Origin of the sequence: Mesorhizobium sp. M0189 (genome assembly GCF_040322135.1) — a bacterium.
Lineage (GTDB): Bacteria > Pseudomonadota > Alphaproteobacteria > Rhizobiales > Rhizobiaceae > Mesorhizobium.
Genome location: NZ_JAMYSW010000014.1, coordinates 1 through 103,712, shown reverse-complemented (window position 1 = coordinate 103,712; position 103,712 = coordinate 1). Strand labels below are relative to the sequence as shown.

Sequence of the window (103,712 nt, the reverse complement as noted above, 5' to 3'; positions counted from 1 at the left end):
TGCGAGCGAGGGCACTCGCGTACTTCTTGAATATCTCGGCGGAAAGGCGAGGGGAGGAGGTCTCAGCCTTTCCGCCGTCATCGCCGGCGCTCTTACCGTCGGAGCCCTGCGAGGAATTGGTGGAGCGGCTGTCATCCACGGTCGACGACTGTCCGCCCCGGCCGGCATCATTAGAGGCCGGCTTTGCTGAGGCCGCTTTCGCGGACGACGTGGTTTTAACCGTCGTTTCGCGCTGTACCTCAGTTTTCAGAATCTCTCCGGTTTTCTGATCGATCGTCTCCATGGCGACCTGACCTGAGTTGGTGATCTGCTTCACGTTGTCCGGGCTGAAGCCTTCGCTGGTCTTGGCACTGCCGAAGCGATCAGCGAGTGAAGGCGTCACGTCTCGAGCGAGTTGCGCCTGACGCTCCATGCCGATGGCCAGTATCTCGTCATCGCCGAGAACGCCAAGGATGGCCGAGGACTTATGGAGACGTGCCCATTCCCTGGCGCCGCGGTAGGCAAGCATCTTGTCGTAGGTTGATGGTCGCCACGGAGAGCCATCGCCCGTTGTCTTCCAATCCTTGACGGTGCCCTCGATGACCAGCGGCTTATCCGAGCCAGGTTTGAAACCGGTGATGATGATCTTTCTATTTTCGCCATCGCCAGACCATTCGTACTGGAGATCAATGCCGTAGCGAGACTCCAGAACGGAAGAGATTACCTTGCCTTCGAAGCCGAGGCGCCCATGCACAATCGCTGCACAGGCCAGGAGCGCCCATGGCGAAATGTTCCAGCGATCGGCCTGCTCTACGACGGCGAACACGTTCGCGACAACGGTTTCGTAAGGCAAGTCCTTCTTGTTGTTTTTCGGCCCCGTCGTCTTCAGCGATTCGGGAACTATCGTCGATCGCGCCATGCGCTCAGCAAGCGTCCAAAGATAGTCCAGACGCGCAGGATCGATCGCGGCCGATGGTCGGAACGTCTCCACGGGTTCATTGACGACGGCGAGATCATTCATGCGGCCAGTTCCTGTTCGATGAGCGCAAGGCGCCGCTCAGCCTGTGTTCTTGACCATTGCGTGCGCCGCACGAAACCACCGTCACCGGAAAGGTTCTTGGGGCCGGGCCAATAGCCAGTGTCGAGCGCCTTCTTGAAGATTCGCAGTGCCGCATGATTCTCGGCGGTGCCCGCGTCGATCTCCTTCGGGTCAACGGTGTCGATGCGCACGCAGTGTGGCCGCTTCTGCTCGACGTAGACGAGGTAGAAGTTTTCCATCTGTCGACGGAGAACGACGTTCATGGCTTCGTTCACCAGGGCGGCCTGTTGGTGATAGCCGCGTTCGCCTAGCGCTCTGGAAATTCCATCATCAGTGATGTCGGACACGCACTTAAGATCGGCGGCGTCAGCGTCATTCGGGACCGCATCGGGCCGACTTTTCAGCCAAATTCCTGTCTCTGGATCCTGCCAGAACAGCGAAAGCTCGACCATGCCGTTGAGGATGCCGCCCTGAACCGGAGGCTCCGCGGCCAGCGTTTTCGACATGCCTTTGATGTATTCGAGTTGCTCCGGCTTCAGGACCGTAAGCCCCTCAAGCGAACGCTCGGCAAGCCACTGTTTGCAGGTATTGTTGTTTCCGTTCCATGCGCGGCCGTCCGGCGCCTCGGTTGGTCGGACAATGAAGAATTTGGAGAAGTCGGATTCTCCTAAGAGCGCATGATGTGCAGCACGCCCAAGGATGGTGGCCTCGGTGTCTTGGAATTCCTGTCGATCGGGATTGAGCGGCGACTTGTCCCAATAATGGGCAAGGCTTTCATTGAAGATCGTGCGCAGCCCGCTTGAGCTTATTGACGGTCCCTCCGTGGGTTGGCCGTGGTAAATTTCCATCGGGACTCCAGTGTAAGCCCCGGGCTCAGTTATCAGCGTCCCGGGTACGTATTCGCGGATAAGGCCGTTCATTCGTCAGCACCCTTCTCGACAATGCGAATGAAGCCAAGCCCTGACGTCCGCCAGAAACGCTTGTATCGAAGGGAAAACCAGGCGCGGCCGATTTGAGCTTCCCATGCGGTCGCTCCCTTGAGGTAGACAAACGTCATTCTGCCGCCTCCAATGCCTGTTCCTGGCGGATTGAGCCGTCTTCGATAACAATCGCCGTCGGTCGCGTGCTATCCACAGTCTCGACGAAAACCTGGAGGTCGTGCTCTATCGCGAACTGCTCAAGCAGCGCCCACGACTTCTTGTCGAGAAGACTGCCGTCCTTGATGATGGCGACCTTGAGTTTCGGACTCATCGCAGCGGCGATCGCAACGGAAACCCTGATCTTTTCGGCTTGCGATGCCTGGTCCAGCGGTTGACCGTTGAACAGCACCATGTCCTCGCCGAATTCCAGCCCATCCACAGGCATCTTGGCCTTTCGAACGGCTTCCGCCTTTTCCTTCTTGCGGGCGTCCATAGCGGCCGTAAGGGCGACGCTTTCGGCTTCGGTAGCGTCGACTTTTTTGGTCAGGTCGGCGCGCTCGATCTTTCTGGTGACATGTGCGTTGATCGTCCGCGCAGCGTTGATCTTGGCAGTGATGTCGGATTGATCAATGGGCGCCGGCAGTTCGCCAGCCTTTGCTAGGCGCGCCTTCTGCTCTGATATCCAGCCTTCATCGGCCAGTATGCTCTCGTCGATGACGGCGATCTTCTGCTTCAGTTCTTCGATCTGAGTGCGCGCGCGGCCAACGTCTTCACCGCGTCGCTCGATATCTCTCTGGAGAGCCTGCCGGTTGGCCCTTCGCTTCTCAATGTCGGAGTTGTGATCGCCGGCGCGCTGCAGTTCCTCGATGAGGGCGGACTCATCGATCGGTTCATCAGGCGTGTCTGCCGGCACAAGGATGCCGCCGATGCGAGCTCGTAGATCCTTTGCCGACCGGTTGACGTCAGTTCTGGTTTCGAAATCCTCACGGTTCTTCTTGTCGATCGCATTGAAGTCAAAATCAGGAACGAATCTCTTCAGGATCTCGGCCTGTTCCTTCCCGTCCATGCGGGTGAACGCAAGCGGGTCGAACGTGAAGGCGCTTAGCCAACTCGTCATCATGTTCTGCGGAGACGGGAACCTGGCGCCGTCGGCGCTCTCTACAGTCAAGGACTCAGCAGGCTTGCCGTTCTTGTCGGTCCAGAATTTGCGGATGACACGGATGGTAGACGCGCCGACGCCATCGACGTGAATTTCGATGGTTGCCTCTTCCGCGCCGTCTCGGATTGGCTTCCATGCGATTTCTTTCTTCCCGCCCATGGTAGCGAGTGCGCTGAGCGTGCTTGTCTTACCGGCACCGTTCGCACCGGTGATTTCGTTTAGACCGCCCTTTGGGTCGAACTCGACATTCTCGACTCGCATGTAGTTGTTGATGCGCAGGTAGGAGATAGGCATAGGTTCAATCACTCCGGGGATGAGTTTGGCTCGACGCTGAGCAACGGCGGTGAAAATGGGTGCTCTGACTTGCAGATGTCATAGTTTTTCAGGACGACGCCGTTCTCTGCGCGTCCACGCCAGTGCGGCGAAACGAACGCCAGAAGAGGCGACTGCCTGCCCTTCTGCAGGAGGCGAAAGTGTCCGATAACGTGATGTAGAGGTCTGTCGGTTGGTGATCCGCCCTCATATCCTTCGACGCCTTCGGATGCTCCCTTTGGCCGGTGAAGAGTGTAATCGACTGTCTCGATAAGAGCCGGAAGGCTATCCTTCTTGCGCTCGGCGCGGTCGGCCGCGGAGGGCACTGTCGCCGACACTAGGCAGAGCCCTGGGATCGTAATTATTGCATTGACCGCCGCCAATACGCAGAGGCAGTTCTCGGCCATATATTTTCTGTCCTCGGCAGGAAGATCGGAGAGACAGGAATTGAACTCCCACTCGACCTTTTTCAGCCCCTCGCCGTTCAACTTGTATTCAAATGCCCAGATCGGAGTTCCGTCGTCCGGACTGCCGCCGGCCACCGCTATAACTGGCGGCGATACCGTGGCAAAAACGAAGGCGCAGAAGCCAAAATATTCGAAGGAGTACAGGTCCGCGATTGGCCTGAAGAGTTGGTGGGCCGCGCCCAATTGTTCTACAGTGATGGTGTCTGCCAAAGCCACGACGTCATCACCGACCCTGAAATGAACCATCCTTGGGCATGCATCAATATCAATCGGCGAACCTTTAAATTCCTCGCGAAGTTCTTTCGTGTGCCGTGAGTCTGGCCGATCGCGAAGGCAAAGAAGCTTGGCGAAGCGCATGGACGCATCCAGCCGTTCGTTCGGCGTCTCCCTCAGCAGATCAACGAAACTGTTAGCCATCTCGCGTCAGTTCCCTGTCCGGATGTCGGAATGACACATGACGATATCGCGGCCGCCGTCGGCCCGACTTGCGCCGGGCTGATCCTGGTTTGCTGGCGTTAGATGATTGGAGATGTCGAGATACCTGGCTCGCGCTGTGAGAATGAACTTGCGGTCGGTGTCGAACTTCTCGATTTCCTCGATCGCGGCGAGAACGCGCCGCTGCGCTTCGGTGGCCGGCGCCAAGGGCACCGTGCCGGATAGGACGCTCTTCGTCTGCCAGGGCGAATAGGGCTCGGTCATACCGGCCAGCCCATGATCTTGCCGTAGGCATGCACACCAAGGCTGAGCGCCAAGAAGGCGGGCACGATCTTATAGAAGATGACAGTTGTGCGGGTATAGGCGCTGACCATCGCGGCAATCATCGCCAATTCGACTGCCGCGGCGGCTTGGATGAGTACCTCGATCATGCCGCCTGCTCCACATATTCGATGCTGCCGGGATGGCAGGGGACCGCTTGGTCGGCGCCGTCGAAAAGCACATAGACGTGCGTTGCATCACTTCCGGGCTGGGCGACCACGACGCCATGCTTCTGTGTTTCGTCATGCATGACGCGCCGGCCGATCTGCTTGGGATAGGGTTGATTCAGTTCACGCATTTGCGACGCATCCTGTTTTGGTACTGCATGAGCACCTTGCGGGCCGCGGCATCCTTCAGTCTGGACGCAAGGCCCATGGCGATGCGAATATGGAAAAGGGCAGCGTAGCGATTGCCGTCAAAGTGATAACTGACGGCCTCCGCGGCGTGCGCCATCATGTCTTCTCGGGCGAGGCACTTGATCATGCTGTCACCGCGTTACCGGCGGCGACCGCTTCATTCACCTGGTCGCAGAAAGCGCCACAGGTGCAGAGCTCGCCGCATATCTCGTATTGTGCCACGCTCTTGCGGCGGTCCATCTCTTCGACATATTTTGCGGAGGAGATGACCTTGGCGTCGACCCACGCACGCAGCTGGCCGGCGGGATATTGGGCGAGGGGATTGTGGCTCACAGCTTCTCAGCTCCCGCAATCGCCGCTTTGATTCTATCGATCTCGATCTGCCAGTCGGCCTGCTCGCGCTTCATGTCGGCATAGTTGTCGATGAAACTGCTGTTGGCGTGACCCTGCTGGGCATCCGCCAACTGCCTGGTGAGATCAGCGAGCAATGGGGCCGGCGCGGAGTTCAAGCTCGGACCTCCTCGGCGGCAGCCAAGGCGGCCTGCCGGCGCGCATGATAGTCCTGGCTGTCCTTGCGTCTCTTGGCCTCACGGGCCCTAGTGTAAGCTTCGGCGTCAGGTGTGACGACACCGGCAGCATTCCCGTCCAGGTCAACACGGGTGGCACCGGTGACCATGGCCTTGGCGTATTTCGGTCCGGTGCAGTAATCGCCGATCGCGCGTTTCAGGATCTCACGCGGGATATCCTTCACCAGACGAAGGACGTCGACCGCGATGCCAACCTTCAGGGGTTTCTTGGTAGGCTCACCTTTGCGCATGAAGGCATCGGGAAATCGCTTCGCCAGATGTTCCCGAGCGGGAAGAATGTGTTCGCGCAGGGTGTAGCGTGGCTTCGGCATGGTAATTCCCCTTGTGCAAGGCGCCGGCGGGCGCAGTTCATCCTCGGCGAGGCCCGTGACCGTCGCCGCGCTTCTTCTTGTCGTATCGGGTATTCCAGCGATCAGATGCCTCATCGGAGTCATCTCCGATCGGTCCATCGGCGCCACAGTCGTTACAGTGACCGTGGAAGCCTCGGTGTCTGCCAACTCCGAAATTCTCGAGGGAAATATCGAGAGATTGACAGAACGGGCAGGAGTCTAACTCTTTCGCCAAATGACCCTCCTATTTGAGGTGGGCTGGCATTCGCGCCAGCCCGCAAAAATCAACGGTCGTGGGTGGTTGTCATTCGTCGAAAGGCGAGATTCAGATCTTCTTCACGAGGGCGCCTCCTGGGTCCAATCGAGGGCTTTCCATCAAGGAACGATGGTTGACAATATGCATATCCCATAATTTCCGTCAACAGGAAAAATGGAAAACACAGATTTTTCGATTGACGATATGCAGAACGCCGGCCATGTTCGGCCTACAAGATTCTAAAAAATGCAAAACATCGGCCGCTCCGCCCAGGCGAGAAGGCCAAAAGAAAAGCCCCAATGGGAGATCCCATGGGGCCAAAGACTGGATGATTAGGTTTCGCGGCCAAAATCCAGTGATTCGGTTTTAGCCGAACTCACTCGGCCATTCAAGCACGAAACGTGAACATGCCAGTTCCACTGCGGAGATTGTAGCCCGGTTCGGCTGCAGTGGGATGACGGAGCAAGGACGGGATGCAATCTAGCTCCAAGGGGTCTCTGGCGGCGAAAGCTGGTGGCTTGCCCTGATTGCCCGAGTACGGCTCGGAAAAAGAAGCCAAATGGCGAGACGCCTTACTGTCGTCGCCTGTGAAACAAGCGGTGGTCGGCTCGTTTGGGCAGAACTTCCCCTTTCACGCCAGGCGCACCGGCTGAGAAATCAGTCTGGGGGCTCTTGGTTGTGAACCTGCACGATGATCTCTCGAAAGGGCAGGATGGAAATGGAAGACAGTTACACAGAGGAAGAGTTTGAAAAGGCTATAAAGGCTTTTTACTACGTGGTGTGTATGGGAAGCGTTATTTCCTTCAGAAAACAAAGACTCTCAAAAATGCGTTGCGACGGCATTTGAAACGCCGGCCAGGTCAAGGAGGTCTTCTATGCACCGTGGGAGTGGCGGACGCTCCGCATGGAGGTCATCAAGGACTACGGGAAGCAGTGCCAATGTTGCGGATCGCGGCCGGGAGAGACGACCGTCGCCGGCAAGCCGGTTCGTATCGTGGTCGATCACATCAAGCCAATCTCGAGATATTGGCACTTGCGCCTCACCAAGAGCAATCTTCAAATTCTCTGCGCCGAATGCAATATGGGCAAGGGCACATGGGATGAAACAGATCACCGGCCGATCGCCGCCAATGACGAGGCTGACGTCGACCCGATGAACTTCGCTAACGTGATCTGAGCCGACAATCTGCCTAAAAAAAGATCAGTGTGCTCCACGTTTATCCACAGAATTCAACTTGGCGATGAAGCCAGCGAACTCATTCGGCGACATCCGAACGCAAAAGGGCGCATGCTCGGTGAACTGATAGATGACCAAACGGTCGCCGGTCGCCTTGTCGACAAGAACTTCGGTTGACGATAGCCTGAGAGCCGTGGCGCACAGCTCAAGCATCTTTTCAATACCCTTGTCCACCCTCAACCTCTGTCGGTAAATCATCAGTTGTGACGCGTATCTAACCTCATGATACAACGTGCCGATTAGTGAAAATGGAACCGAGACTACCGACGGGGCTCTATTTTCATGTTTTACTTTAAACTCACACACCTCTCCATCCGGGGCGACGTATGCTTGGCATGATTTATATATTACTGTCTTACTATCTCCAGTTACAGAATCCGACCACGAGTCGGTCCTAAGTGCCACGCCCATTTTCCGCCCTTTTTGACCATCGATGATTTTCCCGATCACTTTCTGCTTCTCTGAACTGCTCTGTCAACAATACCGTCAAGATAATCGAAGACCTCGATAAGTTCGTCCTGCTCGAGCAATTTAAGCTTTTCTTTAGTATGTTCGGGAATTGAAAGGTCAGGGCCACCGCCGGGGCCGCGTCCGACGTTGGTCCAAAGCCAAGACTCATCTACCCTGAAAGCCTTAGCGTACTCACTTAGCCAGTTTTGATAGCTGGTTCTTCCGGTCTCGTGTTGATGGTAGGTTGGCACTTTCCAGCCGAAAAATTCGGCAGCTGCCTTTGCGGTTTTGAAGCCGCGCGCGACCCGCGCTTGCGTTAAACGCTGAGCTCGATCGGGTCTATCGTCAAAAGTTTTCATAAAATCCATCTTACACACCTGCGATATGCGTTTCACCCTTGACAGAAAATATGTGATATGCATATTACAGGGAATGAGCGATACAAACCCGATCGACATGAAAGCGCTTCGCAAGCGCCTGAAATGGAACCAGGCGCGGCTGGCACGCTTTCTCGGCGTCCATCAATCCACTGTTTCCAACATGGAGCGGATTGGTAACAGCCCCAAGGGCGCTGTCCTGATCTCACTCCAGGTTCTCTCCGATGCGGCTGACGCCGGCACCGCTGATGCGCTCTGCCCTGAGCTGCCGGACGAGGTTGTCGCGTGAAGGCCCAGGACGCATTTTGCCGCCCCGCTTGCGCGGCGACGGCCGTGGCTGTCGATTTTCTGTGCTCGGATTCATTCAAGACGCCTAGCGTGCACCGTCGCGTTGATCTGGTTTACGGCGCGGCGTGCGTTGGCACGCGCATTCGTGACGTTGTTGTTGGCCGGGTGGCTGTCCTTTCCGCGATTGCCGGTGGCCTTCTTCAACCAATCTGGGCGGCTATCCGCCCATGAGTTTGTCTGCTCTCGGCCATGTTCGTGCTTGGCGGCCTGATATGGTCCGAGGTTCTGAAGCATTTCTTTTCCTTTCAACCGGCTTGGAGGCCGATTTCTCTTCATTCGATGCGGCTCAACATATCGAAGGAGAGTGTTCATGTCCGACGCAAGGCGTGTCAAATCCGACACCAGTGATGGCGAGGTCCGCATGAGGGCCTTGGCTGACACTGCAGGGATGGAACCACCGGAACAGGCAAAGTTCTGGCTCGAGGAAATTGCAAAGAAAGTCCATCGCGGTCCGCGTTTGGACACCTGGACTTCCGCGCGCAATCGCGCGGCTGAGTACGCTGGTATCGAGGTGTCGATGGCCAAGCGGATATGGCAGCGCTGGGAGGACATGAAAGACGTGTCCGGTTCGGCACTGGTCAAGCTGATGATCGCATACGAGAGAATTTGCGAAACCAACGAACGGGCGGCTGACAGCTATCGTGCTGAACGGCTGGGAACGGGGACGAAGGATGCGACGCCTTACCAAGAGTCTCGCTCGGCGGGGCTGGGAATGGATGCTGCTCGTCATTGATCGGGCAAGAAAGAGGAAGAAGTGACATCGACAAGACCAGAGCGCCGACGCGCTCTCCGGAACGAGCGCAACAACACTCTCTTTGAAGGAAGTTCGGCGGCTGCTTTGCAACGACACGCTGAAAAGAGAGGAAAGAAGGTGCGGAGGAAGATATCGTCCCGACAGGCACCACGGATCGTTATGCCGGATGAGGTCAAGCTCACAAGAGGTCAGCGAAAGCGGCTGATCAGAGAATCCACCAACCAGGTCATCAACGAGCAGCAGAAAGCGGAAGCTGTTCGTCGCGCCGAGCGCGCTCGGTAGAAGAGATCCTGCGCCCTCGGAACAACGTGCCTATCCACCGTCAAAAAACCTGACAAGGAGAAGATATGTTCGGAAATCTATTCAAGGGTAAAGCCAAGGAAGCCATGAACCAGTTTTCTGGGAACAAGGACTTCCTCGAGGGCATGTGCGCCGCATGCGCGCTTACTGCCGCATCTGAAGGCGGCATCGACGACGGCGAGTACGAGAAGACGTTGACGGTTATCCGTTCGAACACGGCGATCGCCAAGGGCTTCAACTCGACCGAGATCGAATCGGTCTTCGGCCGAATGCAGACGAAGACGACGACGCGGTCTGGCAAGGCCGAACTGAAGAACGAGATCCGCGAAGTGATCGCCCGCGACAAGTCCGGCGCACTCGGCCAGGCAATTGTGCTCGCCGCGCTCGATGTCGCCGACGAAGGCGGAATTTCGCCGGCCGAGGTGGCGGTCATGCGCGACATCGCGTCGATCTGCGGCGTCAACTACGACAAGCTCGCCGCCTGATCTGATCCGGCAGAGCTCACTCACTGAAAAGGAGAATTGAGTTGATCAAGAGGCTTTTGATCATCGCGGCGTTCGCCTCGATGCTACCTGCCGCGGCGATGGCGGACATCCGCCTTTGCACTGGTTCCGCCTCCGGTGTCTACTTCGCCGCCGGCCAGGAAATCGTCAAGATGGCCGGCAAGAACATGCCTGTCACCGTGGTGGAGACCGAAGGTACGATCGATAACCTGCAGCGGGTTCTGGATCTGCCGGCGGATTCACCGGACGCCTGTGATGCCATGATCGGCCAGCCCGACGGGCCCGTCTACATCGGCCGTCAATCGCCTGCCAAGATCAAGAAGCTTCGCCAGGTCGGCGGTCTACACCGAGAATATCTCCAGGTGCTTTGCTCGAAGGCTTCCGGCGTGGATGATCTCGGCGCCCAGCCCGATGCGACCGACATCAACTACGAGGACGCATTCACCCGCGGCGTTGTCGGTGGCGACTACACGATCAACCTTCACTGCTACCGCTGTCCACAGTTGCCGCAGGAAGTGAAGGTGGTGGTCGAGATCAACACCGGCGAGCCTGGGAAGGCATCCCTGAAGCCGCTGGTCAACACCACCGTCAAGCTTGTGACCAACGGCCAAGAGCGAACAGCGATCCGGTTCAAGCTGACCGACAAGGGCGAGATCGTCACCGGGTCGATGAATTCCGTCTTCAAGCCCCTCCGGAGCGCAGAGAAATGAATTATTCCATCACCGTCTGGCTGGCGATTACCGCCATTCTCGGCATCACCGCCTCACTCGCGATCTGGGCTCGAGGCTTCTCGCGAGCTCGTGGCCTGACCGTCCTCGCTTTCCTGTTCGCAAGCCCCGTGGCCGGTGTTTCGCTTGGCTTCAGCCTCGGATGGCCGGTGCCCTTGGTTGACGGCCTGACGCTATCGGCCGGAGATCACCAAATCCTTGCGGCGAAGATGCTGATCGATGAGGGCATCTACATCTTCGTCGACCGCGGCGATCAGCAGCCTCGATATTACAAGCTGCCATGGAACCCGAAGACTGCCGACAAGTTGCAGCAGGCGCTTGATGAAAAGGGTGAAGGCGGGCAGGCCGGCATCAGCGTGAAGCCATTCAAGTGGCCATGGGAGTCTGACGACGAAGGTTCCGGCGAAGGCGGACAGCCAGGCAAAGGAAAGCCAGCCAAGGGCGGAATTGCCGGAATGTTCGAGTTCTCGTGGAATACGCACGAGTCGCAGTTCTGGGCCTTGCCGCAGCCGAAGGTGATGCCTGACAAGACCACCCCGCCGCCGGCGCCGACCTACGAGCAGCAGATCTGATGTGCCAGGTTCTAATGATCCTCGCTCTGATGGACAGCGCTTTTTCGCTTGAGACGCGGTGTGTCGAGAGCGTCGAGAAATGCAATGAGGTGATCAAAATCGAGACCACCGAGTTCTTCCCCGAGGCGGGTTACATCGGCCAGTGCGTCGAAGTGGCTGAACTCGCCAAGCAGGGCAAGTGAGGACCATCTTGTCTGCCGCAATTCTCCAACAGGGTTTACCCGGTCCGCGTTCCAGAGCGGTTGCCGACGGCCGACCGAGCACACCAAGTTCCGAAGTTTCTGGTGCAAAAATGGGGCGCGTTCCAACCCCAGACCGGGCCGGCGCTGCGCCGGGACATGAAGGCAGATATTCGGGACAAGCCGTCAAAATTTCATTCCTCGGATCAGGATCCGGGGCGAGAGGTACAGTGGCGCCGCTGAGGCCAGTCGTAGATTCCGGCGTCCTGGTTGGCAGACGAAACTCGGGAGTACCCAAGGCGGACTTGCTGCAGCAGGCGAGGCTTGAGGAAACCGAGGCCGAGAGTCTGTTCACACCGGCACCTTGCGTGGGTTTCTCGAAAGTGTCGCCGCCATGAACGTCAACCGCTTTGCAGCGATGGGCGGTCACCAGAGTTCCCGCAGTGGGACCGACACCTGGATCACACCGCCTGCGATCATCGAAGCCCTTGGTGGCGTCGACAGCTTTGATCTCGACCCGTGCGCCGCGGAGGACCAGCCATGGCCGACAGCGTGCAACCATTTCACGGTGGCCGACAATGGATTGCTCCAACGGTGGTTTGGCAGGATCTGGTTGAATCCACCCTATTCCATCAAATTGGCGACGCGGTTTCTTGGGCGCATGGCCGAACACAACTGCGGCATAGCGCTGACGTTCGCGCGTACCGAAACCGACCCGTTCCACCGGTTCGTCTGGGGCGCAGCGTCCGGTCTGCTTTTCATGCGAGGTCGGCTGAACTTTCACTCGGCGGACGGCAGCCGAGCTGAAGCCAATGGCGGCGCGCCATCGGTGCTGATCGCCTACGGCTCAGAAGATCGCGACATCCTTGCGGCCGCGCCGATCGATGGCGCCTTCGTTCCGCTCAGATTGCCAAAGTCTTGGTTGGTCGAGGTGGTGACGGGAACCTGGTCGGAAGCACTCGACACGTTCTTTCACGGCAGATCCGAAGCGGTGACGCTGGCCGAGCTCTACCGAGCCTTCTCCGATCATCCGAAGACCCGAGCAAATCAGCATTGGAGAGACAAGCTTAGGCAGGTGCTCCAGCGCGGCCAATTCGAACGTGTCGACAAGGGTCTTTGGCGGAGGACCGCGGCATGAGTGAGATCGACTTCGCCCAGATGACCAAGGAGTTCGCGGCCATCCGGCCATCCGGGGGGTTCAAGGTCGCGCTCCTGGATATTCCTTGGGACTTCGAGCACTTCTCCGAAAAGGGCCAAGGCAAGGGCCCGCAGCGCCACTACGACACGATGTCGATCGAGGACATCTGTCAGATCCCCTTGACCGCGCTGCTAGCTGACGACGCCGCGGTCTTCTTGTGGATGACGTGGCCGCTCGCAATGAGATGGCATGAGGTCGTCCCGGCGTTGGGTCTCAGCTATGCCGGGCTCGCTTGGGAATGGCTCAAGTTCAATCCGAAATCCGGCAAGTACGCCTTTGGTGGTGGATATGGGACTCGAAAAAATCTCGAACCATGCATTTTGTGCACCCGTGGCAACCCGCAACTGAGGCAACCGATCGAAAGCGACATGCTCGGCGAAGCGGTGATCCCCGCCGGCGTCCGCAGTGTGCGTGATTTCATTGAGGCGATGCCGCTGGACGCTATCCGTGCGCCGAGGCGCCTCCACAGTCAAAAGCCTGACGAGCAATACGAGCGCATTGAGACGCTGTTCGACGGGCCCTACGTCGAGCTCTTCTCACGCGCTGATCGTCCGAGATGGACTGCCTGGGGAAATCAAACCGGGCTCCTGAACACCGAACTGGTGTCAACCGCCGCATAGTGCGGCCAATCTGAAGGAAGAAGCATGACCACCAAGACAGAAATCGCTGCTCGAGTCGCGGCAGATGCCGGCATGACAAAAGCAGATGCTGCTGTGGCAGTGAATGCCATGGTCGACGCGATCGCCGACACTCTGGTGACTGGCGAGAAGGTGCAGATCGCCGGGCTGGGCGTCTTCACCGTGAAAGCGACCGCCGCACGCCAAGGAAGAAACCCGCATACCGGCGCTTCGATTCCGATCGCCGCAGGTCGGAAGATCACGTTCAAGCCGGCTGCTGACCTGAAGGGGAGGCTCTGAGTTTAAGCGACATGCAGGTCACATCCAAAGCGGACGCCCGGTCAGCCGGACTAAAGCGCTATTTCACTGGCAAGCCTTGCAAACACGGTCATTCGGCCGAGCGTTGGGTGTCAACCGGGATCTGCTGCGACTGCGACCGTATGTTTGCTGCCAAATATAAGGAGAAGTCGGCGGCGCGCCGAAAGGCCTATGCCGCCGAATACCATGTCAACAATCGAGAAAAAATACTCGGTCGGAGTAGGCAGTGGCGTGATGACAACCCAGAGCGCGTGAAGGAACTCAATCAAAAACAGTATTGGAAGAACGCGGAAGCGAACCGTGCCGCAGCAAGCGCTTGGAGAAGGGCCAATCCAGAGAGGAAAGCGGAAGCCAATCGCAAATGGGCGCAGGAAAACCCCGAAAAGAATCGCGACAGCCAACGCAAGCACTATGCCAGGAACATTGAAAAGCAACGCGAGCGATCGCGGTTGAACCACGCAGCAAGGCGCCAAGAGGAAAAAGAATACAGCAGACTCTATTCGAAGAAGTTCCCCGAGAGGAAGCGTGCGAGCGAAGGAAAGCGTAGAGCGCAAAAGCGCGGATGTGGAGGCGGGTCGTACACACCACAAGACATCCGGGAGATTATCAACCTTCAAGACAACCGCTGCGCTTACTGTCGCGTTAAATTGCGGGGTTTCAACTTTCACATCGATCATATCAAGCCGCTCGCGCGAGGAGGCTCGAATGATCGCAGAAACCTGCAGGTGACCTGCGCACGGTGCAACATCTCGAAGGGGGCAAAAGATCCATTGGAATACGCGAAGTTCATCGGAAAATTGATCTAAGGAGAAAGTCTATGAGTCGTCCAAAAGGTAGTGTGAATAAAAAACCCAAACTCTCTGTTGTCGGCGGCGGCGCCAGTCCAGGCCCCGGCCACAACAAATCGGCCGAGCAACTGAACGACGACCAGCTTCAGGCCCTCACGCGGCAGCATGCCGCAAAGCGCGCAAAGCTGCTTGACACCGAGAAGAAGGCTAAAGCCGATCGAATGAACTTCGACAAGGTGATCAAGTCTGATCTGGGTTCGACCGGTCTTGCGAACATAAAACTGCTCGAGGATCTCGAGACCCCGGAAGGCGAAGCCAGGATCAAGGCCGACATGGAACGGCAGGCGATGGTTGCGCGCTGGGCCGGCCTTGCGATCGGGACACAGGGCGCACTCTTCGACACCGACCGCCGGCCAATCGAGGATCGGGCGTTCGATGACGGCAAGCGCGACGGCATGTCCGGCAAAACGTTGGCGCCGCCGCATGCTCCAGACACTGTGGCCTACGGCCGCTATGTCGAAGGGTGGCACGCTGGCCAGGCACTGAATGCGGCCGGCATCAAGCAGAAGCCGCCGGCGGCAGAACTCCTTCGTAAAGAGGGTGTCGAGGCCACTGGAAAGCCAGACGAGTTCGATGGGGCGGCGGACGGCACGGGATCGGTCGCCGGTGAACAGCCGGACGCAGATGACAAGCCTTGGCCGGACGATGCCTCAATCGCCGCTGGCAAGTCTGCAGGGCCCTCCGCGACGCTGTGAAGCAACACCTGCGACGGGGCAGTCTTTGGGCTGATCCTGTCGCCCGATTTAAAGATGAACAATGATTGAGATCGTATGAATATCGGCGGACTCGACATCGCAACGGTTACCGGCGCCGCCGTCATGCAAGATGGCGTGATCACTACAGAGACTTTGGCGTTCAAGGGACCGAAAAAGAAGTTTCTCGACGACGAGAAGGCGCCAGCGTTGGACGCCAACGAGATGGGGAAAGTGTTCGACTGGTTCGAGCGGTCAATTCGTATCTGGCTGGTGACCAACAAGCTGGAGCATGTCGCGATAGAAGAGCCACTTAGGACCGACTTTGCCAGGAAGAAGGCGGTGGTCGACACGTCCTCCACATGGGCAGGGAAGGCCGTTCGCTACGAAGAGAAAGGCGGGATCAACCTCAAGACGATCTTCAAATTGCACGGGCTCGAGGCGATAGCATGTCGCGTGTGCGCGCAGTTGAACATTCCGGTGATGTTCGTCAACCAGGCAACGTGGAGGGCAAAGTTCCTTGGGAACGGCCGGCCCAAGGATGCCAAGGGAGAAGCGGTGAAAATGTGCCGCCGCCTTGGCATAGAGATCACGACCGTAGATAGCGCCGAATCGGCCGGCATCGTCTGGTTCCTGGATCAGCATCTGAACCCATACAGCCACCGGCGCGCGAACGACTTGTTTGCCGAAAAGCCTCTGACGAAGGCTCAGCTGCAGATCAAAGAAGCTGAAAAGCTTTTCAAGACATCCGCCTGAGTTTGGCGAAAAAAGAGCGTGCAAGCATATGTGGAATAGAATGAGCCGGGCGGAGCGGATTGCCGCGATCCTGGATGGATTGAGCAGGTCCTTGAGCACTACCGACATTGCGATCGAAATCGGCGGTTGCTCTAGGAACTCGATTATCGGATTGGCCCATCGTGCCAAGCTACAGCTTGGGCCGAAGCAGCGCAGGAGCAAGAAGACTACAGCAGCTTCGCCCGTGGCAACCAAGAAGGCAGCGCCGGTCAAGCTTGAGAAGGCCCCAAAGAAGACGCGTGAGCTCGTCATAGGCGCCATGAAGAAGGTTGTTGCCGTCCCGGCGGTGGTTACCGAGCCTGTCTATGAATTTCCTGACGCCCATTACAGGGTGCTGCTCGATGACGTGAAGAGCGGTCATTGCCGATACCCGACATGGGGAGACGCCCACAGGCCGGGCACTGAGACATATTTCTTCTGCGGCAAGCCGGTGAGATCAGACTCTCCCTATTGCTGGCACTGCCACATCAAGACGCACGACACGGCTGTAGGACCGAAGCGTCAGCCGGCGCGGAAGCCAAGTGCTCGGCTGACAAGGCGCGGTGAGGTTGCTTGAAGGCTTCCGACATTCGGCCGGAGGACGCGCGGCATTTTCTCCGCAGGATTCTCAGCCGGAACAGGGAGCGAGATGACGGTCGATCGTTCAAAGTCACCGTCCATATGACGAGAGAAGAGGCGGCCAACATCTGGGCAGCTCAGCGATGGTTGGACGTCTACCGGCAATGGGGTGTCGGGATCGAGGAGACGGACTTCACCATCGACCACACGAGGAAGTTCCTCGGTGAACTGATTGAAGCCCTTAAGGGCCAGAAAGGCGAGAATGAAATGAAGATCACGATAAAGAGGAGAGGGCTGACTATCCTGGCCGCCGCCGAACTGCACCTGGATCGGTACTGCATCATGCGCGGCTTTCCGGACAAGCCGAAGAACTTTGGAGGGAAAAAGCGTTGAGCCGCAAGATGCTGGTGGCCGACCTCCTGTGCGGGGCCGGCGGATCTTCGACCGGCGCCCAGCGCGCGCTCGACGAACTCGGCCTTGAGATGGAGCTCGTGTGCGTCAACCATTGGGACGTCGCGATCGACACGCACCAGCGCAACCATCGCGAGGCTCGGCACTACGTTCAAGACATCGCGACGGTCCGGCCGCACCTTCTTGTGCCAGAAGGCTATCTGGACCTTCTGATGGCTTCGCCGACGTGCACGCACCATTCGGTAGCGCGGGGCGGAAAGCCGACGTCGGACCAGCAGCGTTCAGATCCATGGCACATCATCACCTGGCTGACCGAGCTCCGGGTGAAGCGCATCATCATCGAAAACGTCTGGGAATTCATCGGCTGGGGGCCGGTCGACCTTCGCACCGGCAAGCCGATCAAGTCGCGCAAGGGTGAATACTTCCACGCGTGGATAGAGACAATCCGTCGACTCGGGTTCGATCCCGAATGGAGGAAGTTGAACGCGGCCGACTACGGCGATGCCACGACAAGGCAGCGTTTCATTCTCATGGCTCGATCTGATCGCCGCCGCGTGTCATGGCCGATGCCGACCCACAAGAAGCGCGACGACGTCAATGTTGATCTGTTCAGCGGTGCCAAGCCGTGGCGACCGGCGCGCGAGATCATCGACTGGAAGATCAAAGGTCGGTCGATCTTCAATCGAAAGAAGGCGCTGGCGCCAAAGACGCTCGCGCGCATCCATGCAGGGGCAGTGAAGTTCGATTGGCCAGAGCCGTTCCTCGTCATCCTGCGCAACCACATGGCCGGCCAGAGCATCAACGGACCGCTGCCGACGATAGCAGCGAACGGGACGCACATTGGCTTGGCCGAGCCGGTCATCGTGAACATGAAGAAGGCGGCCGCGCCAGGCGACCCGGGCCAGCCATTGCCGACGCTGACATCCGCATCCAGCCACATGGCCATTGCCGAGCCTGTCATCATCAACGGCCGCAAAGGCAACAAGGCACAAGGTGTTTCCGAAGCGCCCATCCCGACCCTGGACACCAAGGGCGGTGTCTGGCTCGCCGAACCGTTCGTACTCTCTCAAGCATCAGGAGGGGCGCCGCGTGCTGCCGGCCAGCCACTGCCGACGATCGTCACCGGTGGGCAGCGTGGGAGTGGCACAGCACTGATCTCTCCCTACTATGGCTCCGGATCGGGCGAGACCTGCAACAGTGTTGACGAAACGCTGCCGACCATTACGGCCAAGGGCCGTTTCGGAATGGTCGTGCCGGTCACCAACTCGAATGGTGGAGCGATCGCCCGCAACGTCGATCGCGATCCGCTGCCAACCATGACGACGGCGAAGGGCGGAGAGTTCGCTTTCATCGCCGCCCAGTTCGGAGAGCGTGACGGACAGGCTCCGCGCGTCCACGACATAGAGGACCCGACGCCGACGCTCTGCGCGACCGGTCGGGTCAACCTGGTCGAGGCGACACCGCAATATGACATCCTGTTCCGAATGCTCGAACCGCACGAACTTGCGGCCGCCATGGGCTTTACCACCGCGGACGCAACCTACGAGTTCGCCGGCACCAAAACCGAGAAGATCAAGCAGATCGGCAACGCGGTCTCTGTTGCGAAGATGAAGGCCTGTGTGGGCGCCATCATGGCCGACGCGGCTCCTAAGCGCCGGGCTCCTGTTGAGTTTCGGGAGGCGGCTGAGTGACCGTACAACAGATCATGGCCCTGCTGGCCAAGCTACGTCTGCCGCTGTCGGATGAAAAGCGGCTGCAGGCGGCGATCGCGGACGAGTTCACTCTCGCGGATATCCACCATGAGCGCGAGGTCAGGTTGAGCCCTGCAGACGTCATCGACTTTATGTCAGGCCAGGTCGGCATCGAAGTGAAGATCAAGGGCAGCAAGCGCGCGATCTACCACCAGGTGGAACGCTACGCACAGCACGATGCGCTCAAGGAACTGATCCTTGTCAGCAATGTCGCAATGGGCTTCCCGCCGGAGATCAACGGCAAGCCGGTCTATTTCCACAATCTTGCAAAGGCGTGGCTGTGACACACGAAACGATCAGACTGAGGGTTATTTCGCTTGGCGCCGGTGTGCAATCGACAACCATGGCACTCATGGCCGCGCACGGGGAGATTGGTCCCATGCCGGATTGCGGCATCTTTGCCGATACCGGTTGGGAACCGGCCCACGTCTACGAACACCTCGATCGACTGGAAAAGCTTCTGCCATTCCCGGTCTATAGGGTTTCAGCCGGCAACCTCCGCGACGAGATCGCATCAGTCAGGCCCACAGGCAAGTTTCTCAAAATCGACATCCCGGCGTTCGTCTCGAACAACGGAAAACCCGGTGGTCTCGTAAACCGCTCGTGCACGCGTGATTTCAAGATCGACCCCATTCGGCGGAAGGTGCGGGAACTACTCGGCATAGCCGGGAAGCGTTCGCCGAAGGAGGCTGTGGTCGAGCAGTGGATTGGAATCAGTATTGACGAAGTGATCCGAATGAAGCCGGGTCGCGAGGCATGGCAGGTTAGTCGCTGGCCTTTAATCGAAAAGCGAATGGCACGTTCAGACTGTCTGAGGTGGATGGACAGAAACGGTTACCCTGAGCCGAAGAAGTCCTCATGCATCGGTTGCCCCTTCCACTCAGACGCAGAGTGGCGCGCTCTCTCCAAAGAAGAGTTCGCTGACGCTGTCGAGGTTGATCGACGGCTTAGAGATACCACCAGGGGCATTGCCCGAACTAAAGGCGAACTGTTCCTGCATCGGACGTGCAAGCCTCTCGACGAGGTCGATTTCTCGACAGCTGAAGACAGAGGGCAACTGAACCTTTTCCTGAACGAGTGCGAAGGAATGTGTGGCGTCTAAGACGCCAACCAAACAAGGAGAACTGACATGACTTTCTGGCTTACCATGCTCGGCTTGGCTGGCGTCTCGATCGTTCAAAACGCCGCCTTTACGGCAGTCTCACGATCAAGGAACAGCGGTGACGTTCGCCACCACTTCAAATGGGCGATCGCCTCGAACGGCGTTTGGTTCATCGCGCAGTTGTTCATCTGGTCGACCGTCTGGCGCGCGGTCGAAACAGGAAACTGGTGGCAGATCGCGGTCGGCGGGGTCGTCTATGTCGCATCTACCACGTTTGGCTCCGTCTGGATGATGGCTCGGATGCTGAAGACTGAGACCGGCAAGCAGAAGGTCGGCGCCCGGTGAAGACGTTTCTCATCTGTCCTGTACGCGGCGTGGATCCGGCAACCTCGGCTGGCGTCGTTGCCAAACTTGAGGCCGAAGGATGGTCAATTCATTGGCCGCCGCGCGACACGGATCAGGTCGACTCGACGGGCCTGCGGATCTGCCGTGACAACGCGGCCGCAATCAGGTCGGCGGATGCCGTGCATGTCATCTGGGACGGCGCGAGCCAAGGCTGTCTGTTCGATCTCGGCGTGGCCTTTGCTCACGGCAAGCGGATCATTCCGGTCTCGCTGCCGTCAGCGACGGAAGGCAAGTCGTTTCAGAACATGGTCCGCGCGTGGGCGGAGTGCGCAGACTGATGCACGTTCGCCTGACCCAATTGGATGGCAAGTTGCCGAACCTTGCGCTGATGAAGCTTGCCGCTTGGCATCGATCGCGCGGGGATGACATTCATTTCTTCACCGGTGACCGCGGCGCCGAGCGGGGGCTCGATGAACCAACCTACTCGCATGTGTACGGCTCGGCCATCTTTGGCTTTAGCGCGCCGCTTGTGGAAAAGTTCCGAACGCAGTTTCCGGGCGCGATCGTCGGGGGTACGTGGTCCATAAAGGAAGGGGAAGACGGTCTCGTCGTCGACGATGGGATCACAGTCGAGGATGTAATAGGCAGCGACTACGAACATTATGACTATTCTGTCGCGCCAGCCGACTTTGCGGCAAGCCTTGGGTTCACACAGCGTGGCTGTCGCCTGAAGTGCAAGTTTTGCGTGGTTCCCGGCAAGGAAGGGAAGCCGCGATCAACGGGCACCATTGATCGTATCTGGCGCGGTCCCGGTTACCCCAAACATATTCACCTTTTGGACAATGATTTCTTCGGCCAGCCGCGTCCTGACTGGGAAGCTCGGATTGCGGAGTTGAGGGATGGCAGTTTCAAGGTCTGCTTCAACCAAGGCCTGAATGTCCGCGCCTTAACGCGACAGGCCGCCGCAGCGCTGGCGAGTGTGCAATATCGAGACGGCAAGTTTCGGGAGAGGCGCCTCTACACCGCTTGGGACAATATCGGCGACGAATGGGTGTTCTTTCGCGGCGTCGATATCCTCGAGGCGGCCGGCGTTCCCGCGAAGCATTTGATGGCCTACATGCTCGTCGGTTTCGATCCGGCCGAGACATGGGAGCGGTTGCTCTATCGGTTCAACGCAATGGTTGCTCGGGGCATCCAGCCCTATCCGATGATCTACGGCGACAAGCGCCGCACTCTGCCGCTCGGTGGGACCAATCAGCGCCTTGAAGGCAAGCGTCTTGGCGAATTCCAGCGGTGGGTGGTGACTGGGCTCTATCGCGCCGTGGAATTCGCCGACTATGACCGGACACTGAACAGAAGCAATCGCGGCGAGCCTGATCTGTTCGGAGGCGTGGCTTGACACCGGAATTTCTCACTCGCGAGCAGGAGTACGCGCTGGCCATCCGCTGGCGTGACCACAAGGCTGTGCCAGCGATGCAGAAGATCGTCGGCGCGTACCGGCCTTTAGTTATTCGCCTGGCGCTGAGATTCAGGCGCTTCCAATTGCCCATGGATGACATGGTCCAAGAAGGAATGCTCGGGTTGGTCACGGCCTTAAAACGCTTCGATCCTGATCTAGGCAATCGGTTCTCCACCTTTGCCCGCTGGTATGTGATTGCCGCACTCCAGGACTATGTCCTGACCAACTTCAGTTCCGTGAAGGGGCAAAGAACCAAGGAGGCTAAGGCCAGACTCTTCAGGGGTGGGCGGCTGCCTGATCTATCGCTGGACGCGCCAATCTCTTCGGATGGCGGTGTCGAGACCTGGGCCGATCGCCTGGTTGACGAAGCGGCGTCGCCGGAGGAAGTCGCAGAAAGAGTGATCGACGGCGAGCGGCAGCACAAGATCATCAAACGGGCAATGAGAAAGCTGTCGCCGCGATCCAGAAAAGTCATCGAGGCGCGGTTGATGCTCGATGAGCCACGGACTCTTGACGATCTCGGCCAAGAGTACGGCGTTTCAAAAGAGCGCATTCGGCAGATCGAGGCGAGGGCGCTCGAGGATCTGCGGACGGCGCTGCTCGGGAAGCGCCGGCGCAAGTTGGTGGCCGCATGACGGCCCCGACCTACGGCAAGCTGGCCCTGCAGGGGAATCGCTGGGTCCTAAGCGACATTCCACCTCACGTCGCCATCCGCATGAAGGACATCTTCAGGCGCATTCCCAAGACGCAGACCAAGGTGTTCGACCTGCCGTTCACGGACGAGATGTCGGCCGACCTGTCCTGGTTCTTAAAGCGCTACCCGCTTGCTATGTCAGACGTCGACAGGGCCGTACTTGAGGGCAAGCGAGCACGCTTCGATCAGGACCGGGCGAATGTCGAGGCCATCCTTGCACCGACGTGGAAGCCGCAAGAGGTGCTGCATGGCTTCCGGCCAGGCTACGCGCCTTATGAAATGCAGCAGCAGGCGGTCGAACTCCTTCACCTGACAAGGCGGCTTCTCCTTGGTGATGATGTCGGCTTCGGCAAGACGATTGTCGCCATGGCGGCGCTCGCCGGCTCACAATATCTGCCGGCGGCGATCGTGGTGCAGGCTCATCTGCCGCAGCAGTGGGTCGACGAGTTCATCAAGCCGTTCACCTATATGACCGCGCATGTCATCGAGGGGACGAGACCTTATCGGCTGCCGCCGGCCAATCTGTACATCTTCCGCTACACCAACATCCACGGATGGGCAGACGTCGCCGCGACCGGGATGTTCAAGGCAGTCGTCTTCGATGAGATTCAGGATCTCCGCGCAGGCTTCGAGATGGAAGGCAGGCCAGGGGAGGGTACGCGCAAGGGCGCCGCTGCCAAGGTCTTCGCCGACAACGCCGAATTGAGACTAGGCCTCTCGGCGACGCCGGTCTTCAACTACGGCTCGGAAATCTGGAACATCATGCAATTCATCGACCCCGATGTGCTCGGTGTTTGGTGGGAGTTCGTTCGGGAGTGGTGCACGAGCAAGAACGGAAAGTGGCTGGTCACCGATCCCGACGCCCTCGGAACCTATCTCCGCGAAGCCAAGGTGTTCCTGCGCCGCATCCGGCAGGGAAGACCGATCAACCGCATCCCCATTGAGGTTGACTTCGATGAGGACATAGCGGCCGATGCTGAGAACCTGGCGCGCTCACTGGCGATGAAGGTGATCGGCGGGAAGTTCCACGAAGCCGGCCAAGCGGCGCGCGAGCTCGACGCTTTCGCTCGGCTGCAAACCGGGCTGGCCAAAGCCAAGAGCGTGGCGACCTATGTCCGCATGCTGATAGAGGAGGGGCGGGAACAAATCATCCTCGGAGGCTGGCACCGCGAGGTCTACAAGATTTGGCTGGAAGAACTCGCCGACTTCAAACCCATCCTCTACACTGGAACTGAATCACCTCAGCAGAAGAATCGGGCAAAAAAGGCCTTCATCAATCGAGAGGTGAACCCACTCATCATCTCACTCAGATCAGGCGCCGGCCTTGACGGTCTCCAAAAGGTTTGCAGCACCGTGGTTGTTGGTGAATTCGACTGGTCACCCCAGGTCGTGGAGCAGCTGCTCGGTCGCGTTGATCGGCCAGGGCAGACTAAGGACGAAGTCACCGCGATATTCCCCTATGTGAACTTCGGCTCCGACCCGACCATCATGGCGGTCAATGCCATAAAGAAGGATCAGGCGCGCGGCATCAATGATCCGGGCATGGCGTTGCCTAAGGTCTACACCGACGAATCCCGCATCAAACTGCTCGCTCAGCAATTTTTGCAGAAGAGGCAGGCATGACGTTCAAGCGCAAGCGCATCGCTAAGAAGGGGCCCGCCGACATCATGTCCGATCGGCGCCTCCCTCACTGGGTGCGCGAGATCCTTACGGAGGTCGCGGGCGCGCATAAGGTGACCCCGAACACGATACTGATGGACTTCCGGCACGACAAGGCCTGCTTGGCCCGTCGTGAGGCTATCTATAGGATTAAGGTGCAGAAGCCAGCTCTATCGTCGCCACAGATCGGTAGGTGGTTCGACAAGAACGCCGCGACAATCCTCTATTCGCTTGCTCGACACGCGGAACAGACCGGCGCCGCCAAGCTGTCTGAATACAGTTTAAAAAAATGGAAACCGACCGGTAGATCAGTCGGCCGCCCGAGGGGGACACAATGAATTCCGAAGTAAGGACGATCGATCCCACCCCATTTGCTGCCGCGTTCGGGCGCCCATTGACGTCGTCACTCGGTATTAAACCGGGGCTCTGCTGGTTGCCCGTTACCTCCCTTCGGATCGACCCGGCATATCAAAGAGAGATATTCGAGGGCGGCGCGAAGAACGTCCTCAAAATAGCTAAATCGTTCGACTGGGCTTTGTTTGGAGTCATTGTTTGCGCAAAGCTCGACGAAGGTCTGTTCGCCATCGTCGATGGACAGCACCGAGTAATTGCGGCCGCTCTGCGGGCGATCGACGAAGTCCCGTGCATCATCATTGAAGCCGATCATAAGAAACAGGCAGAAGCCTTTGCCGCAATCAATGGTGCAGTAACGGCTATCCATCCGCTGTCGATATTCGCGGCCGAACTCGCTGGCAACAAGCCAGACGCGATTGCCTTGCGAGATGCCTGCGCAAAGGCCCATGTCAATATTCTCAGATACCCGGTCCCGTCCAAAAACATGAAATTGGGTGATACCATTGCCATTCGCTCGCTCCAGGAGTCCATGCGGATCTATGGCGCGGATCATCTAACTCTTGCCCTGCGTGCGATAACCAGAGCAAGGCCCGACGGACACGCTGGTCATGTGAAGGCGCCGATCATCAAGGCCCTTTGCCATGTCCTCGACGCCGAGAAGTCGTGGTGTAAGCCGGAGTACCGGCTGATCTCAGTGATGGGGCAATTCGAATACGGACCGGAGTTGGACCAGGCAAGCGTTCTGGCCCGGAAGAACAAAAGGCAGACGCACACCGAACTGGCCGTTCGGTTGTTCGACTACCTAGATGACGAGATTGGCGCATGACGTCGCGCCCCGCCGCGTTCGATCGGGAAGTCATGGCCTCTTATGCTGCGTTGCGCCAGCGCGCAATGAACCTGGCTCGCAATCCGACGAGGGCCGAAGATCTGGTCCAAGAAACTGTCGCTAGGGCAATGGAGAAGTGGGAGCAGTTCACACCCGGCACGAATCTCAAGGCATGGCTTTTCACCATCCTCTTCAACGAGCATATCAGTCAGGCGAGGAAATCAGGGAGATTGGTCGAAGACCCCGAGGACATGCTGGCCAAGAACCTGTCGGTTCAGGCCAGCCAGCCTTTCGCGGTGGATCTGAAGATCACCCAGCGTCGGATGCGGCTCCTTCCGACAGAGCAGCGGCGGGCGATCGAGTTGGTGGCCATTCTTGGCAATGACTACGAGCGGGCTGCCGACCTGATCGGCGTCGCCATTGGTACTATCAAGAGCCGGGTGTCGCGAGCCAGAGACTTCCTGGAGACGGGTATCCTGCCGCCAGAAGTGCCTGATCTACCGCCGCCGCCAACTTTCGATGAGACCACGCTGTGCGACCGGGTATCCGTGCTGTTCAGGGCGGGTAGGTGGATATCTCAGATTGCCGGCGAGGTGGGCGCCGAACCGCGGAAGATCATGCGCATTGTCGTTGACCAAAGGTTGCGCCGGCATGCACAAGGGTGAGAAAAATGGCGTATAGCGGCAAATCATTCGATCAGATGTTGGCCGAGGTCCAGCCGATAAAGAGGCGTGGCAGGGTCCGTGACCTGACCAGCATTAAGTTCGGCAGGCTTTCAGTCGTCTGTCTTTTGGGTACTCGTTTCGGCGAGGCCGCGTGGCATACTAAGTGCGACTGCGATAAGAATGTTATTGTCTCCTCCCAAAATCTAACTAGCGGTCGAACGTGTAGCTGCGGCTGCTTCTCCGTCGAAAGAAGACCTTTCGTCAACCTGAAACACGGAGATATGCGCTCATCGAAGCGGACGGTCGAATACAACTGTTATCAGCACATCAAAAACCGATGCTATTGCAAAACCAATCATGCCTATGACCGATATGGCGGCCGCGGCATCACCGTTTGCGATCGCTGGCTAAGCGGCGATGGCGCGCGCACTGGCTTCGACTGCTTTCTCGAGGATATGGGGAGACGCCCACGGCATTGCGATTCGATTGATCGATATCCAGACAACGACGGCAACTACGAGCCGGGCAATTGCCGCTGGGCCGATTCGGTTCAGCAGGGTTTGAACACTCGCCTGAACAACATCGTCTCTTGGAACCGACGAGAGGGGTTGCTCACGGTTTTCGCTCGCGAGGTCGGCCTTGACGAAGAGATGGTGAGACGTCGCGTCAAGAATCGCGGCTGGTCCGTCGAAAGAGCGCTATCCACGCCATCTCTTGCGAGAGACAAAGGATGACTTATCGCGACGACTCTTCCGAAATCGCCAACAGGCTCAATGACGGCATCGAGTCTGTTTGCTCAAAGTTCTGGCCCGGATGGATCAGCGTCAAAGAGAAGGGCAAAGACATCGGCCTGATGACGCCACGGATTAAGGTGGCGACGAGCAAGACCGCCAAGACAAAGAAACTGACAAGCTCCTTCAAGGTCGAACTGAGCGGCTCACACAAGGGCAGGTGGTTTCGCTTCTCTCAAAGCGTTGGCGGTTATGGGCTTGCCCTCCTGTACTACGGCCGCACAGATCGAATCCCGAACAGCAAAGAGGACTTTCGCGAGGCGTTCCAATTCGCCAGGGAGCATCTCGGCATGGCCGAAGAGCGCACCGAATCGCCTGAAGATAAGGCGGCCAAGGAAGAGCGCCGAAGGAAAGAACAGGCAGAACGAGACGCGCGCACCAAGAAAGAGGCGGCCGAGGCGGAGCGGAAGAGGCAAGCCAAGGTTTTGAACGTCCAAGAAATCTGGGCGGAATCCAAGCCGCTTGCTGGATCGATGGGGGAGCAATACCTGATCGGCCGCGGCATCCCGCCGATCTCTGAGTGGCCATGGCAGCCGGATGAGGCACTTCGCTTTCATCCCTCGTTGGATTTCGAGCCAGACCGGGACGTGGGTAACTATCCGGCGATCGTTTGCAAGGTCGTCGACGCGTTCAACTCTCATATCGCACTCTGGATCGTCTATCTGAAGCGCGACAGGGCGGAGAAGGCCGATCTGTCACCAAGTCCAAAGATCGGCCGCGGGCCCGCCACGGGTGGCGCCATCAGGCTAGGTGGCGATGCGGCGCACATAGACGGCGCCGAGGGGATGGAGACAGCCCTGGGTGCGTGGTTCCTTGATGGCTGCCGGCGGCCGGTGTGGTCGTTCATGTCAACCAGCGGCATGAAGAACTTCGAGCCGCCGATGTTCGTTGAGCGATTGAACATCTTTAAGGACGGCGACAAGGCCGTGCTCGGCCCGCAGGGGCGCATCCTGCCTCCGCCTGGCCAGCACGCGGCCGAGGAATTGCAGAAGCGTATGAAGGCCGTCGGCATCAAGTGCGCATTGAACGATGTGTGCAGGGACGGTGACGCGCTGGACTTGTGGAACGCCAGACAGCGGTTTGAAAAAAGCACTCGGAAGGAACAAAAGAATGGCGAAGCCACAAACCCAGCACCTTGAAAATCTGGTCGCCGAGCGCATGGTGCTTGGCAAGGTGCTCCAGTCAGAAAGCAGCTTCTGGGCGGTCTCTGATGCGCTTCAGTCTTTTCATTTCGCTTTAGATGTGCACCAGCGGATTTACCAAGCGATCCGCGACGTCCTCACCGAAGGCAAGAGGATGTCCTTGGCGATCCTCGAGAGCCGGCTTGGTCCTGAATACGACGATGACGGCAAATCCACATCGTCTCTGTTGACCGCGCTGTTGCGCGACGCGGAGAACAACGAGTCGGCACTCGATGAGGTCGAGACAATTGTTGACCTCTGGCGGCACCGCAAGCTCATCGAGACGCTTGAGCATGGTCTGAAGGAGGCGAAGAGGCCGAACGTGATGCCCGCTGACCTTCTGTCCGACATGGAAGTGAAGATCAAGGACATCAGCGTCAACAGCCAGGCGGAGCCGCTCAAGTGGCTAGGAGATATTGCTGTCAAGGTGCTGACGAGATCGTCGAAAACAAAGGATACCGGCATCATCCCGGGCTTCGACACCGGGCTGCCAACGCTCGATCAACTGATCGGCCGCGTGCACGCCGGCGATCTTGGCTTCATCGGAGCGCGCGCGGGTGACGCGAAAACCGTCCTTGCCTTCCAGATGGCCATGCGCGCGCAGCTTTACACCCCGGGGATCTTCTTCGAGCTCGAGATGAAGGACGAGGATTTGACGGCACGCGCCATGGCGGGTGAGACCAACGTATCGGTGGCTGAGATCGAAGCGGGCTCATACGATGCCTTCGCCCTGGAAGATCTGAAGACTGCCAGAGACAAACTGAAGGGCACAAGGATCGTCATAGACGATCGGCCAAAGCTTGCCATCGAGCAAATGCGGGATAGATGCGTGGCAATGAAGAGACGGCACGGGCTCGGCTTCGCAGTCGTCGACCACATCCGCCTGGTTCGAACGTTCAACAAGTCGACGAACAAGTTCGATCGGATCGAGCATGTCACCGGAGAATTGAAGGCGCTCGCAAAGGATTTGGGAATCGCCTTCATTGTGCTATCTCAGGTGACGAGATCCTCGCAACGACGAGACGATCCGTTCCCGACCCTGACCGATTTGGATGGTGGTGGCTCGATTGAGCAAGATGCCGACTGGTGTGTTTCCCTCTTCCGAAGAGACCGATGGCTGAAAAACCAGCGGCCGCAGGATATGGACAACAAGGAAGGCAGGGAGTGGGCTGAGCAAATGCATCGCTGGAAGAACCGCATTGAAATCCGCTGCCTTAAGCGAAGGCGCGGTGAGGACGGTGAGACAGCCGAGTTCGAATTCGACGGCCGCCGCGGGCTTTTGCGAGAAGTGGAGCGCTGAATGACACCTGAGAGAAAAGCGGCGAAGAGGGAACTTGGAATCGTGACGTTCACGATCTCCGTCCTTTGGCTGAGTGGTCGCTCGATAGGTGCGATCGCCATGTTGAGCGGCCGGTCGAACGGAAGCATCCGGGGAATCGTGCATCGATACCTCTCGACGCCTCGAGACAAAATGTCCATCGAGGAGCGGCAAGCGGAACTGGATCGGCTCAAGCGTGACCGGCGGGACGAAGGCAGATTGGCGGACAGATATTTCGTGGCTCTGCAGTTGGCTGACACCCAAGCGCCGCTCAAACCAGGCCCATCGATCATCGGGCCGCTCAGTGCCTATCAGAAAGCCAAGCCAGCGGCGCCGGCGCCGCTTCCTGAACCGGACGCTCGCACGCGCGAGGGTAGGAAGGAAATCCAGCGCAGAAAGCAGGAATCCAGGCACCAGGAGAAGGTTGCGGCCGAAAGGCAGGCGGAGCGCGAGCTCGGCGGCGCTGTGCACCGTGGACTTCTTGGATCTGCCCTCGAATATCTCCATGACGTCGGCACGCTTGCCGATCCGGCTGACAAACGCGTCGATGCGCCGCGACTGGGTGGGATCTCCAGCAAGGAACGCCGGAAGGAAGCCGGCCGCATCCTCCGCACCTACATGGACGGCTGCAGGATTGGCGGTATGAGCAGCGTCGACTTCGATCGGGTCGGCACCGGGTCGAACAGCCGCCTGGCCATCTCCGCATATCGCTTGCAGGCAATCCATGCCGTCGGCGCGATCAGGCAGATGATGCCGGAGCGTGATTTCTCAATGCTGGAGGCCATCGTTGACCGAGACGAATGCATCTGGGAGACCGTCCCGAGCAGTCAAGCCAAGACGTTCCTGTACGAGGCGATCCGCCGGGCCCTCGATGTGGTGGCTGTCTTCGAGGAGCTGATGGGGCGATCTGCCTTCGCGGCCAGGTGGGGCTACGAATTGCCGGTCGTCAAGGGGATGGACCGGGACGAGGCGCGGCGGGTATCCAACTCTGCTGAACAGATATTGAGGCAAGCCTGATGCGTGAGCGCTTACCGGCCCGTCGGGCATCCGAAGTATTGGAGTTCAACCACATAGAGGCGAACGGGAACAAATCGCCCTTCACCTCAACCATCGGTTTCTACAACGATGGCAGGATCGGTGAAATGTTCATCTATGCGCAGAAAGCCGACTCGGCGATCGGCTTGATCTGCCATGATGCGGCGGTGCTGATTTCGATCGCCCTTCAGTGCGGCGCCACCGTCGAGGAGTTGCGGGCTTCCGTAGCACGCACCAGCAACGACAATGGCAGGCCCCAGAGCATCATAGGCACCGCTCTTGATCTGCTGGCTGACCGCGAGGCGGAAGATGGCAAAAGCTAAAATCCCATCCGCCTCGGTGATCGAGGCTCAGATCGATGAAGACGGATGCATTCACCTTGTCTTGCTTGATGCAAAGGGAAGGGCTTTCGCCGGCGCCGTTTTGAGCCTCGACGGCGCGATCAGCGTTGTCGAGGATCTAAGCGATCTGATTGACGACTTTCTTGAGGGCCAACCGGAAAATCCGGACACCATTGGCCCTTGCGTCGGGACAGCGTGATTTACCCCGTCTCCTGCCGGCGCGGCTGCCTCTCTGTGGTCACCTTCTCAGTGATTGCCTCCGCGATGTCGATGTTAGCCGAATCCGCCTTAAAAAGGCCAAGCAGGATCCTGGCAGGGTGCGGGACATCCTCGCCGGGAACGCTATCGATCCAGTTGATCGCCCGTGCCTGCGACGTTCCGTAGAGGTACGCGAAAAACGACGGGGTGATGCCGACCTCCTGCAGGTCGCTCGCGAATTCCGGGCCGGACATCTTCTGATAGCGCTCCGGCTTGCCCGATCGCAATTCTGACCGCGGCTTGTTCATCACCTCCGCCATGCGCCGCCATGCTGAGAGCTCGCCAGCGGCCTCGGTCGGGAAGATGGTCGGGTTGCCGTCCTGATCGCGCAGCACAGCGGGGTTAAGGCCTGGCGCCGCCCAGAACGCCACATAGCCGCTACCGTGGGCGTTCGGCTCTGTCCATGCCCGATAGTAGATGTTCTTTGCCATCTCGTCTCCAGGAGCGCCACGATTGGCCTCGTCGCGTGAATCGGTGAAATAGTCCATATCGGAATGCTCCTTTTCTGTCACGACCGCAGGAGGCTCGCCAAGAGGCGTTCCTGCCGACGGCCACAATGCTGCGTGAACTTGGACGGCGCGCGCTGGCGGCCCTGGGACGCTGGAATGGCGGCCGGTTTCAGGCTCGACCGCGCCGCGCCCGGGTTTCGTATGCCGGCCGGCCAATTCTGCTGCCCTTCAGGCTTGCCAGATCACGCTTTGATTGCTCAGCCGATCTGGCGTCATGGATGGCCTTGGCCTCGCCAACGAAGCAGTTGAGCATGGCGCCGACGGCTTCAATCTCCATGTCGAGAGCAGTCCTCGATGTTGGTTGCGCCTTCAAGGTGTCTGGCGTGACCCACTGGTAATATTCCAGCTTGATCTCGGCGACGCTCAGGGTCGGGTCTTGCACGTAACGCGCACTGGCAAAATCCCTGAACTTTTCGAGCGCAATGCGCCGGTGCATCTCCTCAACCGCGGCCGTGCCCGGGTTAGGGTGGCCGGAAGCTCGCCAGTAGGACTCAAGCCTGCGCATGCGGCTCCATTCGACAAACGCATGGTAGCGGTCGATAAGCCAGTTCACCATCTGCGACCCCCTTTGCCGTCCTTGCGGACCCTGAGAATGATTGTGTTGACGTTTGTTCCCGACTCCGAGAACGAACCGGCAGGCAAATCTTCGAAGCGGCCGTTCATCTTCTCGATCAGGGCGCGGAAGGCGACAGATTTCTTGGTTTCCCGAAATTCGGTGCCGGCGGACATGATGGCGATCAGATCTCCATCGTCCTTCAGGAATTTGAGCGCATGCATGATGTGGTCGATATCGCGCTCTCGGTCGAATGGCGGGTTCATCACGACCTTGTCGTAGAGGCCGGTGGTGGTGGGCTGGAGTTGCAGGAAATCCTGACTGAAAACGCGGCGATAGATGCCCTCTGCCTCCAGATCGGCGGCGAGGCTTGGTTGAATCTCGACGCAATCGACGGCGTTGTCGAAGCGGTAGTTCTTGGCGTGTTCGGCGCGGCCGCCAGACCAATCGTCCAGTTCCGCGACTGTGTGCATGCAGCGACGGGCAAGATTGCCTGTGCCGGCGCTCGGCTCCAGGATGGTGAGGCGAGGCCGGTCTGCACGCTGCAACAGCGAGGTATCGCGAAAGACGTGATGGATGGCCTTGTCTGGTGTCGGATAGAACCCGTAGCGCTTTGCCGGCAGATGCTTGACGCTGTCGAATGGGTCTTCCTCGGCTTGCTGGCCGTCGCCGATAACCTCGCCGTAGTATTCGGCCAGCAACTTGTTGACCTTCTCGACCAGGTCTTTTCGCTGAAACCACAGATGGGCGTTGCCGTTCATGAAACCGCGGATCTTGAAATACTCGGTTTCGACCTCGCTCTGCCTTCGTCCGTGGCGTCCACGCCGCTCGTGTTCCAGGGCATTGAGAGCTGAGGTAAAGCTGGCCTCGGCGTGCCCGTCAAGGATGGCAAACACGCGCTCAATGTCGATCAAGGTGTCGCGGACATATCCATAGTCGAGGCTGCCCCAGCTGTTGAACGCATGGGTTAGGATGACGCGTGATCCAATCTTGAAACCGTCATGCGAAAGGAAACGACGATCCAGTTTGGAAAAGGCATTCGCAATGCCTCGCCTGAAAATGGTGTCCGCGTCGAGCATGAACTGCTCGAGCGTGGCCATGATGTTGTCGACGGTGAGCGGAGGCATGCCCTTGGCGATCTCCTCGCCGTTGATCAACTGCTGCGTATGGTAGTCGATCTTTTCCGGGATATAGGCCATTTGAGCGCGCAGTTTGTCCTTTGCCTCCTTGTCCATGAGGCGCTCCAGGTCGGTACGCTGGATGATCCATGCCCATGCGTTCAGATGCACCAAGCGGGTTGCCGTCCGCATGTAGCGGTCGCGGTCCGGAAGCTTGACGGCATTATGGAAGGCGTTGATCTCATCAGCCTTTTCATAGTTGTAGTTGTTCACGCCGGGATAGGCGCGCCTCGCCGTTTCATGGGCAGCCTTAATCGCACGATCGGCGTCTTCGATCTTGTCAAAAGCGACATCAAACATTTCGAGCGATTTGGCGGCATAGCCGACGATGTCTTCGACCGTCGCGCGGGGCATGATTGCGTTCAATTGGATCTCCTATTGTTTGCCACAGTTGGCAGGCAGGTGATTTCAGGCAGCGTTGGCCGGCGTGAGCCCAAGCCTTGCGAATGGTGCTGTCGACTGTTCCGGCAAGTCTTTGCCATCGATCATTGCCAGAACCGGGCCGAACTCATCGGCGAGCGAGACCTCGGAGGATCGGGTAGCCGCCCGGATATGCGCCGAAGTTGGTGTCGGCGCATTCCAGCGCGTCTACCAGCCATTGCCGCGCCTGGTCGGCCGTCTCAGCCTGGACCGTAATTGAAGCCATCAGCTTCATGTCGAATGTGAAATCGGTCATAGGTCAAATCTCCTTGTTGGTGGGGGCCGAGAGCCCAAGTCAATTGTCAACTGCCGCCGTGTTGTTTCCGACGTCGGATCTCGGCCGTCACCGCGTTGCGGTTGCTGTCAGCTTGGGCGACCCATGCTCGAACCTTGCCTCGCACGGTGGCGTCATGCCAAAGCTCATATTCCTCCGCCAGTTGTTCGTCGGTCATCTCCTTGAGCGGGACGTACATGGTCAGCGCCCTCCGTTGTTAATGGCGGCGAGGATACGATATTTGGCGAATGGGTGAGGGGCAAACGTCACACCCTCAAGATCAGGCCAATCGAGCCGCCACCATGAGCATCCGCACTCATCGTTGACGGTCGGGTACTCCGCCCAATCCTGTGGGATGAACTTCTTCGTCTCTTGGTCGATCCATATGCCGTTCCTGTTGCGCTCGTAGCAGGATGTTGACCCAAATTCATCTTCGAGGGCCGTGAGCACTTCATCGAACATATCGCCGAATTCTGGCGCGTCATCCGGCGCTCTATAGCCATCGCCGGCGCTCCAAGTGCTGCATCCCCGCACGATCCAATAGGCTGGACGATTGTTGATGGTGGTAACGGCGAACAGTGCCAAGCCATCGCCGAACGTCTGTTCCAATACGCTTGGCGTGAAAGTGATCGCATCAGCCTCGGTCCAGAGGCATCGAGTGATCGGCTTTTGCGCGGCTCGTAGTTGTTGGGTGATGGCGTCCATGTGTTCATCCCTTCCATGCTTGGTGGAGTAGGGCGGCATTCGCGCCGCCCGATTGAGGCGAAGCGCTTACACACGCATCGGCATAAGGACGCCAAGCCAGCCCTTGCGGTCCGGCGTGGTGAGAAGCGTCGGCGATCCGGAATCGTTCAGCATGAGCGTGATCTCCTCGCCGCCAGCGGTGGCGATGAAATCCTGCAGGTATTTGGCATTGAAACCGATCTCGAGCACATCGCTGGCATAATCGGCGGCGACATTGGCGGTCGCCGATCCCTGGTCGGGATTGTTGACCGCCAGTTGGCACTTGCCAGCGCTGAACGTGAGCTTGACGGCGCGGCCGCGCTCGGAAGAAATCAGTTCGACGGCGCGCACGCCTTCCGCCAGGTCGGCAGCCTTGAACGTCGCCGGCTTGTCGTTCTGTGTTGGGATCACGCGCTGATAGTCGGGGAAAGAGCCGTCCACCAGCTTGCTCGTGATGGTGACATCATCGAACATGAGGCGGATGGTCCCCCAATGGTCGGTCTTGCCGATCTCGATACGCACGCTTGCCGGGCACGCCTTGCCCTTCAAGAGCTTCTGCAGTAGCGCGACGGTCTTGCGGGGTATGATGACGCCCGGCATCCCTGCCATGCCCTCGCTGGCCGCCAAATCCTGCCGGCAAAGGCGATGGCCATCGGTCGCGACCATGCGCAAGGCGCCGTGGTCGCCATGATAGGCATCGATGGCGCGCGGCTCGACATGGTGAAGATAGACGCCGTTCAGATAGTAGCGGGTTTCCTCCGTCGATATAGCCATGGCCACCCCGCCGAACGATTCCACCAGGTCGGCGCCTGGCACCGTGAAGGAATGCGACGGTGTGCCGGCGTCCAGGGTCGGAAAGTCCGCTACCGGCAAATCCTGAAGGCGATAGGTGACCTTTTCGAAATCGACCGTGGCGGCATTGCTGTCGCCAATTGCCGTGGCGAAGCCGACGAAATCGCTCGAAGTCGCCTTTTTGAGCAAGTCCTTCAAAGTATGGCCCGGCAATGTCATGCCGAAATGGGAGTCGACAGCGGCCGGAATCGTCACGGTGATCTCGACATCCAAATCCGTGCCGGTGACCAGAAGATTCTCCCCATCGGCAGTGAGACAGACATTCGACAGGATTGGAATCGTGTTGCGCTTTTCGACCACGTTCGCGACGATATCGAAAGCGCGGGTGAGGGCGGCACGGTCGGCGAGTGCATTGGCCGGCAGACACTGTTCCCGGCGTTCCGCCTTGTCGGCGAGCTCTTCGGCGATGGCTCCCCGGTCCTCTTCGTCCAGTTCGGCCAACGGGTCTGCATTATCGGGATGGTTCATGACGGCATCAGCGAATTCATTGGCCGCGATCACTTCCGGCTCATGCGCCGGCTGAATCACTTCGCGAGTCGGGAAGGCAATGACAGCGCCGAGCGCAATCGGCGACGCGCTGGACTGTCCAATATGGGAATGTGCGTTCATGCGTTTCGATCTCCTTTGTTTGCCACAATCGGCAATTCAGTTCATGGCATAAATCTATGCCAGTTGCAATAGAAATATGCGTTTCACATATCTTTGAAGCCGGCGCCGTAGCACGACTTGCATTCCAGTCGGTCGAAGTCGTAGCCATGATCGGCGGCATATTGGAGCATGAAACGTTGTCCGCGAGACAGTCGGATGATGCGCAGCCATCTCGTCATTGTCGGCTTGCTGTCGAGTTCGTCGAGGCCATAGGTGCCGTGGCAGCACGCGCATTCCGCCTCGTCGTCCCCCTCCTCGTCTAAATCTTCCGACTCGACCGGGCTGAAATCGTGCCCACAGTTGGGGCACTCGTCGTCGCACTGGCAAGACCATTCGTCGGACCATTCGACGTCGCAATCCGTGCATTCGTAGTGGTTGAGGTAGCGTGCCACGTTAGCGGCCCTCCACATGCGGTGCGCGATAGGTCGCGCCATTGAGCAGTTCTAGAATGGCGTTGTAATCGTCGCCGTTTGGCGCGATCTCAAGCCGATTCAATGCGGCGTCATACTTGGCGACGTTGGCCAGGGTCGCCAATATCGCCGGCGGTTTCCCTGATGAGATCATCGCGCAGCTTACGAGCGGCCTCAAGCTGGATTGATTCAGTCGCGCGCGTGCCGCCCTTCGGCCCATAAAACGACAGGTAGACATCGGGCTGTTGGATGGTGTTCCCATTAGCGAGAACGTTGATGAAAATCGGGTCAGCCATTGGCCTGGCCCTCCGCCTTGGCTATAGCCGCATCCATGAGATTGCAGGCGTCTTGCTCGAACGGCGATGCGCCACAGTTGCCGCGAGCGCGCTTGATCGCCTTCAGTGCCGCCAGCGTGTCGGGCGCGGCGGCTTGGACGGGTGATGGGCTGCCCGCATTGGCAATTGCTGGCAGGACGAATGCACGGCGCCAGTTGCCGAACCATTCGACCAGATCGCCGCCGTTGACCTCGACATCATCTTCGGGTTGGCATCCCGGACTCCTGAGCGCTGGCGCTGCGCCGAATTGTGGCCAGTCGGTCACGGCAAGTTTCAGCACAGCCAACAGATCGGGCCGCGCCTGTTCGCGCGGGATCGCCGCACGAAGTCCGGCGAGGATATCGGCAACGCCCTTCTGTGCCGGGTCATCTTCGAAACCGCTGATGAACGATTCCGCTTGGGTGAGAGCGTCAACGGTATCGCTGGCGTGGTCGGGCGTTGCAGCGGCGAAGTTCATCAACTCAGTAAGCTGTAGCGCCAGCTTGCCGTTTGATGCACTGCAAATCCAACAGCCTTTAGAGTCTTTGATCCCGTCGGCGGAGACATGGAAGGGCGGAGTCCAGCCCCTGATCAGTTCGGGTAGCTTGGTGACCATCTTTGAATCCTTTCAGACAGGCAGCGGCACAGGGGCGGCTGCAATTGCGAGGAGGGTGATTGCCGCGACGATCGCAGCAACGGCGGCAAGATTGGCAAGGTCTTTCAGAAAGCCGCTCATGCCGGCACCGCCTGGACGATCACGCCGGGATCGAGACGGTAAAGAACAACCGTCACGTTGCCGTCGTCGTGCTGTTTGATGCTGATCAGCCCGCCCTTGCCGTTCGGCGCTGCAAACTCGGCTATCCGTTCGCGGCTCTTGTCCGCATAGCCGTCCGCCACGCATGGCGATCGCGATAGAGCGCGACTTGTGTATAGCCGTGGCGGGCATATTCCCGGTCCGGCTCGATGCGAGCAAAGAGCTTAAGCATGTTTCTCAGGTTTGCCCCATGTGAAGTATTCGGCGGGGTCCAGGCCATTTCCATTGCAGGCCCAGCAGCGCACATACGAACCGTGATGTTTGGCCCGATGTCGGAACTCAGCGTCCTGCTTTGCTTTGGCTTCTGTCTTGTGGTTGTCTCGGCCGGTGCCGTTGCAGTCTGAGCAAAGATAGGCCATGTGCGTTCCCTTTCGCGTTGTATCGGCTTCGTGAATGATCCTGATAGCGTGCCTTTGAAGGAGGCGAGGCGGGTTGTTCCGCCTCGCCATGATGGATCACGCGGCGGCGCGAATTCCCTTCAGTTCGGCCATACGTGCGCCGAGAAGCCAAAGCGCCTTGTTAAGCTTCACGTCCTGGTCAATGCCGTTGACGGCGCGCGTAGTGACTCGGCGGCGCCGGTTGTTCGCGTCACGTCCAATCCCGTGCAAACCGCCACGGATCACATTCTCCTGAACCACATTAAATTGAGTCCACAAGTCGGCGGAGCGGTCATCGTGTCGGCGCGGGATAAGCAGCTGCGCCGGCTGGATTGGCGTTTCAACGTTGCCGTCTGCATCGGCGAAGCGCAGAACGTGCGCCGCCTCCGCAAGGATGGTTTGTTCTTCCCGCTCCAGCTTGACCGTAGACCAGTCTTGCGGAGCCGCCAGCGCCTTCTGTGCCGCGTCCAGAACCGTAAAGGTGCCTTCGATCACTTTGCCGGCAACGTCGCCGGAATGCCTTACCTTGAGCGAGTCCAGCGTTGCCGTTTGCGAGACCATCGAATTGAGGCAACGAATCCGAAACAGGCCGGCCATAAGGTCATATGCGCTCGTCCCGTCATTGGCGTTCTTCAACAGGATCTCGCAGACGGTATCGCCGACAGTATGCGCCGCAAGATTGTCGAGTCGGCGAAGGCGCAAGAGGTGCTTGGTGAATTCCTTCCTGCTTTCGTCACGCGTGCCAGACTGCTTTGCGCCGACAACGTGAAAGCCTTCCTTTGCCAGCGCTCGCACTATCTCAATCGTGGGGATCGGCTGGAACCGTTCCGAGCGGCTATCGTGCGCGGCGAGGGCGAAGACAGACGGCGCACTGCGGCGCAACTCGTCTTCCGTCAAGGCGCGGCCAATGTCGAAACGTGCGGTGTTCTGATAGATGGTCATTTCGTTTAGTCTCCGTTTGGTTTGCCACAATTGGCAGTTCGGTCTAGCGACCGTCGCAGCGCCCAGTTTGCCGGGCGCTGAAAGAGGCGCTAGGCGTTGAACCAGTCATAGCGGCGCGCTTCCTTTGCCTTCCGCTCCGCCCGCCTGTCGCGGCCTTCCGAGCGCTTGGAAAAGGGCTTGCCGTGGCGCCTGGCCTTGCTGGCATCGTGTTGCGCAAAAAACTCGTCCAGATCGGCGGAGGTGATTGTCTCCAAGCTGGCGATGGTCGCGGCATCAAGCGGCTTATTCATTTCAGACTCCTATGGTTGCCACAGTCGGCAAGGGTTCAGTTTTCAGTAAGAGGGCATTCTGCCCATATTGGCGAGCTTGTCGCGGAAGTCGCGTTTCGCCAGATCGGCGCAAAGGTCGCGCAATCTGGATTTCAGCGCGCGGCGCATGGCCGCATTCTTTTCGGCTTTGATGGCAAGCTGAAGCTTGCGGACTCGAGCGGCGGCGTTCTGCATGGCGGCCACCTAGATACCGTCGCGTGCATAGCGGACAGTTCGCTTACCGAACTCGTTGATATCGATATAAAGCGGCGTCGAATGGTGGCCACCATCTAGGACGTACTGCCTTGCCCGCGCGGCGCTCACGGTCTCATATTCGAAGTGAGCGTTTTTCAGAGCTTGGGCGATTCGGAGATCAGCCGCTTTCCATTCATGAAGCGTGCAGTGGTGGCCGCGATATTCCATGACGTACATTTTCGTTCTCCAGTGTTTGCGCACGATTGCGCGAAATGATGGTCGGCAGTTCAGCGGTAGCAGCCGGGAAACGCAATAGAGCGAACGGCCAAGCGCGGTAGTTCCGCGCCTTCCATAGCATCGGCGAGCGTATCGCCCTCACCAGCTGTCCAAAGGTTTCCGGCGGTATCCGTGACCATGATCCTGCAGACAGGGTGCGCCATGTAGAGCGCGGCCTGGCCAGCACATAGCGTGGCCACAGCTGCGGCCATGAGTAGACGGGCGGCCATTAGCGCACCGCCTTCTTGGTGAGGCAGAACGAAAGACAAAGCCGGCCAAGGCGGATGAACGTCAACCCGCCTACCTTGCGGACCGATGCATTGAAGAAAGGCGCGCGCTTGCCGTGCAGTGTGGTCACATGATGGCGCGTGCCATCCGTGCGCACTGCCATCACCTCGACTTTGCGAACGTCGTCACGCTTGGCGATGATGTGCTCGAGCAGGCCGATTGGCGCAACATAGCCCATGCGGCGCAACGTTGCGGTGCGTCCGTTGCGGTGCGTCACCACGAAGTCATGTGCATAGGTGAAGGCGAAGGCGCTTGCGGTATGTGCGATGGCGTTCATGGTCAAGCCGCCTTCACGTTTGAAAAGCGTTGATCCCAGGTCACGCCACGCATGGCGACCTCTACAGACACCGCTGGCGTATGACCACCGCACGCTTGCCCGTCTTCACGCTGCCAACGGTAGCGCGTCACGGCTTGCCCGTTGCGCTTGGTACGAAAGGGGATAACGGCGGCAGGCACAAGGCCGGCCCAAACGTCGTTGAAGAGAGCGGTTGCGAGGGGCTTGGACATTTCAGACTCCTGTGTGCGCCACGATTGGCTTGAATGGCGCGTCACGCGCCTTGGTCGTCAGTGGTAGAGAACAGCCAGTTGGCTAGCCGTGTCGCCGTCAATGATCCCTGCCCATGCCAGCGGCACAAGCACAGCAGCACGGGCACAGAAGCCGCCAAGGCTGTCAGACAGACAAACCGCAAAGAGTGCGGCGGGCAGAGCGAGGGAAAGCAAGCGGTTCATTTCGGGCTCCGTGTTAGTCACAATCGACTATGCACACACCCTGCCAGCGTTCGTCCCTGCCGTCAACTACAAAAATGCATATCGCATATTTTATTTGAGCATGCCGCCCTCACGCGCGTTCCTATTACCGCCTTGCCCAATGGCCACGCTGACCAGCTGGCCGCGCCTCCTCACTGTCACCCTGTCACAGATTGACCCAGCGGCGCGCAACAAGCGCACGCCGTGCTTGCCTATGTCATCGCCTTGCCGTGGTCGTCGTCGTGCCTGGCGCGCCTCGTCGTCGTCGTCGTGCTCGTCGTCGGCAGGGTGGCCGGCCTCGTCGTCGCCGGCGCCAGGCGCTCGAGGATCAGAAGGGGTAGGGGGGTCGAGTTAACAATTCCAAACTCGAGTAGCGCGGACCGGCTGTGCAGCCAAATTCCGGAAAAGGCAGGGAAACAAGATCCTGGGTCTATTCTATCCCCAGTTGATGCATCCGTCGCAAAAGCCTATGTGAATCAGGCCAATAGGTGAAACCGTCAATATGTCTCAGTCGTCCCGGCCGCCCCGCTTCAAGCCCTTCCAGGCGCCGACGGCGATTGCGGTTCAGAAGATCAATAAGGCTGGGAATTATCGGGGCTCACCGCGGGAGCGAGGGTACGATTCGAAGTGGGACCGGCTTTCCATAGCGTACCGCAAGCGTCACACATGCTGTTTATTCTGCGAACAGCGAAATCGAGATACCCTGACAGATCTGGTCGATCATATTCTGCCAGTAGTGGACAGACCGGATCTAAAGTATGAATGGAGTAATTTAGCTGCGCTATGCCGGCACTGTCACGGCATAAAGGCGCAACTAGAAAAGGCAGCCCGCGATGCGGGAAACCTTGATCTTTTGGTAGAATGGGTTAAGAATCCTCTTTCCAGACCTTTCGGATTGCGTCCGATGGTCTGAAGGCGAGCCGCCAAGTGTTACCAGCACTGTGACGGCTCTGGCCACCAAAGTCTGTTGTGGAGACCATCGATGGTTAAGAAATCCGTAGCGCGGCGAGTGCCTGCCCGCAAGCCCTATGAATGCAGCGTAGAAGGCTGCGATAAGCCACGCAAAGCGCGCGGCTACTGCTCTGGTCACTGGGTGCGGTGGCGAAAGAACGGCACCCCTGGTGGGCCCCTCGTCTACTGGTCCCCGAGGTCGTGCGGGGTTAAGGCGTGTCACGATGTGGCTGATGCCACGTTCCGCGGCACAATCCCAATGTGCAGCAAGCATTACCAAAGAATGCTCAAGACTGGCTCGACGTCGCTAAAGGCTGAGGGGCGGCCCGAGTTCAAAGATTGCGATGCTCCTGGTTGCTTCCATCGAGCCAGAACCGCCGGAAGCAAATGGTGTGCGAAGCACTATGTGAGGATGCGGAAGCATGGAACTCTTACGCCAAAGATAAAAGAACGTGCCATGGATGGGATTGGAATTACAGAAAACGGCTATGCCTATCAACTGGTTGAGTCTCATCCTATGAAAAAGAGCGGCCGAGTTGCTGTTCACAGAAAGGTTTTATACGACGAAATAGGCCCCGGTCCCCATCGTTGCCGATGGTGCGGCCACAAAGTGACTTGGGGCGGCACTCGTATCGGCTCGCTTGTGGTCGACCATGTCGACGGCGATAAATTGAACAATGAAATTGATAACTTGGTGCCCTCATGCACCCCATGCAACACAGCCCGGGCATATTTTATGAATTGGGCGAGTCGACACGCAGACGATCCATTTCTGTTGATGCTATTCGCCGGCGCGATCGAGGGCGAAGGTGTCGTTCGGAACGTGAAAAGACATCCGCAATTTAGCTGCGATTCAGTCTGAGGCGGCGAAACTGCCCTCAAAATAAAATGTGAAATGCATATTGCATTCTATTCCGGCTTCGGCTAATTCAAATATCTATCGTTGATTAGTCTCCGAATTGATCGGACCGAACTCGCATGAAATTCGATGGCTTGGACGGCTGGCGCAAGGCTATGGATTTTTCCGTTGCCGAGGCGTGCAAAACCCTTGGGATTACTTGGGCTCAATGGGATGGGTGCCGGACGCGCGATGACGTTCCTGTGGCGATCAGCCTAGCGTGCCGCGCCCTGTATCACCGGATGGAGCCGTGGAGCTCGTCGGTAAGGGTGCCTTCGAAGCCAAAGCGGCAGAGATATGTGTCTGAGGCCAGTCTTGCGAACCTGAAGAGAGGGCGGACGTGACCGAAGAGACAGCAAGGGCGCTGATGTTCGATGCCTTGATCGTGGCGGTGTGCATCTCGACGGTGATGGCCGGCTTCGCGATCGGTATCGCCCTCATCCGGGCGGCGTGGAATGGGGAACTGAAGTGAAGAAATCGACGCTCTACTTCCGGGGCTTCCTATTCTTTATGACGATCGCTGTGATCGGCATGTTCGCTGGCGCTCCTGACGCAAGGATTGCTTCAGGACTGGTGATCGGGTGGGTTTGCTTTGCGGCCTCCGATATCCTGGAGGCTCTTGGCAAATGACCTGCATCGTCGGGCTTGTCGACAACGGGAAGGTCTATATCGGCGCCGACAGCGCGGCCACCACCGGTGACAGCATCGAGGTGCGCGCCAACCGGAAGGTGTTTCGGAACGGTCCCTATGTGATCGGCTTCACAGGATCCTACCGGGTCGGGCAGATGCTGGAATACATGGAGATGCCAAAGCCGACACGCAAAGACGTGATGGCGGACCTTGTGCTGAACGTCGTGAACAAGCTGAAGGAAATTTCTGGCAAAGACATCGATGAATTGCTGATCGGCCATGGCGGTCGGCTGTTCAAGATTAGTTCTGACTACTCTGTGGCCGAATATGCGTCCTACGCAGCCGCCGGAGAGGGCGGGCCGTATGCGATGGGGAGGCTTCATGGTGGCGCCGGTGCGCCAGGCGACCGTGTCCTGGCCGCGCTTGATGCGGCGCAGACCCACTGCAACGGCGTGCGTGCACCTTTCCACGTCGAGGTGGTGTGATGACCCGCTTCGAGGCCGGCTGTTTCATCGTTGCCGCGATCGCCATCGTGCTCGGGCTGATCAGTTCATTCTATCAGATGGGAGGCATTGGATGACACCCGACATTTCGAACCATGAGATCGAACGGTTAGCTAGGGATGCCGGCGGGATGGAGTACGGTCCTCGCACCTGGAATATGTCGTTCAAGCGCGACGCGCTCCATGCTTTCGCGAGATCGCTTATCGACCATGCTCTTTCAGCCGGCACCACGACGTCAATCAAGGCGCCTGCCGAGCGGGTGATTTCCGAAGAGCGCCTTGCCGAGCTGAACGCCACACTGGATCAGGCCTTCGATCTGATGTCGGCACCGGTCAGCGCCGATCGCGTTGTCTCTCTTCGGAGAAGCCGTTCATGACCACCTCATCACAACCCACCGAAGGAACGTTGGACGATTGCCCGTTTTGCAGCGGACATAAGCCGAAGCTTGACATCGTGCGTGATGGATATCGCGTGCACTGCACTTCTTGCGGATCGGCTGGCGCGCCGGAGTTCCATGGGCCTTCGTCGATGGCTTCTTCGCGTGAAAGGGCAATATCGGCATGGAACCGCCGCGCTCTATCCGCCCAAGAAGAGCCTGGCGAGGCGATGAGCTTCCAGAGTCGCGTTCAGCCGTGGATGATGGCCTGCTTTGGCGCCGAGATATCAGGCGACAAGGTGGAGCGCGGCGATCGGTTGCTCGAGGAAGTCCTTGAACTTCTGCAGTCGGGCGGATACGACCCGGCGCGCGTGGATGCCCTTCGTGATTATGTGTGGTCGCGACCGACCGGAGAGCCCTCTCAGGAAGTTGGCGGTGTCCAGGTGACCCTCGCTACCTACTGCCTTGCCCACGATCTCGACATGCACCAGGCCGGCGAAACGGAACTGGCCCGCATCTGGACCAAGGTCGACCAGATCAGGGCCAAGCAAGCCGCCAAGCCTGTCGGATCTGCGTTGCCGGTCGCCACTCTCACCAGCCCAGTTCGCGGTGTGGAAACTCTGGCAGTGAAGGGGCTGGAGCGGGATGGTAATCACGCCAAATCGGTTGCCGGATCGTACAGCATCGTCAAACACCTCAACCATTATGGCATGGTCGGCCCTGATGACTCGTTTGATGACTTTGGCTATCGCTTCAAAGGGTCACTCGAAAAATGCAGGGAAGCTGCCCAAGCCGATTACGAAACTCGCATCCGTTCGGCCCTCGCCCCCAGCAATCCCGAAGCGCCAGCCGTCCCAGCGAAGCGTTATTGCCAGTGCTCGAATAGCAAAACCAATCCCTGCAATGTCTGCGGCGCGCCGAAGTTCATCAATCCTGAATGGCTCAAGCGCAAGATCGAAGAGGACGGCGACGAAGGCGAAATCGGTGCTGGCTTTGAAATCTTCCCGCTCCCCGAAGCGCCAGCCTCCCGCGAAGTTGCTTGGCTGATCGAGCGCAAGGACGCATCGTTATTTCAGCAACCGCATTGGTACTATGAACAGCCGGACGGCTGGCATTCGTGGAGACCTAACGCGCACGAAGCCAAGCGCTTCGCCACCAAAGCCGAAGCCGATGCATACCCGGCTTACCAGATGATCGCCAGCGATCCAACCATCAGCACCACCGAGCATGTGTTCATCGGTTCGCTTCCCGAAGCGCCAGCCGCACCGGTGGGGGAATTCTTGGAACGCATCAACGACCTGATCACATCAACCTACGAGAAGGACGGTGACGGATACTACGATACACCGGTCACGATCCTCTTGCGAGACATCCGTTCCGCTCTCGTAGCCACCCCGCCTGCCCCGTGCTGCACCAACGCGGCGAAAGGATAATCTGATGGGCAGTTCCTTCACATGCAAGCTCAATCCTTGTTGCGGTGATCGCCGCAACTGCGAACCACCGCGCCAGTATTACGAGGATGCTAACGAAGAAGCGTCCGAGCCAGCCACCCCGCCCGGCCCAACAGGAGAGGCGGTGGATGGGGAGCTAGAGGCGATAGGGTGGCGCTATATCCCGCGCGGTAAGGCGAAGGGCTTTCTGTCCCGGAGCACGTGGCTTCGGTCAGACGGCGCACAGGTCTTTAGGACTGGGGGCCTTTGGTGCGCAAAGCTGGCGGACGGAACGCCTGTGCGCAACTGCGATGTAGCAGAACTTGCCGACATTCACCCGGCGCCTGACCGCATGGCTAGGTTCGGAACAGCCAAGCGAGCGATGAAAGAGATCGCCCACATCAGTCCCGCCCCAACATCGGCGATGGATGGGGAGGTGGTTAAGGCTCTGGTTGAGCGGCTTCGCAACGAGATCATCCGCCTCCGCGAAGAGGCGAATATGGATGATCGAGCCGCCGAAGTCAGCACAAACCCCGATGCAAAGCCCTGCTTCGTGGCGTTTGCTATCACCAAAAGAGAACGCGCCGATGACATCGAGGCTGCTGCACTCGCCCTCTCGGCCCAAGCCGTCCCAACATCGGCGGCTCTGGCAAAAGACACCTCGCGGTTTCGAAAGCTGTCAAACGTTGATGATGACACAGCTCCAACATCGGAGCTGGATGGGGAGACTGTTCTCCTAAAGCAGGTGGTAAATCCACTGTTCACCTTCTATCGCAATTGTAGATACAAGGTGGTCAATCGCACTGGATACGGGTTCCTGCTGGAAGATGAGCGGGGAAATCGTGCGACGGTGCACGAGAGCTTCATCGTTGACGAAGCCGCCCTCATTCCTGTGCAATCATGAGGTTACAGAAACAGCGTCACAACACAGCCGATCCCGCGCTCGGAGACTGCTTCCGAACCTGCATTGCAGTCATCCTTGAACTGGATCGAGACGAAGTACCTCTCTTCCTTGCCGGCGATGGGCCGGGACAGTCCACGGCAGCCGCCGAATGGCTACGAGCGCGCGGTTTCGACATTATCGAGACTTGGTTTGAAGCGGTTTCTCCCGCCGATGCTTTCGGTACCATGCACAAATGGCTGGGCGACGGGTACCCTTATCTACTCTACGGCGCGACTAGTCAGAATACATGCCATGCCGTCGTCGGGTGCGGCGCTGAAATGGTTTGGGACCCTTCGCATTATGACGCGAGGATAGTAGGCCCACTCCCCGGCTGCAATTTCTATGGCGGTGCCGCTGTATGGCGTGAAAGGACAGTTGCTGGAAGAAGCCTCGCCGCCCTCTCCAAGGCACTGGACACTAGGAGCTAGGAAATGCCCAAACGCAACCTGGGTAAGTGCACAGGTATCGAGGCCGCCCCCACGGTGGCAAAAGCCCGGTGTTATGTATCAAACGCACTTGGTGCTCTTGCTACATAAGACCGCAAAAGCCCGATCAGGAAATAGGAGATGCAGATGAGCATTCCCGCAGGCGAAGGTGCACGGAAAATTCCCCTGAAGCCAGGCTATTATTGGGCGAAGTGGCGGATAGCGACAGAGGGAACCCAAGATGGCGACGAGCTGACGCCCAGTGATAACTGGGAGATCGTCCAGGTCGTGGAGAACGATCCGGATTGGGAAATCCATCCAGCCGAGGAAAAGGCGATGTTCGTCTTCGTCTGCGGCGTTGGCGAGGCGCAATGGCGGGACGGATTCGTGTGGGGTGACTTCATCGCTCCGCTGGATAGCGGCCGGGGAACGTCGCCAGCCATCCTCTCCAACGCCCAAGCCGTCCCTGCCACCATGGGTGGGGCGGGGGAGATGGTGGCGATGCCGCGCGAGCCTACAGCGGACCATCTTCGCACGCTGTTCATGATGAATTCGTCCCTGCCGCGAACCACTGACGAAGTGAAGGCCGTGTACAGCGCGTTGCTGAACATTTCCGCCGCCCTCGCAGGAAACCCCTCTCTTCCCTCTGGTGGGGAGAAATCGTGATGAGCGCAAACCTTGCCGATCTCGATCCGATGCTAAACCCACGGCATCCACAGCCTCACCAAAAATACCAGACGCTATCCTTCCGTTGTCCGCTTTGCGGCAAGGGTGCAGTTCAGATTGATATCTGGTCAGGCCAAGCCGGAGATGTGGTGCTGACGACTGGCGCGCCGCCTCGCCGGCTGTGGCACGCAGAACAAGACGAGCACAAGGGTTGGGATTCGCTCACCATAACTCCCAGCATCGACGCCCGTGACCAGCCGCACAAGGGCTTTGACGGCAATCCGTGCCCTGGTTGGCACGGCTTCATCACCCTGGGAAAGGCTGTCCTGGCATGACCACCAGCAACGAAACACCCACCGCACCAGAATACCAGAACAGCAAGCCAGGCGAAGCGTGGAACGCGGCCTATGCTCTCCCTGTAGGGGATGCTGCCGAGGCGGTGGAGCCGGTGGCGTGGCAGACTAGACTCAAGCCGACCGGTGCCAAGCATTGGGGCGAATGGCATTTCGGCAAGATGACGGCCAGCCGTCACGGCTGGGATGTCGAAGAGCGCCCGCTCTTCGCCCACCCTCTCCCCAAGGCATCGATAGAGCCGGGAGTGGTGGAGAGCGCGCCATCGGATCTGATAGGTACAATCCGAAACCGTGTTCAAACTGGCGAATGCGACCTTCGAGACGTGGGGCAACTTCTGACGGGGAAATGGGATCAGGACGCACCCGCTCTTCTGCTCGACCACATAGCCACCCTCGGAGCGCGCGTCACGGAGATCGAAGCTGAGAACGCAGGGCTGGCGAAGGACAAGGCGCGGCTGGATTATCTGATCGCATTCGGGGCCCGCATAAGTTGGAGTAGAGACAGCGAGGTCTGTAACGTCTGGATAATGGGCGAATGCGACCAAGAGCCAGCCGAAGGCTACCCACAAAAGATCTACCATGATCCGCGTGAGGCAATAGATGCCGCCCGCGCTCTTCAGCCCAGCCAAGATCACCTCTCTGGCAGGGGAGGTGGCGATGGTTGAGACCAAAACTGAGGCAACCGCCACGCTCTACGACGAGCGCGGCATACCAATCGAGTATGGCGACGTCATCAAAGTGTACCATTTCACCGGCGCACGCCGCAAACGGCACTACATGTACAAGCAGTGTCTTGGCTTCAAGATGATCGGCAAGGGTTACGATGTTCCCTACATGAAGTTCGGGCACCTAAACCTTGCAACGGGAGCTGACGAAAGGAATGCATATTACTTAGAGTGCCCTGACGGGCGTATCATGCGTGACTACGAAATAGTGCAATCCATCAAGTGCGACCACGAAGAGCGTCCGCGATTACGCATTCCTACCGGCAACAAGGCCGAGGCCGCGAAATGACCGCCTCATCCGGCCCTGGCGGCAGTTATGAACGCCTAATCCTGGAGCCCCAAACCGGTTGGTATGTCGATTTCCGCAAGCAGCGCTGGTTTTGCGCCAGCCGAGACAAGCGGACGATGATCTGCAACAGCCAAGACGGCTACATGACCGCAGCTGACTACCGAACCTTTCGGAAGTGGAATTGGACGCTGGAACCTGGGCAAGGGGACTCCGCGGCATGATCAGAGTCGTCATCATCTGCCTGCTCCTCGCTGGCTGCGTGTCGACTCCGCCACGCGATTTGGCTCCTGATCAGATCGCAGCACTCGGGCCTCTTCTGAAGGTGAGCACCCATGATCGAGAACCCTGATGCCCCGACGCTTGAAGCTGTGAGACTCGGTCAACTCCGGAAGGAGGTTGAGGAGATCTATCGCAATGTCGAGCGCGCGGATTTCGCTGTCCGGCGCGCGGCCGCGGTATTCTTCCTCAATACCCATTCGCCGTCTTTACTGACCGGCGGGGCCGTTCAGGAAGCCCAGTATTCCTTAGAAGCGGCGATCAAGCACCTCGCTGAAGCGCAAACGGACCGGATGCAATTCTGACATGGAACTCAAGACCGGCGCCATCGTAAGGGTCGATGTTTCCAAGAAGAAAACCTGGATGGGCCATTTCCAGACCGGTTTTACCGGCATCCTAGGTCGAAACAGTTTCCAAAAATACGGAGGCAGCGATAACGAGTGGACGGTTTTTCATCCGAAACGAGGCGGCATCTCTTGGTACAACAGCGATGACCTGACAGTCATTGCTGAGGCGACACCTGAATCGGAACTGAAGGCGCGCAGATTGGAGGATCGAGGCAAATGATCAACGGCAAGAGGCTAATCGACATGGGCTACAAGCCTGGTCCGTGGTTCCCGGCGGCGATAGCGGCCGCTCAGAACGAGCACGGGCGCGGCGGCGATGAGGCGGCCATTCGCGCCGCGATCGATCGTCTTTCGCCGGCGCCCATTATTACGCGGGCACTCCGGGCGGCTGGCGAGCTACCGTTCAATCTCAACATTATCCCAGAGGACGAAGATGAGGTTGCGAACGCTGCCGCGGTCGAGGCTCACATGCGCGAGCTCATGCGGCTGCCGACCGTTGTCGCAGGTTCGGTCATGCCGGACGCCATGCCGGCCGGGTCGCAACCGGGGACAATCCCTGTCGGCGGCGTGATAGCGACCGAGAACGCCATTCATCCCGGCATGCACTCATCGGACATCTGTTGCTCGATGGCGGTGACGTTCTTTGGTGCGCACGTCAATGCCGCTTCCCTGCTGGACGCAGGCATGGAGCTTTCGCACTTCGGCGGAGGCGGGCGCCCGCGCGGAGAGCAGTTTCGTCCATCCGATGAGATCATGGCCGCTTTCGACGCAAACCCGTTTCTGAGGCCATTGAGTAGCATTGCAATCGAGCATTTTGCCACTCAGGGCGACGGCAACCACTTCTTCTATGTTGGGCGGTCCGAGCGGACGGGTGAGATTGCGCTTGTCACTCATCACGGCTCGCGCGGGCCCGGGGCAAAACTCTACAAGGCCGGCATGCAGGTAGCGGAGAGGCAGACGCGCGAAGCATCGCCGGACACTCCGCGCCACAACGCATGGATCGCAGCCGATAGTCAGGAGGGGCTGGATTATTGGGATGCCCTGCAGACCATTCGCGCATGGACTAAATCCAGCCATTTCAAGATCCACGACCTGGTGGCCGAAGCCGTCGGCGCCTGGGTGGATGAGGTTGGTCGCTTTTGGAATGAGCACAACTTCGTTTTCAAGAGGGGCGGTCTGTTTTACCATGGCAAGGGCGCGACTCCAGCGTGGTCTGATTTTGCCGAGGACGCATCAGGTCTTACCCTGATTCCGCTCAATATGGCCGAGCCGATCTTGATTGCGCGGGGGCTCGACAATCCGAAGGCTCTCGGCTTCGCGCCGCACGGCGCAGGGCGCAACTTCAGTCGCACGCAATACCTGAAGCGGCATGAAGGCAAGACGCCTGCCGAAATGATGGCCGAGCAAACGCCAGGTCTCGACATCCGGTTCTTCTCCGGCATCCCGGACGCTTCGGAACTGCCGCTAGCTTACAAGAACGCTGCAACCGTCCGTCGACAGATCGAGGAGTTCGGCCTGGCCGAAATCGTTGATGAGATCATGCCGATCGGCTCCATCATGGCCGGCGACTGGCAACAAGATGCGCCATGGAGAAAGAAGCGGTGACAAGCCGCCAAGATCGCATCGATAAAGGACTATCGACGGAACGCTCGGCCGCCGAGTTCTCGATCTCGGCTTCGCTGCAGCGCATGATCCAGTTGCCGCTCTTCACCGCGCTCGAGGAGAGTGGCGGCCGCGGGCGGCCGCGTGATTTATACGAGCGGATCGCTGACACTGCCGGCGTTGGCCTGGAAGCGCGGGCGGCCACGCGAGAGTGCGCGGACGGGCAGAGCTACAAGGTGTTTCAGCAGCAAGTTCGCTGGGCCAGGCAGACCGCCGTTGCTGAAGGGCTGATTGCCGGCGACCGCGGCGTGTGGGAGCTCACCGATGCCGCTTATGCCAAGCTCGGCAGGATCCGCCGCGGCGCCGTGGTGCTGATCTACTCGACAGACGAGGGCATCGCGTTGTGGGCGCACGCGGAGGACGCGGCAAGCCACATCGAGCAGGGAAGCGTCAAGTTGGTTCTCACTTCGCCGCCATATCCGGTGATCAAGCGCGCCTACGGCCGACTGTCGGTGCCGGAGTGGCTGCATTGGATGAAGCGCCTCGTCGCCATCTGGAAAGAACTGATCGCCGATGACGGAACGATCGCGGTGAACCTCATGGACGTGTTCGTTTCGGGCACGCCGGCGATATCGCCATATGTCGAGCGGTTCACGCTCTCGGCGATCGACGACGTAGGCCTGCACCTCGCCGGCCGCATGCCCTGGCACTCGCCGACAAAGCTCGGAAACATCGAATGGACCGCCAAGCGGAAGGTCCAGCCGAAGAACTCGCTTGAGCATGTGCTCTTGTTCTCAAAGTCGCCAAACCCGGCTTGGGACATTACCAGAATGGATCGGCCGGCGCGCGCTGCGCGCAGCGATCGCCAGCGCGAGGCAGACGCGGCGAGGCTGTCGACAGTGCGGCCATCAGGACACTCCATCAATGAGCGCGCGTTCATGAAGGCAGGTGCGCAGCCGCTACCAGGCAACCTCATAGTGGCCGGCGGCTCGGGTGGTGGGAGTTATGCCACCCGATGTCGCGCCGCGAGCCTGCAGCCGCACCCTGCGCGCTTCCCGGAGGCACTGCCGCGGCAGATCATCCTGCTCGCCACCGACGTCGGCCAGATCGTTTACGATCCCATGGCCGGCTCAAACATGACCGGCAAAGTAGCGGGCGAGCTCGGGCGCCGGTGGATCTCGTCCGAGCCGATGCTCGAATATGTGCGTGGCTCTGAGTTGAGGTTTACTTGATGGGCGAGATCGTTCTATTCCCGATCGATGAGCCACCGGCGCCGGTCCTGCGCTGGAAAGCCGTTGTTACCTATCGATCTGAAGAGGGCAAGAAGAACGTCGAGCACTTCCTCGAGGAGCTCGATGATCTGGCCGGACTGATCGAACAGGGGCCGGATTGGAACACGATCGTCGCCTGCGTGGTGACGCTCAATCGGGATAGCTCGCCGATTCCGAGGTTGACGATCGAGCAGTCGATGCTGATCTAACTATCAAAGCCAATTGTGGCGCAAACGGAGCTTGCTTGTGCAGGTAGAGGCTGCCGCTGAGAGTTCGCACCTCCCAGATAAGCCTGACCTCACGTGGATCGATGATTTCGTGGCGAGTGTCTATCGAGATGAGGTGATGGCAATATGAGCGTCGATCTGGTTTCCCGCGCACTGGCCTTCGCGACCGCGGCGCATGCTTCGGTTGATCAGCGGCGGAAATATTCAAACGAGTCGTATATCGTTCACCCTATTGCGGTTGCCGAGATCGTCAGGACGGTCCCACACACGCCGGAGATGATCGCCGCGGCCTTTCTGCACGACACGGTCGAAGACTGCGGCATAAAGATCGACGACATCGACGCGGAATTCGGAGTCCAGGTGGCAGAACTCGTCGGCTGGCTCACGGACGTGTCGGTTCCAGCCGACGGAAATCGCGCCGCCCGCAAGGCGATCGACCTGGCGCACACGGCCAAGGCGCCGCCGCCGGCCAAGACGATCAAGCTCGCCGACCTGATCGACAACACGCTGACGATCAAGGAACGGGATCCTGACTTCTGGCGCGTCTACCGGCACGAGAAACTGCGGCTGCTGGACGTGCTTCGTGAAGGCGATGCAACGCTATGGGCAAGGGCGGCCGCGCAGTGCGTCTAGAATAGAATTGGAAAGCATGTCTATTCTATCGGCAGATAGATGCTCCGCTGCGCGCACACGTCCTTGATGGCGCCGGCCTTGATCCGATCCGACCCGAACTGCATCACGCCAAAGCCGCCGCGGGCGGTAGCCGATCGCCTCAACAGCATGCCGTAGTAGGGCTGCATCCCGGTGTAGCCGCCAAAACTGTTCTTGGCGTTCACGAAGCCGCAGACTGTCACCATCTCACGGTCCCCGGTCTTGGCCGACGCCTTCATGGCGCCGAACTGGACACTACCAGGATCCTTCAGGCGGTTCGTGACACCTGTCTTCACCATCGCGATCAGTTCAGGAGTGAGGTCGACCGGCAAATAAGTGCCGGTCGCCTGCTGAGGGCTGAATGATGGCGTTGGTGCGGCCGTGGTGCATCCGGCGATACCGGCGCACAGGCAGATGGCAATGGCTCGGATCGAAGCCATCGAGATTCAAAGGCTGGCGACGGCCTTCGTCGCCTTGTCTTTGGCGTTCTTCACTTGCGTTTCAGACAGACCATACTTCTTAGCTGTCGTGGCTTCCTTCGGCAGCGCCTGAGGGGAGATCTGGCCGAGTCCCTCGCCGAGGAGAGACTCGTCGATAGACCTGATCTCGCGGAGCGCTTCCTTCACTGTGGTGATCAGAGCGATGGCGCGGAGACCGGTTGGAACGAGCTTTGCCGCCTCGGCTTGCTTGATGACCTCGTCGATCTCCGCGATTGTCATGATGGAAAAGTTGACGTTGGTGACCATGAGACTGTTCCCTGTTTTCGATGGGGAGTGTCAATGCACGGAAACATATGGAACGTCAATGACGCCAACGGTTTTCAGCGCATGCGCCTGCGCGAATTGTGATCACTGAAAGGCTTTTTAGAGGGAACAGCGAGCCACATCTTGGCAATACTGGACGGAAAAAAATCGTAACAGACGGAAAGCGCTTGGGGTTATTGGGCTTTAGCCAAATACCAGATATTGTGTTAACAAGAATCTTCCGTCTACATGTTGCGCTTGGTGGCGAGTGCGAGTCACAAGGGCTTCGAAACGTCGAATCAACACCGAGACAGAATCAGACCGATGACCCTCAAGGCCTACTTCCGATATCGCAGTCGATCATCGTCCTAACCGACGAGAACGACGTGCGTGCGGAGGGTGGCGCTGGTGTGGCCGGCAACTAGTCTCGAAAACTAGGCCAACCGAAAGGTTGAGGGTTCGATTTCCTTCACCTTCCGCCAATTTCTTAGGTGAGTTGGCTGAGTGGTAAAGCTCCAGGTTGCTATCCTGGCGAGGCTGAAAAGCTGCATAGGTTCGATCCCTGTACTCACCGCCATCGGGCGGGCTGGGCATGAGTGAGCCCAAGGAACTGTAAATTCCCCGTATCTGGCTGTGGAGGCGCGCATACCTCCCCCGCCCACCAGGACAAGAGCAGAATAAAAAAGGGGAAGCCGCTCGAACCCCGAACTTTCGAGCCCAAGCCGGGATGGTGTCCGGATATGAGCGGCCAGCCGGTGGGATGCCGGCATCATTGACAATCTACTGCAGGGTGAATCTTGAAGGTTTGCACAGGTTGCGGGCTTGAAAAGCCGCACACGGACTTCCGCAAAGACGCGCGGAAGCGATCGGGGATCGGATCGGAGTGCCGGAAATGCACCGCTGAACGATCAAATAGATGGAAGTCGGCAAACCCTGGTCGTGCGGCGGCCAATCAGGCGAAATACAGCAGGTCGAAGAAGAGTCCCGCTGCGAAGAAAACCTACAACGCTCTGTACTACCTCAAAAACAAGAAGAAAATTGATGAGCGTAAAGCTCAATGGGTATCTGAAAACCGGGATAAGGCGAGGGAACACAGTCGCTCCAATTCCCGCCGAATTAGATCGAAACCGAAGGGTCGGATCGACAACAACATCCGTCGAGCGATCAGTCGAGAGATTGTCGCCGGTTCAAAGGGTGGCAGAAGAACATTCAAGATTCTTGGTTACTCGCCGGCGCAGTTGATGGCGCATCTGGCGCGGCAATTTCAACCAGGTATGTCTTGGGAGAATTACGGCCCGGTCTGGCATGTCGATCACAAGATTCCGCTGTCGGCCCATCATTACAGCACGCCGGACGACGCCGATTTCAGTCGAGCATGGGCGCTGAAGAATTTGCAGCCAATGTTCGCTGCGGACAACATCCGAAAGAAAGACCATCTGTCGGAGCCGTTCCAGCCGACACTCTTTTGATGGAGACCGGCATGCGCGAGATGGGTCGCACCACAGCCATGGTGAAGTCTCTGCCGGCAGCCGGCGCACTGATCATCGTCCCCACAAGAGACATCGGCTTAACGGTCGAGCGCACCATTCTTGAACTGCGCGGGCCCGACGTGGATTCTCGTTGCAAGACGGCGGCGGTCTCCGAAGTCGCCGACATCGAACTCATCACGCCCGGGTTGCCGGTTTTCTTCGACCACACTTACGACGACATGACGCCGCGGGCGCTTCGTGAACAAGCGCACGCACGAGCGCAAGAGATCAACCGGCATTGTTGGCCGGTATCGGGGACTTAGCTACGGTGAACTGCATCCCGATCGCTCCTTTCGGGGGCCGACCCGTAATTTGCGTCGCCGGCGGGCCGTCACTGACACTCGGCCAGGTAAGGCATGTCGGGATCGCAAGGTCGCGGGATCTCAGCAGGGTGATTGCCGTCAACGACGCTGTCTACCCCTGCTGGTTCGCTGACGTCTTACATGCTTGCGACAAGCGATGGTGGGACCGTCATCACGGAGTGCCTCGGTTTCTAGGATTGAAAACGTCGCTTGAGCCCACCGGCTATCACGACGTGCGGATGCTGAAGAACACCGGCATCGAAGGGTACGACGAGTCGCCAGGCTGCATTCGCGGCGGGTCGAACGGCGGGTATCAGGCTGTTCACCTTGCTGCAAAGCTTGGCGCTCGGTCGATAGTCCTGGTCGGGTACGATTTCACACCGGACGGCGCGATGGACCATTGGTTCGGCCTTCACGGTGTAGGCGACGGACGACCGATGGACAAGAAATCGAACGTCCAGAACTGGCTTCGCATGTTCCGTGATCTGACCGACGAGCTTGGGCGCCGCGGAGTGAAGGTGGAGAACGCCACGATCAAGAGCTCGATCGACTGGCTCCCGAACATCAGCCTGGACGCGAAGTGGGCAAACTAAGACCCGTCGCTTCCGACACGCTCAATCCATCAGATCACTATCGGAAAGATAGCTTCCGCCGCGGACTCGAGCGGTGCGGATTTGAGGTCGGCCAACCGCCGAAACTTGATCCGGACCCATCCGATGTGCTGGTCATCTGGAATAGAGCATCGTCGAATGTGGCACTGGCTGAACGGTATGAAGAGGCCGGCGCCCGAGTCATCGTGGCCGAGAACGGATATATCGGCGCGGATCGGAACGGCTGGCAGCTGTACGCGATCGCATTAGGGCATCATCTAGGCGCGGGGGAGTGGCCGACGCGGCAGGACGACAGATGGGCGGCCCTTGGTATTGAGTTGCGCCCTTGGCGGCGCGCGGGCCGGGAGATTGTCATCCTGCCGCAGCGCGGCTTCGGTGAGCCGGGCATTGCGATGCCGAAGACTTGGGCCGAAGAAGTTGCGGAGCGGCTGAAGAAGGTCACTGACCGGCCTGTGAGAATTCGCTTCCATCCCGGGAAGGCACGCACCGACCCACTGCCCGATCTGCAGGATGCTTGGGCTGCGGTCACATGGGCCAGCGGGGCGGGGATCAAGGCTCTCGTAGCAGGCATCCCGGTCTTTCACGAAATGCCGTCATGGGTTGGCGGCACGGCCGCAAAGTTCGGCATCGAGGACATTGAAGATCCGTTCCTCGGTGATCGACTTCCGATGCTTCGTCGACTGGCCTGGTCGCAATGGACAGAGGCTGAAATCCAAGAAGGGACGCCGTTCAAGTGCCTTCTCGGGTAGCGGTCTATCACATCCCAGCGCATCGGCGATCCTTGATCGTTGCGCACGCAATGTTTGCTGGAATCGGAAAAATTGGCGACGAAGCCGTCTTGATACCGTCGAGCGAGTTTTCGGCGCCGGCCGCAGATGTCGCTGTCTTCTATGGGTTCGATCAGCCGCTGCAGAGTATCTTCCGCGCGTACCGCGCTGCGGGCCTGCCGGTGGTCCTGGTCGACATGGGCTATTTCGGCCGGCTCGAGCCGAGCAAATGGGCCGGGTTCCACAAGGTTTCCGTGAACGGACGCCATCCAACGGCCTATTTTCAAAGCAGGCGACACGACGGCGCCAGAGCATCTCGGTTTGGCATCGACCCGAAAGAGTGGCGGACGGGGAAGTCAATCCTGGTTGCGGGCACAAGCGACAAGGGCGCACTGGTCGACGGCTTTCAGCCTGAGCAATGGGAACGGTCGGCGATCGCCGAACTCCAGAAGCACACGGACCGCCCGATCGTCTATCGGGCAAAGCCAAGTTGGTTGGGCGCGGCGCCGATCGCCGGCGCCACATTTGAACACACCAGGGACGACGTCCTCCTTTCACTGCGCGACTGCCACGCGGTGGTGACCCATCATTCTAACGTCGCGGTCGACGGGCTGATCAACGGCATCCCGGCCTTCTGCGTTGAAGGCGTCGCGACGCCGCTAGCATTGTGGGACCTGGCGTTGATCGAAAGCCCCAAGACCGAGGGCGATCGTGAACGTTGGATCAACGACATCTCGTACTGTCAGTTCGATGTTGCCGAGATGGAAGCTGGCATCCCATGGCGCCATTTGAAGGATGAGGGCCTAATTCCTTGAGAGTCTGCTTCCACGCTTCCGACAAGCCGCGCGAGCGCCTCTTGGCTGATGCTTTCATCCGCGGCTGCATCGAGCATGGCGACGAAGGCTTTGTGAGGCCGCTTTCGGAGGACATCCAGGTTGCCACCGACTGCGAAGTGGCGGTCATGGTTGGCGTCAAAAGCCGAGAACTGATCAGAGCATATTGGGCTGCCGGCGTTCACACTGTGATGCTGGACAAGGGGTATGTGCGGGCGAGCGCAGGCGGCCCGGTCAAGGTCTGGGAATACTGGCGCATCGCAGTGGATGGTCATCACCCGACCCGCTATTTGATGTCGACCAATCATCCCAGTGATCGCTTCGACAAGCTTCGCTTGAATGTCCGTCCGTGGCGCGTTGCTGGCGACAGCATCGTCATCGCTGGGTCATCGGCGAAGTATCACGCCTTCTATGGCCTGACCGATCCGACATCGTTCGCACAGAAGCTGGTCAAGGAGATCAGCCGGTTCTCTGAAGGGCGCGAGATCGTCTACCGGCCGAAACCGAGTTGGAAAGAGGCGATCGCAGTCCGCGGTGCCAGATTCTCGTTCGGCGAGGGTGAAACGATCGACCAGGTGCTTGGTGGCGCCTACGCAATGGTGACGCACGGCTCAAACGCCTGCTACGAGGCTGTTCTGGCCGGCGTGCCGTGCATCGTCCTCGGAGACGCGGTGGCGAAGCCGATTTCATCAATTGAGGTCGAGGTACTCGGCAATCTCATCCTGGCCGACGATGCGACCAGGCAGCAGTGGCTTCACAATCTCGCCTACCATCAATTTACGATGAGCGAGATGGCTGAAGGCCAAGCTTGGCAGATAGTCCGGCCGCTCATTTATGGATAGGTCATGAAGCCAAGCAACGAATACTTTGCTGCCCTCGAGGACAGCAAGCGACATCACGCGGTCCATAAGACCTATTCCGGCAAGTTCCTGCGGCCGCACGCTCCGTTCATCAAGGAGATCATCGATCGACTCGGCTGCACGTCGATTCTGGACTACGGTTGTGGCAAAGGCAGCCAATACGACTGGCGGAACGCTGACGATACGGGGTCTATCCCGGTCGGCATGACGATCGAGGAATTCTGGGGCGTTCCGGTCACCAAATACGACCCGGCCTATCCGCCGTTCGCCGCCGAGCCCGTTGGCGAGTTCGACATGGTCATCTGCACGCATGTCCTGGGGTCGATTCCAGTCATTGACCTGCCATGGGTGGTCGACCGCCTCTATTTGCTGTCGAACAAGGCTCTTTACATCGCCGAGAAGATCGCGCCGGTGAAGAAGAAGGTGTTCCAGAGGCCGGATCTTCACCCGTTCGGTTGGACCGCAACTCGTTGGGCGACGGCTCTCAAGCGCGAGAAGAACATCGAGGTGATCTTGTCTGTGCGTGAGAAGAGCACTGACGGTGCGTTCATCGAGCGATACCGCCTATGAAGATCCGTGTCCTCGGGGCAGGCTGGTTCGGTTGTTCGGTCGGGCTGTCGCTGATCGCCGGCGGTCACGATGTCGAGATTCATGAGAGCAGTGGCCGCATCTTCAACGGTGCCTCCGGCAACATCCCGGCCCGTCTTCATCTTGGCGCTCCGCACTATCCGCGGTCGTCAGTGACGCAGAAGGCTTGCCAGGAACACCAAGCGGAGTTTCTCGCTCGGTACGGCCAGTTTACACGCTCCATCCCGGTGAACATCTATGCCGTCGCGCGCGATCACTCGCTGATCGATTTCGGCACCTACACGAGGATCCTCCGCGATCAGGTCGAGTTCCTTACCCTTTACGATCCGGCCGAGTTCGGCCTGACCTATGTCGAAGGCGGCGTGATGCTCGGTGAGCGCCATATCGTGGTCGACGACGCCAAAGCCTTCTTTGCCAAGGAACTCGACGGCGCGATCAAGTTCAACACGCCGATCGGTGAGGTGGATAGCAACGACTACGATCTCACGGTTGACTGCAGCTTCTGCGCCAATGACGGCGCCGGCGTCGATCGCTACGAGCCATGCCTGGTGGTCCTGTTGAAGGGGCCGACGGACAAGTCGGTCACGATCGTCGACGGGCCATTCCCCAGTCTTTACGTCTGGAATGAGGATCTCGGCCTGTCGAGCCTGTCGTCCGCGAAATGGACGCCGTTTTCGAAGACCTGCAAGACCTGGGGCGAGGCGAAGGCCTTGCTCGACGGGCTCAGCGCCGCCGACATCGAGCGGCAGGCACAGTTCATGATCAGCGACATGGCCGGCTTCTATCCGGCAGTGCGTGATCTCTACCGGGTGGAGGACTACCGCCTGAGCATCCGCGCAATGCCGCTTTCTGGGTCGGACAGTCGTTTGGTCGACGTCGTTCGCGTCGGCGAGCGTGCGCTGAGGGTTCGCGCGGGCAAGATCGACGCTGTGATCCAGGCCGAGAGGATCATCAAGGGGATGATTGATGGGTAAGATTAACGCCCGGGAAGTCAATTTCCCGGACGAGAACGGCAAATATGATGTGCTGGGCTATTCTGTTTGCTTGAAGGTCATTACGGAGTGCCAGGATCCAAGTGGACCTACTGAGCCATATGCGCGTGGGGAGGTTGTCAATTTGATCCTCTGCGAGCGCGGGTGGTGCGAGGATGCGCATGAGCCAGTGCCGGTCACAAGGCACGAGGTTGGCCTGCTGATCGAGGAGTTGAAAAAGCTCCACACAGAAATGGCATGACCATCGTCATCACGGGCTGGCGCAGCGCTATAGCCGAAGAATTCCGCCGGCTCCTCCGCTCGGCCGAGGTAACCCTCCACGGCAAGCCGATGGAGCCGAACTTCCCGGTCGACGTGCAGCGGTATCTGTTCTGTCAAGGCCTGCTGCGGCCGAAGAAAATCGAGGACCAGACCGAGGCCGAGATCAAAGAGGGGATCGAGGTCAACTACGGCTCGATCGTTCTGGCCTGCGACCTGATCTTTGCCGCAAACGAGTTCGCCAGGGTCTGCATCATTGGTTCCGAAAGCGCCTACCGTGGCTCGTTCGACGAGAATTATGCGTCCTCCAAAGCGCTCATCCACCGGTACATCGAAACCAAGCGCCTGTCGCCTCATCAACAGCTTGTCGGCATTTCCCCGGGGATCATCGGCGACTGTCGCATGACAACATCACGGACCGACGTCCACAATCTCATCCGGCGACGCGACGAGCACCCGAAGAAGAGATTCCTCGAGGCGCGCGAAGTCGCCTTGATGGCCAGATCTTTGCTCTATTTTCAGCCGTACATCTCCGGGACGATTGTCCGGATGCACGGCGGCCTCCAGTAACCAAAAGGATCGCTGATGACTGTTCGAGTCTGCTCCCTCTGCTGGGGCACGGCATGGGAGCGCTACGGCCGCACGTTCGCCCAGACTTTCGCGGACAACTGGCCGGCCGACGTCGAATTGGTCATGGTCACGGACCGCTTCATTGGTCTCCCGCGCGGCAAGCAGGCGCCACTCGAACTGATCAGTGGCTATCGCAGCTTCCTGGACCGCTGGAGCAGCGACGTGACCGCGATGGGCCATCGGGCGCCAGTTGGGACGAAGACGAACGAGAACGGCTATTCCTGGCGGCATGACGCTGTGAAATGGATGCCGCAAGCGCTGGCGCCGATCGCCGGCATCGACGGGCTCGAAGACGGGGATATCTTCGTCTGGTTCGATGCCGACACGGAGACAACGGCGCCGGTTCCGGCCGGCTGGATCGAATCGCTGCTCGGCGACGCCGACGTGGCCTGCATACGGCGCCCCGCACGCCATACTGAAATCGGCTTCTACGCAATGCGCATCGGGCCACTCACGCGCCGGGTGTTACGCCTGTTCGCCGACTTCTACCTCAATGACTCAGTTTTCAAACTCGCTCAATGGCATTCCGCCTTCGTCTGGGACCGCGCGGTTGAGGCCGAGCCGGACCTCAAGATCCGCGACGTCAACCCGGCCGGCGCCCGTGGTCATGCCTGGCCAGAAACTCGCCTTGCCGAGTGCACTTCACACCACAAGGGCAAGAGGAAAGACCAGTGAAGCCCAAGCATGCATTCTACGTCGGCTTCGACGCGCGTGAGGCGGCCGCTTTTGCGGTCACCAAGCACTCGATCCGACGCCATCTCGTTACCCCTGTACCGGTCTATGGGCTCGTTCTTTCCAGCCTGCGCGCGCGCGGCCTGTACAGCCGGCCGACAAGTGTGAGGGAAGGGCGCCTGTGGGACGACATCTCGGGCGCTCCCATGGCTACCGAGTTTGCGATTTCCAGATTCCTTTCGCCGATTCTGGCCGAAAGCGGCTGGGCGATATTTATGGACAGCGACATGCTGGTCCGATCGAACCTCGAAAGGCTTTTCAAAGCTCTTGACCCCTCGAAGGCCGTGATGGTTGTGAAACACAACTTCCAGCCCGCCGACGGCATCAAGATGGACGGACAAGTCCAGACGAAATATTCGCGGAAGAACTGGTCGAGCGTCTGCGCTTTCAACTGCGATCACCCGGCCAACAAGGCGCTGACAGTCGATCTGATCAATACCGTACCCGGGCGTGATCTTCACGCCTTCTGCTGGCTCGAAGACAAGGATATCGGCGAATTGGACGCGTCGTGGAATTGGCTCGTTGGCCATTCCAGTGAAGAGATCGAGCCAGACGTGGTGCACTTCACGGACGGGATTCCGACGATGTCCGGCTATGAGGACTGCGCTTTCGCCGATGAGTGGCGAGCGGAGCTCGAGCGCTGGGCGGCATGAGTCCGCGAGGATTCGGATCGCCGCTGAAACCGGCGACGGCCATCGACTATGAGGCGATCAAGCGACAGGCTTTCCGCGACCAGGGCATCCTGATTGTGCGAATGGACGATCCGAAACTGTCTTGGGCCGATCGAGAAATTCTCCGCGCTGTTGGTGAGCGTCTTTATGGAGCGCCTAAGCCGGCCGGGAGATAGACCATGGGCGGCATTGGCAGCGGAGGCAACGGGCGACTAACCGACGCGGAGAAGCTCGCGAAAGGAACGTTCCGTTCAGACAGGACAGACGAGATTTACGCCGCCAAGGCGGCCGAGAAGGTCATCACGGGCCCGTGGCTGACCACCATTCCCGAGCCGACCATTCCGCTGAATGAAGTCGGTCGCAAAAAGTACGACGAAATCACTGCACTCCTCTTCGCTGGCAACAAGCTGACCAAGGTCACATGCGGCGACTGTGAACGCATGGCGGTGATGCATCAACAGATGCACGAGAGGCTGACCGCGGGGAAGTCGGTCTCGATGGATCTTATCAAGCGCATGGATGCGATCAGCGTGAGGCTCAGGATTGCAGAAGATGCGCCAGCGATCGCGAACCCGAACCAAAAAAACCGGTTCGACGGTTCGGGGTTCTCAAATTCAAGGGCTTCGCCGTTCCGACTGCGTGCTGGCAAATCTGGAGCTGGAGAACTCTGATACTGGCGAGATAACGAGCGTCCCCGATTACCCGGGGATTGCCCGCCTATATGCTGAAGCGGTCGCATCTGGACGGCTTCCGACGAACCGGCTCATGGTGGCCGCAACGCAACGCTACCTCGACATGCTCGAGATGGCGGAGCAGCCCGGCAACGATTTTTACTATGAGCCCAAATTCGTCGTCGACTACTGCCTATTTGGCGAGCGCCTGCAGCACTTCGAGAGTGGCAACTGGGAAATCAACCAAGTCGATGCCGAAGGTAACGTCGACCCACATATTATCCTCGAACCGTTCGAGATATGGATCGAATCTGCGATCCATGGATTCCGCCGGCGCCTGAATGGCACAAGGCTTGTTGAGACAGCGCTGGAGTTGATCCCGCGCAAGAACGCAAAGTCTCTGCGCGCCGCGCGCGCCGCACTCTTCGATCTTTGCTGCTCTGGCGGCCTGGCGCCGGAAATCCCGATCGCCGCAGCGTCGGCCAAGCAGGCTGATGACACTCTCTTCGGGGATATCCTGAAGATGGTGAACAATGACGACGAGCTCCGGGCTCAGTTTGGCCTGAAGGTCACCAAGGAGGAGATCAGCCGCGGCGACGGCCGTATCTTTAAGCTCACATCGCTTGGCGAGAAGCAGGACGGTCTCAACCCGAGCCTGGCGCTCTTCGAAGAAGGTCACGCCGGCGCCGCGTCCGTCTACAAGGTCGTTGACTCCGCCTTCGGTGCGCGGCCGAACGCGCTTCGCCGAATGATTACCACGGCTGGTTACCGCGCAGAGGGTCCGGCACACGAACTTCTCGTCCAGGCGACGATGATTTTGGAGGGAAAGGCCGAGGACTTCACGTTCTTTGCCGCCATCTATACCCTCGATCGCGAGGACTACACCAACCCCGAAACGAATGCGATCGACTGGGACAAGCTGCTCACCGACGAGACGCTGATCGCCAAGGCAAACCCGATGTACCGGGTCAGCCTTGACCCGATCAAGATCAAGGCGGCGGTCCTGCAGGCTCACCGGTTGCGCCCCGATCTTCGCGGAGAAATTGCCCGTACGCGGTTCAACATCTGGACCGGCGCCGGGATGACGCTGATTGAGCCGTCCTCCTGGGCGGCCTGCCAACGGAAAAAACTCGACCTTTCAGATTTCCTTGGGTGGAAATGCTGGATCGGCGTCGACTTGGCGCAAGTCCTCGACATGTGCGCGATCTCGCTGCTCTTTGAGATGCCGACCGGGGAACTGGTTGTCTTTTCGCAGTTCTACTTGCCGGAAGAGTCGCCGACAGCGCAGAACCCAGACTTGGTCGACCATCTCGCCCTTTGGGAGGAGCAAGGATACCTGATCCTGACGCCCGGGCCGCTTGCAGACCACGATCGGGTGAGGGCGGACGTCGAAGTCTTCTGCGACATGTTTCAGGTCCAGGTCATCGCCTGCGACCCTGCTCAGGCCCACAACACGGTGAAGCATCTGTGGGACGGCAACAAGCCGGTGATGGTCTATCCGAACTCGGCGAAGACGATGACGCCGCCGGTGGACGACATTCTCGGCCGCATCGCCGTTCAGACGATCTGGCACGACGGCAACCCGGTGCTAGCCTGGAATGCGCAGAACGTGCACGGCGATCGCCGCGGCAACGGGCTGATCATACCTCGCAAGGACAAGGAAAACTCGCCGCGGAAGATCGACGGTTTCGTCGCTCTCTGCTTCGCGAACGGCTGCCGCCTGCAGCCTGGAGAAGCCAAGCCGGCCGGAGAAGTCATCGGGGCGTCTTCTGACCCCTATCTGACGCGCGGCATCATCGGCTTTGATCAAATGGTGGTAGGTGGCGATGTCTGACATTGAGACTGCTACCGTCGAGACCGATGAGCGCCAGCTCGACTTCTTCACGAAGTCGCACGGCGAAGAGATGACCATGGCGGAGTTCTCGTCATGGATCGGCCAAAACTACGGCGGCATGGGCGTCATGCAGGCGCTGCAGCAGGCGGCATTCATGCTCGGCTGCGATGTCATCGCCCAGGACATCGCGAAATCGACGCTACGCCTGCGCGAGCGGCTTATGAACGGGACGTCGCGGGTCGTTCACCCGGAACAGCACGAGATCGCGGCGCTCCTCGCAACGGAGCCGAATCGCCGCCACACCTGGTACGAATTCAACGAGATGATGGTGCTTTGGCGCTGCCTGACGTCGAATGCCTATGCCGGCGTGCTGCGCAACAACACTGACGACCCGCTCGAGCTCATTCCGTTCCAGACTGGCCGGGTGCGGGACAAGATCGAGGGCAGAGACGTCTTCTACGACGTGACCGCCGGCACCATGCAGGAGCAAGCGCTGCTCGGCTCGGTCTCGCGGACCTTCCACGAGCGCGACATGATCCACGTTCGCGGCCGCATGCTTGACGGCATGGAAGGTTACTCGACGCTGTCCGCCGGCAAGACCACGCTGGAGACTGGCGCCGCGATCGAGGACTACCGCGGTCACCTCTTCAGCGAAGAAGGTCAGATGCGCGGCGTGTTCACCCGCAAGGGCGTCGAGCCGCTCCCTGAGCCGCAATTCCAGCGGATTCGGCAGCAGTACAAGATATTGATGAACAAGTTCCGCCAGTTGACGGAACCGATCATCCTTGAAGGCGACGTGGAGTTCAAATCCATCTCGTCGAAGCCGGATGAGATTGAGCTCACCAAGCAGGTTTCCGCCCAGATCAACGCGACTTGCCGCCTGCTGCGCGTCCCGCCGTACAAAGTCTTCCAGATGGACGGGGTGAAGTACGACAATCTCGAAACCGGCGAGAAGATGTATGTCGGCGACACCCTGATTCCGGTCGCCAAGCCGTTCGAGCAGCGGTACGGCAAGATCCTGCTGAGCAAGAAGGACCGGCTTCGGTATTTCCTTGAATACGATCGCTCGGAGATGACGCTACGCGATCCGAAGAATGAGGCCGAACGTGTCATCAAATCCTCCGAGCGCGGCCTGATCACTGCCGACGAGGCTCGCGCGGTCCTGGGCTACAACCCACTGCCGAACAAGCAGGGCGAGACCCGTACCATCCCGGTCAACATGACAGTGGTCGACGCCGACGGCAAGGTGCTGATCGGCGGCAAGGCGGTCGAGCCTGACAAGAACAAGCCGGCCGACGATGCGTCCGCCGAAGACGACGCCAAGAGCAAGACGGCTCTGCGGCTGGTCACCAACAACTAGGAGTCTCCCATGGCCAAGTTCAGGAAGGCCTCCGCTGATGAAGCGCAGGCCAAGCGCAAGGACCATGTCCGCGACAGTGATCGCGGCCTGGTGATGGTCAAGGGCTTCAAGTCCCCGCCGTCGTGGAACAAGGACACTCGAAGCGCTCGCTTCATCATGACGAGCGAGAGCGTCGACCGCTATCGTGATATTGTGGTTCAGGCCGGTCTAGACATCGATCGCTTTCTCGAAAACCCTCAGGGCCTCCTCTTCCACAACAGTCGTTCGTGGCCGTGTGGCCTTTGGTCGGACGTGACAAAGGTTCTCAGCGGCCGGCCGAAGCGCACCGAGGGCAATCTCGATTTTCTTCCGGAAGGCACTGACGAAGATGCAGATCGCGCCGCACGCCATGTCGCGGCCGGATCGTTGCGCACCGTATCGATCGGGTTCAAGCCGAACTGGGAAGACATCGACTTCATTCTCGATGATGACGACGACTGGACCGGCGGCTTCCGATATAACTCTTCGGAATTGCTCGAGTGTTCTCTTGTACCAATTCCTGCACAACCCGATGCTTTGGTCAAGGACGCTGGCGGAGACCTGACACTCGCTCGCGAGTTGATCGAGGAGATCCTCGACACCTACGCCAAGACGCCTGAAGGCCTGCTCGTCCCGATGGACGAATACCGGGCCAAGCACTTCGACCTGGGTGCGAGCCGGTCGACCTTCATCATCGACAAATCGCTTGCCCCGGCCGCCCGCACCTTTGTGCCGGCCGCCGACATGGAGTTGAAGGCGACCACGGACGCTGAAGCAGCCGCCTTTGTGGGCGCCAAGGTGACCGTCAATCCTGCGCACGCCGAGAACAAGAACTATCCCTTTTCCGACTGCCTGGACAAGGCAACCGGCGAAGTGATCGACAGCTGGATCGTCCCAGAAGGCGAGAACAAAGGCGTCCATGCCTTGGCCGTTGAGTTCCTCACGGACGCCTGGAGCGGCATGTTCCGCGGCATCAAGGCGGACCGCTTCCTGCTTGCCGAGAAGGCGGAAACGCCGAAGCCTGCCGAAAAGTGGGCAATGCCAAGCCACCTTGCGGGAAAGTTTACGCCTGAAGAGGACGTGGAGTTCGACAGGATTGCATCATCAGACGGTCATGAGGCAGCCAGTGCTGCAGTGGCGGTCAAGAACATGCGTTTCATCCAACCTGAGCGGGTCTTGGCCGAAGTCGAGTCCATCCGGGCACAATATGGCGATGATGCATACGCAGCCGCCATGAAAGAGTGGAATGACCACGAAAAAATGGCCAATCTTCCCAAAGATGACGCGCCCGAAGTTGATCTGAAGCAGGCCGGCATTGATTCAATAGTGATCGGACTCGACACGACTGAAGCGACGGAAAAGCTCAACGCGCTGCAGCGCCTGGCCGAATCCGTTGGCGCGACCTTGAGCCGGTTCTTCGGACCCAAGGTCGAGAAAGAGAAATCGGTGGAAATCGAACCGGTCGAGACGCCGGCGCCGCCCAGCGCCGAGGACATTGCAGCCGCCCGGGAGATGGCAACAGCCAGCATCCAGCGCCTCGTCAACAAGGGTCTGATCCAGGCCTAACACAACGCATACCGAATTCCCTGCCGGGCAACCGAGGGATCAACAAGCCGCTCCGAACAGGGCGGCTTTTTTCATGAGCACAGAGGAGATTCCAATGCTCGCAATCCTGAAAGCCCGGCTGAAAGATCTGGTCGGCGAAATCAAGGCCCTGACCGACAAGACGGACATGTCCGCCGACGACTTTGGCACCCTGAAGACCAAGAACACGGAGGTCGAAACCCTCGAGGGCCAGATCGCCGAGCTCACCAAGTCGGAAGAGGCCCGCGCCCGCGCCGCACTGCCGGCAAACACGCCGGTCGACGAGACCGTTCGCGCAGCCGCCCAGGTCAAGAAGGAACTGACCACGGTCGAAAAGATCGGCGTCATGGTCTTCTCGATGGCCAAGACCTACAAGGCAACGGGCGTCCGCGGTGCCGAGGCGACCTTCAAGGCCATGGACGAAGCCGGCTATGGCATCGTGGCAAAGGATTTCGCTGGCGCTCAGGCGCGCGCCCTGAATTCGGGCTCAGCTTCCGCCGGTGGCGTGCTGCTCCCCGAGGACATGGCGAGCGAAGTCATCGACATCCTTCGCCCGGCGACGACCTTCCTCCGCGGCAATCCTCGCCGCATCTCGCTTGCCCACGGCGCCTACAAGCTGCCGGCGGCGGCTTCCGGCGCTGCGTCGAACTGGCGCGGTGAAGGCCAGGCCATCCAGACCAGCCAGCCGAGCTTCAAGGACATCAGCCTGTCCGCGAAGTTCCTCGACTCCATGGTCCCGCTGACCAACCAGTTGATCCGCTGGTCGCTCTCGGACGTCCGCTCCTGGGTCGAGCGCGATATGGCCGCGTCGATGGGTACGGCGCTCGACATGGCCGCCTACTTCGGTGACGGCGGCGTGAACATGCCGCTCGGTATCACCAAGATCACGGGCGTTACCCGTCTGGCCGCCCTGGGTGGAACCGCCCCGACCATTGCGCAGATCGAAACCGGCGCTGCCGCGATCGAGCTGTCGATGGAAGGCCGCAACCTGCTTATGGCCGGCGCGGCATGGGTTATGGCACCGCGCACCAAGACCTACCTCGCCAACCTGCGCGGCGCCGGTACCGACCAGAAGATCTTCCCTGAGATCAGCATGGCGGTTCCGACCTGGCGCGGTCGTCCGGTGTTCCTGACCACCCAGGTCTCGATCGTCGGCGGAGGCACCACGGACGAGTCGGAGATCCTGCTGGTCAACTTCGACGACATCCTGTTCGGCGAAGGCGCTGGCATCAGCTTCGCGGTGTCGACGGAAGCCACCTACGTCAAGAACGGCGTTGTGGTTTCTGCCTTCCAGAACGACCTCACCCTCATCAAGGCCTCGCTCGAGGCGGATGTGGACATGCGGTACCTGGAAGCCGTCGCTGTTCTCACTGGGGTGCGGTGGGGCGCGTAAGCGCCTCACTCGACCTCCTCAGTCAAAGGGAATAGCCAATGTTCATCGTCAAGAAGACCGGCCTAGTGCCGGTCACGGACGGGCGCAACGCCAGCGTCTATGGCGTTACGCCCGCTCAAGCCCGCGAGATGCTCAAGAAGGGTCTCGCGGAGCTCTTCCCGATTCCGGAAGGGATCGAAACGATCGAAGTCGCCGACTCGGTGGCCCCGAGAGCTCCGGCGGCCGCGGTCGAAGAACCGATCGTGGAGATTCCGGAGGACTGGGCGACACTCCACCACCTCCAGAAAGTGAAGCTGGCCAAGGCAATTGCGGGCGATGGCTTCATCGTTCCCGAGGGCCAGAAGCCGGCCGAGGTCGCCGAACAGGTGATCTCCGACGAAGTTCAGCGGCGCGCCGCTGCTGCAACCGATTTGGCTTGATCGGCAGTTACAAAAGCATAGAACAAAACGAGCCCGCCGAGCATTGCAAGTGCCACGGCGGGCTCTGACCAAACCGAACTGCCTAAGGGTTCAGTGGCTATCAAATTCAAACCATGCTCCGTCGCTGGCTGCAACAGAAATGCTCACCGCATTGCAAAGGGAGCGGGTGGTTTCTGCAACCTTCATTGGAAGCGGTTTAAGAGACACGGCGATCCGAACGGCAAGAACTGCATGCGCGGGGAGCGCATTGCGTGGTTGCTTGGCTTCATCGACTGGGAAGGTGATGGCTGTCTACAGTGGCCGTTCTACCGAGGTCCGGATGGGTACGGCCGCACGCGATACGAGGGGCAGGAGAATACGGCCCATCGCGTGATGTGCATTCTGGCGAATGGGCCGCCGCCAACGCCATGGCATGAGGCAGCTCATAACTGCGGAAAAGGTCACGAAGGTTGTGTCCATCCGAAACATTTGAGATGGGCGACGACGTCTGAGAACCAGATGGACAGGGCTGCGCATGGAACCTCGAATAGAGGCGAGCGCTGCGGAAACTCCAAACTTACCGAAGCCGACGTGAGGCTGATCCGGTCGCTGACCCATGCGACCTACGCAGAATTGGCCGTCAGGTTCGATGTGTCTCCATGGACCATCAGCAGAGCGGCAAGAAAAATCGATTGGTTCTGGCTCGAATAGCCACCGATCTCACAGCATCTTCGCAAGAAGAGCGGCCGTTTAGCCGGCCATGAAGCCATGTGCGAACGGTCGCACACAATCCAAGGAGAAATAAAATGAGCAGCAGAGACAAGTTTCTTAACGGCGGAGCCTATTGCCGCACAGTCTTCCAGGCAATCAACAAGACGGCCCTGGCCGCTGGCACCGGTGATGCCACCGAAGTCGACTGCGCCTGGGTCGACCGCATGCTCGACAATGTTGGTATGGCGCTCTCCGCCAAACTGGTGATCACGTACACCGCAGCGCTCGAAACCGGGGAAACCCTGAGCTTTGCCGGCAATTTCCAGGATGCGTCCGCGCTTGCTGGCACCGGCGCGGCGGACTATTCGACCGCTTTTGCGGCGGCCGTTGTCGCCACCGGCGACTCGGGCGGTTCGACCGAAACTGGCACCTACGAAGTCGACGTTGACCTCGCCGGCGCCCGCGAGTTCATCCGCGCGCAGATCACCCCGAACCTGTCCCGCGGCGCCACCGACACCTGCGAATGGTCGGCCAGCCTCGTGCTGTTCGGCGATCACCGTCAGCCCTCGACCCAGGCGACCTACAGCCTCGGCAACGCCAACTCGATCTAACGCCAATGAGATGGCGGGCCTCGCGCCCGCCATCCTTCCAAGGAATGACGATGATACGGGACCGCTATGTTGCTCCAGCCGTGAAGCCGGAGTCGAAGAAAGACCTTAAGCCTAAGCCGGTCACCCGGCCGAAGGGCAAAGAAGCCGATCGCACTGTTCGAGACATGGCCGCCTCCCGCGGCAATTACAAATCGCGGTGATCACAGAAGCCACGCCCATCGCTTGCGGCTGATGATGTCGCCGACATGGCCGCGACTGATGCCTACCCGGATTGCGATATCCTCATGGGTGATTTGACCGGCAAGCCTTCGAATCTCACGGACCTTTGCCTCAGTTATCCTGGCACTGCCGTTTGCTCGTCCGCGGTTCGACGTTCCGTCTTTCACACGATCCAATTGGTTCCGCTTTGGCGTTCCCCAAAATAGATGCCCTTGGTTGATGCAACCGAGATGGCCGCACCCGCATGAGTGCAAAGCGTAGGGCTTTCCTTCTGGCACCGGTCCGTGGGCGCGTTCGCACATCACCCGCGTGGCCAAAAGCAACTGGCCTTCTAGCCACACTTGACCGTAACCTTGCGGATTGGTTGTAAACGGCCAAGGCAGACAAGTTTCACTGACGTATGATACGTGCTCTTCTAGCCATTGGAGCGCGTAGCCATCTGGAGTTTTTCCTCCCAACGGATCGCCGTGGTTTCTCCAGCGAGACCAGTGATTGCCGCACCATCCGCGGGCGCCAGATGCGCTCCAATGAGCGTTCTTGTTGCAGCCATCGACGGAACATGATTTGAAAGCTTTAGCCATTTTCGATCCTTCCATGATCGTTTGTGGTCAGAGCCCGTCGCGGTGGTGAGACACCCGGCGGGTTCGCTGTTTGTACCCCAGAAATAATTTTTCTCAACGCAATTTCATAAACAGTGGGTGCATAAAAATGCTCGATCTGGAGGTTGTAACTGCACCGACAGCCCCTGCGACTGATATTGTCTCTTCGGCTGAACTTGGGCGACATATGGGGCTTTCAGCGTCTCTTGCTGCGAATGCCCAATGGGCGAACATTCTGACCGACGCCATCACCGACGCGGTCGACAAACTCGATGGCATTGGAGGAGAACTGAACCGCACTCTGATGCCTCGTACCTACCAACGGTTCATCACGAAATTCCCCGGCAAAGACGAATGTGGCAATCCGAAGCCGATCCTGCTTCCTTATCCGCCTTTGATCCGCGTCGATGCGATCACCATCGAAGACGGCTCATCGCCTGAGAACGTCATAGACCCGGCAGACTATGTCGTGAAAAGCGGCATGCTCATCCCGGAGATTCACCCTATCGCCGCATGGCCGAGCATAACTGCCGGTCCTCGCGCTGCGTCGATCACCTATACCGCCGGCTATTCCGAGTACCCGGGAAAACTTCGTCGGATGATCAAATTCCTGGCTGCGCACTATTGCGAGAACAGGGAAGCGACGGTCATGGAGATGAATAAGACCCTGATCGACCGCAAGGTGCTCTTCGCGTTGGATGATCTGCGTGCCGCGCTGCGCATTTCACCTTCATACGACGACTGGAACGAATAGATGCGCGCCGGCGCCCTCCGCCAACTTTTGACCATTCAAAGAAAGGTCCAGGTTGGCACCTCCGCGCTCAATGAGCCAAACATGGTTTGGCAAGATTGGCTCGTCGACATCTTCTGCGAGGTGACTGTTCGCCGCGGCCGCGAGCACTTCGACGTTCAGACCAAGCAGCGGTTCAGCGAGGATGTCTGGCTGTTCCGCGTGCGCTACGACGAGATCGTCGGGCTCGATCCAACCATGCAGATTCTCCACGCGGATATGAAATTCGACATCCGGTCGCCGAGGCCTGACGCTCAGTTTGGGCGCGACTGCGTGATCGAGTGCACGGTTCAGAATGCCTTGCTCGGCGCTGCGCCGCTGTCGATCTCAATCACCGAGTTGATCTCGGACGGCGTCGTCGGACAGCCTTACGGCGGTTTCACGATTACTGCGAACGGCGGGCAGGCGCCTTATTCGTTCATTGAGGAATCCGGGTCACTTCCGCCGGGCCTCTTTCTCGATTCATCAACGGGGGCAGTGGCAGGCACGCCGGCCAGCGCCGGTGAATTCTCGGTCGACATCCAAGTCAACGACGCTGCTGGCGCCCACGCGGCCTTGCCGGCGTTCCTGATCACCGTAACGACCTGAGGCTGCCATGTCGGGTTTGACGATCGTGAGTGGCCTACTGGTCGCCAATGCGCCGGTGACGGCCGTCACGACTAAGGCCCGCATCTATCCGATCTCGGCTCCGCAAACGGCGGTCGCGCCGTTCATCGTCCTCAACCAGGTCGGTGGCTCGGATGGTCTGCATCTGAACGGGCAGAACCAATATCCGCTCCATCGCATCATGGTCGAGTGCAATGCCGCCACCGGCACGGTAGCACATGATCTCGGCGAACTGGTCCTCAACGCGCTGAGGAACATCATCAAGCAGCGCGTCGGCGCTTTCAAGGACGTCGACGTGACCGAGGCCGGGCCGGAGATCACGGACTATTCCGATGACCGGACAATGAGCCGGCGCGTGCTGCAATTCTATGTGAGATTCAGGCGCGCGTAATGGCAAGGTCCGGCGTTTATGGCGACCGCTCGGTAGTAGCGGCGCTGAATGAATTGGCGAAAGGGATCTCGGGTGCCGAGATTGACCAAGGAGCGGTCAAGGCACTCAATCCCATGCTGGTCGACACGAAGGCCAGACTTCAGGCAAATCGCAACTATGCAGGCAAATATCCGGGGTTCCCGCAGCCGCAGTCACCTCGAAAAGGTGGCCACGTCGACCAAGGTATCATCATCAGGAAGCAGGGAGCCTCGAACGGCACCCGATCCTACAAGCTCGGCGCTACCAGGCGCGCGCGATACCTTCTGCATCTCCTCGAGTTCGGGACTGCCCCGCACTTTCAGCCGAACTTCAAGGGCGGCTTCATGCACCCGGGAGCAAGGCCCAAGCCGGCACTGACGCCTTCGTTTGAGGAGCATCGCGACGAAGTCCCGGCGGCGCTCGGCCGCTTCATCTGGGAGCGATTGGTGCTGAGGGCTCAGGCGCTCGGCCGGAAATCGCGCCTCTGACGCCGAAGGAGATTGGCGATGGATGACAACGACGACGAGAACACCATGGCCGGCAATGCTCCAGCGGTCGTCAGACGCCGGTACGTGCGGCGCACTCCAATCGTTCCAGTTCAGGCGGTTCCGGTGGAGGCAGTGGACGTAATCCCTGTTCAGCCGAAGAAGCCGGCGAGGGACACGTCGAACGACTTTGGAAATTGGGAGTATCGGCCCTGGAAGGGGCTTCCTCACTGGGTCCACAAACCAAGTGGCCGATCGACCTTTGACCGGTCGGAAGCCAAGAAGTTGAAGCGGCTGTAATAGCCCGTCCTGAAAATGACCGCCCGGCCACCCGGCTGGCCGCGGCTCGTTGCCCATTAAACAAGCCGTTCGGGCGCCGGCATTTAACGAGCAATGGAGAAATACAATGGCTGGAGTAGCATCCACCGGCAAAACCGGTATTGGCGCCCTTCTGCAAGTCGGCGACGGCGAGTCCCCGATGGTCTTCGCAACTGTGGCGAACGTCACGCAGCTGAGCATCGGCGGCGTCACCCTCAACATGGTCGACTCGACCCATCTGAACAGTCCCGACTTCTACATGGAACAGAAGCCTGGCCTCAAGAAGGCCGTCGACTGGACGGGAACTATTCAGTGGGATCCAACAGATCCTACGACCGGCTCCGCAACCGGCCTGACCAAGTTTCTCGAAGACCGGTCGCTCGAGACATTCCGCTTCAACGCCTTCCAGCTCGGCATTACGACCGCGCTCGAGGTTGACGCGAACGTTTCGTCACTTGGCAACATCGAAGTCTCGCCGGAAGGCCTGATGACGCGCCCGTTCACGCTTTCCCCGTCGGGCAAGGTGCGCGAAGTCACCGTGTCGTCGATCTAAACCATGGGCAAGCCGGCGAACAAGGCTCGCGGTGAAGTCGCCCTTCCCGAAGTGGGGGAGGGCGTCCTCATCCGATTCACCGTCGATGCGCTCGAGCGCCTCGAGGGTGCTTACGACAACAACGAGAAGGGCTGGCTTCTGACCGTCCTCGACGGGCTGTCAGGCAAGAAGATGTCGGTCATCAAGGCCTGCATCGAGTGCAGTGCCGTTGATCATCAAAAGGTCGACTTTTCCAAGGCCTGGAACATTGACGCCCTCTCGGACAAGATTCTCGATGGGCTATTCCTGATCCTCTACGACAAGACGTTCGCCGAACAGAAGGCGATTGAGGAGCAGAAGCAGATGGACGAGGTCAGTCGCAGGATGAAGGAGATCAGTGCGGACCCTCATCTGGCGGCGCTAGTTTCCTTGGAGCAATCCGCAAAACTGGCCACGAATCAGGGCTAAAACCTGACGAAGTCCGCCGCCTGACGCCGACTGAAATAGCCAACTACGCCAAAGACAGAGTCCCTCACGAATGGGAGATGAATGTCAGGGTTTCGTGGTTGGTGGCGATGCTGACGGCCACCGGCACAAACGCCCCGAAGCACTTTCCAAAGTCACCGGAAGACCTCCTGAAGAAGCGTGAGACGAAGGCGTTCAACCCGCAGCAGTGGGCCGCGACGTTCAGTCAGATCCTCGGGAAACCGGTCAAAATAGATCGGCCGGTTCCCGGCTGAGCGAGGTCCGCCATGGTTGCTGCATCGATCGGCAATATCCATGTCGCGCTCTACGTGGATACGAACCAGACGGCTCGTTTCACATCGGCCGCAAATATTATCGATCGCGATTCAAAAAGGATGCGGTCGGCGCTGGCCGGCACCGATCGTTCTATCACCTCGCTCCACTCCAACATGAGCAAGAACTTCCAGTTCCGGCTCGCGTCGGAGTCGTTGCGGACGCTTTCCCAGGCGACGACAGAAGCAAACCGCCTTCGTGCGGCCATGCTTGGTGTTGCGGCTATCACCGGTACTGGCATCACCGGCGCCTTCGGCGGCGCCTGGCTGTTGCAGACGGCTGACAAGGCGCGGCTGCTCAGCAATCAGCTTAAGACCGTGACCACGAGCAGCACTGATCTTGCCGTAGTCCAGGACAAACTGTTCGATATCTCCCAGCGCACGCGGTCGGGCCTCGAGGCAACAACCACCCTTTACGCTCGCACGGCGCGGGCGACGGAGAATTTCGGCCTGTCGCAGCAGAAACTGCTCGATATCACCGAAACGGTGCAAAAGGCGCTCGCGATTGGCGGAGCGTCGCCGGCCGAAGCGCAGGGCGCCGCAATTCAGTTGTCGCAGGGTATCGCGTCAAACCGGTTCTCGGGCGACGAATTCAGATCCGTTGCCGAAAATGCCCCGGTCCTGCTGCGCGCCATGGCGGAAAGCCTGACCAAGGGCAGCATAGGCGATTTGCGCAAACTGGCATTCGAAGGTCAGTTGACTGCGGAGAAGGTCACTTCCGCGATCCTGGCCGGCAAGAAGCGGATCGACGCGGAGTTCGCAAAGAGCACGCCGACGCTCGGCCAGTCGCTCATACAGGTCGAGAATTCCTTCATCCGGTACATCGGTGACACCGACACGGCCTATGGCGCGACGAAGAACCTGGCATCAGCCCTGAAGGGTCTGGCCGACAACTTCGACGACGTGATGTATTGGGTTACTCGGGTTGGCGGCGGCATCGCGACTCTTTGGGGCGCGCGTAGCGTCGGCAGTGCGGCGAGCGGATTCATTGGCCGCGTCAGCGGGAATAGCGCCGCAATTCGCGAGGACATCAAGGCCCTCAAGCTCGAGGCCGCCGACATTACCGCGCGCCGCGGCGAGATCGGCCGAGAGATGGCCGCGCTTGCGGAAAATACGCGCCAGCAGGAAGCGAAGATCGGTGGCGACCGCGCGAGCAAGATCCACGCAGCATCTGAAAAGGAATACAACGCCCAGCAGGGTGTGAGCGTCGTCGAAAAGCAGCGCGCCGAGATTGCTAATCGCATTGTCCTTGCCCGCAACGACTCCGTCGCGCGTTTGCAGCGCGAGGTCGAGATCAGCCGGCAGGCCGTCCGAGACGATGGCCTCCGTGTCGCGCAGGCGCAAGAGGCTGCCCTTGCCGAGGAGCGCAACCTTCGCGCTCGCCAGGCGCAGCGTGTGGCATCGGCTGACGAGACGGTCCGCGCGCGCAGCGACGCCGTTGGCGCGGCCGGCGGACGCGTCGCCGAAACACAGGCTGCGATCGCCAAAGAGCGCGAGCTCGCCAGCGCCAAGCTGCAGGGTGAGATTGCCTCCCGGCAGGAGTCTATCGTCACCTCGTCGATGCGGCTGCAGAGCACGCAGAAGCAGATCGCGGAACTCCGCTCCGTTCAGAACCTGGATGGCTTCGATCAGACCTTCGGCGGCCAGTACAAGAGGCTGCTCGGCGACCAGCAGAAGTTCATTGCCCAGACGGGGCAGGCTCGGGATGAGATCACTGGTCTCCAATCAAAGCTGACCGACCTCGACGCCGGCGTTGGCGTAACGCGAGGCCTGACCGCGGCGATGAACCAGCATGCCACCGCTGTGAAGAATGCTCAGCAGGCACTTGAATCTCTTGGAAAGGCCGAGACGAGCAGGAACGCTATCGCGGCGGCGCCGATCGGCGGAAAGTCCCTTGATGCGAGACTGAAGACAGAGGCGGCAGAACTTGCGCGCTATGAGAAGTCAGTCGGCAATCTGCAGTCGAAGATGCGGCTGCTGGCCGAAGCGAGCACCGGCGCGTTCGACACCAAGGCCACACAGAAGATGGTGGCCCAGCTCGGCGTGCTTGACCAAAAGCTGACGCTCGCCCGCACAAATCTGCTTTCTGCCAGCCAGGCTGTGGCGGCCGCACAAGGGAATGATGCTTCGTCGGTCGGCGCCGCGATGGCGGTGCGTGAGACCGCATTGCGGGACTATCACGCACTCGAGGCGGAGTCGGCGGTTCTTATCGCTCGCACAACGGAGAACGTCGAGAAGCAGGCGGTCGCCCATAAGAACCTCAACGTCATCCGTCGCACTGGTTCATCGATTGGCAACGGCGTCCTCAACTTCTTCGGCGGAGCGGTGGGCCTGAGCATCACAGCCCTTCTGGTTGGCGCGACCATTGGCCTGACCTCGTACTTCGCCGCATCGCAGAAGGCGGCCGAGCGAACCGACCAGTTGAAGAAAGAGATGCTCGACCTGGGCATCACCACGGCAGACGCCGCTGAAAGCATCGACGGCGCGACCAAGTCGCTCGGCGAAATGAAGCTCGACCAGTTGAAGGTGAAGCTCGCCGCGATCAATGCGGAGATGAAGGACATCTCCACGTCGCAGACCGTGTTCGGTCAGATCTTCAACCGCGATTGGAAGAATCTCGGCAACATCCTTCAGCAGGTGCAGGCTACGCAGCAATTGCGAGGCAACGACGTTGAGGGCAACGCGGCCAAGTCGATCGAGGACATCGTCACCCAGGCGATGACCGGTAAAGGTGTCGCGTCGGATCTGCTTGCTCGCCTCGACGAAATTGGCAAGCTCGATTTGTCGACGCAGATGCTGATCCTCATTCAGCGCACGCGCGAACAGATCAAATACATGGCCGACCTGGGCGTGTTGGCCAAGGACTATGCCGCGGCGGTCAAGGACGCCTCGAACGGAATGGGCAAAGGCCCCCGCGTCGGGTCGCAGACTATGGGCGAGCGCTTTGACGACGTCCAATCGCAGCGCGATGAAAACCTCCACCGTCGCATGTACCCGGACGAGCTCGCCACCACCACCCAGCAGGCGATGGATGCCGCCAACAAGAGCATGCACGATCTGATCGGCTTCTACGAAGGCACGGACAAGGGGCGCGGCTACAACGAAACGCTCGATTTCGGAAAGTGGACTGGCGACGTCAATCTGACGTCCATGACGCTGAGGGAGATTCTGCAGCTTCAACAGAAGATGCTCGCCAATCCAGCGAACCGCGCTGCCTATGGCGATGGCAAGGGATCTTCGGCGCTCGGCAGGTATCAAATCGTTTCGACGACGCTGAAGGACCAGATGGCCAAGCTGGGCCTGTCGATGGACGACTTCTTCACACCCGAGATGCAGGACAGGATTGCCGACAACCTTATCCGCCAGCGTGGACGCGACCCGGAAGGTCTACGAAACGAATGGCAGGGACTCAATAAGGCGCCGGACCATCTCATCAACCGCGCCTTCGACGCTACCACGCTGCCGCCCCTCGATCAGGGCTGGCAGCAGTGGCTCGACGGGCTGAAAGATCTCGACCTTCAGACGAAGCTCGCCAACCTCGATGAATTCAATCAGCGGATCGTGCAGCAGGCCCAGTCCATGGGCGTCGGTGCGGACGAGATCAAGAAGTACGTCGAGGCTGTGTCGTCCGGCAATCTCGATGCGATCCCGGAGAAGTTCAAGGCGATCACCGATGGGATGCAGAGCGTCGTCGATTCCGGCGTTGTTCGCCAATTGCAGGAACTGGATCTAAGCAGGACCGTCGCGTCGCTGTCGGCGGTCGAGCAGAAGACAATCGAGATGGCTCGTCAGTTCGGCGTCGCCGAGCCTGTGGTGCGGGCTTATATCGCGGCGCTCAAATCAGGTGAGACTGTGCCCCCGGTCATGGCGGCAATTCAGGACTCCGTCCAGCAACTGACCGAAGATGAAAGGATGACGAAGTTCACCGACGGCGTGGCTGAGGCGGTAGGCGGTCTAGCCACTGATCTCATCCACGGCGAGGATGGACTTCAGGGCTTCATCGAACGGCTGGCGGACCTTGCCCTTCAAATATTGGTCATCGAGCCATTGGTGCAAGCCCTAAAGGATGCGCTCAACGGGATAGGCGGTGGGGGTGGCTTCTTCGGGTCTCTGATGAGCGGACTCGGTTCGATCCTGGGCTTTGATGAGGGTGGCTACACCGGGGGCAAGCAGGGCCAGGTTAGAGGATTCGTCCACGGCGAAGAGTTTGTCGTCAGGGCCTCAGAGGTCGCGAAGCCTGGAGTGCGGCAATTCCTCGAGGGGCTGAACAACAATAAGCTCGGCATGCTTCAGCGCGGTTTCGCAAAAGGGGGGTATGTCGGTCCCCAGGCCCCACTACTCAGTCTCCCTCCTGCGTTCGCCGATCAGCAAAAAGACATGCACATCACAGTCGGTTGGTCGCGAACTGCCGATGGCAATTTGAAACCGTTCATTGAAACAGTGTCTGGTCAAACGGCCGGGCAGGTCGTGTCAGCCGGACTCTCCCAGTACGATAAGAACTTGCCGGCCCGCTTCGGCGACATCATGGAGCGGCACGCATGACAGTAATGCTCGACTTCCCGATCTCAGTGTTGCCGCCGATGGATCCGTCACTGGCGATCTCGTACAACACGAGACCGGGTCGCGAGGCGACAAACGGAATGCGCCGATCAATGGGTATGTCCGGCGCCCAGTGGAAGATGAAGTTCAGCTTCCTGGTTCACGACACTGCAACAGTGCGAGCTGCCAGAGCGTTCTTCTGGAATATGGATGCGGATTCATCGTTGGTGCGGATTCGCCTACCGGACCTCTATGGCATAGATGGTCCGTTTTCTCTGGCGACAAGGGCGGCCAGGCAGGCGTATCCGCTTGGCATCCCTTTCGCCACAGACGCACTCTATGCGACTGGTGTGGGTCACGAATATCCGACATTGGAGGCGACATTTGCCGCCAATGCTGACCTTGACGCCCGCGAGATATATGTGACGGCCGAGCAAGAGCTGCCGGCCGGCTGCGCCATCTCGATAAATGAGTTCTGCTACGGCATCGGCGGTTCGTGGACTGAGGATGATGGCAGCAACCGCATAAGACTGTCCCCGATTTTGCGGCAAGCCTGCGCGATTGGGGACGTCATCTCTCTCGCCCCGGTGTTTGTCGGGACCTGCCAGACTGACTCACCAGGCTACGAGACATTGAGGGCCGGCGTTTACGGCACTCATGAGCTCGAGTTCGTCGAAGATCTAACCCGGTTGGTAGAGAGTGTCGACTGATGTTTTCGCAGACGGTGAAGGAGTATACGCGCGGCAACCATGTGCATCTCCTGGTGTTGGGTGAATTTCAGTTCTTGTCCGGCACGGAATATTTGCACAACGAAGGCGGTATTGCGATTTCGCGCGGCTTTGACGGCGCCAAAGAAAGCATCCACTGGAAGGGCCTGCAGGGACTGGCCAAAGTGTCCAATCTGGGCGCTTCAAAGGTTGGGGCCTCGCGCCAGGTGACCTGCACGCTTAACGTCGAAAACGCCGAATTGAAGACCCTGTTCGCAGAACACCAACGCGACGTCAGAGGACGCTTCTTTCGCTTTTGGGGCCAGTTCTACGACCGCGATTTGCAGCCCATCGACCCGCGATTCCACATCTACACCGGTATCGGAGACAGGCTCGCGATGAACAAGAACGGAGCCTCTTCGCGAACTCTGACCTTGCTCCTTGAGGACTGGTTTGTGCGGCGCCGGCGTTCGGCCAATTCGATGATCACCAACACCGATCAGCAGCAGCGCGATCCGAACTCCATCGGCTTCATCTACTGTCCGCAGATGGTCGATAAGAGCCTGAACCTGTTCGACCCTGAGAGCTGAATAGGGTCAGCGATATGCCTGTCCGTTCGCGACAATGACAGCCCAGCAGTTCTTGGTGAGACTAAGGCCGCCAGTCTTGTATGTGACGCCAGCAACGCCGGTCGCGCCAGCGGTCGCAGCCTTCTGTTTCAGTTGAGTAAGCGCTGCAGCCTCCGTAGGTGCTGGGTCAAAGGCGCTGTTGCGGCATGACGTGCCTTGTAGTTCACCGACGATGGTTCTGTCACCCGGCACTGTGTCGCTGACGGTTATGGCCGAAAATTGGACGGGGTCTGCTGCGACAATTCCTGCAGCTGGAAGCGGTCCGATTACCGCGCCTACGCCTTTTCCAGGCGCCTGCGCGCAGCCGACGAGACCGAAAGATATCAAGCAGATCACAATGTTCCTGTTCATCTCTGGCGTCCCCCTAAAAGACGGAAGCTACGCCTTTGTCTCAACGAATGAAAGCCGCGCCCGATCTGCTGGACGAATACCTCTCTTGCGAGCAAACCACGGCGTTTTCCTGGAGCGAGAGTGATTGCATCCTGTTTATGGCTGGATGGGTGAAGCGGGTTAATGGCGTCGATTTCGGGGCTCCGTGGCGCGGCCTTTACCGCAGCAAGGACGAGTCCAAGGCACTGTTGGAGAGCCTTGGCGGCCTGGTGCCTTTGATCGTTGAATGTCTCGGCCCCCCACGAATGGGCAGCCGTCCGGTCCGCGGCGACGTCGGCGTCCTTCAATCAGATGACTGGACCTTCTGCATGATCTTCGATGGGGATTTTTGGGCCATGCGCGACCATCCGATTGGTGTGAGGACGCTGCGTATCGGCGTCGATTGCGTTTGGTCAGTCGGGGTCTCCCGATGAGAACGAAATATATTTCGAATAACCTCCAGTTGGAGAGCAGCACCGCACTTCATGGTCATGTCGTTGGCGATCCGGCTTCAATCATCCTGACCCTTGTGGTCAATTCGCCTCTGTTCTTCCTCGGGCCGGCTGCCGTCAGCGCGATCACGAGCGCGCTACTGGTCGGAGCAAATCTGGCCCTCTCGGTTGGCCTCACACTGGCGGTGCAAAAAGCTCCGCCGACCCCAAAGCCTTCGGAGATTCAGACCAACATCCGGCAGCCGATCTCGCCCCGTCGCGCCATCTATGGCCGGATCTTGACCGGCTCGGTGATCGTCTTTGCGTTTCGCCGCACGGTCTACAATCCGCGCAGATCGTGCAGTTTTCTGCTGCATTATATCTGCGAGGGGCCAATCCAGGGCTTTGTGTCATTCCGGGTAGACAAGAAGCCGGTGACGCTCGACGTCGATGGTTTCGTTGAACAGGAGCAGTATGACGTATCCGACCGCAAGCGGCTGCAAATACTCACCAATTTAGGCCTAGCCACGGACGAGCCGTTTCAAGCGATCCTCGATGCATTTCCGGAACTTGATGACCCGTTGAAACCGTTCCGGCATCGCGGCTGCGTTATGCTCCTGGAGATCGTCGAATCCGTGCAGTTTGATCTCATGGCGGAGACCTATCCGAATAACATGCCCAGCGTTCAGGTGGTGATCGATGCCAAGAACGATATCTACGATCCACGCACCGAAACGAGCGGATTCACCGACAATGCTGGGCTGTGCCTACTATCCGAGGTAATGGACGTCCACGGCTTCACGCCGGCAGACACTGATCTCGTCGACTTCGATGCATTTGCGGATTTTGCCGATTACTGCGACGAACCAGTCACGCTGAAGGCCGGCGGCACTGAACCGCGCTATCGTTCGGTAGGCATGGTCCTAAGAAATGCCGAAAACGAAGCGCGCGTCATGAGCATCGCTTCGGTCTGCAATGCTGAGGTGTTTATCGACACGCAAGGCCGCATTTCGGTACGCCAGAAGATGCGGTCCACTGGGGGGATCGCGCTGCGCGCTAAAAACGGCGACCATTTCAGTATCGACCTCACCGGCGGCCGGCCGCTACAGAAATCATTCAACACGATCAAAGTCAGCTATCTCGACCCTGCATTGAACTACAAGGAGAACGAAGTCTCCTGGCGTGATGCCGGCCTGATAGAAGATGATGGCAAAGAGCAGTCTGAATCACTCCCGGCGACGCTATGCCCATCGTCGACCCAGGCCCAGCGCCTCGCAAAGCTCTATCTCTACGAACAGAACCCGGAATTCACCGGGCAACTGACCTCCGGCCCACAGGCGCTCGATCTGTTTGAGGATTACGCGTTTACGCTTGATCTAACACCGGAAGAGAACTTGGATCGCATTGCCAATGCGGTCGGTGGCATCGACTTCGATTCCGATGGCATGACGGTATCGACATCCATAGCTGTCTTTGCCGAGGGCGCGACCGACTGGGATCCGGACATCGACGAGCAACAGACGATCGACGTTCCGCCGGTGCTTTTGCCCAACATCGACGACGTGCCGCTCGACGTGACAGCTGTCATCGCTATCGAAGGCGGAGCACCGGTTCTGATACTGTCCTGGGTTCCGCATCCTCCGGAAGAACTGCCTGACGACTATGTGCAACGGGTAGAGGTCTCACCTGCCGAAGCCGGCGATTGGCGAAGTGCCGAGGTCAACCAGGACAACGACACTGCCAGATATTCGGTGATCGACGGCGCCGCCTATGACTGGCGCATCCGGAACAAAGATGGCAGCGGGCAATCTTTCGACTGGCAGTATTCCACCGAGCCGGTTGGCGTCTTCCGCCGGCGGCCGAGCCTCAATTTCTCGTTCAACACAAACCTGATCAACCTGCTCGTCGCAGTATAGGACCCCCAGCCATGTACAGTTTCAATTTCAGCGCCGAGGCAACGCTGTTGATCGGCCGCGCGCTCGACCTCATGCCAATGGGCCAGGCGCTGCCGGTGGCGCGGTATATGCAGGACGAGATCGACCGCCAGAACGCGCTGCGCGCCGAGCAAACTGCGGAGGCCGAGCGGCAAAGGATCCGCGCTGCGGCCGATATCGCCGCCGCGCAACTGGCCACATCGAAGCCCAAGCGCCGCGGAGCAAAATGACATGGCCTTCAGCAACGTAAACGTATTGGACGGTTCCGGTCTTGCCATTCCGGGCGGGGTCAAGTTCGTCGATGTCAGCGGGACCGGTGTCGGCCCGCACCTGACCACGCATGCGTTGGTCGATGCCGCGGGCGTTAATGTCGCCGCGATCAGCGCCGGCGGGGCACTGAGCGTCGCTGACCCGCAATTGCACACTGATCTCCTTGCAATAGAGGGCTATGTCGACGGCATCGAAGGGCTGTTAACCACGCTCAATGGCAAGGACTTTGCCACACAGACGACGCTTGCGGCGCTACTAGCGGCGCATCCTGCCGCCCTCGGCCAAGGAACTATGGCGCAGTCATTGCGCGTCGTTCTTCCAAGCGACCAGTCAGCGCTCTCGGCACGGTCTGCCGAAGGCATTGTTACAGCCACTGTCGACGTCACTCGGCCGGCCGACACCACCACCTACGCGGTCAACGACGCGCTGTCGGACAGCACGTCTTCCCCAACGGTCGGCGGTTTCACGTTTGCCAGTTGCGTTCGCGCCGCGGGCAAGACTTGCATCCTCTCCGATCTGATCGTGACATCTAGCAATCCAGCGCCGACGGCGCTGCAGGGCGAGATCCACATTTATGACAGCGCGGTGACCGCGATCAACGACAATGCTGCGTTTGCGGTCTCCGATGCCGAGATTAAGACGCTGGTTGCCAAGGTTCCGTTCGTGATGACGGTCGGCACAAACAACAACCACGTTCATGTGCAGAACCTTGGCATCGCACTCACGGCGGTCGGCAGTCGCGATTTTCGCTTTCTGGTGAAGGTGCTGAATGCCTATGTGCCGGCCAACGGCGAGGTCATCACCTTCCGCGGCAAATTCGTGCCGGTGGACTGATGCTGGCCAGCATCCGCAACATGCTGCTCAGGCGAGCGCCGCCCGCCAACCCTGAACTCATCGTCAATGGGGACTTCGCGGTTTCCACGGGCTGGACCGCAGGAGGCGGCTGGTCGATCGGCTCCGGCGTCGCAACCGCTGTGTCATCTGGTTCCTTGACGAGGTCCATCTCCGTGGTCGCGGGTCGGTCCTATGATGTCGGCTACACTGTCGTCGCCTGGTCTGCTGGCAACATAGCGCCAAGCTTCTCTGGCGGGTCAACCGTTAGCGGCGCCACCGCAAGCGGCTTGGGCAGGAAGAGAACCATCATCGTCGCTGCGACTGGCAATGCGACGTTCGGGTTCACCGCATCAGGGTCACCAAACTTTTCGATCGACGACGTGTCGGTCAAGGAATTGCAGCCCTGATACGCGCCGAGTCCGCGTTTTCCGCGCGCAAAAACAACCATAACATCGACGGGAGATAAAACCGTATGGGCGCGATCAAAACCCTGGGGCGCTATGCCTGGCGCAAATGGAGCGTTGACGGCGTCGAGGCCACCGGCGCGAACAAGCCGGCGACTGAGGCCATCTTCCCCTTCGTCGATGCCGTGGACGGCGAGGTCGCCGGCCTGAATCAGCGCGTCACCGATGTCGACACTGCACTCGGCACTCGCCTCACCGCAGTGGAGCAGCTGGCGCTCAGTGGTGTCCGCCCCGCCAAGCAGTCGGTTCGACTGCTCGTCACGACCGCGACGGCGCCGGCATCGATGACGGCAGGCGCCACGCTGGATGGCCTTGTCCTGGTCGCGAACGATCGTGTGGCGCGCGCGACATCTGCGGGTGCCATCGCCGACGGCGTCTATGTCGTCCAGGCATCCGGTGCCGCGATACGATCGACCGACATGGACAGCGAAGCAGACGTGATCGGCGCGCGCTTCGATGTCGATGCTGGAACGCATGCATCGGAGACGTGGACCCTCAGCAATCTGGCGCCTATCTCGGTTGACCTGACGGTGCTCATCTTCGTCAAGTCTGGATCGGCGAATGCAACCACGGCTGAAGTTCTGGCTGCCCGCGACGGCAAAGCCTCGATCGGCGCGCGGATGGACGATTTCACCGCCGCCCTGCCGTTCGCCTTCACACCGTTCACCGAATACGACAGCGATCTGACCGGCTACATCGAAGCCGATGTCGACGACGACTATCGCATCCGTAGCGGCATCACCGCTGAGGGCGACCGGGTCTCTTACGGCCCGATTGTGGCGCCTCAGTCTGCTGTCGTGACCTCGGATTTGACTCTCGAGGACGGCGGCGATCCGGAACTGAGCGGCTTCATCAGTGCCGAGGTCGACGTGGGCTATCGGCTGATCGAGGGTATCGACCGGAGGTTGGCGAAGCGCTTGGCGCGGCCGGCCTTCTGGGGCGGAATGACCTTCAGCACCAATTATCGGGTCGAGGTCAGGTTCGGCAATCTGATCGCCACACATCTCACGACCGGCAACAGCTTCGCGCTAACCTCCAGTTATTCCGATCGCAAGCCGCAGATCCTTGGCGATGAAAGCGCGGTCCTGTTCGAGCGCGACATCGGTTTCGGCGAGTGGGTGCTTTACCGTGTCGCGCTGAGCGAAGGCTCGACGCCGGCGCGCATGTTCCCGAGTCTCAACATCGCCGGCTGGGGCGATTCGATGACGCAGAACCAGACCCACTTCCCTTGGGTCGACCAGCTCGCGCCGACGGGCTCACTGAACCGCTGCACGGTGAACTATGGTGTTTCCGGCGAGACCTCGCTGCAGATCAAGAACCGCATGGTTGCCGATACGCTGCATCGCGACTGGACGACGATAATCGAGGTAGGCCGCAACGACATCCTGACGACGGGCTCGGCAGCTATCCTCGCCAACATCGCCTTGATGGTGGCGCATCTCACGCCTTATTCGAGGCGCTTCCTGATCTGCAGCGTCTTCAATAATTCGAACGAGCCGAGCGGCAACGCCAACTACACGACTGTGATGAACCACAATGCTGCGGTCGCTGCGGCCTACACGAGCAACTATGTCGATGTCCGGACGTGGATGGTCAATAGCGCGCTTGCCTATCTTGGCCTCACGCCGACGGCGAATGATCTGACCGATATCGGCAATGATGTCGTGCCGCGCCAGTTGCGCAATGCCGGAGATACGCTGCACCACAATCAGCTCGGCGCCAACGCCTGGGCTCATTTCATCGAAACCGATATTCTCAACAGGGGCTGGTAACACCATGACCGCAATGACCATTCGCAGGTCGACCAACATCGACTTGCTCGCCCAGGCCACAGCGACCGGGGATGCAGCCCAGATAGCGGCCGCCAACGCCATGCCGATCCTCCAGCGTGACGAGGTGGTCGTTCCTGGCACTCTCGGCGCATGGGACTTCAAAAGCCCGTACTGCAACGATGGCTCGGCTCTCAGCACATCCACGACGTTTGCCAATCTGGTGCGCGGGGGTAGTCCGGCGACAGTTCCCAACGCCACCGGCATGACGCAGGAGCTTGATGGCAGTGATCCAATCGGCATCAACTTCAACGATGTCGCTGCCCGAATCAACTTCCCCGCCGCCTGCAAACCGGTAGCCGGCCAAGGGCGCTTCGGCCTCTTGATCCATGCAACCATCAAGGTTCGCGACACGACAAAATACAATGGCCTGGTGGGCTATACATTTGCGCTGACCACACAGAACGCGATCTCCCTCGTCATGCCGAACTCGCTCACGGTGTTGCGTGCCAATGTCGATGGCGGCGCCGCCGTCGATATCCCGTATGTCCTCGGCACGCCATTTCAGTTCGGTGCAGAGTACGTGCCGGCCGGCGCTGCTTCTGCCCGGCGCACGTTTTATGACGGTGCCTATATCGGCCAGGCGGTGTTCGACAACGGCGGGTCGCTCAACCAGCCGATCACGGCGGGGTTCACCGACTTCATGGCGGGCCAGCTCGGCTCGCATATCAATACCGGGCTCGAATGGGTCCTGCACCGGGTCATCATCGAGGATTTCGCCACGTCCGGCCGCGACATGGAGGCACTGTCCTATCTCGACTGGTCGAAGAGGCAGGGCAGGTTTGGATAACATTGAGCAAGTAACGATTTATTTGACGTTGACACACAGCCACTTCCTACATCATAGGTTGTGGCCATGTTCGCAGATGATATGTCATTCCTCGGTAAGGTGCGGCGCAAGGGTCTTGCCCGCCTCGCATTCGCTTTACGTCCGCTCATGGTCGCCTCGACCAGGCAAATCATGATGGATTATCCAAATCGAATGGCATTCGAGACCGTCGGGGGCAATCAGTTACCCGGCGACTATTACGAGTTCGGGGTGTTTAAAGGCCGGAGTTTCATCGACGCCGCCGGTTTGGCGCGCAATTATTGTGACCGAGACCTGTACCGGTCGATGCGCTTATTTGCTTTCGACTCCTTCGAGGGCCTGCCAGAATCGAAAGAGGCACATCTTCCGGCGCAATACAGCAAAGGGGCCTTTTCGGCATCGCAAGCTTTGTTCGAGAAAAACTGTCGGCAGGCTGGCTTGCCGATGGACAGGGTTATTTCCATTCCAGGCTTCTTTTCAGAGCTGTTTGCGGCCGGCAGGGACCTGTCGGTTCTGGAGGGGTCCAAAGTCGCCGTTGCCTATATCGACTGCGACATCTACGAGGGCGCGCGTGATGCCCTGAACTTCATTACCGGCAGGCTCCAAACCGGTTCAGCCCTTGTCCTCGACGACTGGAACCGGCATCACGCCAGCGACAGGTATGGCATCCGCCGTGCTGTTGCCGAATGGCTTTCAGTCAATCCGCACATCAAGCTAAATCATATTCTTACGACCAAACGAGCGCTGTTCATCGCCGACCTTGGTTAGTCCTCCGATGCGCTATTTGTTTGGCCACCAGATCAGGTAGATCCATCCTACCTTCATGACCGAAACGCGGCGATCGCGCTCACGGGTCCGTAGTTCGCGATAGGTCTTCACCTTGAGCGTTCCGCCCGGCAGCCTGATCCGCAACGCCATTGATTTTCCGCCGGATTGTGCAGCGCGACGTTAGGCGCTCACCCGGCGGGCAAGTCAACTGCCCACAGCACATCCACCTTAAATCAACTGCCCGTGAGGGCGGAATGGAACTGCCATGCGCGTCATCGACAATTGGCGTCGCGTGCTTCGCCATGCCTGGAGCGTTCATCTCAACGTCGCGGCAGTCTTCTTCCTGATCGTAACCGGCCTCGATACGGCGTGGCCGTTTCTCAATGGCTACCTGCCGATTTCCAACGCCTGGTTCGGAGTTCTCGGCGGCTTGTTGTCAGCCGGGGCGCTGCTCGCCCGATTCATCCCACAAGACAAGGTTTCAGGAGAAAAGCAATGAAGTTCGGCAAGAGCAGGCTGGTCAGCGCCGTTGGAGCGATGACAGTAGCTGGTCATCTCGCAGTGCAGACGGTGGGTGGTTACGAGGGCCTCAAGCTCTATGCCTACCGCGACATCATCGGCGTCTGGACCGCCTGCTACGGCGAGACCAAGGGGATCAAGCCAGGCATGAAGTTCTCGAAGGCCACCTGTGACAACATGCTGGTCGATAGCCTGGTCGCGCACGAGCAGGGCATGCGCAAGTGTCTCAAGGATCCGGATGGCATTCCGATCGAGATCTACATCGCCGAGCTGTCGCTGACTTACAATATCGGCGCGGGCCCAGGCTCCCGTGGTAGGGACGGCTTCTGCGGTTCATCGCTGCCGGCCAAGACCAACGCCAAGCAATGGCGTGCCATCTGCGACACGCTGCCTTCGTTCAACAAGGCCGGCGGCAAGGTCAGTAGGGGTCTGGTCAATCGTCGCGCAACCGAGCGGGCTCTCTGCCTGAAGGGTTTGCACTGATGGGCGCCCTCCTCGCACTATGGCTGCCCATCTGGCGGGTCATCGGCCCGATTCTGACCTACTGCATCGCTCTGCCGATCTGGGTTATCCTGATTGCCGGTGGATGGGTTTGGCTCGATCGCACATCGGCCGTCCGCACTGCCGTCAACAAGGCGGTGACCGAGCTCGTCGCCGGCGCCCAACTGGAAGCCATCAACGCATCGTTGATCGAAGAGCGTCGCCTCCGCGCCTGGAGCGATGGCAAGGCTGAAGAGCAGCGGAAGATCGCCGACGAAGAGCGCTCGGCTCGCATCGAACTCGAAACCCAACTGACGCTCACCGATGCCGAGAAGAAGGAAATGGCAGATGAACTCGCCAAAATCGAAAACGCTCCTCTTCCTCCTGACTGCCGCGTTGATCAGCAGTTCCTTGACGGGCTGCGCAACAAATAGGGCGCTTCTCGGCCAGGCCTATGGCGACAAGGCAAAAGCCAACGTTGCCAAAGAAGCGGTGACGGCCGCCGAGAAGATTGTGCAGGAAGCGCGGCGCATGCCGGCCTATCCGGCAGAATGCCGCAAACAGTGGCGTAGCGGGGTTGGTCTTGGAGACCGCTTCGACACAGCTGCCAAGAAGACCGACAACGCGCTCGGTGGCGCCAACAAACAGATAGCGAACTGCACCGCCTGGTATGACCGCACGCGTAAGGCCAGAGAGCCAAAATGAAATACTGGCTCGCCGCGATGCTGGTCCTGCTCGGGCTCTGCATCGTCATGATCCTTATCACATCTGCTTGAAGACGGGCGCACCGCCTGAGTTGGGGACACAACGCTATGACGAATCTTGATGACATTTCTGAAGCGATCGGCGGCCTCAGAGCAGAGGTGAAGAATCTCGGCCAGATGCTGGCAAGATCGGAAGACGCCGCGTTCGAAAACAACCGCAGAGCAGATCAGCACCGCGCAGCAATTCACCGGCGCGTCGACGTCCTTGTTGACCAGTTCGGGGCGATGAGCTCCGAAGTGAAAGTGATGAAAGACACCGTCGCAGACTCCAAGAAAGTCACCGATGAAGTGAAGATGTGGAAACAGCGAGGGATCGGCGCGCTCTTCGTTTCTGGCATCGCCGGGTCCGCAGTTGGCGGAACAGTGGCCGGCCTCGCCGTCTACTACTTCGATACGATCATGCGCCTCATTCGGGCGCAGTGAACTGACCTCTGAGGTCAACAGCAGGAGAGTTTGATGGGCACACCAGCGCTGTCCGACGTGGAGAGTGAACGTCGCAAGGCCGCCGTTGAGGCCGCTCTGCGAGAATGGTTTACTCCACGTGATATCACCGGAGGGAAGGGGTCGAGCATAACGGAATCCGCGAAGAGACTTGGAATTGGTCGCGGTGCAATGCATAGCTGGATCATCAGCCAGGACGGCCTCAAGTCCACTCACAAGAAGAATTTTTCGCCGGACTGGACAATCTATCAGCCGCCGGCGTTGATCGCGCCTGAGATTGTGGAGAAGGCCCAAGCCACCGTCGACGATCGCATCCGAGAGCGTCGACTGGAGCAGGAACTGGCTGCTTTGAAGCGCCATCAAAAAGATCTGCTCGATCAGGTCATATCTCTCCAAGATGTGCGTGGCACGATCATGAATCTTGCCGAAGCGCTTGAAGCGCCGGCGATCATCCGACCGGTTCCAGGATCAAGGAAGGGCGGCAAGAGAATAGCCATCCTGCACATTTCCGACGTTCACTGTGGGGAGAGTGTCGATCTTTACGAGATGGACGGACTGAATTCGTATTCGGGCGAGATATGCAAAGCCCGTATGAATCGGCTTTTTCAGAAGACGGCATCATTGCTCACCGAGCATTGGAGCGGTGATCCGGTCGAGGAGATCGTGGTCTGCCTCGGCGGTGACATGATCGACGGGAACTTGCGCGAGGAATCGCGACGCGGCGGCGCCATGCCCGTCGTTGAGAGCGCAAAGCTAATCTCTGAATTGACTGCTGGCGGGATCAAGTTCTTGCACGAACAAGTCGGCGTCCCGATCCGAGTGTACACCTCACCTGGCAACCATGGCAGGCTGTCGCTTAAGCCTCATGTCAACGAGGGTGCAATCGACAACTGGGATATAATGATCTCGTGGTCCATCGAGAAGATACTCGGCAACCAAGACTGGGTGAAATTCTACTACACCGGCTCTGGCGAGGCGCTTTTCAATGTCTACGGTTGGTGGTTTCTGCTCCAGCACGGCCATGAAGGGGTCGGCGGCACAGGCGGCCTCTATGGTCCGGTCTACAAACAGGTCCGAGGCATGTACCGGACACACCAAAGCTATGGCCGCCGCGGCCGCGGCTTTCACTATGTGCTCGAGGGACACAACCACACCTCGGTTAAAATCCCGTTCGGTTTCGCTAATGGTAGCGTCGTTGGCTACTCGCCATATTCCGCGAGGGCACTTAAGGCCGATCCGTCGCCGGCATCCCAAAACCTTCTGACGGTAGAGGAGCGTCTTGGCGTCATCGCTTGGAATGAGCTCTTCCTCGGCGCTCCGCAGGAGGGGACGCTATATGAGCCGCCGGTGATCGAGGAAGGCCGTTTGGGCAAACCTGTCATGCGCGTGCGGGCGACTGGTGAACGCACATGATCGGCCGCGTAGCGCTCCGCATCATGATCGCCAGGTGGAAGTTCGCAGCGCACTGGCAACTCAGTGTGTTCCGCTTCTACCTCAATGCGGTGTTTGGTCTATGAGGCGCACTTAGAGTGATCGTGAGCCTCACTCCAGCCAAGCCCACCTTTCTCGCTTATGGATTTGGCGGACTGTTGTCTCGTTGATGCCAAACCTCTCAGCAATCTCCCGATTGAACAGCCTGCCGCACAACGCACGGATTTGGCGGACTTGCACCTCTGTTAGTTTCGATTGAGGCAGGGCTGTGCCGCGGGCGATCCTACCATGGAGAAATTTATCCATGGTGTTCTCTGTCGGCGTTTTCCACGACAAATGACCTTTTGTTGCGCAGCCTAAATCTCCGTTCCCGCAACTGTGAGCGGCTTCATGGTCATCCGTTGGAGGTGGTCCGTTTACTTCTTCGCAGACAATCCGTGAGACTCGGCGACATTTGCCATCCTGCATCATTCGACCATAACCATCCAGATCCGCGAATGGCCAGAAGATGCAATCATCACCGTCATAGGTGAGGATGTTTTCACGTAAGTAACGCTCCGGCTCCCCTTTAGGAGTCCGACCGCCATAAGGACTTCCGTGTCGACGCCACCTCTCATGGTGCGCGCCGCAAAGACCTCGTGCTTTCGCGGGTTTCGAACACCCCTTCAGTACGCATGACGAGAATCTGTGAAATTTGGTGAATGTCGGGTCGCCATGCGCGAGCCATCGCTTGTAGTGCAAACGGCAGAAGCTCTTTGCGAGAAGCGGATTGCCGCAACTTGGAATCGAACATACTCTGATAACAGCCATTCTGACACCTCACCGTGTTGGGCTGGTTAGAACGCGTCGTCGGGTTGCCGCCCGTCGGCGCGTTCGTCGTTTGTACCACTAAATTGTGAGGAAAAGCAACGCATGCGAGCAACAGACATCGCGGCCAAAGCTGCCGATCTAGTCGGTGGTGATCGGGAACAGCAGCACGGCAAGAAGAGTGACAACTTCGGCCGGATAGCCACTGTATGGAACGCGTGGCTGGCCGTCAGGCGCGATCCTTCGGCGCCACTCGATGCACATGACGTCGGGATCCTTATGGTTCTCATGAAGGTGGCGAGGACACAGTCCGGCACCTTTAATTTGGATGATTATGTCGACATGGCCGGATACGCTGCATGCTCCGGCGAAGTCGCGCAGGAATCAGCCTGATGAACGTCTACTTGGCTGGACCGATGCGGTCTCATCCAGTTGATCTCAACTACCCCGCCTTCTATGCGGCAGCGGCCGATCTCCGCGCGGAAGGGCACTTCGTCTACAACCCGCCGGAGGTCATCCCGTTCGAAACTGACATCCGGCGCGCCATGACTCTCGATACCGCCTGGATCTGCACCTACGCCGATGCGATCGCCCTGTTGCCAGGTTGGGAAAGCTCAACTGGCGCCACCGCTGAGCATGCGCTCGCCAAGGCGATCGGCATCGAGGTGATCCTCCTCTGATTGAAATCGATATTCGCCGGGCGTGACCTGGCTACGGAATCCGCATCGTGCGGGTAGGCGGCGCTTCGCCGTTGTTTCTTGGAAAGGAAAATCCAATGAAGCCGACCATCGGAAGAATTGTGCACTATCGCGTATCGGGACAGGACGCCATCGCCATCAACCAACGGCGCAAGGATGCTCGGGAAAAACTTCCCTGGCACCACGCGATCCGATCCGGCGCCCAAGTGCATGTTGGAAATGATCTCAAGGAAGGCGACGTCTTCCCTCTGATCATCACCAAGGTCTGGGGCGACTCAGAGACTTCGGCCTTCAACGGCCAGTTGATGCTCGATGGAAACGATCTGTTCTGGGTCACATCGACGGCGATTGGCGAGGGAAGCCGTCAGTGCTTCTGGCCGCCGCGCGAATAGCCCAAGATGGCAGTCGCCGTCACCTGACCATTACCTCGACCGATCTCGCCCCGCTGGCATCGGCCGGCGGGGCTTTTTTGCGTTTTGTGGTGAGCCCTGATACGCTTCTCCCGTCCGTGAGGGGTTGGCAGGTAGGCAGGGCAGCGGCTGTGGATTTCGCTATCCGAATGGCCAACCACCGTACAGGCGTTGATACCCGTCCTCATGGAAAGCCCTAATCAGCCCGCTCCGGTTCGCCGGGGCGGGCTTTTTGCGTTTTGGGAACCATTTTAGCGAAAACTGATTGAATGGCGTCCCCGGGAGTATGTGCATGAGTACCGACCGGCTGAAGTTCATCAAGCCGCAAGAGCCACTTCTGGTGCTCGAGCCGCCGGTGAGCGACGATTGGCTGCACGAGATCAAGTATGACGGCTTCCGCACGCAATTGATCCTTGATTGGGCCGGCGCCCGTACACTCACCCGAACAGGCATCGACTGGTCAAAGCGATATTGGCCCGTCGTTGACGCCGCCGAGAAATTGCCGGCGAAGTCTTTCATCGTTGACGGCGAGATGATCGCGCCCGAGGCAGACGGACGGCCGAATTTTCACCAAATGCACTCGCGCATGGCCTGGAACGCCGAACTGCTGGCCTTCGTCACCTTCGACATCCTGTACAAGGATGGGCGGGATCTGCGCGCGCTGCCGGCGATCGAGCGCAAGGCGATCCTATGGGATCTTGTGAAGCCCGCCGACGGCATCATCCAGTACAGCCAACATGTCGAAGGCGGCGGCGCCGATTTCTTTGCCGCCGTCGACAAGATGGGGTTGGAAGGAATGGTGTCGAAGCGCAGGAACAGCCCCTATCGCAGCGGCGAGTCCGACTTTTGGGTGAAGACCAAATGCTGGGACGTCGATGATTTGGACCTGATCGGCGTCAGGCGAGAGCCTGGCAAGCAGACGGAGGGGTTGTTCGCCAAGGACGGAAAATATGTCGGCAAGGCCGTCATCGCCACCACCCGCGTCATCAAGGAACGCCTGTGGCGTCGCATAGAGCGCGACCGAGCCGAACAACCGGCCGGAGTGCCAACCGCGGTCGCTGACGGAGATGTCGAATGGGTGAAGCCCGGGATCACCGCCCGTGTCCGTCATCTGCGAGGTGAGGCGAGGCTGCGCCATGCGTCGGTGCAGGATTTGGTGGATCGGGACAGGTAAGCCGCTCGACCGCCTCGATGATGGCCTTGGCCAGAGCCTCGCCCTCGTGGACCGGCAAGGGGCCGTAGAGCCTCAACACGGCTTGCGGGCTAGGGATTGGATGGTCATCCAACTCTCCGTCTGAAGCAAGAGCCGTCTATGTATTGGCCAACCTGCCATCTTCCAGTTTCGTCGGAATAGCCAATCACGTCGTCATCATCATGCGATGACGCCTTGGTCTCAGGAGCGACAGGAACCCAAACAGTCTTTCCACCAATGACGCGTTTTTGCTGGCCGAATGACGGACCAATCGGCAGTTCTTTCATTTCTTCGATTGTCTTTTTCATCACTTCCCTCCGCGCGCAAGCGCAAGTGCGGCTTCGGCGTCTAACCACGCAGTGCCCTTCTCCAGGTCAGCCGCATTAGGCATCTCTCGTTTGAGTTCAGCGATCAAGCCCTCGAGCGCAGCCACGAGCGCGTCGATGATTTCCGCTTGACTTGGGCTGGTTGCTCTAGGCGGCGGCGCGTGCATGAAACGTCCGTTGGTCCAGTCGCGGTAGCCGTTAGGCATCCTCATCCTCCATCATCGCTTTCCCTCCCATCCGAGCTCAATCGCCGAACGAAGTTCCTCTCCGGTCAACGGGCCTTCGCCCGGCTCGATAAGACCGAGATCGCGCATGTCCTTGATGGATAGACCGAGACAAGTCATCGGTTGGCGGAAGGTGGCCCAACAGATATCTCTCACCTTCTTTCCGGCTTCGGTCAGTTCAGGCATCGGCCTTCCCTCCGTGCGCAAGCGCAAGTGCTCCTTGGCCTCTGCGTCCATCACTTAGCCCCATCCGCCACGAAGAATGCCGTGCCTATCAGATCCTTTTGGAAGGTCGGATACTCTGGTTGGAAGGTAGGATACCCTGGCGCCACCGCACCATCCCGAAACGACAAGGCTTCAGTTTCAAGCAACAATCGGCCGATGTGGTCTGCGGCAATACGCTTGCGGGAATCCTGGTAATTCTGATCGCCTTCAAAGCGCCTATCCATCGGCACTTCCACGCGCGCCTCTTTGATCGCTCCGCACTCGCGAAGAACCTGCAGCATATCGTCAATAGCGCCGCGCCGGTCGCGCATGAGCATTCTGTCGATTTCAGACAGGAACCTTGTTCTGTTGAACGTTTTCATCATTTCCGCTTCACCTTCACTATGTCTTCTCCGTCCGGAACCTCGATCTCAAGATCGGAGCGGCTGTCAGCCCATGAAGATGCTTGTGCCGCTTAGACCCCATCGGTCTATTGACCAAACGCCTACCGCGGCGTGAACGAAACCGGCGTCGAACAAGATCGTCTCACCCAAGCTCATCCCAAGGATGGTATCCTCAAGATGGCTCTTTGCGTCATTATCCACCGTCATTTTCGCACCCCGACCCGTTTCACAAAGGCTGACATCATCATGACGCCGTCTCGGTCGCCGCCGCGCCCGCATCCGATGACCTTTGTCGTTCGCCACTTCAAACCCCCTGTGGAAGCGACTGTTTGACAACGGCAGCGCGGCAAATTGTGAGGTAATGGTCGAGACCCCATTCGTTGATGCCGACGTTGATGGAAAACGTTGTTAGGCACATAGCCGTCAGCGTTATCAATCCGATCTAAGCTCGGCCTCATTGGATGCTTGAAATATTTCCTGACCTTTTGAGGGGCTGAATAGTCGAAGAGAAGGCCACTCACCTCGCAGCGATCATCAAGATCGACGAGCTTTCGTTCAATCCATTCAGCATCGATCGAGCATGGCCAACCGTTACAGGCAGCTCGCTTAGCGTAGATACCGCCTAAGTGCGTTGCGATGTGGCGGCGCTCAAAGGTGGCGCGATGCTTCGCCTCGTCAGCCAGTTCCTTCTTCAGGTCTGCCGTCCAATCGCGGCAAAGGATTGAAACCTCGCTATCGGATAGGTGGTCCGGGATACGCCTTCCTGGCATAGTATTTGGAGCCTTCTTAAACGCGCGCCGAGGGTGCCAATAACGCGCCGCCGAGCCATCTGCTCGGCGGCGCTCGTGATAGCCTGGACGATCACGCCTCTTTGTATGCTGTTCAGGCACGATTCAACCTCCAATGCCACGGGTTCTGGAATATCCCACTGATTTCATTGGATACGCAGAAGTCTTCCAAGCTGAATATGCGGGTTCGATTCCCGCTACCCGCTCCAGATTTCCCGCAGCCGCGGCGTCCCTCGCGCACGATCCCGAAGCAGGCACCGCCAAGTGAAGCGCTTTGCCGATAATTCAAAGTGTTGGTTGCGCGTCCAGACGGACGCGCAACGACCTCAATCCGTTGTTTTATGCATGTCGTTGTACCAAACCGCAGGGGGTGTTGGGCGACATGCCTTAACTCGCGAATTTGCTGAATATGGACGCGAGCTGGTTCTGCTGCGGCACTTGCCCGTTCGGCGTCAGCTGGTCGACAAGCCCTGGCAAGGCTGCGGACAGTTGCTTGAGCAGGTCCTGCTGGTTCAGCCCCGTCCTTTGCGCGATCTCCTGAATGATTTGTGGCCCGAGAGCGCTGCCCAGATCGCTGGGGTTGATCGGCTGGTTCTGACCGGTACCGACCCACGAATTGGCGACGTTGCCGTGGCCGGCGTCCTTCAGTTTGTCGAGCAGGCCGCCCAGACCGCCGAGCAGGCCGCCATCGGCAGATGCTGTTGTATCAGGCGGGACGGGGGCAGGGCTTTGCGTTGCCTCCGGCTGGGCGGAACTTCCACCGCTCAGCATTTTTCCCACCAAAAGTGCGCCGAGCGCGATCATCAGCGGCTTGGCGACGTTGCCGCCGGGAACGGCATTGTCAAACAGTCCCATTGTGGATCTCCATGTCAAATTGCCCGTCCGTCTCCGACAATGACGCATCCATGGCGAATTTCAAGCCGGTTTGAGCTTTCCGTAATCATGATTTTCAAGTTGGCTTGAGCTTTGCTTAATAATGTGGAAGTAATCGAGCGCGGGGAACGGAGAGGAAAAATGTCAATATTAAGCTGGATTATTCTCGGCGTCATCGCCGGCTTCATAGGCAGCAAGATCGTCAATAAAAGCGGGCAAGGCCTTGTGCTCGACATCGTGCTCGGGATTGTCGGGGCCATCGTCGGAGGGCTCATCTTCAGCGCGTTTGGCGCGTCGGGCGTTACCGGGCTCAACATCTATAGCCTGATCGTAGCCGTGGTCGGTGCCGTGGTTGTCCTCTGGGCCTATCATCAGTTCAGCGGCAAGAGGGCTCTATAGAAGCCGTCCGGCAGTTGCGTCGGCATTCGGGTGAATGCCGACCGCCTATCTGATCCTTCTGAGGATTTCGCGGATCAGCGTGTTGAGGCCGGCTTCCAGCCCTCTCACCATGATCGGCCATAGTTCCTCCAGCAATCGCTGCCATACGGCATCCCGCCCAATCCTCACCGGCAGATTTGGCATCGAGCTCATTGCCGCCGTCACGTCGCGGCGCAGCCGCTCGCCGCAGCCGCTTGCGCCGCTGATCGTCGGATCGAAAGGCAGCCGGGTGAAATCCCATTTTCCGCGTTGCTCGATGCCGAGATTGCTTTCGACCTCGGCGTGCGAGAGCACCGTTTTGGGCGTGACCTTGATGCGGTAATATTTGCAGAGTTCGGCGACAACCGCGGTCATCGCGTCCCACTGCGCCCTGGTCATCGGATAGCGGCCGGCATCGAACGGCCTTTCCTCCGCCCCGGCCATGCAACAGAGCGAAACCCCGATCGAGCCGCCGTTGCAGTTGAGCGTGTGCGCGGCATATCCCGGTTTTACCCGGCCGGAATTGAGCGCGATCGAAGGCCGGCCCCTGACCAGACGGCCATTCCCCTCGACCAGTATGTGATATGCATCCTTCTCGGTATCGCCGGCCGAATGCGAGCCCGCCGTCCAATGGCAAATGACGCGCCTCATCGCAACATTGGGCAACCACTCGGGCGGTAATGCCACAGAAATCCCCGCGACATAGGTTCGGTGACGGAGCACAGTATAGTTTCTTTGGCGACGGACGCGAAAACGAAACGATAATTTGGTTGAGCGTTTTCTAACGGTCAGCTATTCGTCGGCATCTCCAGCGACCACGTGTTCTTCATATTGCGGCAGGTCGTCGGTGATCGTGAACCACTTCGCCTTGGAGCCGACAAAGATGTGCTGCGTCGGGCGGATGGTCGGCTCGTCGACCAGGGTTCCCATGGCGACATGCACGAAGGCACCGCCGCGGACCACCGAATAGAGCAACGAGCCGCAAGTCTTGCAGTGCGCGTTATGGCCGGTTTCGTCGCCGAAGATCATGAGATTGTCCTCGCCCCTGGTCAGGCTCAGCCTGTCGCGTTCGATGCCGGCGAATGGCTTGAACGCCGAACCGGTGGTGCGCCGGCAGTTCGAGCAGTGGCAGTTCGCGGCATAGATGAACGCGTCCGCCACCGCATACTGAACGGCGCCGCACAGGCACTTTCCGGTGAGCGTGCGGTTGCTTGCATTCTGGTTGCTTTCCGGGCTTGCCATGCGCTTCTCCACTTCCGCTCTAGGCGACGACAGTCAACCGGCGCTTGCGCTCGTCGAGCGAGACGATTGTCAACCCGCTGGCCACCACCAGCAGGATACCGCAGATGGCCAGCGCATTCGGGAGTTGCCGGAATACCACCAGGCCCGAAATCACCGCCCAGACGGTGAAGCAATAGTAGAACGGCGCCACCACGCTGGTCGGCCCGACCCGATAGGCCATGAAGATGAAGAAGTGGCCGAAGATCAGGAACAGTCCGGCCCCCGCCATCAGCAGCAGGTGATGGGTTTCAGGCACGACCCACTGCTCGGAAAGCAGATGCGCGACGCCGGCGCCGGCGAGCACCACGACCACCGCGGAAATGGCAACAACCATCCCCGGCACCTCGGCGGCGACCTTGCGTCCCGCCAGATCGCGTGCCGCGGACAGAGCGGCATTGCCCAGCGCCAGCAGGGCGTAGACCGAAATCCCCTGCATCGTCGGTTGTGCCACCATCACCGCGCCGATAAAGCCAAGGCCGATCAGCGCCAGCCGCACCCCGCCGATCCGTTCGCCAAACAGGATCGAGGAGCCGACCAGCATCAGCAAGGGTGTGATCTGCCCAAGCGCGGTCGAATCGGCGATCTGCATGTTGGCGAGCGCCACCACGTAGCAAAGGATAGCACCCAGTTCGAGCAGGTTCCTGCGCAACACCTTCGCGTCGAGGATCAGCGGGATCTGCTTGCCATAGCCCAGCATGAACAGCAGCGGAATGCCCCACAATGTTGCCGCAGCGCCGCGCAGGAACAGCACCTCATAGGGCGGCAGTCCCGCGGTTGCGAGCTTCATCATCGTGTCGTTCACGATGTAGGACCCGGTCGAAACGACCATGAACAGCGGGCCTCGGATGGCAGTCGGGATGAAATGCATGGGCCGACGAAATCAGACCGGCGCAGCAGCGGCAATGGGCCAGCGGCAAGCGAACGGATTTCCAGCGGCAAGCGAACGGATTATGGCTTCAATTCACGTTGAGCGCTCCAGCCCGCGAAGCCAAGCGTGTCGGAAAAGCCTGCCATGCGCGGCCGACCACCAGGCCTGACACAAGCAGCGCCGAGAGAAAGGCGGTGGCCAGGTGGTCCGAGGGGCCCGAGACGAGCAGAATTCCGGCAGCGATCACGACAGCGCTTTCTTTCGCCGAAAATCCTGATTTTCCTAGAAACGCCAGCGGGATGGCAAGAGCCACGAAATCATAGATGAACGCGTAAGGCGAAGCGAGAATCGTCACGGTTGCGAGCGCTGCTGCCTTGACGTCGAACGCCACTTTTTGACGCCATATCCAGACAATGCCGGCGCTCAGAACTGCGATGAGCAGGCCCTGCGCGGTCCATGCGAGCGTCCAATTCCACCCAAGCGCGCGGACAAAACCGTAGAGGCTTTGAAGCTTGGAGAAGTCAGCCCTACCATCGACGAGAATGGTGCCGTTGACCTTGGCGGCGGCATCGAAGAAATCGGACCAAATCTCGGCGCCGAAGAGGCCGATGGAAAGCATGATCATGACGGTGGTGGAAACAGCGGCCCAACCGATCACTCGCCAAAAGCCTCCGGCGATGAGCGCAAGCGGGATCATCAGACCGAATTGCGGCTTATGGGTGAGCAGGCCGAAGCAGAGGCCGGCCAGCGCGGGGCGTTTTTCGATCGAGGCGATGGCTGCGCCAAGCAACGCAGCGGTAATGAAGCCGTTTTGGCCGACCACGGTATTCCAAAGCACGGGGGGCCAGGCCATGGCTGCCAGAATCGCAACGCGTGTGTTCCCGATCAGCCGTATGGCGGCGGCGTAGAGCGTTATCCCGGTCGCCATCCATGCAACCAATGCAGCCGGATAGGATAGCAACGCCAGTGCGGCGGTCACGATCAGGAAAGTCGGAGGATACTGCCATGAAAAATAGCCGTCGAAGGTAGCACCGCTTTCAGCGGTCGAGATGCTCTTGTGCAGGTCCCAATTATAGGCATCGGCGGCATGGCCTTGCAGGACAAGCTTGCCAGCCCCCCAGAATGCGATGAAGTCGGTCGCCAGCGGCCGCCCGTTTTCGTCGAACAGCCAGCTGCCGATCAATATCGAAATGCCAAGCACGCCGATGTAAGTGCAGATCAAGCCGCATATGGCCAGATAGATCAGACGTTGCAGGTTCTGCCCTGTCGCGATGGTGGCAATCCGCATGATGCTCATTTACCCGCAAGTGCCCAGGCGCCATTCTGCTCCAGTGTCATTAAGCCAGTCTCATTAAGGGAGTGTCATTAAGGGTTTGTGGCGCCTCCGGCCTTGGGTCGTGCCCATCTTACATTTCCGTCTTGCCATTCCCATATCGGCCACATCCCCTAAATCGGATCATGGGTTCGAACCGAGTGAGCCGCGCTCAGCCACAAGGCACTTGTGTTTTTCGGCCTTAGTCGCTAATCGCCCCGCATTCGACTGAACTGAAGGTCCAGGCCGTCCTTAGGCCGTCCAAGGAAAGAGACTATGGCAAAAGGTAAATTCGAGCGCACTAAGCCTCATGTGAACATTGGCACGATTGGTCACGTCGACCACGGCAAGACGTCGCTGACGGCGGCGATCACCAAGTATTTTGGCGAATACAAGCGCTACGACCAGATCGATGCGGCGCCGGAAGAAAAGGCACGCGGCATCACCATTTCGACGGCACACGTCGAATACGAGACGGCTGCCCGCCACTATGCCCATGTCGACTGCCCCGGCCACGCCGACTATGTGAAGAACATGATCACCGGTGCCGCGCAGATGGACGGCGCGATCCTGGTCGTGTCGGCCGCCGACGGCCCGATGCCGCAGACCCGCGAGCACATCCTTT

149 protein-coding genes and 2 tRNA genes (1 of these 151 running past the window's edge) are annotated in these 103,712 nt (G+C 59.2%); 102 read left to right on the top strand and 49 right to left on the bottom strand.

What is annotated here, in order from left to right; genetic code table 11:
• The 13 genes from NKJ09_RS23375 to NKJ09_RS23315 all read right to left on the bottom strand — a co-directional run.
• On the bottom strand, positions 1-1,000 hold the 5' portion of the coding sequence (locus tag NKJ09_RS23375; RefSeq protein ID WP_352763853.1) for a hypothetical protein. Its footprint begins 203 nt before the window's first position; 1,000 of the gene's 1,203 nt are visible here — the first part of the coding sequence; its start codon is at positions 998-1,000; its stop codon lies off the left edge, out of view.
• The gene (locus NKJ09_RS23370; protein WP_352763850.1) at positions 997-1,866 is read right to left on the bottom strand and encodes a PD-(D/E)XK nuclease-like domain-containing protein; all 870 of its coding nucleotides are present in this window, start codon (positions 1,864-1,866) and stop codon (positions 997-999) included. The genes NKJ09_RS23375 and NKJ09_RS23370 overlap by 4 nt, the downstream gene beginning before the upstream one ends.
• A 68-nt stretch (positions 1,867-1,934) precedes the next feature.
• Positions 1,935-2,075 carry a hypothetical protein gene (locus NKJ09_RS23365; protein ID WP_352763848.1) on the bottom strand — a complete coding sequence of 47 codons (141 nt, stop codon included), beginning with the start codon at positions 2,073-2,075 and terminating at the stop codon, positions 1,935-1,937.
• Positions 2,072-3,391, bottom strand: a complete 1,320-nt coding sequence (locus tag NKJ09_RS23360; RefSeq protein ID WP_352763846.1) for an ATP-binding protein — start codon at positions 3,389-3,391, stop codon at positions 2,072-2,074. The genes NKJ09_RS23365 and NKJ09_RS23360 overlap by 4 nt, the downstream gene beginning before the upstream one ends.
• Positions 3,392-3,399: 8 nt before the next feature.
• Positions 3,400-4,293 carry a hypothetical protein gene (locus NKJ09_RS23355; protein WP_352763844.1) on the bottom strand — a complete coding sequence of 298 codons (894 nt, stop codon included), beginning with the start codon at positions 4,291-4,293 and terminating at the stop codon, positions 3,400-3,402.
• A 6-nt stretch (positions 4,294-4,299) separates the two neighbouring features.
• Positions 4,300-4,575: a hypothetical protein gene (locus NKJ09_RS23350; RefSeq protein ID WP_352763842.1), complete on the bottom strand. Its 276-nt coding sequence runs from the start codon at positions 4,573-4,575 to the stop codon at positions 4,300-4,302.
• Complete coding sequence (locus NKJ09_RS23345) at positions 4,572-4,742, bottom strand: hypothetical protein (protein ID WP_352763840.1); 171 nt, start codon at positions 4,740-4,742, stop codon at positions 4,572-4,574. The genes NKJ09_RS23350 and NKJ09_RS23345 overlap by 4 nt, the downstream gene beginning before the upstream one ends.
• A complete protein-coding gene (locus tag NKJ09_RS23340) occupies positions 4,739-4,930 on the bottom strand; it encodes a hypothetical protein (protein ID WP_352763837.1) in 192 nt (63 codons plus the stop codon). The genes NKJ09_RS23345 and NKJ09_RS23340 overlap by 4 nt, the downstream gene beginning before the upstream one ends.
• Positions 4,918-5,115 (bottom strand): hypothetical protein, encoded by a 198-nt coding sequence (locus NKJ09_RS23335; RefSeq protein WP_352763835.1) that lies wholly within the window; start codon positions 5,113-5,115, stop codon positions 4,918-4,920. The genes NKJ09_RS23340 and NKJ09_RS23335 overlap by 13 nt, the downstream gene beginning before the upstream one ends.
• Positions 5,112-5,321, bottom strand: coding sequence for a hypothetical protein (locus NKJ09_RS23330; RefSeq protein WP_352763833.1), 210 nt, complete (start codon positions 5,319-5,321; stop codon positions 5,112-5,114). Before NKJ09_RS23330 ends, NKJ09_RS23335 begins: the two co-directional genes overlap by 4 nt.
• Positions 5,318-5,497 (bottom strand): hypothetical protein, encoded by a 180-nt coding sequence (locus NKJ09_RS23325; RefSeq protein WP_352763831.1) that lies wholly within the window; start codon positions 5,495-5,497, stop codon positions 5,318-5,320. Before NKJ09_RS23325 ends, NKJ09_RS23330 begins: the two co-directional genes overlap by 4 nt.
• Complete coding sequence (locus NKJ09_RS23320; protein WP_352763829.1) at positions 5,494-6,000, bottom strand: ProQ/FinO family protein; 507 nt, start codon at positions 5,998-6,000, stop codon at positions 5,494-5,496. Before NKJ09_RS23320 ends, NKJ09_RS23325 begins: the two co-directional genes overlap by 4 nt.
• Positions 5,924-6,139, bottom strand: a complete 216-nt coding sequence (locus NKJ09_RS23315) for a Lar family restriction alleviation protein (RefSeq protein ID WP_352763827.1) — start codon at positions 6,137-6,139, stop codon at positions 5,924-5,926. The genes NKJ09_RS23320 and NKJ09_RS23315 overlap by 77 nt, the downstream gene beginning before the upstream one ends.
• A gap of 925 nt (positions 6,140-7,064) precedes the next feature.
• Between NKJ09_RS23315 and NKJ09_RS23310 the strand changes: the two genes are divergently transcribed.
• Positions 7,065-7,337, top strand: coding sequence for an HNH endonuclease (locus NKJ09_RS23310; protein ID WP_352763826.1), 273 nt, complete (start codon positions 7,065-7,067; stop codon positions 7,335-7,337).
• Between the two features lie 24 nt (positions 7,338-7,361).
• Here NKJ09_RS23310 and NKJ09_RS23305 read toward each other — a convergent pair whose 3' ends face one another.
• Positions 7,362-7,571 (bottom strand): hypothetical protein, encoded by a 210-nt coding sequence (locus NKJ09_RS23305; protein ID WP_352763823.1) that lies wholly within the window; start codon positions 7,569-7,571, stop codon positions 7,362-7,364.
• A 272-nt stretch (positions 7,572-7,843) separates the two neighbouring features.
• On the bottom strand, positions 7,844-8,215 hold the full coding sequence (locus tag NKJ09_RS23300; protein WP_352763822.1) for a hypothetical protein: 372 nt from the start codon (positions 8,213-8,215) through the stop codon (positions 7,844-7,846).
• A gap of 16 nt (positions 8,216-8,231) precedes the next feature.
• Here NKJ09_RS23300 and NKJ09_RS23295 point away from each other — a divergent pair, with 16 nt between their 5' ends.
• Positions 8,232-8,513: a helix-turn-helix domain-containing protein gene (locus tag NKJ09_RS23295; protein ID WP_352763820.1), complete on the top strand. Its 282-nt coding sequence runs from the start codon at positions 8,232-8,234 to the stop codon at positions 8,511-8,513.
• Between the two features lie 71 nt (positions 8,514-8,584).
• On the opposite strand, the gene NKJ09_RS23290 is transcribed toward NKJ09_RS23295, so the two are convergent.
• Complete coding sequence (locus tag NKJ09_RS23290) at positions 8,585-8,806, bottom strand: hypothetical protein (protein ID WP_352763818.1); 222 nt, start codon at positions 8,804-8,806, stop codon at positions 8,585-8,587.
• 76 nt (positions 8,807-8,882) lie between these two features.
• Here NKJ09_RS23290 and NKJ09_RS23285 point away from each other — a divergent pair, with 76 nt between their 5' ends.
• The 30 genes from NKJ09_RS23285 (at position 8,883) to NKJ09_RS23140 (ending at position 30,765) form a co-directional block, all read left to right on the top strand.
• Positions 8,883-9,305, top strand: a complete 423-nt coding sequence (locus NKJ09_RS23285; protein ID WP_352763816.1) for a hypothetical protein — start codon at positions 8,883-8,885, stop codon at positions 9,303-9,305.
• A 368-nt stretch (positions 9,306-9,673) separates the two neighbouring features.
• On the top strand, positions 9,674-10,111 hold the full coding sequence (locus NKJ09_RS23280; protein ID WP_352763814.1) for a tellurite resistance TerB family protein: 438 nt from the start codon (positions 9,674-9,676) through the stop codon (positions 10,109-10,111).
• Between the two features lie 41 nt (positions 10,112-10,152).
• Positions 10,153-10,839: a TAXI family TRAP transporter solute-binding subunit gene (locus NKJ09_RS23275; RefSeq protein ID WP_352763812.1), complete on the top strand. Its 687-nt coding sequence runs from the start codon at positions 10,153-10,155 to the stop codon at positions 10,837-10,839.
• Positions 10,836-11,429, top strand: a complete 594-nt coding sequence (locus tag NKJ09_RS23270; RefSeq protein WP_352763810.1) for a hypothetical protein — start codon at positions 10,836-10,838, stop codon at positions 11,427-11,429. Before NKJ09_RS23275 ends, NKJ09_RS23270 begins: the two co-directional genes overlap by 4 nt.
• Positions 11,429-11,611 (top strand): hypothetical protein, encoded by a 183-nt coding sequence (locus NKJ09_RS23265; protein WP_352763808.1) that lies wholly within the window; start codon positions 11,429-11,431, stop codon positions 11,609-11,611. Before NKJ09_RS23270 ends, NKJ09_RS23265 begins: the two co-directional genes overlap by 1 nt.
• Before the next feature lie 391 nt (positions 11,612-12,002).
• Positions 12,003-12,746, top strand: a complete 744-nt coding sequence (locus NKJ09_RS23260) for a DNA N-6-adenine-methyltransferase (protein ID WP_352763806.1) — start codon at positions 12,003-12,005, stop codon at positions 12,744-12,746.
• Positions 12,743-13,426, top strand: a complete 684-nt coding sequence (locus tag NKJ09_RS23255) for an MT-A70 family methyltransferase (protein ID WP_352763805.1) — start codon at positions 12,743-12,745, stop codon at positions 13,424-13,426. The genes NKJ09_RS23260 and NKJ09_RS23255 overlap by 4 nt, the downstream gene beginning before the upstream one ends.
• Before the next feature lie 24 nt (positions 13,427-13,450).
• Positions 13,451-13,723, top strand: a complete 273-nt coding sequence (locus NKJ09_RS23250) for an HU family DNA-binding protein (RefSeq protein ID WP_352763803.1) — start codon at positions 13,451-13,453, stop codon at positions 13,721-13,723.
• A gap of 11 nt (positions 13,724-13,734) precedes the next feature.
• Positions 13,735-14,547 (top strand): HNH endonuclease, encoded by an 813-nt coding sequence (locus tag NKJ09_RS23245; RefSeq protein WP_352763801.1) that lies wholly within the window; start codon positions 13,735-13,737, stop codon positions 14,545-14,547.
• A gap of 11 nt (positions 14,548-14,558) precedes the next feature.
• Entirely contained in the window at positions 14,559-15,284 is a 726-nt protein-coding gene (locus NKJ09_RS23240; protein WP_352763799.1) for a hypothetical protein, read from the top strand.
• A 75-nt stretch (positions 15,285-15,359) separates the two neighbouring features.
• Positions 15,360-16,037 (top strand): hypothetical protein, encoded by a 678-nt coding sequence (locus NKJ09_RS23235; protein ID WP_352763797.1) that lies wholly within the window; start codon positions 15,360-15,362, stop codon positions 16,035-16,037.
• Between the two features lie 28 nt (positions 16,038-16,065).
• A complete protein-coding gene (locus tag NKJ09_RS23230) occupies positions 16,066-16,632 on the top strand; it encodes a GcrA family cell cycle regulator (protein WP_352763794.1) in 567 nt (188 codons plus the stop codon).
• Complete coding sequence (locus NKJ09_RS23225) at positions 16,629-17,027, top strand: hypothetical protein (protein ID WP_352763793.1); 399 nt, start codon at positions 16,629-16,631, stop codon at positions 17,025-17,027. Before NKJ09_RS23230 ends, NKJ09_RS23225 begins: the two co-directional genes overlap by 4 nt.
• Positions 17,024-18,736, top strand: a complete 1,713-nt coding sequence (locus NKJ09_RS23220; protein WP_352763791.1) for a DNA cytosine methyltransferase — start codon at positions 17,024-17,026, stop codon at positions 18,734-18,736. The genes NKJ09_RS23225 and NKJ09_RS23220 overlap by 4 nt, the downstream gene beginning before the upstream one ends.
• On the top strand, positions 18,733-19,080 hold the full coding sequence (locus tag NKJ09_RS23215; RefSeq protein WP_352763790.1) for a hypothetical protein: 348 nt from the start codon (positions 18,733-18,735) through the stop codon (positions 19,078-19,080). The genes NKJ09_RS23220 and NKJ09_RS23215 overlap by 4 nt, the downstream gene beginning before the upstream one ends.
• A gap of 59 nt (positions 19,081-19,139) precedes the next feature.
• Entirely contained in the window at positions 19,140-19,898 is a 759-nt protein-coding gene (locus NKJ09_RS23210) for an adenine nucleotide alpha hydrolase family protein (RefSeq protein WP_352763788.1), read from the top strand.
• A 27-nt stretch (positions 19,899-19,925) separates the two neighbouring features.
• Positions 19,926-20,243, top strand: a complete 318-nt coding sequence (locus NKJ09_RS23205) for a hypothetical protein (RefSeq protein WP_352763787.1) — start codon at positions 19,926-19,928, stop codon at positions 20,241-20,243.
• A complete protein-coding gene (locus NKJ09_RS23200) occupies positions 20,240-20,581 on the top strand; it encodes a nucleoside 2-deoxyribosyltransferase (RefSeq protein WP_352763786.1) in 342 nt (113 codons plus the stop codon). The genes NKJ09_RS23205 and NKJ09_RS23200 overlap by 4 nt, the downstream gene beginning before the upstream one ends.
• Positions 20,581-21,642 carry a radical SAM protein gene (locus NKJ09_RS23195; RefSeq protein ID WP_352763785.1) on the top strand — a complete coding sequence of 354 codons (1,062 nt, stop codon included), beginning with the start codon at positions 20,581-20,583 and terminating at the stop codon, positions 21,640-21,642. The genes NKJ09_RS23200 and NKJ09_RS23195 overlap by 1 nt, the downstream gene beginning before the upstream one ends.
• Entirely contained in the window at positions 21,639-22,337 is a 699-nt protein-coding gene (locus NKJ09_RS23190; protein WP_352763783.1) for a sigma-70 family RNA polymerase sigma factor, read from the top strand. Before NKJ09_RS23195 ends, NKJ09_RS23190 begins: the two co-directional genes overlap by 4 nt.
• Positions 22,334-24,019, top strand: a complete 1,686-nt coding sequence (locus NKJ09_RS23185; protein ID WP_352763781.1) for an SNF2-related protein — start codon at positions 22,334-22,336, stop codon at positions 24,017-24,019. The genes NKJ09_RS23190 and NKJ09_RS23185 overlap by 4 nt, the downstream gene beginning before the upstream one ends.
• Positions 24,016-24,393, top strand: a complete 378-nt coding sequence (locus NKJ09_RS23180; RefSeq protein WP_352763778.1) for a hypothetical protein — start codon at positions 24,016-24,018, stop codon at positions 24,391-24,393. The genes NKJ09_RS23185 and NKJ09_RS23180 overlap by 4 nt, the downstream gene beginning before the upstream one ends.
• Positions 24,390-25,235 carry a ParB/RepB/Spo0J family partition protein gene (locus NKJ09_RS23175; RefSeq protein ID WP_352763775.1) on the top strand — a complete coding sequence of 282 codons (846 nt, stop codon included), beginning with the start codon at positions 24,390-24,392 and terminating at the stop codon, positions 25,233-25,235. Before NKJ09_RS23180 ends, NKJ09_RS23175 begins: the two co-directional genes overlap by 4 nt.
• Entirely contained in the window at positions 25,232-25,900 is a 669-nt protein-coding gene (locus NKJ09_RS23170) for a sigma-70 family RNA polymerase sigma factor (protein ID WP_352763773.1), read from the top strand. Before NKJ09_RS23175 ends, NKJ09_RS23170 begins: the two co-directional genes overlap by 4 nt.
• Before the next feature lie 5 nt (positions 25,901-25,905).
• Positions 25,906-26,634: a hypothetical protein gene (locus NKJ09_RS23165; RefSeq protein WP_352763770.1), complete on the top strand. Its 729-nt coding sequence runs from the start codon at positions 25,906-25,908 to the stop codon at positions 26,632-26,634.
• Positions 26,631-27,830 (top strand): DUF7146 domain-containing protein, encoded by a 1,200-nt coding sequence (locus NKJ09_RS23160; protein WP_352763768.1) that lies wholly within the window; start codon positions 26,631-26,633, stop codon positions 27,828-27,830. Before NKJ09_RS23165 ends, NKJ09_RS23160 begins: the two co-directional genes overlap by 4 nt.
• Positions 27,802-29,172: a replicative DNA helicase gene (locus NKJ09_RS23155; RefSeq protein ID WP_352763767.1), complete on the top strand. Its 1,371-nt coding sequence runs from the start codon at positions 27,802-27,804 to the stop codon at positions 29,170-29,172. Before NKJ09_RS23160 ends, NKJ09_RS23155 begins: the two co-directional genes overlap by 29 nt.
• A gap of 42 nt (positions 29,173-29,214) precedes the next feature.
• Positions 29,215-30,207 carry a hypothetical protein gene (locus tag NKJ09_RS23150; protein WP_352763765.1) on the top strand — a complete coding sequence of 331 codons (993 nt, stop codon included), beginning with the start codon at positions 29,215-29,217 and terminating at the stop codon, positions 30,205-30,207.
• Positions 30,207-30,548 carry a hypothetical protein gene (locus tag NKJ09_RS23145; protein ID WP_352763763.1) on the top strand — a complete coding sequence of 114 codons (342 nt, stop codon included), beginning with the start codon at positions 30,207-30,209 and terminating at the stop codon, positions 30,546-30,548. Before NKJ09_RS23150 ends, NKJ09_RS23145 begins: the two co-directional genes overlap by 1 nt.
• A complete protein-coding gene (locus NKJ09_RS23140) occupies positions 30,505-30,765 on the top strand; it encodes a hypothetical protein (RefSeq protein ID WP_352763761.1) in 261 nt (86 codons plus the stop codon). Before NKJ09_RS23145 ends, NKJ09_RS23140 begins: the two co-directional genes overlap by 44 nt.
• Before the next feature lies 1 nt (position 30,766).
• Here the strand turns inward: NKJ09_RS23140 and NKJ09_RS23135 are convergent, their stop codons facing one another.
• The 18 genes from NKJ09_RS23135 to NKJ09_RS23050 all read right to left on the bottom strand — a co-directional run bounded on the left by NKJ09_RS23135 (position 30,767) and on the right by NKJ09_RS23050 (position 40,634).
• Positions 30,767-31,312, bottom strand: a complete 546-nt coding sequence (locus NKJ09_RS23135; RefSeq protein WP_352763758.1) for a hypothetical protein — start codon at positions 31,310-31,312, stop codon at positions 30,767-30,769.
• Between the two features lie 130 nt (positions 31,313-31,442).
• Positions 31,443-31,889 (bottom strand): hypothetical protein, encoded by a 447-nt coding sequence (locus NKJ09_RS23130; RefSeq protein WP_352763756.1) that lies wholly within the window; start codon positions 31,887-31,889, stop codon positions 31,443-31,445.
• The gene (locus NKJ09_RS23125; RefSeq protein ID WP_352763754.1) at positions 31,883-33,430 is read right to left on the bottom strand and encodes a DUF4942 domain-containing protein; all 1,548 of its coding nucleotides are present in this window, start codon (positions 33,428-33,430) and stop codon (positions 31,883-31,885) included. The genes NKJ09_RS23130 and NKJ09_RS23125 overlap by 7 nt, the downstream gene beginning before the upstream one ends.
• A gap of 142 nt (positions 33,431-33,572) precedes the next feature.
• Positions 33,573-33,740: a hypothetical protein gene (locus tag NKJ09_RS23120; RefSeq protein ID WP_352763752.1), complete on the bottom strand. Its 168-nt coding sequence runs from the start codon at positions 33,738-33,740 to the stop codon at positions 33,573-33,575.
• Between the two features lie 46 nt (positions 33,741-33,786).
• On the bottom strand, positions 33,787-33,957 hold the full coding sequence (locus NKJ09_RS23115) for a hypothetical protein (protein ID WP_352763750.1): 171 nt from the start codon (positions 33,955-33,957) through the stop codon (positions 33,787-33,789).
• A 2-nt stretch (positions 33,958-33,959) separates the two neighbouring features.
• Positions 33,960-34,463 (bottom strand): hypothetical protein, encoded by a 504-nt coding sequence (locus NKJ09_RS23110; protein ID WP_352763748.1) that lies wholly within the window; start codon positions 34,461-34,463, stop codon positions 33,960-33,962.
• A gap of 66 nt (positions 34,464-34,529) precedes the next feature.
• Positions 34,530-35,942, bottom strand: a complete 1,413-nt coding sequence (gene dnaN / locus NKJ09_RS23105) for a DNA polymerase III subunit beta (protein WP_352763745.1) — start codon at positions 35,940-35,942, stop codon at positions 34,530-34,532.
• 83 nt (positions 35,943-36,025) lie between these two features.
• Positions 36,026-36,373 (bottom strand): hypothetical protein, encoded by a 348-nt coding sequence (locus NKJ09_RS23100; RefSeq protein WP_352763742.1) that lies wholly within the window; start codon positions 36,371-36,373, stop codon positions 36,026-36,028.
• A 110-nt stretch (positions 36,374-36,483) separates the two neighbouring features.
• Positions 36,484-36,687 (bottom strand): hypothetical protein, encoded by a 204-nt coding sequence (locus tag NKJ09_RS23095; protein WP_352763740.1) that lies wholly within the window; start codon positions 36,685-36,687, stop codon positions 36,484-36,486.
• A complete protein-coding gene (locus NKJ09_RS23090) occupies positions 36,680-37,321 on the bottom strand; it encodes a hypothetical protein (protein ID WP_352763737.1) in 642 nt (213 codons plus the stop codon). The genes NKJ09_RS23095 and NKJ09_RS23090 overlap by 8 nt, the downstream gene beginning before the upstream one ends.
• A 116-nt stretch (positions 37,322-37,437) precedes the next feature.
• On the bottom strand, positions 37,438-37,602 hold the full coding sequence (locus NKJ09_RS23085; protein ID WP_352763734.1) for a hypothetical protein: 165 nt from the start codon (positions 37,600-37,602) through the stop codon (positions 37,438-37,440).
• 372 nt (positions 37,603-37,974) lie between these two features.
• Entirely contained in the window at positions 37,975-38,838 is an 864-nt protein-coding gene (locus NKJ09_RS23080) for a DUF932 domain-containing protein (RefSeq protein ID WP_352763733.1), read from the bottom strand.
• Positions 38,839-38,927: 89 nt separating this feature from the next.
• Positions 38,928-39,128, bottom strand: coding sequence for a hypothetical protein (locus NKJ09_RS23075; protein ID WP_352763730.1), 201 nt, complete (start codon positions 39,126-39,128; stop codon positions 38,928-38,930).
• Between the two features lie 42 nt (positions 39,129-39,170).
• Positions 39,171-39,341: a hypothetical protein gene (locus NKJ09_RS23070; protein ID WP_352763727.1), complete on the bottom strand. Its 171-nt coding sequence runs from the start codon at positions 39,339-39,341 to the stop codon at positions 39,171-39,173.
• 9 nt (positions 39,342-39,350) lie between these two features.
• Positions 39,351-39,578, bottom strand: a complete 228-nt coding sequence (locus NKJ09_RS23065; protein WP_352763725.1) for a hypothetical protein — start codon at positions 39,576-39,578, stop codon at positions 39,351-39,353.
• Between the two features lie 268 nt (positions 39,579-39,846).
• Complete coding sequence (locus NKJ09_RS23060; RefSeq protein WP_352763723.1) at positions 39,847-40,182, bottom strand: hypothetical protein; 336 nt, start codon at positions 40,180-40,182, stop codon at positions 39,847-39,849.
• Positions 40,183-40,184: 2 nt separating this feature from the next.
• On the bottom strand, positions 40,185-40,412 hold the full coding sequence (locus tag NKJ09_RS23055) for a hypothetical protein (RefSeq protein ID WP_352763722.1): 228 nt from the start codon (positions 40,410-40,412) through the stop codon (positions 40,185-40,187).
• A gap of 57 nt (positions 40,413-40,469) precedes the next feature.
• Positions 40,470-40,634, bottom strand: coding sequence for a hypothetical protein (locus tag NKJ09_RS23050; RefSeq protein WP_352763721.1), 165 nt, complete (start codon positions 40,632-40,634; stop codon positions 40,470-40,472).
• A 520-nt stretch (positions 40,635-41,154) separates the two neighbouring features.
• Here NKJ09_RS23050 and NKJ09_RS23045 point away from each other — a divergent pair.
• From NKJ09_RS23045 to NKJ09_RS22960, 18 genes are all read left to right on the top strand, one after another.
• Positions 41,155-41,565, top strand: coding sequence for an HNH endonuclease (locus NKJ09_RS23045; protein ID WP_352763718.1), 411 nt, complete (start codon positions 41,155-41,157; stop codon positions 41,563-41,565).
• Between the two features lie 495 nt (positions 41,566-42,060).
• The gene (locus NKJ09_RS23040) at positions 42,061-42,465 is read left to right on the top strand and encodes an HNH endonuclease (RefSeq protein ID WP_352763716.1); all 405 of its coding nucleotides are present in this window, start codon (positions 42,061-42,063) and stop codon (positions 42,463-42,465) included.
• Between the two features lie 376 nt (positions 42,466-42,841).
• A complete protein-coding gene (locus NKJ09_RS23035; protein WP_352763713.1) occupies positions 42,842-42,973 on the top strand; it encodes a hypothetical protein in 132 nt (43 codons plus the stop codon).
• A complete protein-coding gene (locus NKJ09_RS23030; protein ID WP_352763710.1) occupies positions 42,970-43,131 on the top strand; it encodes a hypothetical protein in 162 nt (53 codons plus the stop codon). The genes NKJ09_RS23035 and NKJ09_RS23030 overlap by 4 nt, the downstream gene beginning before the upstream one ends.
• A complete protein-coding gene (locus tag NKJ09_RS23025) occupies positions 43,128-43,616 on the top strand; it encodes an Ntn hydrolase family protein (protein WP_352763708.1) in 489 nt (162 codons plus the stop codon). The genes NKJ09_RS23030 and NKJ09_RS23025 overlap by 4 nt, the downstream gene beginning before the upstream one ends.
• A gap of 91 nt (positions 43,617-43,707) precedes the next feature.
• The gene (locus NKJ09_RS23020) at positions 43,708-44,010 is read left to right on the top strand and encodes a hypothetical protein (RefSeq protein ID WP_352763706.1); all 303 of its coding nucleotides are present in this window, start codon (positions 43,708-43,710) and stop codon (positions 44,008-44,010) included.
• Positions 44,007-45,443 carry a Lar family restriction alleviation protein gene (locus NKJ09_RS23015; RefSeq protein WP_352763704.1) on the top strand — a complete coding sequence of 479 codons (1,437 nt, stop codon included), beginning with the start codon at positions 44,007-44,009 and terminating at the stop codon, positions 45,441-45,443. The genes NKJ09_RS23020 and NKJ09_RS23015 overlap by 4 nt, the downstream gene beginning before the upstream one ends.
• 4 nt (positions 45,444-45,447) lie before the next feature.
• A complete protein-coding gene (locus NKJ09_RS23010) occupies positions 45,448-46,344 on the top strand; it encodes a hypothetical protein (RefSeq protein WP_352763702.1) in 897 nt (298 codons plus the stop codon).
• A gap of 611 nt (positions 46,345-46,955) precedes the next feature.
• Entirely contained in the window at positions 46,956-47,474 is a 519-nt protein-coding gene (locus NKJ09_RS23005) for a hypothetical protein (protein WP_352763700.1), read from the top strand.
• Positions 47,474-47,809, top strand: coding sequence for a hypothetical protein (locus tag NKJ09_RS23000; protein WP_352763698.1), 336 nt, complete (start codon positions 47,474-47,476; stop codon positions 47,807-47,809). The genes NKJ09_RS23005 and NKJ09_RS23000 overlap by 1 nt, the downstream gene beginning before the upstream one ends.
• The gene (locus NKJ09_RS22995; RefSeq protein ID WP_352763697.1) at positions 47,806-48,492 is read left to right on the top strand and encodes a hypothetical protein; all 687 of its coding nucleotides are present in this window, start codon (positions 47,806-47,808) and stop codon (positions 48,490-48,492) included. The genes NKJ09_RS23000 and NKJ09_RS22995 overlap by 4 nt, the downstream gene beginning before the upstream one ends.
• On the top strand, positions 48,485-48,841 hold the full coding sequence (locus tag NKJ09_RS22990; protein WP_352763694.1) for a hypothetical protein: 357 nt from the start codon (positions 48,485-48,487) through the stop codon (positions 48,839-48,841). Before NKJ09_RS22995 ends, NKJ09_RS22990 begins: the two co-directional genes overlap by 8 nt.
• Positions 48,842-49,173: 332 nt before the next feature.
• A complete protein-coding gene (locus tag NKJ09_RS22985) occupies positions 49,174-49,422 on the top strand; it encodes a hypothetical protein (protein ID WP_352763692.1) in 249 nt (82 codons plus the stop codon).
• 1 nt (position 49,423) lies between these two features.
• Positions 49,424-49,684, top strand: a complete 261-nt coding sequence (locus NKJ09_RS22980; RefSeq protein WP_352763690.1) for a hypothetical protein — start codon at positions 49,424-49,426, stop codon at positions 49,682-49,684.
• Positions 49,681-51,069 (top strand): RtcB family protein, encoded by a 1,389-nt coding sequence (locus tag NKJ09_RS22975; protein ID WP_352763688.1) that lies wholly within the window; start codon positions 49,681-49,683, stop codon positions 51,067-51,069. Before NKJ09_RS22980 ends, NKJ09_RS22975 begins: the two co-directional genes overlap by 4 nt.
• Positions 51,066-52,298: a DNA methyltransferase gene (locus NKJ09_RS22970; RefSeq protein WP_352763685.1), complete on the top strand. Its 1,233-nt coding sequence runs from the start codon at positions 51,066-51,068 to the stop codon at positions 52,296-52,298. The genes NKJ09_RS22975 and NKJ09_RS22970 overlap by 4 nt, the downstream gene beginning before the upstream one ends.
• Entirely contained in the window at positions 52,295-52,546 is a 252-nt protein-coding gene (locus tag NKJ09_RS22965) for a hypothetical protein (RefSeq protein ID WP_352763682.1), read from the top strand. Before NKJ09_RS22970 ends, NKJ09_RS22965 begins: the two co-directional genes overlap by 4 nt.
• Positions 52,547-52,690: 144 nt before the next feature.
• Positions 52,691-53,197 carry an HD domain-containing protein gene (locus NKJ09_RS22960; RefSeq protein WP_352763680.1) on the top strand — a complete coding sequence of 169 codons (507 nt, stop codon included), beginning with the start codon at positions 52,691-52,693 and terminating at the stop codon, positions 53,195-53,197.
• Between the two features lie 20 nt (positions 53,198-53,217).
• Here the strand turns inward: NKJ09_RS22960 and NKJ09_RS22955 are convergent, their stop codons facing one another.
• Both NKJ09_RS22955 and NKJ09_RS22950 read right to left on the bottom strand, forming a co-directional pair.
• Positions 53,218-53,655, bottom strand: a complete 438-nt coding sequence (locus NKJ09_RS22955) for a hypothetical protein (protein ID WP_352763678.1) — start codon at positions 53,653-53,655, stop codon at positions 53,218-53,220.
• A 6-nt stretch (positions 53,656-53,661) separates the two neighbouring features.
• Positions 53,662-53,961 (bottom strand): hypothetical protein, encoded by a 300-nt coding sequence (locus NKJ09_RS22950; RefSeq protein WP_352763675.1) that lies wholly within the window; start codon positions 53,959-53,961, stop codon positions 53,662-53,664.
• Positions 53,962-54,352: 391 nt separating this feature from the next.
• On the opposite strand from NKJ09_RS22950, the gene NKJ09_RS22945 reads away from it, so the two are divergent.
• The 21 genes from NKJ09_RS22945 (at position 54,353) to NKJ09_RS22845 (ending at position 71,311) form a co-directional block, all read left to right on the top strand.
• A tRNA-OTHER gene (locus tag NKJ09_RS22945) sits at positions 54,353-54,440 on the top strand.
• Positions 54,441-54,448: 8 nt separating this feature from the next.
• Positions 54,449-54,535, top strand: a tRNA-Ser gene (locus NKJ09_RS22940).
• Between the two features lie 220 nt (positions 54,536-54,755).
• Positions 54,756-55,427, top strand: a complete 672-nt coding sequence (locus NKJ09_RS22935; protein ID WP_352763672.1) for a hypothetical protein — start codon at positions 54,756-54,758, stop codon at positions 55,425-55,427.
• Between the two features lie 11 nt (positions 55,428-55,438).
• Positions 55,439-55,750: a hypothetical protein gene (locus NKJ09_RS22930; protein ID WP_352763669.1), complete on the top strand. Its 312-nt coding sequence runs from the start codon at positions 55,439-55,441 to the stop codon at positions 55,748-55,750.
• A gap of 236 nt (positions 55,751-55,986) precedes the next feature.
• Positions 55,987-56,382, top strand: a complete 396-nt coding sequence (locus tag NKJ09_RS22925) for a hypothetical protein (protein WP_352763667.1) — start codon at positions 55,987-55,989, stop codon at positions 56,380-56,382.
• Entirely contained in the window at positions 56,370-57,149 is a 780-nt protein-coding gene (locus NKJ09_RS22920) for a hypothetical protein (RefSeq protein ID WP_352763664.1), read from the top strand. The genes NKJ09_RS22925 and NKJ09_RS22920 overlap by 13 nt, the downstream gene beginning before the upstream one ends.
• Before the next feature lie 215 nt (positions 57,150-57,364).
• Positions 57,365-57,982 (top strand): hypothetical protein, encoded by a 618-nt coding sequence (locus tag NKJ09_RS22915; RefSeq protein WP_352763661.1) that lies wholly within the window; start codon positions 57,365-57,367, stop codon positions 57,980-57,982.
• 41 nt (positions 57,983-58,023) lie between these two features.
• Positions 58,024-58,842 carry a hypothetical protein gene (locus NKJ09_RS22910; protein WP_352763659.1) on the top strand — a complete coding sequence of 273 codons (819 nt, stop codon included), beginning with the start codon at positions 58,024-58,026 and terminating at the stop codon, positions 58,840-58,842.
• A gap of 3 nt (positions 58,843-58,845) precedes the next feature.
• Positions 58,846-59,430 (top strand): class I SAM-dependent methyltransferase, encoded by a 585-nt coding sequence (locus NKJ09_RS22905; protein WP_352763656.1) that lies wholly within the window; start codon positions 58,846-58,848, stop codon positions 59,428-59,430.
• Positions 59,427-60,422 (top strand): hypothetical protein, encoded by a 996-nt coding sequence (locus NKJ09_RS22900; RefSeq protein WP_352763653.1) that lies wholly within the window; start codon positions 59,427-59,429, stop codon positions 60,420-60,422. The genes NKJ09_RS22905 and NKJ09_RS22900 overlap by 4 nt, the downstream gene beginning before the upstream one ends.
• Positions 60,415-60,681 (top strand): hypothetical protein, encoded by a 267-nt coding sequence (locus NKJ09_RS22895; RefSeq protein ID WP_352763650.1) that lies wholly within the window; start codon positions 60,415-60,417, stop codon positions 60,679-60,681. The genes NKJ09_RS22900 and NKJ09_RS22895 overlap by 8 nt, the downstream gene beginning before the upstream one ends.
• Positions 60,678-61,268: an SDR family NAD(P)-dependent oxidoreductase gene (locus NKJ09_RS22890; RefSeq protein ID WP_352763648.1), complete on the top strand. Its 591-nt coding sequence runs from the start codon at positions 60,678-60,680 to the stop codon at positions 61,266-61,268. The genes NKJ09_RS22895 and NKJ09_RS22890 overlap by 4 nt, the downstream gene beginning before the upstream one ends.
• Positions 61,269-61,391: 123 nt before the next feature.
• Positions 61,392-62,003 carry a glycosyltransferase family protein gene (locus NKJ09_RS22885; RefSeq protein WP_352763646.1) on the top strand — a complete coding sequence of 204 codons (612 nt, stop codon included), beginning with the start codon at positions 61,392-61,394 and terminating at the stop codon, positions 62,001-62,003.
• A complete protein-coding gene (locus NKJ09_RS22880) occupies positions 62,000-62,713 on the top strand; it encodes a hypothetical protein (RefSeq protein ID WP_352763644.1) in 714 nt (237 codons plus the stop codon). The genes NKJ09_RS22885 and NKJ09_RS22880 overlap by 4 nt, the downstream gene beginning before the upstream one ends.
• 197 nt (positions 62,714-62,910) lie before the next feature.
• Entirely contained in the window at positions 62,911-63,402 is a 492-nt protein-coding gene (locus NKJ09_RS22875; protein ID WP_352763641.1) for a hypothetical protein, read from the top strand.
• Entirely contained in the window at positions 63,371-65,236 is a 1,866-nt protein-coding gene (locus tag NKJ09_RS22870) for a terminase TerL endonuclease subunit (protein WP_352763639.1), read from the top strand. Before NKJ09_RS22875 ends, NKJ09_RS22870 begins: the two co-directional genes overlap by 32 nt.
• Entirely contained in the window at positions 65,229-66,596 is a 1,368-nt protein-coding gene (locus NKJ09_RS22865; protein WP_352763636.1) for a phage portal protein, read from the top strand. Before NKJ09_RS22870 ends, NKJ09_RS22865 begins: the two co-directional genes overlap by 8 nt.
• Before the next feature lie 9 nt (positions 66,597-66,605).
• Positions 66,606-68,180 carry an HK97 family phage prohead protease gene (locus tag NKJ09_RS22860; RefSeq protein WP_352763634.1) on the top strand — a complete coding sequence of 525 codons (1,575 nt, stop codon included), beginning with the start codon at positions 66,606-66,608 and terminating at the stop codon, positions 68,178-68,180.
• Positions 68,181-68,274: 94 nt separating this feature from the next.
• Positions 68,275-69,591, top strand: coding sequence for a phage major capsid protein (locus tag NKJ09_RS22855; protein WP_352763632.1), 1,317 nt, complete (start codon positions 68,275-68,277; stop codon positions 69,589-69,591).
• 38 nt (positions 69,592-69,629) lie between these two features.
• A complete protein-coding gene (locus NKJ09_RS22850; protein ID WP_352763629.1) occupies positions 69,630-70,010 on the top strand; it encodes a hypothetical protein in 381 nt (126 codons plus the stop codon).
• A gap of 785 nt (positions 70,011-70,795) precedes the next feature.
• Positions 70,796-71,311 (top strand): hypothetical protein, encoded by a 516-nt coding sequence (locus NKJ09_RS22845; RefSeq protein ID WP_352763626.1) that lies wholly within the window; start codon positions 70,796-70,798, stop codon positions 71,309-71,311.
• Positions 71,312-71,511: 200 nt separating this feature from the next.
• On the opposite strand, the gene NKJ09_RS22840 is transcribed toward NKJ09_RS22845, so the two are convergent.
• Positions 71,512-72,111 (bottom strand): helix-turn-helix domain-containing protein, encoded by a 600-nt coding sequence (locus NKJ09_RS22840; protein ID WP_352763623.1) that lies wholly within the window; start codon positions 72,109-72,111, stop codon positions 71,512-71,514.
• Positions 72,112-72,238: 127 nt separating this feature from the next.
• Here NKJ09_RS22840 and NKJ09_RS22835 point away from each other — a divergent pair, with 127 nt between their 5' ends.
• The 11 genes from NKJ09_RS22835 to NKJ09_RS22785 all read left to right on the top strand — a co-directional run bounded on the left by NKJ09_RS22835 (position 72,239) and on the right by NKJ09_RS22785 (position 81,902).
• Positions 72,239-72,883, top strand: coding sequence for a head-tail connector protein (locus NKJ09_RS22835; RefSeq protein ID WP_352763621.1), 645 nt, complete (start codon positions 72,239-72,241; stop codon positions 72,881-72,883).
• Positions 72,884-73,507 (top strand): phage head completion protein, encoded by a 624-nt coding sequence (locus NKJ09_RS22830; protein WP_352763619.1) that lies wholly within the window; start codon positions 72,884-72,886, stop codon positions 73,505-73,507.
• A gap of 7 nt (positions 73,508-73,514) precedes the next feature.
• On the top strand, positions 73,515-73,916 hold the full coding sequence (gene gp17, locus NKJ09_RS22825; RefSeq protein WP_352763618.1) for a tail completion protein gp17: 402 nt from the start codon (positions 73,515-73,517) through the stop codon (positions 73,914-73,916).
• Entirely contained in the window at positions 73,916-74,422 is a 507-nt protein-coding gene (locus NKJ09_RS22820) for a hypothetical protein (protein WP_352763615.1), read from the top strand. Before gp17 ends, NKJ09_RS22820 begins: the two co-directional genes overlap by 1 nt.
• 18 nt (positions 74,423-74,440) lie before the next feature.
• The gene (locus tag NKJ09_RS22815) at positions 74,441-74,719 is read left to right on the top strand and encodes a hypothetical protein (RefSeq protein WP_352763612.1); all 279 of its coding nucleotides are present in this window, start codon (positions 74,441-74,443) and stop codon (positions 74,717-74,719) included.
• Between the two features lie 106 nt (positions 74,720-74,825).
• The gene (locus NKJ09_RS22810) at positions 74,826-75,290 is read left to right on the top strand and encodes a phage tail tube protein (protein ID WP_352763610.1); all 465 of its coding nucleotides are present in this window, start codon (positions 74,826-74,828) and stop codon (positions 75,288-75,290) included.
• A 3-nt stretch (positions 75,291-75,293) separates the two neighbouring features.
• Positions 75,294-75,737: a hypothetical protein gene (locus NKJ09_RS22805; protein ID WP_352763607.1), complete on the top strand. Its 444-nt coding sequence runs from the start codon at positions 75,294-75,296 to the stop codon at positions 75,735-75,737.
• A gap of 77 nt (positions 75,738-75,814) precedes the next feature.
• Positions 75,815-76,009, top strand: coding sequence for a hypothetical protein (locus NKJ09_RS22800; protein WP_352763605.1), 195 nt, complete (start codon positions 75,815-75,817; stop codon positions 76,007-76,009).
• A gap of 12 nt (positions 76,010-76,021) precedes the next feature.
• The gene (locus tag NKJ09_RS22795; protein ID WP_352763602.1) at positions 76,022-80,608 is read left to right on the top strand and encodes a tape measure protein; all 4,587 of its coding nucleotides are present in this window, start codon (positions 76,022-76,024) and stop codon (positions 80,606-80,608) included.
• On the top strand, positions 80,605-81,315 hold the full coding sequence (locus NKJ09_RS22790; protein ID WP_352763600.1) for a hypothetical protein: 711 nt from the start codon (positions 80,605-80,607) through the stop codon (positions 81,313-81,315). The genes NKJ09_RS22795 and NKJ09_RS22790 overlap by 4 nt, the downstream gene beginning before the upstream one ends.
• Positions 81,315-81,902, top strand: a complete 588-nt coding sequence (locus NKJ09_RS22785) for a hypothetical protein (protein ID WP_352763598.1) — start codon at positions 81,315-81,317, stop codon at positions 81,900-81,902. The genes NKJ09_RS22790 and NKJ09_RS22785 overlap by 1 nt, the downstream gene beginning before the upstream one ends.
• 6 nt (positions 81,903-81,908) lie before the next feature.
• Here the strand turns inward: NKJ09_RS22785 and NKJ09_RS22780 are convergent, their stop codons facing one another.
• Positions 81,909-82,292, bottom strand: coding sequence for a hypothetical protein (locus NKJ09_RS22780; protein ID WP_352763596.1), 384 nt, complete (start codon positions 82,290-82,292; stop codon positions 81,909-81,911).
• Positions 82,293-82,339: 47 nt separating this feature from the next.
• Between NKJ09_RS22780 and NKJ09_RS22775 the strand changes: the two genes are divergently transcribed.
• The 8 genes from NKJ09_RS22775 to NKJ09_RS22740 all read left to right on the top strand — a co-directional run bounded on the left by NKJ09_RS22775 (position 82,340) and on the right by NKJ09_RS22740 (position 89,648).
• The gene (locus NKJ09_RS22775; RefSeq protein WP_352763593.1) at positions 82,340-82,744 is read left to right on the top strand and encodes a DUF6950 family protein; all 405 of its coding nucleotides are present in this window, start codon (positions 82,340-82,342) and stop codon (positions 82,742-82,744) included.
• Positions 82,741-84,657: a phage tail protein gene (locus NKJ09_RS22770; RefSeq protein ID WP_352763590.1), complete on the top strand. Its 1,917-nt coding sequence runs from the start codon at positions 82,741-82,743 to the stop codon at positions 84,655-84,657. The genes NKJ09_RS22775 and NKJ09_RS22770 overlap by 4 nt, the downstream gene beginning before the upstream one ends.
• A gap of 11 nt (positions 84,658-84,668) precedes the next feature.
• Complete coding sequence (locus NKJ09_RS22765) at positions 84,669-84,905, top strand: hypothetical protein (protein WP_352763588.1); 237 nt, start codon at positions 84,669-84,671, stop codon at positions 84,903-84,905.
• Position 84,906: 1 nt separating this feature from the next.
• Entirely contained in the window at positions 84,907-85,779 is an 873-nt protein-coding gene (locus NKJ09_RS22760; RefSeq protein WP_352763585.1) for a hypothetical protein, read from the top strand.
• A complete protein-coding gene (locus NKJ09_RS22755; protein ID WP_352763582.1) occupies positions 85,779-86,186 on the top strand; it encodes a hypothetical protein in 408 nt (135 codons plus the stop codon). The genes NKJ09_RS22760 and NKJ09_RS22755 overlap by 1 nt, the downstream gene beginning before the upstream one ends.
• A gap of 65 nt (positions 86,187-86,251) precedes the next feature.
• A complete protein-coding gene (locus NKJ09_RS22750; protein WP_352763579.1) occupies positions 86,252-88,015 on the top strand; it encodes an SGNH/GDSL hydrolase family protein in 1,764 nt (587 codons plus the stop codon).
• A gap of 4 nt (positions 88,016-88,019) precedes the next feature.
• Entirely contained in the window at positions 88,020-88,862 is an 843-nt protein-coding gene (locus NKJ09_RS22745; RefSeq protein ID WP_352763577.1) for a hypothetical protein, read from the top strand.
• Positions 88,863-88,928: 66 nt separating this feature from the next.
• Positions 88,929-89,648: a TylF/MycF/NovP-related O-methyltransferase gene (locus tag NKJ09_RS22740; RefSeq protein WP_352763576.1), complete on the top strand. Its 720-nt coding sequence runs from the start codon at positions 88,929-88,931 to the stop codon at positions 89,646-89,648.
• Between the two features lie 12 nt (positions 89,649-89,660).
• Here NKJ09_RS22740 and NKJ09_RS22735 read toward each other — a convergent pair whose 3' ends face one another.
• Entirely contained in the window at positions 89,661-89,798 is a 138-nt protein-coding gene (locus tag NKJ09_RS22735) for a hypothetical protein (RefSeq protein WP_352763574.1), read from the bottom strand.
• 115 nt (positions 89,799-89,913) lie between these two features.
• On the opposite strand from NKJ09_RS22735, the gene NKJ09_RS22730 reads away from it, so the two are divergent.
• The 10 genes from NKJ09_RS22730 (at position 89,914) to NKJ09_RS22685 (ending at position 96,372) form a co-directional block, all read left to right on the top strand.
• Positions 89,914-90,147, top strand: coding sequence for a DUF7940 domain-containing protein (locus tag NKJ09_RS22730; protein WP_352763573.1), 234 nt, complete (start codon positions 89,914-89,916; stop codon positions 90,145-90,147).
• Positions 90,144-90,650, top strand: a complete 507-nt coding sequence (locus tag NKJ09_RS22725) for a lysozyme (RefSeq protein ID WP_352763570.1) — start codon at positions 90,144-90,146, stop codon at positions 90,648-90,650. The genes NKJ09_RS22730 and NKJ09_RS22725 overlap by 4 nt, the downstream gene beginning before the upstream one ends.
• Positions 90,650-91,081: a hypothetical protein gene (locus NKJ09_RS22720; protein WP_352763568.1), complete on the top strand. Its 432-nt coding sequence runs from the start codon at positions 90,650-90,652 to the stop codon at positions 91,079-91,081. Before NKJ09_RS22725 ends, NKJ09_RS22720 begins: the two co-directional genes overlap by 1 nt.
• On the top strand, positions 91,044-91,352 hold the full coding sequence (locus NKJ09_RS22715; RefSeq protein ID WP_352763565.1) for a hypothetical protein: 309 nt from the start codon (positions 91,044-91,046) through the stop codon (positions 91,350-91,352). Before NKJ09_RS22720 ends, NKJ09_RS22715 begins: the two co-directional genes overlap by 38 nt.
• A 107-nt stretch (positions 91,353-91,459) precedes the next feature.
• Complete coding sequence (locus NKJ09_RS22710; protein WP_352763564.1) at positions 91,460-91,834, top strand: DUF1515 family protein; 375 nt, start codon at positions 91,460-91,462, stop codon at positions 91,832-91,834.
• 33 nt (positions 91,835-91,867) lie between these two features.
• Positions 91,868-93,265 (top strand): metallophosphoesterase, encoded by a 1,398-nt coding sequence (locus NKJ09_RS22705; protein WP_352763562.1) that lies wholly within the window; start codon positions 91,868-91,870, stop codon positions 93,263-93,265.
• Positions 93,266-94,195: 930 nt separating this feature from the next.
• The gene (locus NKJ09_RS22700) at positions 94,196-94,483 is read left to right on the top strand and encodes a DUF6378 domain-containing protein (protein ID WP_352763560.1); all 288 of its coding nucleotides are present in this window, start codon (positions 94,196-94,198) and stop codon (positions 94,481-94,483) included.
• Positions 94,483-94,770, top strand: coding sequence for a DUF4406 domain-containing protein (locus NKJ09_RS22695; protein ID WP_352763557.1), 288 nt, complete (start codon positions 94,483-94,485; stop codon positions 94,768-94,770). Before NKJ09_RS22700 ends, NKJ09_RS22695 begins: the two co-directional genes overlap by 1 nt.
• A gap of 95 nt (positions 94,771-94,865) precedes the next feature.
• The gene (locus tag NKJ09_RS22690) at positions 94,866-95,180 is read left to right on the top strand and encodes a hypothetical protein (RefSeq protein ID WP_352763554.1); all 315 of its coding nucleotides are present in this window, start codon (positions 94,866-94,868) and stop codon (positions 95,178-95,180) included.
• A 310-nt stretch (positions 95,181-95,490) separates the two neighbouring features.
• Positions 95,491-96,372, top strand: coding sequence for an ATP-dependent DNA ligase (locus tag NKJ09_RS22685; protein ID WP_352763551.1), 882 nt, complete (start codon positions 95,491-95,493; stop codon positions 96,370-96,372).
• 104 nt (positions 96,373-96,476) lie between these two features.
• Here NKJ09_RS22685 and NKJ09_RS22680 read toward each other — a convergent pair whose 3' ends face one another.
• The 6 genes from NKJ09_RS22680 to NKJ09_RS22655 form a co-directional block, all read right to left on the bottom strand.
• Positions 96,477-96,698 carry a hypothetical protein gene (locus tag NKJ09_RS22680; protein WP_352763549.1) on the bottom strand — a complete coding sequence of 74 codons (222 nt, stop codon included), beginning with the start codon at positions 96,696-96,698 and terminating at the stop codon, positions 96,477-96,479.
• Entirely contained in the window at positions 96,698-96,922 is a 225-nt protein-coding gene (locus tag NKJ09_RS22675) for a hypothetical protein (RefSeq protein WP_352763547.1), read from the bottom strand. Before NKJ09_RS22675 ends, NKJ09_RS22680 begins: the two co-directional genes overlap by 1 nt.
• A gap of 12 nt (positions 96,923-96,934) precedes the next feature.
• Positions 96,935-97,126 (bottom strand): hypothetical protein, encoded by a 192-nt coding sequence (locus NKJ09_RS22670; RefSeq protein ID WP_352763545.1) that lies wholly within the window; start codon positions 97,124-97,126, stop codon positions 96,935-96,937.
• A gap of 50 nt (positions 97,127-97,176) precedes the next feature.
• Entirely contained in the window at positions 97,177-97,530 is a 354-nt protein-coding gene (locus NKJ09_RS22665; protein ID WP_352763543.1) for a hypothetical protein, read from the bottom strand.
• A gap of 221 nt (positions 97,531-97,751) precedes the next feature.
• Positions 97,752-98,438: a hypothetical protein gene (locus NKJ09_RS22660; RefSeq protein WP_352763540.1), complete on the bottom strand. Its 687-nt coding sequence runs from the start codon at positions 98,436-98,438 to the stop codon at positions 97,752-97,754.
• 285 nt (positions 98,439-98,723) lie between these two features.
• On the bottom strand, positions 98,724-99,191 hold the full coding sequence (locus NKJ09_RS22655; RefSeq protein WP_023717512.1) for a YidB family protein: 468 nt from the start codon (positions 99,189-99,191) through the stop codon (positions 98,724-98,726).
• 159 nt (positions 99,192-99,350) lie between these two features.
• Here NKJ09_RS22655 and NKJ09_RS22650 point away from each other — a divergent pair, with 159 nt between their 5' ends.
• A complete protein-coding gene (locus NKJ09_RS22650) occupies positions 99,351-99,608 on the top strand; it encodes a GlsB/YeaQ/YmgE family stress response membrane protein (RefSeq protein ID WP_023717513.1) in 258 nt (85 codons plus the stop codon).
• Positions 99,609-99,653: 45 nt separating this feature from the next.
• Here NKJ09_RS22650 and NKJ09_RS22645 read toward each other — a convergent pair whose 3' ends face one another.
• The 4 genes from NKJ09_RS22645 to NKJ09_RS22630 all read right to left on the bottom strand — a co-directional run bounded on the left by NKJ09_RS22645 (position 99,654) and on the right by NKJ09_RS22630 (position 103,063).
• Positions 99,654-100,277 carry a peptidoglycan recognition protein family protein gene (locus NKJ09_RS22645; protein ID WP_023717514.1) on the bottom strand — a complete coding sequence of 208 codons (624 nt, stop codon included), beginning with the start codon at positions 100,275-100,277 and terminating at the stop codon, positions 99,654-99,656.
• 141 nt (positions 100,278-100,418) lie between these two features.
• On the bottom strand, positions 100,419-100,868 hold the full coding sequence (locus NKJ09_RS22640; protein WP_023717515.1) for a GFA family protein: 450 nt from the start codon (positions 100,866-100,868) through the stop codon (positions 100,419-100,421).
• 19 nt (positions 100,869-100,887) lie between these two features.
• Complete coding sequence (locus NKJ09_RS22635; protein ID WP_023717516.1) at positions 100,888-101,775, bottom strand: DMT family transporter; 888 nt, start codon at positions 101,773-101,775, stop codon at positions 100,888-100,890.
• A gap of 88 nt (positions 101,776-101,863) precedes the next feature.
• The gene (locus NKJ09_RS22630; RefSeq protein ID WP_352536464.1) at positions 101,864-103,063 is read right to left on the bottom strand and encodes a glycosyltransferase family 87 protein; all 1,200 of its coding nucleotides are present in this window, start codon (positions 103,061-103,063) and stop codon (positions 101,864-101,866) included.
• A gap of 300 nt (positions 103,064-103,363) precedes the next feature.
• Here NKJ09_RS22630 and NKJ09_RS22625 point away from each other — a divergent pair.
• Positions 103,364-103,712 (top strand): GTP-binding protein (locus NKJ09_RS22625; RefSeq protein WP_352643573.1); only part of this gene is annotated, 349 nt, incomplete at its 3' end.

Bases quoted from the DNA above. Each gene is read 5' to 3' on its own strand.
- NKJ09_RS23370 (WP_352763850.1), bottom strand. From the start codon at position 1,866: ATGGAAATTTACCACGGCCAACCCACGGAGGGACCGTCAATAAGCTCA.
- NKJ09_RS23365 (WP_352763848.1), bottom strand. From the start codon at position 2,075: ATGACGTTTGTCTACCTCAAGGGAGCGACCGCATGGGAAGCTCAAATC.
- NKJ09_RS23360 (WP_352763846.1), bottom strand. From the start codon at position 3,391: ATGCCTATCTCCTACCTGCGCATCAACAACTACATGCGAGTCGAGAAT.
- NKJ09_RS23355 (WP_352763844.1), bottom strand. From the start codon at position 4,293: ATGGCTAACAGTTTCGTTGATCTGCTGAGGGAGACGCCGAACGAACGG.
- NKJ09_RS23350 (WP_352763842.1), bottom strand. From the start codon at position 4,575: ATGACCGAGCCCTATTCGCCCTGGCAGACGAAGAGCGTCCTATCCGGC.
- NKJ09_RS23345 (WP_352763840.1), bottom strand. From the start codon at position 4,742: ATGATCGAGGTACTCATCCAAGCCGCCGCGGCAGTCGAATTGGCGATG.
- NKJ09_RS23340 (WP_352763837.1), bottom strand. From the start codon at position 4,930: ATGCGTGAACTGAATCAACCCTATCCCAAGCAGATCGGCCGGCGCGTC.
- NKJ09_RS23335 (WP_352763835.1), bottom strand. From the start codon at position 5,115: ATGATCAAGTGCCTCGCCCGAGAAGACATGATGGCGCACGCCGCGGAG.
- NKJ09_RS23320 (WP_352763829.1), bottom strand. From the start codon at position 6,000: ATGAGGCATCTGATCGCTGGAATACCCGATACGACAAGAAGAAGCGCG.
- NKJ09_RS23310 (WP_352763826.1), top strand. From the start codon at position 7,065: ATGGAGGTCATCAAGGACTACGGGAAGCAGTGCCAATGTTGCGGATCG.
- NKJ09_RS23300 (WP_352763822.1), bottom strand. From the start codon at position 8,215: ATGGATTTTATGAAAACTTTTGACGATAGACCCGATCGAGCTCAGCGT.
- NKJ09_RS23295 (WP_352763820.1), top strand. From the start codon at position 8,232: ATGCGTTTCACCCTTGACAGAAAATATGTGATATGCATATTACAGGGA.
- NKJ09_RS23290 (WP_352763818.1), bottom strand. From the start codon at position 8,806: ATGCTTCAGAACCTCGGACCATATCAGGCCGCCAAGCACGAACATGGC.
- NKJ09_RS23285 (WP_352763816.1), top strand. From the start codon at position 8,883: ATGTCCGACGCAAGGCGTGTCAAATCCGACACCAGTGATGGCGAGGTC.
- NKJ09_RS23280 (WP_352763814.1), top strand. From the start codon at position 9,674: ATGTTCGGAAATCTATTCAAGGGTAAAGCCAAGGAAGCCATGAACCAG.
- NKJ09_RS23270 (WP_352763810.1), top strand. From the start codon at position 10,836: ATGAATTATTCCATCACCGTCTGGCTGGCGATTACCGCCATTCTCGGC.
- NKJ09_RS23265 (WP_352763808.1), top strand. From the start codon at position 11,429: ATGTGCCAGGTTCTAATGATCCTCGCTCTGATGGACAGCGCTTTTTCG.
- NKJ09_RS23260 (WP_352763806.1), top strand. From the start codon at position 12,003: ATGAACGTCAACCGCTTTGCAGCGATGGGCGGTCACCAGAGTTCCCGC.
- NKJ09_RS23255 (WP_352763805.1), top strand. From the start codon at position 12,743: ATGAGTGAGATCGACTTCGCCCAGATGACCAAGGAGTTCGCGGCCATC.
- NKJ09_RS23250 (WP_352763803.1), top strand. From the start codon at position 13,451: ATGACCACCAAGACAGAAATCGCTGCTCGAGTCGCGGCAGATGCCGGC.
- NKJ09_RS23245 (WP_352763801.1), top strand. From the start codon at position 13,735: ATGCAGGTCACATCCAAAGCGGACGCCCGGTCAGCCGGACTAAAGCGC.
- NKJ09_RS23240 (WP_352763799.1), top strand. From the start codon at position 14,559: ATGAGTCGTCCAAAAGGTAGTGTGAATAAAAAACCCAAACTCTCTGTT.
- NKJ09_RS23235 (WP_352763797.1), top strand. From the start codon at position 15,360: ATGAATATCGGCGGACTCGACATCGCAACGGTTACCGGCGCCGCCGTC.
- NKJ09_RS23230 (WP_352763794.1), top strand. From the start codon at position 16,066: ATGTGGAATAGAATGAGCCGGGCGGAGCGGATTGCCGCGATCCTGGAT.
- NKJ09_RS23210 (WP_352763788.1), top strand. From the start codon at position 19,140: ATGGCACTCATGGCCGCGCACGGGGAGATTGGTCCCATGCCGGATTGC.
- NKJ09_RS23205 (WP_352763787.1), top strand. From the start codon at position 19,926: ATGACTTTCTGGCTTACCATGCTCGGCTTGGCTGGCGTCTCGATCGTT.
- NKJ09_RS23195 (WP_352763785.1), top strand. From the start codon at position 20,581: ATGCACGTTCGCCTGACCCAATTGGATGGCAAGTTGCCGAACCTTGCG.
- NKJ09_RS23185 (WP_352763781.1), top strand. From the start codon at position 22,334: ATGACGGCCCCGACCTACGGCAAGCTGGCCCTGCAGGGGAATCGCTGG.
- NKJ09_RS23180 (WP_352763778.1), top strand. From the start codon at position 24,016: ATGACGTTCAAGCGCAAGCGCATCGCTAAGAAGGGGCCCGCCGACATC.
- NKJ09_RS23175 (WP_352763775.1), top strand. From the start codon at position 24,390: ATGAATTCCGAAGTAAGGACGATCGATCCCACCCCATTTGCTGCCGCG.
- NKJ09_RS23170 (WP_352763773.1), top strand. From the start codon at position 25,232: ATGACGTCGCGCCCCGCCGCGTTCGATCGGGAAGTCATGGCCTCTTAT.
- NKJ09_RS23165 (WP_352763770.1), top strand. From the start codon at position 25,906: ATGGCGTATAGCGGCAAATCATTCGATCAGATGTTGGCCGAGGTCCAG.
- NKJ09_RS23160 (WP_352763768.1), top strand. From the start codon at position 26,631: ATGACTTATCGCGACGACTCTTCCGAAATCGCCAACAGGCTCAATGAC.
- NKJ09_RS23155 (WP_352763767.1), top strand. From the start codon at position 27,802: ATGGCGAAGCCACAAACCCAGCACCTTGAAAATCTGGTCGCCGAGCGC.
- NKJ09_RS23145 (WP_352763763.1), top strand. From the start codon at position 30,207: ATGCGTGAGCGCTTACCGGCCCGTCGGGCATCCGAAGTATTGGAGTTC.
- NKJ09_RS23135 (WP_352763758.1), bottom strand. From the start codon at position 31,312: ATGGACTATTTCACCGATTCACGCGACGAGGCCAATCGTGGCGCTCCT.
- NKJ09_RS23130 (WP_352763756.1), bottom strand. From the start codon at position 31,889: ATGGTGAACTGGCTTATCGACCGCTACCATGCGTTTGTCGAATGGAGC.
- NKJ09_RS23120 (WP_352763752.1), bottom strand. From the start codon at position 33,740: ATGACCGATTTCACATTCGACATGAAGCTGATGGCTTCAATTACGGTC.
- NKJ09_RS23115 (WP_352763750.1), bottom strand. From the start codon at position 33,957: ATGTACGTCCCGCTCAAGGAGATGACCGACGAACAACTGGCGGAGGAA.
- NKJ09_RS23110 (WP_352763748.1), bottom strand. From the start codon at position 34,463: ATGGACGCCATCACCCAACAACTACGAGCCGCGCAAAAGCCGATCACT.
- dnaN (WP_352763745.1), bottom strand. From the start codon at position 35,942: ATGAACGCACATTCCCATATTGGACAGTCCAGCGCGTCGCCGATTGCG.
- NKJ09_RS23095 (WP_352763740.1), bottom strand. From the start codon at position 36,687: ATGGCTGACCCGATTTTCATCAACGTTCTCGCTAATGGGAACACCATC.
- NKJ09_RS23090 (WP_352763737.1), bottom strand. From the start codon at position 37,321: ATGGTCACCAAGCTACCCGAACTGATCAGGGGCTGGACTCCGCCCTTC.
- NKJ09_RS23080 (WP_352763733.1), bottom strand. From the start codon at position 38,838: ATGACCATCTATCAGAACACCGCACGTTTCGACATTGGCCGCGCCTTG.
- NKJ09_RS23075 (WP_352763730.1), bottom strand. From the start codon at position 39,128: ATGAATAAGCCGCTTGATGCCGCGACCATCGCCAGCTTGGAGACAATC.
- NKJ09_RS23070 (WP_352763727.1), bottom strand. From the start codon at position 39,341: ATGCAGAACGCCGCCGCTCGAGTCCGCAAGCTTCAGCTTGCCATCAAA.
- NKJ09_RS23065 (WP_352763725.1), bottom strand. From the start codon at position 39,578: ATGTACGTCATGGAATATCGCGGCCACCACTGCACGCTTCATGAATGG.
- NKJ09_RS23060 (WP_352763723.1), bottom strand. From the start codon at position 40,182: ATGAACGCCATCGCACATACCGCAAGCGCCTTCGCCTTCACCTATGCA.
- NKJ09_RS23055 (WP_352763722.1), bottom strand. From the start codon at position 40,412: ATGTCCAAGCCCCTCGCAACCGCTCTCTTCAACGACGTTTGGGCCGGC.
- NKJ09_RS23050 (WP_352763721.1), bottom strand. From the start codon at position 40,634: ATGAACCGCTTGCTTTCCCTCGCTCTGCCCGCCGCACTCTTTGCGGTT.
- NKJ09_RS23045 (WP_352763718.1), top strand. From the start codon at position 41,155: ATGTCTCAGTCGTCCCGGCCGCCCCGCTTCAAGCCCTTCCAGGCGCCG.
- NKJ09_RS23040 (WP_352763716.1), top strand. From the start codon at position 42,061: ATGGATGGGATTGGAATTACAGAAAACGGCTATGCCTATCAACTGGTT.
- NKJ09_RS23025 (WP_352763708.1), top strand. From the start codon at position 43,128: ATGACCTGCATCGTCGGGCTTGTCGACAACGGGAAGGTCTATATCGGC.
- NKJ09_RS23020 (WP_352763706.1), top strand. From the start codon at position 43,708: ATGACACCCGACATTTCGAACCATGAGATCGAACGGTTAGCTAGGGAT.
- NKJ09_RS23015 (WP_352763704.1), top strand. From the start codon at position 44,007: ATGACCACCTCATCACAACCCACCGAAGGAACGTTGGACGATTGCCCG.
- NKJ09_RS23010 (WP_352763702.1), top strand. From the start codon at position 45,448: ATGGGCAGTTCCTTCACATGCAAGCTCAATCCTTGTTGCGGTGATCGC.
- NKJ09_RS23005 (WP_352763700.1), top strand. From the start codon at position 46,956: ATGAGCATTCCCGCAGGCGAAGGTGCACGGAAAATTCCCCTGAAGCCA.
- NKJ09_RS23000 (WP_352763698.1), top strand. From the start codon at position 47,474: ATGAGCGCAAACCTTGCCGATCTCGATCCGATGCTAAACCCACGGCAT.
- NKJ09_RS22995 (WP_352763697.1), top strand. From the start codon at position 47,806: ATGACCACCAGCAACGAAACACCCACCGCACCAGAATACCAGAACAGC.
- NKJ09_RS22990 (WP_352763694.1), top strand. From the start codon at position 48,485: ATGGTTGAGACCAAAACTGAGGCAACCGCCACGCTCTACGACGAGCGC.
- NKJ09_RS22985 (WP_352763692.1), top strand. From the start codon at position 49,174: ATGATCGAGAACCCTGATGCCCCGACGCTTGAAGCTGTGAGACTCGGT.
- NKJ09_RS22980 (WP_352763690.1), top strand. From the start codon at position 49,424: ATGGAACTCAAGACCGGCGCCATCGTAAGGGTCGATGTTTCCAAGAAG.
- NKJ09_RS22975 (WP_352763688.1), top strand. From the start codon at position 49,681: ATGATCAACGGCAAGAGGCTAATCGACATGGGCTACAAGCCTGGTCCG.
- NKJ09_RS22960 (WP_352763680.1), top strand. From the start codon at position 52,691: ATGAGCGTCGATCTGGTTTCCCGCGCACTGGCCTTCGCGACCGCGGCG.
- NKJ09_RS22955 (WP_352763678.1), bottom strand. From the start codon at position 53,655: ATGGCTTCGATCCGAGCCATTGCCATCTGCCTGTGCGCCGGTATCGCC.
- NKJ09_RS22950 (WP_352763675.1), bottom strand. From the start codon at position 53,961: ATGGTCACCAACGTCAACTTTTCCATCATGACAATCGCGGAGATCGAC.
- NKJ09_RS22930 (WP_352763669.1), top strand. From the start codon at position 55,439: ATGCGCGAGATGGGTCGCACCACAGCCATGGTGAAGTCTCTGCCGGCA.
- NKJ09_RS22915 (WP_352763661.1), top strand. From the start codon at position 57,365: ATGGGCTATTTCGGCCGGCTCGAGCCGAGCAAATGGGCCGGGTTCCAC.
- NKJ09_RS22905 (WP_352763656.1), top strand. From the start codon at position 58,846: ATGAAGCCAAGCAACGAATACTTTGCTGCCCTCGAGGACAGCAAGCGA.
- NKJ09_RS22900 (WP_352763653.1), top strand. From the start codon at position 59,427: ATGAAGATCCGTGTCCTCGGGGCAGGCTGGTTCGGTTGTTCGGTCGGG.
- NKJ09_RS22895 (WP_352763650.1), top strand. From the start codon at position 60,415: ATGGGTAAGATTAACGCCCGGGAAGTCAATTTCCCGGACGAGAACGGC.
- NKJ09_RS22890 (WP_352763648.1), top strand. From the start codon at position 60,678: ATGACCATCGTCATCACGGGCTGGCGCAGCGCTATAGCCGAAGAATTC.
- NKJ09_RS22885 (WP_352763646.1), top strand. From the start codon at position 61,392: ATGGTCACGGACCGCTTCATTGGTCTCCCGCGCGGCAAGCAGGCGCCA.
- NKJ09_RS22875 (WP_352763641.1), top strand. From the start codon at position 62,911: ATGGGCGGCATTGGCAGCGGAGGCAACGGGCGACTAACCGACGCGGAG.
- NKJ09_RS22865 (WP_352763636.1), top strand. From the start codon at position 65,229: ATGTCTGACATTGAGACTGCTACCGTCGAGACCGATGAGCGCCAGCTC.
- NKJ09_RS22860 (WP_352763634.1), top strand. From the start codon at position 66,606: ATGGCCAAGTTCAGGAAGGCCTCCGCTGATGAAGCGCAGGCCAAGCGC.
- NKJ09_RS22855 (WP_352763632.1), top strand. From the start codon at position 68,275: ATGCTCGCAATCCTGAAAGCCCGGCTGAAAGATCTGGTCGGCGAAATC.
- NKJ09_RS22850 (WP_352763629.1), top strand. From the start codon at position 69,630: ATGTTCATCGTCAAGAAGACCGGCCTAGTGCCGGTCACGGACGGGCGC.
- NKJ09_RS22845 (WP_352763626.1), top strand. From the start codon at position 70,796: ATGAGCAGCAGAGACAAGTTTCTTAACGGCGGAGCCTATTGCCGCACA.
- NKJ09_RS22840 (WP_352763623.1), bottom strand. From the start codon at position 72,111: ATGGCTAAAGCTTTCAAATCATGTTCCGTCGATGGCTGCAACAAGAAC.
- NKJ09_RS22835 (WP_352763621.1), top strand. From the start codon at position 72,239: ATGCTCGATCTGGAGGTTGTAACTGCACCGACAGCCCCTGCGACTGAT.
- NKJ09_RS22830 (WP_352763619.1), top strand. From the start codon at position 72,884: ATGCGCGCCGGCGCCCTCCGCCAACTTTTGACCATTCAAAGAAAGGTC.
- gp17 (WP_352763618.1), top strand. From the start codon at position 73,515: ATGTCGGGTTTGACGATCGTGAGTGGCCTACTGGTCGCCAATGCGCCG.
- NKJ09_RS22820 (WP_352763615.1), top strand. From the start codon at position 73,916: ATGGCAAGGTCCGGCGTTTATGGCGACCGCTCGGTAGTAGCGGCGCTG.
- NKJ09_RS22815 (WP_352763612.1), top strand. From the start codon at position 74,441: ATGGATGACAACGACGACGAGAACACCATGGCCGGCAATGCTCCAGCG.
- NKJ09_RS22810 (WP_352763610.1), top strand. From the start codon at position 74,826: ATGGCTGGAGTAGCATCCACCGGCAAAACCGGTATTGGCGCCCTTCTG.
- NKJ09_RS22805 (WP_352763607.1), top strand. From the start codon at position 75,294: ATGGGCAAGCCGGCGAACAAGGCTCGCGGTGAAGTCGCCCTTCCCGAA.
- NKJ09_RS22800 (WP_352763605.1), top strand. From the start codon at position 75,815: ATGAATGTCAGGGTTTCGTGGTTGGTGGCGATGCTGACGGCCACCGGC.
- NKJ09_RS22795 (WP_352763602.1), top strand. From the start codon at position 76,022: ATGGTTGCTGCATCGATCGGCAATATCCATGTCGCGCTCTACGTGGAT.
- NKJ09_RS22790 (WP_352763600.1), top strand. From the start codon at position 80,605: ATGACAGTAATGCTCGACTTCCCGATCTCAGTGTTGCCGCCGATGGAT.
- NKJ09_RS22785 (WP_352763598.1), top strand. From the start codon at position 81,315: ATGTTTTCGCAGACGGTGAAGGAGTATACGCGCGGCAACCATGTGCAT.
- NKJ09_RS22780 (WP_352763596.1), bottom strand. From the start codon at position 82,292: ATGAACAGGAACATTGTGATCTGCTTGATATCTTTCGGTCTCGTCGGC.
- NKJ09_RS22775 (WP_352763593.1), top strand. From the start codon at position 82,340: ATGAAAGCCGCGCCCGATCTGCTGGACGAATACCTCTCTTGCGAGCAA.
- NKJ09_RS22770 (WP_352763590.1), top strand. From the start codon at position 82,741: ATGAGAACGAAATATATTTCGAATAACCTCCAGTTGGAGAGCAGCACC.
- NKJ09_RS22765 (WP_352763588.1), top strand. From the start codon at position 84,669: ATGTACAGTTTCAATTTCAGCGCCGAGGCAACGCTGTTGATCGGCCGC.
- NKJ09_RS22760 (WP_352763585.1), top strand. From the start codon at position 84,907: ATGGCCTTCAGCAACGTAAACGTATTGGACGGTTCCGGTCTTGCCATT.
- NKJ09_RS22755 (WP_352763582.1), top strand. From the start codon at position 85,779: ATGCTGGCCAGCATCCGCAACATGCTGCTCAGGCGAGCGCCGCCCGCC.
- NKJ09_RS22750 (WP_352763579.1), top strand. From the start codon at position 86,252: ATGGGCGCGATCAAAACCCTGGGGCGCTATGCCTGGCGCAAATGGAGC.
- NKJ09_RS22745 (WP_352763577.1), top strand. From the start codon at position 88,020: ATGACCGCAATGACCATTCGCAGGTCGACCAACATCGACTTGCTCGCC.
- NKJ09_RS22740 (WP_352763576.1), top strand. From the start codon at position 88,929: ATGTTCGCAGATGATATGTCATTCCTCGGTAAGGTGCGGCGCAAGGGT.
- NKJ09_RS22735 (WP_352763574.1), bottom strand. From the start codon at position 89,798: ATGGCGTTGCGGATCAGGCTGCCGGGCGGAACGCTCAAGGTGAAGACC.
- NKJ09_RS22730 (WP_352763573.1), top strand. From the start codon at position 89,914: ATGCGCGTCATCGACAATTGGCGTCGCGTGCTTCGCCATGCCTGGAGC.
- NKJ09_RS22725 (WP_352763570.1), top strand. From the start codon at position 90,144: ATGAAGTTCGGCAAGAGCAGGCTGGTCAGCGCCGTTGGAGCGATGACA.
- NKJ09_RS22720 (WP_352763568.1), top strand. From the start codon at position 90,650: ATGGGCGCCCTCCTCGCACTATGGCTGCCCATCTGGCGGGTCATCGGC.
- NKJ09_RS22710 (WP_352763564.1), top strand. From the start codon at position 91,460: ATGACGAATCTTGATGACATTTCTGAAGCGATCGGCGGCCTCAGAGCA.
- NKJ09_RS22705 (WP_352763562.1), top strand. From the start codon at position 91,868: ATGGGCACACCAGCGCTGTCCGACGTGGAGAGTGAACGTCGCAAGGCC.
- NKJ09_RS22700 (WP_352763560.1), top strand. From the start codon at position 94,196: ATGCGAGCAACAGACATCGCGGCCAAAGCTGCCGATCTAGTCGGTGGT.
- NKJ09_RS22695 (WP_352763557.1), top strand. From the start codon at position 94,483: ATGAACGTCTACTTGGCTGGACCGATGCGGTCTCATCCAGTTGATCTC.
- NKJ09_RS22690 (WP_352763554.1), top strand. From the start codon at position 94,866: ATGAAGCCGACCATCGGAAGAATTGTGCACTATCGCGTATCGGGACAG.
- NKJ09_RS22685 (WP_352763551.1), top strand. From the start codon at position 95,491: ATGAGTACCGACCGGCTGAAGTTCATCAAGCCGCAAGAGCCACTTCTG.
- NKJ09_RS22680 (WP_352763549.1), bottom strand. From the start codon at position 96,698: ATGAAAAAGACAATCGAAGAAATGAAAGAACTGCCGATTGGTCCGTCA.
- NKJ09_RS22675 (WP_352763547.1), bottom strand. From the start codon at position 96,922: ATGCCTAACGGCTACCGCGACTGGACCAACGGACGTTTCATGCACGCG.
- NKJ09_RS22670 (WP_352763545.1), bottom strand. From the start codon at position 97,126: ATGCCTGAACTGACCGAAGCCGGAAAGAAGGTGAGAGATATCTGTTGG.
- NKJ09_RS22665 (WP_352763543.1), bottom strand. From the start codon at position 97,530: ATGATGAAAACGTTCAACAGAACAAGGTTCCTGTCTGAAATCGACAGA.
- NKJ09_RS22655 (WP_023717512.1), bottom strand. From the start codon at position 99,191: ATGGGACTGTTTGACAATGCCGTTCCCGGCGGCAACGTCGCCAAGCCG.
- NKJ09_RS22650 (WP_023717513.1), top strand. From the start codon at position 99,351: ATGTCAATATTAAGCTGGATTATTCTCGGCGTCATCGCCGGCTTCATA.
- NKJ09_RS22645 (WP_023717514.1), bottom strand. From the start codon at position 100,277: ATGAGGCGCGTCATTTGCCATTGGACGGCGGGCTCGCATTCGGCCGGC.
- NKJ09_RS22640 (WP_023717515.1), bottom strand. From the start codon at position 100,868: ATGGCAAGCCCGGAAAGCAACCAGAATGCAAGCAACCGCACGCTCACC.
- NKJ09_RS22635 (WP_023717516.1), bottom strand. From the start codon at position 101,775: ATGCATTTCATCCCGACTGCCATCCGAGGCCCGCTGTTCATGGTCGTT.
- NKJ09_RS22630 (WP_352536464.1), bottom strand. From the start codon at position 103,063: ATGCGGATTGCCACCATCGCGACAGGGCAGAACCTGCAACGTCTGATC.